Origin of the sequence: Buttiauxella agrestis, from assembly GCF_900446255.1 — a bacterium.
Taxonomy (GTDB): Bacteria; Pseudomonadota; Gammaproteobacteria; order Enterobacterales; family Enterobacteriaceae; genus Buttiauxella; species Buttiauxella agrestis.
Window position 1 is genome coordinate 3,041,645 of record NZ_UIGI01000001.1, and the last position, 115,343, is coordinate 3,156,987.

Here is a 115,343-nt window from a genome sequence, read left to right on the forward strand (position 1 = left end):
CCGTGAGCTATTCCAAAAGCAAGCGAACCATTCTTACAGTTAATTTCTGACACACTATCAAAGCCAGCCAAATTTATTTTGGCTGGCTTTTTTATTCACGCCAGCGTTTAGGTAAAGGCCGCACATCAATATGTGTATAGCTTTCACCACGTCCAATTCCATATTCTTTCGGATATGCGTTTTCAAGATAATCAGCCACTGCATCAGGTGCAATGGTATTCACGAGAATATCCGCCGCCGCTCCCAGTAAATGCTGGGTTGCATATTCGCCGCCATGAGCCTTGTTATAGTAGGTGCAACAGCACCCGAGTTGCACATACACAGGCCGTTCAAAATATTGATAAACACGCTCCAGAAGTGACACTAATTCTTTGCTGATATCAGCAAAGCCGCAACCGCAGGGACAGGCAAAATCATGCCGGTAAAAATGTTGAGAAATTGCTTTCACGTTTAGGTTTCGCTACCGTTCAAAAATAGGATGAATGTCTCAGAGAATTCTATATTTATGCTAAGAACATGGAGCCATCAACCACAATAGGTTAAAAATGATACGAGAGTATACTTCAGGGATTCAAATAGTTTTTATAGATCAAAACTATCGAATTGATCGTTAAAAACAATTTAATTCCTATGGTTTATTATGCAACTGCCTGAAAAATCAAGCTTCCATTTAAAAAAGCTGACGGTATTCCATTCCTGCGAGTAAAGTAGTTAATAACAATAAAAAAGCCACTACTTTATTTTTCGCAAGGAATGAAAATGATCTTCGACTCCACACTATTAATACTTCTGGCACTGGCTGGATTAGGTTTTGTCAGCCATAACACCACCGTTGCGGTATCCATTCTGGTACTCATCATTGTGCGTGTCACACCGCTGAGCCAGTTCTTTCCGTGGATTGAAAAACAAGGTTTAACGGTCGGGATAATCATTCTGACCATTGGCGTGATGGCTCCCATCGCCAGCGGAACCTTGCCCGCCAGCACCCTTCTTCACTCCTTTACCAACTGGAAATCACTGGTTGCCATCGTCGTAGGGGTGTTTGTTTCATGGCTCGGTGGGCGCGGTGTGACATTAATGAGCAGCCAGCCAAGTTTGGTGGCCGGTTTACTGGTGGGAACGGTTTTAGGTGTAGCCTTGTTTCGCGGCGTACCTGTCGGGCCGCTTATTGCCGCCGGGCTTGTCTCGTTAATTGTCGGAAGAACCTAAGGCTCAAGCGATGCCAGATAGCGCCCCGGCGTATTGCCGAGCGCTTTTTTGAACATCGTTATAAAAGCGTTGGTTGAGTCATATCCCAGTTCGCTCGCAATTTGTTGGACTGATACTCCGCCAATCAGCAGCTGCAAGGCGATGATTAACTGCAACTGCTGGCGCCAGCGCCGGAAACTCAGCCCTGTTTCTTTTACCACCAGGCGGGCGAGATTGCGCTCGCTCATCGCCAGTTGCGAAGCCCATTGTTCGAGAGTTAAACGTTGCTGCGGATGCTGCACCAGTTGGTCGGCAATAAAACGAATTTTCGGGTGTCGGGACATAGGCAAATGTAGCTGTTCCACCGCCTGGCGCGGCAGTTCGTCGAATAATACCTGAACTAACCTTTGCGTCTCGGGCTGGGATAAATCCCCTTCGTTTTTCTCGGTGAGATGCACAATAAGCTCGCGGACCAGCGGTGAAATTCTTAGGGTGCAGCATTGCGCAGGCATCTCTACCGCGCCCGGTTCGATAAACAGAAAGCATAACCGTGCATTAGCGGTGGCGCGGTTGCTGTGCGGCATTTCCCCTGGGATCCAGACGGCATGCTGAGTTGGCACCATCCACAGTGCGGGTTCGACTTCACAGGTGATCCCGCCGTGCAGCGCAAGAATCAATTGGCCTTTGCGATGCTGATGGAAAGGAATTTCGTTTTCGCTTTCCGATACCAGAATGCGAAACGCCTGAGCTGGCTGACAATTGCTGTCGGGATTGAACCCTTCCAGGGCTAAACCACGTTCCATTAAGTTGTCCGGTTTTAGGGATAATCTGTCATTTTACGTTGATTTCATCCGTACCCAAAGCGTGTATCTTGAGCGCATCGTTTTTTAGAGATCTTTTTATGAGTCCAATGACTGCTACCCGTTTGAAAAAACATGGCTTACTGCTGGCCGGTATTTTGATGATTGCCACTACGCTGCGCGTGACGTTTACCGGTGCGGCACCCTTGTTGGATATGATTCGCGAGACATTCGGCCTGACGACGGCACAAACGGGCATACTCACCACATTGCCATTATTAGCTTTTGCGGTCGTTTCCCCATTAGCGGCAGGTATTGCTCGCCGGTTCGGTATTGAACGCACCCTGTTTGCTGCCATGTTAATTATCTGCGCCGGAATTGCGCTGCGATCTGCGGGAAATACCGCATTATTGTATTTTGGTACGGCAATCATTGGCTGCGGGATTGCTATCGGGAATGTGTTATTGCCCGGCCTGATTAAGCGGGACTTTCCAGGGCACGTTGCACGTCTTACTGGTGCATATTCATTGACGATGGGCGTTGCAGCCGCCATCGGTTCCGTGTTTGTGGTACCTGTTGCTCAACACGGGTACGGCTGGCCTGGCGCGCTATTAGCACTGATGATTTTCCCGGTGGCGGCATTGGTGGTCTGGTTGCCGCAGCTATCAAACCATACCTCATCAACATTAAGCACCAGCAAAGCACTGCACAACCGCGGCATCTGGACCTCTGCACTGGCATGGCAGGTGACATTATTCCTCGGTATTAACTCGCTTATTTATTACGTCGTGATTGGCTGGTTGCCTTCGATACTGATAAGCCACGGTTATAGTGAAGCACAGGCCGGTTCGCTACATGGATTAATGCAACTGGCGACCGCCATTCCTGGCCTGTTGGTGGGTTTGATCTTAAGCCGCCTGAAAGATCAACGAGGGATCGCTATTCTGATGGCATTGCTGTGCGCCGTAAGCGCCATCGGCTTGTTGGTCATGCCGGATTTAGCCAGTGTTTGGGTGGTGAGCTTTGGTTTTGGTTCTGGTGCGACCATGATTTTGGGACTCACGTTCATTGGCCTGCGGGCGAACAGTGCGCACCAGGCGGCTGCGCTTTCGGGTATGGCGCAATGTGTAGGTTATTTATTAGCGGCTTTCGGCCCGCCGTTGATGGGTAAAGTTCATGATATTTCAGGCCAGTGGAGCCTTCCACTGATGGGATGCGCGCTGCTGGCCTGTATCATGGCTGTATTTGGGGGCTTTGCCGGGCGTGATGCAGAAATAAATCCAACGCGCCCGCATCACTCTTCGTGATTAACGCTGCGCCGCTTTGAGCAATGCTTCAACCAGCGGCGCAGGTCTGTTTTTCAATGCGTTACGCTCGTGCTGAAACAGGGTGCCGACAAAAAATGGGTGGCCATTTAATTCAACAGCGCGGATTTCACCTTGATTATCCCAACCTGTCACCTGTAGTTGCGACTGACGAATCTGGTCGGCAAAACTTTCAGCAATCCCATAGTTACAGTGGTAGCCTTCTTCGATTTGTGTCCGGCCATAATAAGCCTCAGCAATGATTGAACCGGGCTTTAATTTTATCGCGTCAGATTTCTCCACCAACGAGCAACTCAGCGGCGCGATAACTAACCTCCCCTCGTTTTCAGTTTCAGCGTGTCCGGCATCGTGCCACCCGATAACGTTTCGGGCGTATTCAATTACCGCATGCTGAAACCCACCACAGGTTCCCAGAAATGGGATCTGGTTTTCACGAGCAAAGCGGATGGCCAGAAAAGCACCTTCTTCATTTTGATAAGGGCTTGCCGGGACGCACCAAATCGCGTCGTATCCCACGAGATCTTCCTGGCTCGTCACGTCAGGTGTCGATAGCCAGTCATAGTCAGCGGTGACACCAACATATTCAGCTGCATTATCTAAAGCCAGGGGAATCGCCTGATGCGCGATAACCGCAGGATTAAAGTCACCCACCAGCGCAATACGAAGAGTTTGTTTCAGAGGTAATGGAGGCATTTATTTGAATATCCTTATGTTTAACAACTTCTGGCACATAAGGAATGATAGGATATGCCGATATTTTTTGCCTGGCAACGCCCATAATTAGCAGGGTAGTAAAACCTGGGTACACTGGTGTAGCGTGTCTTTTTCTCCTCAATGACTGTGACGCAATGAAAACAAAAATACTGGTCAGTGCTTGTTTGATGGGTTTTAAAGTTCGTTATAACGGGCAGGATAAGCCTCTGCTGGCCGATGTGCTGACGCGTTGGCAACAAGAGGATCGGTTAGTCATTCATTGCCCGGAACTGGCGGCGGGATTGAGCACGCCTCGTCTGCCCGCAGAACTTGTGGGTGGTGGTGGTCTGGCAGCACTTAATGGATCAGCAAACATTCTGGAAAGTGATGGTACGGATGTGAGCCAACATTATTTGTTAGCAGCGTGTCTTGCATTAAAAACCGCGCAAGAATCCGGATGTCGCCTGGCATTAATGACGGACGGCAGTCCTACCTGTGGCAGTTTGAAGATTTATGACGGGACATTTCAGGGAAGAACGCAGCCGGGAATGGGGGTTGCAACAGCGTTACTGCGACAGCACGGTATCGAAGTTTACGCAGATAGTGAGATTTCTGCGCTAATCGCTCGCATCGCCGAGTTAGACGGGTAATCAATCACATTTAATTACCCGCTCTGCCCCACAAGCCAATCAATGCACCGCGAGCGCTTCATCAACTTCTGGCAATAAAGACTTGTCTAACGGCAACAAATATTCGGCCCGGACAAAGGTATAACCTTCACGACCATCAAAGGCAACAACATTACCTGTCACCAGCCACAGCGGATGATCCGCATCGTGCGGCAGTTGAGTCACAACGCCTGTAACCGGGTTTACAAAGCTTTCGCCCGGTTCGCAAAGACCAAAAAGTTCGACTGATTTACCGACATTCACGCGCCCGGCGGCGGTACGGGAGCCGATAATCATTGCCAGCATGCCCGGTTTTAACTGAAACATAAAAAGACTCTGTAGCACCTTAAAAATTGGCTATATCAGAACATTCTTAGATGAAAATGTAAACAGGCCACGAATTTTACCTCGTAGCCTGTAGCGTCAAGAGCGCGTTCCAAAAAACACGCTGCGTATATTTACAGCTTACACCGCGTGACTTAAAACCTGCGTCACGCTTTTATTTGATTAATCGCGGGTTTGTACCCAGAAAGCATGAATTAACCCAGGGATGTAGCCTAGCAGCGTCAGTACAATGTTCAGAATAAATGCCCAGCCGAATCCCTTACCTAGCAACACACCCAATGGGGGTAAAATAATCGTAAAAACAATACGCCAAAAGCCCATAAAAAAACTCCAGTTATTAATGCTAACTACACTGAAAAAAGCATATTTCACTGTAAGCATAGTCTACTGAGCGTAAACCTACAGACGGTGTATCGTGATTTAATGTAAATAGCGGGCATAACCACAGCAAGGGTATGTGTTTGATTTAAAGGTATAAAAGATGGGTATTAGCGGATTTTAAATAACAAAAAACCCGCACAATGGCGGGTTTATTCACTTTGACTTAACGGCTCGGGTTATTCACCGTCTTCGCATGCGTAAGTCTCAGTATGCGTTAGCAGTCTTACAGAGCAACAACGTTAGTTGCTGATGGACCTTTAGCGCCGTTCTCAACAGAGAACTCAACTTTCTGGCCTTCGTCCAGAGTTTTGAAATCATTGCTCTGAATGGCAGAGAAGTGAACGAACACATCTTTGCTACCATTGTCAGGAGTGATGAAACCGAAACCTTTTTCTGGGTTAAACCATTTTACTAAACCAGTCATTTTAGACATAGATACTTCCTCATTATTTTACAGCCATTTAATATGGCGAACGTGGTCTGTATTGCAGAACGTTTCTTATTTAGGCACTTAGGAGGAGACTCACGAAGAAGGGTATCTGATGACTTGATAGCGCTTGAACTGAGGACTGCTTTACTAAAACTGCTTTCATAAGGTCTGTCTTCCAAACCGATGACGCATTTACTCATGCCTGCGCTTTGGAAGCAAGAATTATTTTCAAATAATAATTTTCTCATCAAGCTTTGCCGCCCTGCTCCCTTCCGCACAACCTCAACCTCGAATATGGGTGTGTGTTTTTTAATCAAAGCATCTGTGTGCGAGCTATAGTTAAACGGTAGCCGGATGAATGTGTAGATGGTGTCGCGATGGCCCGTTTGTTGTTGGTACTTCTCTTGATGTCTACGTTTTTGCCGATGACGCATGCAGCCACCGACGAACAGCCGTTGAAATTCGATACCCAGGTTAACACCGTCCTGGGTGATTATGATGTGATGAAAGAGCGGCGCGTGATACGCGTTTTAATCCCTTACAGCAAAACTTTCTACTTTATTGACAACCGGGGTACGCAGCGCGGCATCATGGTTGAGTTGATGCAACAGTTTGACAAACAAATCAATAAAGGCCTTAAACCCTCAAAAAAAACACATCTCCTTTTTATTCCAACCGCACGTGATCAGCTCATCCCACAGCTAATTGCTGGCCGTGGCGATGTCATTGCTGCCAATTTAACGATGACTCCAGAACGTGAAAAGTTAGTCGATTTCAGCGATCCCTTAGCTAAAAATGTCCGTGAAGTAGTGATTGCCAGCGGCAAGGCTCCCGAACTCACAACCGCAGAATCTCTGTCGGGTAAATCTCTGTTTGTTAACCCTTCTACCAGCTACATTTCGAGTATTGATACACTTAATAAAAGCCTGACCGAGAAACAACTTCCACCCGCGATAGTGATCAAAGCCCCCGGCAATTTTGAACCCGAAGATATTCTGGAAATGGTCAATGCGAACCTCGCCGACTACACCGTGGTGGACAGATATCTGGCAATCTTGTGGAAACAGATTTACCCCAACATTGTGGTTTACGAAAATATTACGCTGCGGGATGACGGTTCTATCGCCCTTGCTATGCGCAAAAACTCCCCTTTGCTTAAGGCCCAGCTCGATAAATTCACGGCTAGCCACAAAATCGGCACTTCATTCGGGAATCAACAGGTTTATAAATATTTGCGCAATACGAAGTGGGTAAAAGATGCGCGTTCGGAAGATGAGATAAATAAATTTAATCAGGTCACTGAAATATTTCGCAAATATGGTGCGCAATATAATGTCGACTGGCTACTAATGGCGGCTCAAGGCTACCAGGAGTCACGTCTCGATCAGTCTGTGCGAAGCAAAAGCGGTGCAATTGGCGTGATGCAGGTTCTCCCGACCACCGGTAAAGAGTTAAAGGTAGGCGATATCAGTTTAATCGACCCGAACATTAATGCAGGAGTGAAATACATCCGCTTCATGCGCGACCGTTATTTTGCGGATGAACCCATGAGTGACATGAACAAAATGCTATTCACTTTCGCGTCTTATAATGCAGGACCGGCTAAAATTTCCCGATTACGTAAAGAAGCAGCCAAAAGTGGCCTTGACCCTAATATCTGGTTTAACAATGTTGAAAGAATTGCGCAGCTGCGTATAGGTAATGAAACGGTGCAATACGTGAGCAACATCTTTAAGTATTACGTTGCTTATCAGCTCATCATGGAACAAATAAAAGCGCGGAAAGCAGAGTTGCCTGTTGCCGCCAGTACCGCAGAATAGCTCTGCCTGTGATAGCTTCAGCATTCTTTTTCAATAACATCACTTGCCTTGAATGTCGAGATTTATTACTGTATATAAACACAGCCTTAAAAGAGACGTATCAATGTTCGTGGAACTGGTTTACGACAAACGAAATGTAGCGGGTCTTCCCGGTGCAAATGAAAAAATCCTTGCCGAGCTTACCCGAAGAGTTCAGACCATTTTTCCAGATGCTGACGTCAGAGTGAAACCCATGCAGATGAATGCGGTTCACAGTGATTGCACGAAAAATGAGAAAGAGAAAATCAACCGCCTGGTTGAAGAGATGTTTGATGAAGCGGATTTCTGGCTGGTTTGCGAAGACTAACAACAGGTCGCACAACAATGAGAAAAACAACCGTAGTTTTAATTGTCGTCGCCATACTGGTCTGGCTTGCGAGCCAGCAGGGTTGGATTTAACACACGACTGAGGAAGTGCTACCGAAAGCTAGCCTTCCTTAAATTTGATTTCATACAGACGAAAAAAAAACCACCTGAAAGGTGGTTTTCTTCAATATGGTGCCGACTACCGGAATCGAACTGGTGACCTACTGATTACAAGTCAGTTGCTCTACCTACTGAGCTAAGTCGGCGTGGAATGCATAGTACATAAACTCGATCTACGATGCAATTCCTTGCGAACTGTTCGCTTAAAAATTCAACTTATTGTTATAAAATCAACCAGTCACGCGCGAAAAATCTGTATTTTGCGTAAAAATTGCACTTCTTATAAACCGGTTACTGCGATTTAAAACACTTTTGATGAGAAATCGTTTTTGACTTCGCTTTCTATATAAGTGTTCAAGCCCCATCCGGCACGCGCCAGTTCTTTCATTTTTTCCAGATGTTCTGGCCCTGGGTGGCGGATATCGTACAGATACACGTGATTATTCTTGAACCGGACTTTCATCGAGTTTGCATCAATCTGGAAACTGACAACCTGTGAATCACCACTTTTGTTGGAATAATTTTCCATACCACATCCTCTTTGATTGAACCTGAATTCGGTCGATTCATCTATTAATCACGTCCAGAGTTTTGGTAAAGGGTAATAGCTCACGATTTCAGAAAAACAATAAAAAAAGGGGAGCCATTGGCTCCCCTTTTATCATTAGCGAGTTCGCTAATTACATATGTTCGATCATTGCGTCGCCAAACTCTGAACATTTCAGCAACTTAGCGCCTTCCATCAGGCGTTCGAAATCGTAAGTTACGGTTTTCGCGTTAATCGCGCCTTCCATACCTTTAACAATTAAGTCAGCCGCTTCGAACCATTCCATATGACGCAACATCATTTCAGCAGACAGAATAATAGAACCTGGGTTCACTTTATCCTGGCCTGCATATTTTGGTGCGGTGCCGTGGGTGGCTTCGAACAGTGCACATTCGTCACCGATGTTAGCGCCTGGTGCGATACCGATACCGCCAACCTGAGCTGCCAGCGCGTCGGAGATGTAGTCACCGTTCAGGTTCATACAAGCAATAACATCGTATTCAGCAGGACGCAGCAGGATCTGTTGCAGGAATGCATCAGCAATCACGTCTTTAACGATAATCTCTTTGCCGGTGTTAGGGTTCTTCAGTTTCACCCATGGGCCGCCATCGATCAGCTCGCCGCCGAACTCTTCACGCGCTAATTGATAGCCCCAGTCTTTGAAAGCACCTTCGGTGAATTTCATGATGTTGCCTTTGTGTACCAGGGTCACGGAATCACGGTCGTTAGTGATTGCGTATTCGATGGCTGCACGAACCAGGCGTTTGGTGCCTTCTTCAGAGCACGGCTTGATGCCGATACCGCAATGTTCAGGGAAGCGAATTTTCGTCACGCCCATTTCATCACGCAGGAATTTGATGACTTTTTCAGCTTCAGCGCTGTCAGCCTTCCACTCGATGCCCGCATAAATATCTTCTGAGTTTTCACGGAAGATAACCATGTTGGTCAGTTCTGGGTGTTTAACCGGGCTTGGCGTGCCCTGGTAGTAACGCACCGGACGCAGGCACACGTACAGGTCAAGCTGCTGACGCAGCGCAACGTTCAGGGAACGAATACCGCCGCCAACTGGAGTGGTCAGTGGGCCTTTAATTGCCACGCGGTAATCACGAATCAGGTCCAGAGTTTCTTCTGGCAGCCAGACATCCTGGCCATAAAGTTGGGTAGATTTTTCGCCGGTATAGATTTCCATCCAGGAAATTTTCCGCTCGCCTTTGTAGGCCTTCTGCACGGCGGCATCAACCACTTTGATCATAGCTGGCGTCACGTCCACACCGATACCATCACCTTCAATGAAAGGAATGATTGGGTTGTGAGGAACATTCAGTTTGCCATCTTGCAGGGTGATCTTTTTACCTTCCGCCGGAACAACTACTTTGCTTTCCATTAACCTTCTCCTTCGAGCGATTCTTTTTGTTAATGATTTGTAATGTGCGTGTCAATACTACTTGAATATCAGGCCCGCGCCAATCACTGGTGATTTCCGTTATAATGCGTTAATACCTAACGTCTGAAAACACTATGAATAAAACTTCTTTTAGAAATCACCAAGTTGAACGATTCAGCACACGACGCCCTGCCAAAAAAAAGCGCCCGGACGGACCGAAGCGGCTGGTTATCTTCAATAAACCCTACGATGTGCTACCGCAGTTCACCGACGAATCTGGCCGCAGCACGCTGAAAGATTACATACCGTTACAAGGAATTTACGCGGCGGGCCGTCTGGATCGCGACAGCGAAGGCCTGCTGGTGTTAACCAATGACGGCGCTTTACAGGCGCTACTCACCCAACCGGGCAAACGTACCGGGAAAGTCTATTTTGTGCAGGTTGAAGGTGCAGTAACAGCAGAAGCGCTGGAATCTCTGCGTAGCGGCGTCACCCTAAACGATGGCCCTACTCTGCCCGCAGGAGCTGAACTGGTTGACGAGCCTGCATGGATTTGGGCGCGTAACCCGCCGATTCGTGAACGCAAGGCGATTCCTACCAGCTGGTTGAAAATCACCTTGTACGAAGGGCGTAACCGCCAGGTAAGGCGTATGACGGCGCATGTGGGTTATCCAACTCTACGCCTGATTCGTTATGCAATGGGGACACTGGAACTGAGCGATTTGGCACCGGGCGAATGGCGCGAAATCCCGATTGAGACCTTATAAAAGGTTCTGAGTATTGACGCCGTGTTGTGTGACGTGTGAAACGCGACTGCTGAGGAACGCGTCACTATCAGGCACGGTGATTTCCAGCGCTTGCTCAAATAGAGAAGAGTTAATCAAGAAATTGGCGCTACAAGCGTTGCTGGCAATAGGGATGTTCCATGCCGTTGCCAGCCGCATCAGGGCTTTTACATCGGAGTGATGTGGCACCGCACTAAGCGGATCCCAGAAGAAAACCAGCACATCAATCTGACCTGACGCAATCAAATACCCTAGCTGTTGATCGCCACCTATCGAGCCACTCATCAAAGCCAGTACAGATAAACGGGTATGAGCCTGCAAGAGATTTCCGGTAGTGCCGGTTGCGTAAATAATGTGGTTGCTGAGTGTTGTCTGGTTATCAATCGCCCAGTTCAGCAGGTCGGGTTTACAAGGATCGTGAGCCACTAAAGCGATACGTTTCTGTTGCGGCATAATACGCGTGGTAAGCTGCATGATGGTACCCTCGTGATGATTTAAAAAATCTCACTTAGTATAGGTCACAAGAAAAAAGTGTGATCCAGATCATTTATTGATAATGATAGGTATCATTCAGCTAACCGAGAGAAACTTATGTTTAAACCGCACGTTACTGTCGCCTGCGTGGTTCAGGCACAGGGGAAATTTTTGGTTGTTGAAGAAACAATCAATGGCAAAGCCTTATGGAATCAGCCTGCCGGGCATCTGGAAGCCGACGAAACGCTGGTTGAAGCCGCTCAACGTGAATTGTATGAAGAAACGGGTATTTGCGCGCAGCCGCAAACATTCATCCGTTTGCATCAATGGATTGCGCCAGATAATACGCCGTTCCTGCGTTTCTTATTCTGTATCGATCTTGAAGAACAACTTCCCACCACTCCGCATGATAGCGACATCGATCGCTGCTTATGGTTGGATGCACAACAAATTGTTAACGCAGGAAATTTACGCTCGCCATTAGTGGCGGAAAGTATTCGCTGCTATCAGCGTGCTGAACGTTATCCGCTCAGTATGATCGGCGCATTTAACTGGCCGTTGAGTTAGGGGTGCCAGGCCCGGTGATGCGTGATAGAATACGCCGCCTTTAAGTTCAATGTCGTGAGTTACTCCATGTCTGATAACAGCCAGAAAAAAGTGATCGTCGGGATGTCCGGCGGGGTCGATTCCTCCGTTTCCGCTTACCTGTTGCAACAACAAGGTTACAAGGTGGAAGGCCTGTTCATGAAGAACTGGGAAGAGGACGATGGCGAGGAGTATTGCACCGCAGCGGCTGATTTAGCCGATGCACAAGCCGTTTGTGATAAGCTCGGCATTGAACTGCACACCGTAAACTTTGCCGCAGAATACTGGGATAACGTGTTTGAACACTTCCTGGAAGAGTACAAAGCCGGGCGCACACCGAACCCGGACATTCTGTGCAACAAAGAAATCAAATTTAAAGCCTTCCTCGAATTTGCCGCCGAAGATTTAGGTGCCGATTACATCGCTACCGGTCACTACGTGCGTCGCGAAGACGTGGACGGTAAAAGCCGCCTGCTTCGTGGTTTAGACAGCAATAAAGATCAAAGCTACTTCCTCTACACACTCGGCCATGAGCAAATCGCGCAAAGTCTGTTCCCGGTTGGCGAATTAGAAAAACCGGAAGTGCGCCGCATCGCCGAAGAGTTAGATTTGATCACCGCGAAGAAAAAAGACTCCACCGGTATCTGCTTTATCGGCGAGCGCAAATTCCGCGAATTCCTGGGCCGCTACCTTCCTGCACAGCCGGGTATCATCGTTACTGTTGATGGCGAAACCATTGGTGAACACCAGGGGTTGATGTACCACACACTCGGCCAACGTAAAGGTCTGGGCATCGGTGGCACCAAAGAAGGTAGCGAAGATCCCTGGTATGTGGTCGATAAAGATGTTGAGAACAACATCCTGGTTGTGGCTCAAGGTAGTGAGCATCCACGTTTGATGTCCGTTGGCTTAATTGCGCAGCAACTGCATTGGGTTGACCGCGAAACGTTGACCGAACCGCTGAAATGCACAGTGAAAACGCGTTATCGCCAGACCGATCTTCCTTGCACTATCACGCCGTTGGATGCAGATCGCATTGAAGTGCGTTTTGATGAGCCCGTTGCCGCCGTCACTCCAGGCCAGTCTGCCGTGTTCTACCTCGGTGAAGTGTGCCTCGGTGGTGGTGTTATTGAGCAGCGTCTGCCGCTCGTAACTGAATAAAATAAAGTTTAATCGCAAACAAGGACGAATAACCTGGTGGCTAAAAATTACTATGACATCACTATCGCGCTGGCAGGGATATGCCAGTCTGCTCGTCTGGTTCAGCAATTGGCGCATCAGGGGCATTGCGATAACGAGGCGCTGCATGTCTCGTTAAATAGCGTTATTGATCAAAATCCAGGTTCCACGCTGGACGTTTTCGGTGGCAATGAAGCCAACCTGAAATTGGGTCTGGAAACCTTGCTGGGTGTATTGAACGCCAGTAATCGTCAGGGTCTGAACGCTGAATTAACGCGTTATACCTTAAGCCTGATGGTTCTTGAGCGTAAACTTTACGCCAACAAAGGTGCGATGGATAAACTCGGGTCGAGCATCGCCGGTTTGCAGCGTCAATTGGAACATTTTGACCTTGAGTCCGAAACGTTACTTAGCGCTATGGCCGGGATTTATGTTGATGTGATTAGCCCGCTAGGCCCACGTATTCAGGTCACAGGCTCCCCTGCCGTGCTGCAAAGCCCGCAGGTGCAAAGCAAAGTCCGTGCCTCGTTGTTAGCCGGTATCCGCGCCGCCGTATTGTGGCACCAGGTTGGCGGTGGCCGCCTGCAGTTAATGTTTTCTCGTAGTCGCCTGTGTGCTCAGGCCAAACAAATTCTTGCTCAATGTTAACCTCTCTGGAGTTGTAACTTATGGAATTATCCTCACTGACCGCCGTTTCCCCAATTGATGGACGTTACGGCGACAAAGTCAGCGCTCTGCGCGCTATTTTCAGCGAATTTGGTCTGCTGAAATTCCGCGTACAAGTCGAAGTACGTTGGCTACAAAAACTGGCCACGCACACAGCGATCAAGGAAGTTCCGGCTTTTGACGCAAACGCAAACGATTACTTGGATAAAATTGTCGCTGAGTTCAGTGAAGAAGATGCTGCACGCATCAAAACCATTGAGCGCACCACTAACCACGACGTAAAAGCGGTTGAATACTTCCTGAAAGAAAAAGTGGCGGCGGTTCCTGCCCTGCATGCGGTGAATGAATTTATTCACTTCGCCTGTACTTCAGAAGATATCAACAACTTGTCTCATGCGTTGATGCTGCAAACCGCACGTAAAGACGTGGTGCTGCCGTACTGGCGTAAAGTCATCGACGCGGTGAAAGACCTGTCGGTTCAGTACCGTGATATTCCTCTACTTTCCCGTACCCACGGTCAGCCTGCCACCCCGTCAACGATGGGTAAAGAAATGGCAAACGTGGCTTACCGTATGGAGCGCCAGTTCCGTCAGCTAGAGAAAGTAGACATTCTGGGCAAAATCAACGGTGCGGTGGGTAACTACAACGCCCACATGGTAGCTTACCCGGAAGTTGACTGGCACCAGTTCAGCGAAGAGTTCGTGACTTCATTGGGCATTCAGTGGAACCCGTACACCACGCAAATAGAACCACACGATTACATCGCTGAACTGTTCGACTGCATCGCTCGCTTCAACACTATTCTTATCGATTTCGATCGTGACGTGTGGGGTTACATCGCGCTGAACCACTTCAAGCAGAAAACTATCGCAGGCGAGATCGGCTCTTCTACCATGCCGCATAAAGTGAACCCAATCGACTTCGAAAACTCCGAAGGCAACCTGGGCTTGTCTAACGCAATGCTGCAACATCTGGCGAGCAAACTGCCTGTTTCCCGCTGGCAGCGCGACCTGACTGACTCCACCGTGCTGCGTAACTTGGGCGTGGGTATTGGCTATGCACTGATCGCCTACCAGTCCACACTGAAAGGCGTGAGCAAACTGGAAGTCAACCGTGACCGTCTGCTGGCGGAACTGGATCTCAACTGGGAAGTCCTGGCTGAACCTATCCAGACCGTGATGCGCCGCTACGGCATCGAAAAACCTTACGAAAAGCTGAAAGAGCTGACTCGCGGTAAGCGTGTAGATGCTGAAGGCATGAAACAGTTTATCGACAGCCTTGAGCTGCCAGAAGATGAGAAAACTCGTCTGAAAGAGATGACGCCAGCTAACTATATTGGCCGCGCCATCACTATGGTTGACGAGTTGAAGTAACACCTGAACGCCACCCGCTGCGGTGGCGTTTTTACATTCCCGCCTGGTTTACTCACGGTTTATGCCCCCTGGCTGATAATTAGCGTTAAACTATCAATGCCATCTATTTACTGGGAAAATCGAATGCGTGTACTCGTTGTGGAAGATAATGCCCTGTTACGCCACCATCTCCAGGTTCAGTTGCGTGAAGCCGGTCATCAGGTTGATGCTGCGGAAGATGCCAAAGAAGCCGACTATTTCCTGAATGAACACACTCCCGATATTGCCATTGTTGATTTGGGCCTGCCTGACGAAGACGGCCTGAGTCTTATCCGTCGCTGGCGCAGCCATGATATCACCTTGCCTATCCTGGTTTTGACTGCACGTGAAGGCTGGCAGGATAAAGTCGAAGTGCTGGGCGCGGGCGCTGATGATTACGTGACTAAACCGTTTCATCTTGAAGAAGTTGTCGCTCGTATGCAGGTATTGATGCGCCGCAACAGCGGCCTGGCGTCACAGGTTATTTCCCTACCCCCTTTCCAGGTCGATTTATCCCGCCGCGAGCTGCTTATCAACGACAATCAGATTAAGCTCACCGCCTTTGAATACACCATCATGGAAACGCTGATTCGTAACAATGGCAAAGTGGTCAGCAAAGATTCATTAATGCTCCAGCTTTATCCCGATGCCGAACTGCGTGAAAGCCACACCATTGATGTTTTAATGGGCCGTTTGCGTAAAAAAATTCTGGCTGAATATCCCCATGAAGCTATCACCACAGTGCGTGGTCAGGGCTACCGCCTCGATCTGCGTTAACCATGAAATTCTTCGGCCGTATTTTACCGTTATCACTTCGCGTTCGCTTTTTACTGGCGACTGCCGTGGTAGTCATGGTGCTGTCACTGGCCTACGGTGTCGTGGCATTAGTGGGCTACAGCATCAGTGTTGATAAAACCTCTTTCCGTTTACTGCGCGGTGAGAGCAATCTTTTTTATACATTTGCCAGCGTTGAAAATGGCCATGTGGAAGTGGTTCTGCCAGACAACCTGAATCTGAAAACGCCGACCATGGCACTTATCTATGACGATAAAGGTAACTTGCTCTGGACCCAGCACAATGTGCCGCTTATCGTGCAGCAAATTAAAAAAGAGTGGCTCACCAGTAACGGTTTTCACGAGCTTGAAGCAAACTTCGATACCACCCACGCTTTGCTGGCAAACGATGAAAAGCTACAGACTGAGCTAAAAAATTTTTATGACGATGACTATAGTGATGATGTCACTCACTCCGTCGCGGTCAATAAATACCCTGCCATGGGGAAAATGCCTGCTCTAACCATTGTGGTTGTGGACACAATTCCGCTCGAATTAAAACGCCAGTACACAGTACTGAGCATGTTTGCCTGTGTATTCATCGCCAACTTATTGTTAGTCATACCGTTGCTTTGGTTTGCCGCACGCTGGAGCCTGCGCCCCATTGAAGCCCTGGCCCGAGAAGTACGCGAACTGGAAAAACATGACCGCGACGCATTAAACCCGGAAACGACACGTGAGCTAACCAGCCTCGTGCAAAACCTCAACCGGCTGTTGCGAACCGAACGTGACCGTTACCAAAAATATCGCACCACCCTCACCGATCTCACACACAGCCTGAAAACACCACTCGCCGTATTGCAAAGCACGCTGCGATCGTTACGCACCAACAAGCTGGATATTGAGAACGCAGAGCCGGTGATGCTTGAGCAAATTAGCCGTATTTCTCAGCAAATTGGCTACTATCTGCATCGCGCCAGCATGCGTGGTGACAACGCACTGATTAGTCGCGAACTTCATCCCGTCGCCCCGTTGCTCGACAGTCTTTGTTCCGCGTTAAATAAGGTTTATCAACGCAAAGGCGTGAATATCACGCTCGATATTTCCCCGGAAATCACCTTTGTGGGCGAGAAAAATGACTTTATGGAAGTCATGGGCAACGTGCTGGATAACGCCTGCAAATACTGTCTTGAATTTGTTGAGATTTCCGGCCGCCAACTGGACGACACGCTGCATTTATTTGTCGATGACGACGGGCCGGGGATCCCGGAGAGTAAACGGGCGCTGGTATTTGACCGCGGGCAACGCGCCGATACCTTGCGGCCCGGTCAGGGCGTGGGTTTATCGATCGCTCGGGAAATCGTCGAACAGTATGATGGTCAAATCAAGGCCTCGGGCTGCGAGCTGGGTGGCACGCGCATGGAAGTGATTTTTGCGCGCCAGCGTCCAGACCGAGAAGAAGATTGAAAATACTCCCGTAACCGGCAGCACCATCCGTTATAATCCTCGGCAGGCTCCTTCACCTGCCGGATAATAATATGGACTATCAACTCGACCTAAATTGGCCCGATTTCATCGCGAACTACTGGCAAAAACGCCCGGTGGTTCTAAAACGTGGCTTCAAAAACTTCATCGACCCTATCTCCCCGGATGAACTCGCAGGCCTTGCCATGGAAAACGAGGTGGACAGCCGCCTGGTCAGCCATAACGAAGGCAGATGGCAAGTCAGCCACGGTCCATTCCAGAGCTATGATCACCTGGGCGAAAACAACTGGTCTTTACTGGTTCAGGCCGTTAACCACTGGCATGAACAAAGCGCACGCTTAATGCGCCCCTTCCGCGCACTACCGGACTGGCGAATTGACGATCTGATGATCTCTTTCTCGGTACCGGGCGGCGGCGTTGGCCCGCATTACGACCAGTACGACGTATTTATCATTCAGGGTGTTGGCCGCCGTCGCTGGCGTGTTGGGGAAAAAGTCGCCCTGAAACAGCACTGTCCGCATCCTGATTTGCTGCAAGTTGAACCGTTCGACGCCATCATCGACGAAGAGATGGAGCCGGGTGATATTCTCTATATCCCGCCTGGTTTCCCGCACGAAGGCTACTCGCTGGAAAACTCGATGAACTACTCTGTCGGTTTCCGCGCCCCAAGTGGCCGCGAGCTGATCAGTGGTTTTGCCGATTACGTGCTGCAACGTGAACTGGGCAGCCAGCGTTATACCGACCCTGATGTGCCTGTGCGCCAGCATCCTGCGGATGTTCTGCCGCAAGAGATGGATACATTACGCGAAATGATGCTGGATCTTATCAACCAGCCTGAACACTTCAAAACCTGGTTCGGTGAGTTTGTTTCCCAATCACGCCACGAACTTGACGTCGCTCCGCCAGAACCGCCGTATCAACCTGATGAGATTTACGACGCCCTGAAACAGGGTGATGCCATTACTCGCCTGGGTGGCTTACGCGTGCTGCGTATTGCCGATGAGATTTACGTTAACGGCGAAAAAATTGACAGCCCGCATCGCCCGGCTCTTGAAGCACTGGCGAGCAACATCACACTGAAAGCAGAAATGTTTGGTGATGCGCTGGAAGACCCGTCGTTCCTGGCCATGCTGGCCGCACTGGTTAACAGCGGTTACTGGTACTTCGAGGATTAATAAGTTGTTGCGGGTGGCACATTTGCCACCCGCATTTTTAACTCCGCTTCGCCGTCAGCTCCGCAATCCTGACAATCACCGCCACCGCTTTCTCCATCCCTTCCAGCGTCACAAACTCGTGTTTGCCGTGGTAGTTATAGCCGCCGGTGAACAGATTCGGGCAAGGCAAACCTTTGAATGACAGCTGCGCGCCATCGGTACCGCCGCGAATCGGTTTCATGATGGGCTCGATATCACAATCACGCATCGCCTGTTGCGCCACTTCGATAATGTATGGGTGTTCGGCGACTTTCTCGCGCATGTTGTAATAGCTATCGTCGATAATCAGCTCGATATAGCAATCCGGGTGCAGGCCCTTGCCCACTTTTTTGGCGATATCCATCATCTTGCGCTTACGAGCTTCAAACTGTTCGCGGTCAAAATCACGAATGATGTAGTGCATTTCAGCGCGATCAACTGAACCTTTTATGCCGTGAAGATGATAAAAACCTTCGTAGCCTTCAGTGCATTCAGGGCTTTCGTTGGCCGGTACTTCGGCATGAATACGTGCAGCGAGTGACAGCGCATTAACCATCACCCCTTTTGCAGACCCTGGGTGAACATTGTTGCCGACAATTTTAATGGTCACAGACGCCGCATTGAAGTTTTCGCACTCCAGTTCACCGACGCCGCCGCCATCAACGGTGTAGGCCCAGCGTGCATCAAAGGCTTCTACATCAAAGTGTTTCGCGCCTTTACCGACTTCTTCATCAGGAGTGAAAGCAACGCGGATATCGCCGTGGGGGATGTTTTTCTCTTTGAGCACCGTCATCGCCGTCATAATTTCGGCGATACCGGCTTTATCATCCGCGCCGAGCAGCGTTTTACCATCGGTGGTAATCAGGGTTTGCCCAAGCAATTGATGCAAAACAGGGAACATCACCGGAGAGAGCACTTCATCGCCGATACCCAACGCAATGTCGCCACCGCGATAATTTTCGACAATCTGCGGATTCACATTTTTACCTGTGAAATCAGGTGCGGTATCGACGTGGGAAATGAAACCAATGGCCGGGACTTTTTTATCGACGTTGGAAGGAAGTGTGCCCATCACGGTACCATGATCGCCCAGAGTCACATTCACCAAACCCATCTCTTCCATTTGCTCTTTCAGCAATCGCAACAACTTCCACTGCCCTTCTGTGCTCGGAACTTGTTTTACGCCCGGCTTGGACTGCGTATCCAAAGAGACATAATGTAAGAAACGCTCAAGTAATTTATCCATGTCGCTACCCTCAATTTTTGTGACTTCATTATCAGTAAGCCACAAATGCAAATATTGCGTTAGGTCACTTTTAGCCTGCCAGAGTTAAAAATAGTCGTGAATTGGGGAACTGTTGCCTGTCGGTATTCAAATCCAGGCCACACTAAGGTATCAAGGATTGGCGATTTCAATGCTTTGCCGTAGAATGCCTGCCCTTACTTAACGTGCAAAACCGCAAGGTGGTTACTCACAAACCCCGCATCAGCCCGCAATTTGATGCGTCTTATATGGGACAGCGTAAAAAATTGAATAAACAGCAACGTTCGCTTTCACCGCTGGTAGAACTGGCGGGAGTAGGTAAGAGCTTTGATGGCAAAACCGTAATTTCTGATTTATCTCTCACCATCAATCATGGTGAATTCCTGACACTCCTGGGTCCTTCTGGCTGTGGGAAAACCACCGTACTGCGCCTAATCGCCGGACTGGAAAGCGTGGATTCTGGCAATATTATTCTTGATAACCAGGATATTACGCAGCTTCCCGCTGAACATCGCCACGTCAATACCGTCTTCCAGAGCTATGCTCTGTTTCCTCATATGTCCGTTTTTGAAAACGTCGCGTTCGGTTTAAGAATGCAGAAAACGCCTGACGCGCAGATAACGCCGCGCGTGACTGAAGCGTTAAAAATGGTGCAGTTAGAGGAATTTGCCCAACGTAAACCGCATCAGCTTTCTGGCGGCCAGCAGCAGCGTGTGGCCATTGCGCGGGCGGTGGTCAATAAACCGCGATTACTACTGCTTGATGAGTCGCTTTCTGCGCTCGACTACAAATTGCGCAAGCAAATGCAGAACGAACTTAAAGCCCTCCAGCGTAAACTCGGCATTACCTTCGTATTCGTCACTCACGACCAGGAAGAAGCGTTGACCATGTCCGACAGGATTGTGGTGATGCGCGATGGTCGTATTGAGCAAGACGGCACGCCGCGCGAAATTTACGAAGAACCTAAAAACCTGTTCGTGGCGAGCTTTATCGGTGAAATCAATATCTTTGATGCGATCGTTATTGAACGTGTTGATGAACAGCGCGTGCTGGCGAGCGTCGAAGGCCGCGAGTGCCATATTTACGCAAGCATGCCGGTTACGACAGGTCAGCATCTGAAAGTGCTGCTGCGCCCGGAAGATTTACGCGTTGAAGAAATCAACGATACTCATGTGGCAGAGGGTTTAATCGGTTATGTGCGGGAGCGTAACTACAAAGGCATGACGCTGGAATCTAATGTCGAGCTGGAAAACGGCAAAATGGTGATGGTCAGCGAATTCTTCAACGAAGACGACCCTGATTTTGACCACACTCTCGACCAGAAAATGTCGATTAACTGGGTTGAAAGTTGGGAGGTCGTGCTGGCAGATGAAGAGCTCGCGTAAATTCCAGAACCTTGTGATCGCCACTATTGTCGGTTGGCTGGTACTGTTCGTGTTCCTGCCCAATCTGATGATCATCGGCACCAGTTTCCTGACGCGTGATGACGCTAATTTCGTCAGCATGGTTTTCACGCTGGATAACTACACCCGGCTTGCAGACCCTTTGTACGCGCAGGTTTTGCTACACTCGCTAAATATGGCGGTGATTGCCACCCTCGCCTGCCTGGTTCTGGGCTATCCGTTTGCGTGGTTCCTCGCGCGTTTACCCGAACGGGTGCGCCCGTTGCTGCTGTTTTTACTGATTGTCCCCTTCTGGACCAACTCGTTAATTCGCATTTATGGACTGAAAATCTTTCTCAGCACCAAAGGGTATATGAATGCGTTTTTGTTGTGGCTGGGGGTGATTGATACGCCTATTCGTATTATGTACACCGAAAGCGCCGTCATTCTTGGCCTTGTGTATATCCTGCTGCCATTTATGGTAATGCCGCTGTACTCGAGCATTGAAAAGCTTGATAAGCCGCTACTGGAAGCGGCGCGGGATTTAGGGGCCAGCAAACTTCAGACCTTTATCCGCATTATTATTCCGCTCACCATGCCGGGCATTATTGCCGGATGCTTATTAGTGATGCTGCCCGCGATGGGACTGTTTTACGTCTCCGACTTAATGGGCGGTGCGAAAAACCTGCTGATTGGCAACGTGATTAAGAGCCAGTTCCTGAACATCCGCGACTGGCCGTTTGGGGCGGCCACCAGCATTACTCTCACGCTGGTAATGGGCCTGATGCTGCTGATTTACTGGCGTACCGCCAGCTTGTTGAATAAAAAGGTGGAATTAGAATGATAGGTCGCCTGCTTCGTGGCGGCTTTATGACCGCTATCTACGCGTATCTGTATATTCCCATCATCATTTTGATCGTTAACTCGTTTAACAGTTCGCGTTTCGGCATTAACTGGCAGGGCTTTACCGGAAAGTGGTACTGCTTGCTGATGAATAACGACAGCCTGCTACAGGCCGCACAGCATTCACTGACTATGGCGGTGTTTTCTGCCACCGCAGCAACGCTGATTGGTTCGCTGACCGCTGTGGCACTGTATCGCTACCGTTTTCGTGGCAAGCCGTTCGTCAGCGGTATGCTATTTGTGGTGATGATGTCGCCCGATATCGTGATGGCGATTTCACTGCTGGTGCTGTTTATGCTGCTCGGGGTTTCGCTCGGCTTCTGGTCGTTGTTATTCTCACACATCACCTTCTGTCTGCCGTTTGTGGTCGTTACCGTCTATTCGCGGCTGAAAGGCTTTGATGTGCGCATGTTAGAAGCGGCGAAAGATCTGGGTGCCAGTGAATTAACTATTCTGCGCAAGATCCTGCTGCCACTCGCGATGCCTGCCGTCGCCGCAGGCTGGTTGCTCAGTTTTACGCTCTCGATGGACGACGTGGTGGTTTCATCTTTTGTGACCGGCCCAAGTTATGAAATTTTACCGTTGAAGATTTACTCAATGGTGAAGGTAGGTGTTTCGCCAGAGGTGAACGCACTTGCCACCATTTTGTTAGTACTCTCGCTGGTCCTGGTCATTGCCAGTCAGCTTATTCTTCGTGATAAAACCAGGGGACATTAAAATGACTAAATGGCCACGCCACCTGCTAGCTGCAGGCGTTCTGACGCTCGGTATGGGCACTGCACATGCCGACGACAGCAAAACTCTCTACTTCTATAACTGGACCGAGTACGTGCCGCCAGGCCTGCTTGAACAGTTCACCAAAGAAACCGGCATTAAAGTGATTTATTCGACTTACGAATCGAATGAAACCATGTATGCCAAGCTCAAAACGTATAAAGACGGTGCCTATGATTTAGTGGTGCCATCAACTTACTTTGTGGCGAAAATGCGCAAAGAAGGCATGATCCAGAAGATCGATAAAAGCAAACTGAGCAATTTCAAAAACCTCGATCCTGAAATGCTTAATAAGCCCTTTGACCCGAATAACGATTACTCCATTCCCTACATCTGGGGTGCGACAGCCATTGGTGTAAACAGTGATGCTATCGACCCGAAAACTGTCACCAGTTGGGCTGATTTATGGAAGCCGGAGTACAAACAAAGCCTGCTGCTGACCGATGATGCGCGCGAAGTGTTCCAGGTCGCGCTGCGTAAGCTCGGTTATTCCGGCAACACGACTGATCCGAAAGAGATTGAAGCGGCTTATCACGAACTTCAAAAGCTGATGCCAAACGTGGCGGCATTCAACTCAGATAACCCAGCCAACCCGTATATGGAAGGCGAAGTGAATCTCGGTATGGTGTGGAATGGCTCGGCGTATGTTGCCCGCCAGGCAGGCACGCCGCTGGAAATTGTCTGGCCGAAAGAAGGTGGGATTTTCTGGATGGATAACTTGTCTATTCCGGCAAATGCCAAAAACGTGGACGGTGCGTTGAAACTAATTAACTTCCTGTTGCGCCCGGAAATTGCAAAACAGGTCGCGGAAACTATCGGCTACCCGACGCCAAACCTTGAAGCACGCAAATTGCTGCCAAAAGAAGTTTCCGGTGATAAGACGCTTTATCCAGATGAAGCCGTGCTGAAAAATGGTGAGTGGCAAAACGATGTCGGCGACGCCAGTACGATTTATGAGAATTATTATCAGAAATTGAAAGCGGGACGCTGAGTTTAGCGTTGATGTATCCCCTCTCCTTCAAGGAGAGGGTTAGGGTGAGGATGGTTTTAAGACAGACCTTTCAACAACCGTTCCACATACTCCGGCACCACTTCGCTGGCTAAACCGTAGAATTTCTCCTCGAACTCACTCCCAACCTGGCTTGGTTCAAGATTTAGCTCAACGGTATGTGCACCTTGCAAACGGGCTTCGTGCACGAACCCGGCAGCCGGGTAAACATGGCCTGATGTGCCGATGGCAATAAAGTAATCGGCTGTCGCCAGCGCCTGGTAAATCTCATCCATACCGAGCGGCATTTCGCCAAACCACACCACATGCGGGCGCAAAGGTGAGGAAAGTTGGCAGCAGTGGCAGCGGTCTTGCGAAGTAATATCCGTTTTCCACTCCAGCACTTGTCCGCTATGCACACAGCGAACTTTTAGCAGCTCACCATGCATATGGATAATATTTTTATTCCCGGCGCGTTCATGCAGATTATCAATATTTTGCGTCACCAACAGAAAGTGATCGCCCAGTTCTTCTTCAAGGCGAGCCAGCGCCAGATGAGCGGCGTTAGGCTTAATTTCTGCCTGCTGGAGTTGCTGGCGACGCGCATTATAAAATGCCTGCACCAGTTCCGGGTCACGAGCAAAACCCTCTGGCGTCGCCACATCTTCTACCCGATGTTCTTCCCACAAGCCATCGGTGGCGCGGAAAGTTCTAATCCCTGACTCGGCGGAAATCCCCGCCCCGGTCAGTACCACAACTCGAGGTTTTTCCATCGCTTCGGGTCCAGGACTGTCTCTGAAAAAAGCACGCTGACGTAAGCGCTGGCGGAGCAATCGTTTGGTTTTGCGAAACCGGCTTAACCGATGTTGACGACGCGATAGCATAATTTACTCCGTGAGATGGAGGAAAGCCGCACCACGCATACCGCCAGCATCGCCATGGCGTGCAGGTTCAATGCGAGGGACTTTTGCCACAGGTAATAAATACTTAGGCAAACGCTCAGGCAGTTGCTGGTACATCTCAGTAAAGTTAGACAACCCACCGCCAATGACCACCAGATGCGCGTCAATGGCGGTCAGCAAGCTGCCGAGGCAACAGGCCAACAGCTCAACAAAACGGTCAACGTGGGCAATCGCTTTATCATCACCCGCACGATAGCGGGCAACGATTTCTTTGGGTTCCAGTGGTTCAGAGTAGAAGTGTTGGTAAACCCATGCAAATCCACGGCCTGAAAGATAGTTTTCGATACAGCCATGCTGGCCGCAACCGCAGCGTGTCAGGGGGATGTCACGGCCCAGCACATTCAGCGCATCAACTGGCAAACGGGTATGGCCAAATTCGCCAGTAATGTAATTACGCCCGGTGATCGATTTACCGTTAACGATAATTCCGCCACCGACGCCAGTGCCGAGAATCAGCCCCATCACCAGCGGGTACTCGCGGAACTCATCATCCCAGGCTTCAGAGAGCGCGAAACAGTTAGCGTCGTTATCCATACGCACTTCACGCCCAAGCATTGCGCTCAAGTCAGCCTGCACCGGTTTGCCACTGGCAGCGGGAACATTTGCTGCATACAACGTGCCATCGTCCGTGACTGGCATGCCAGGGATACCGATACCAACCGAACCTTTGGTACCGAAACGACTATCCGCTTCTTCAACCATGGAAACGATAGCCGCCAGGAAGTTCTCGTAACTGTCGTGTGGAGTGGGTACACGAGTTTCCCACTGTAACTGGCGTTCCGTGTCATAAACCCCAAGAGCCATTTTCGTGCCGCCAATGTCGAATCCGTAATACATCGCTTCGCTGCTCCCCAATACCGCATTATCAATTAATTAATTATTGCCCGCTTAATACTCGTGCTGGGTCGATATTACTGGCTCGGCGAGCTGGATACCAACTGGCGAGTAAACTCAGTAACAACGCTGTGATCAAGACATAAAATACGTCCAGCCAATGAAGTTCTGATGGCAGGAAATCAATAAAGTAGATATCGCCGGACAGGAACTGGTGGCCGATGAGCTTTTCAATCACACGAATGATGTTGGTCAATTGCCATGAAGCCAGTACGCCGACAATCACGCCGCTCACGCTACCAAATAGCCCCGCCAGCAAGCCATACCAGACGAAAATCGCGCGGATCAAACCGTCTTTTGCCCCAAGCGTACGCAACACCGCAATGTCGCTACTCTTGTCTTTCACCGCCATCACCAGCGTGGATACGATGTTAAAACAGGCCACGCCAATCACCAGCACCATCGCCAGATACATGATGGCGCGAATCATTTGAATGTCGCGGTACATATAGCCGTAAGTGCCAATCCAGCTTTTGATATAAACGTATGCGTTAGTGACTTCACCCGCATCGCGCACCAGTTGGTTAGCATTAAAGACATCGTGAACCTTAATGGCGATACCCGTGACGCTGTCGCCCATGTCTAAATAACTCTGGGCGTCCGCCATTGGCACCATAGCAAAGCTATGATCGAGCTGCCCGCTGAGGGCCAGAATGCCTTCAACCTGGAGGCGAACACGCTTCGGCTGCAACAGTTTAGTGCCGCCATCGCTATTCGGGATCATGATGGAGATCCAGTCGCCCTGCTTCACTTTCAGGGCATCGGCCACACCTTTACCGATAATGATTTGTTGCTGCCCGGCTTTAAAGTTCTGCCACGCATTGTTTTGCACATATTGCGGTAACGCGCTCAGATGAGCTTCCTGAGCAGGATCAACACCCTTCACCTGAATGGCACGCAGATTAGGTCCGCTTTCCACCAGCCCCGTAAAGTTGATGTACGGTGCTGCGGCGGCAATGCCCTTCACTTTCTCAATGCGTTGTAAAACACCGCTCCAGTCGTGGAATGGCTGATTCACCGGCTCAATTTCGCCGTGCGGAACCACCGCCAGAATGCGATTATTCAGCTCACGCTCAAAGCCGTTCATCGCACTCAGGCCGACAATCAACACCGCCACACCGAGCGCGATGCCTAACGTTGAAATCACAGATATCAGTGACACCATGCCGCTGCGGCGACGCCCGCGGCTGAAACGTAAACCAATCAGCAGTGACAGTGGCGATGCCATTAATCGGCTCCCATCAAAGTCAGCTCATGACTCAGGCGACCATCTTGCATTTCTAACTGACGAGACATGCGCTTAGCCAGTTTCAGGTCGTGAGTGACCACTAAAAACGCGGTTCCCTGACGCACATTCAGCTCGCCCAATAACTCGAAGATGCTGTCAGCGTTACGCGCATCAAGATTACCGGTTGGCTCATCTGCCAGCACCAGGCGCGGGTTATTCACCAGCGCACGGGCAATCGCCACACGCTGACGCTCGCCGCCCGAAAGCTCAGACGGACGGTGATTACTACGGTGATCAAGCCCTACCGCTTTAAGCATTTCCAGCGCGCGTTGCTTAGTATCATCGGTATTGTTTTTACCGATTAGCAGCGGCATGGCGACGTTTTCCATCGCCGTGAAATCTGGCAGCAAATGGTGGAACTGGTAGATAAAGCCCAGTTCGCGGTTACGCAGTTCGGCTTTAGCGGAAGACGACATAGAACTCATCGCCTTACCGTTGAAAATCACATCGCCAGAAGTGGGTGTATCCAACCCGCCCAGCAGATGCAGCAAAGTACTTTTGCCAGAGCCGGAGCTGCCGACAATCGCCATTAACTCGCCGGTATTAATACTGAAGCTGACATCATGCAATACGTCCGTTTGCACTTTGCCTTCCTGATAGCGTTTGCACAGCTTGTCACACTGCAACAGGACAGAATTACTCATAACGTAAAGCCTCAGCGGGAAGTGTCGCGGCAGCGCGCCACGACGGGTAAAGCGTGGATAACAGTGCGACAGCCATAGCAATAATCGCAATCACAATAACTTGTACAGGGTCGATAGCGACGGGCAGCGCGGCGCCATCCAGCAACGCGCCAATAATCGGCATCAAATTGTTCAGCTGGCTGGCAAGCAAAGCGCCTAATAATGCGCCCAACAAAGCGCCAATCACACCTGCGCTCGCCCCTTGCACCATAAACACCGCCATGATTTGGCGACGTGTTAATCCCTGGGTCTGAAGAATGGCGACTTCGCCCTGCTTTTCCATTACCAGCAGGCCAAGAGAGGTGATGATGTTAAATGCAGCGACGGCCACAATCAGGCTTAACAGCAGGCCCATCATGTTTTTCTCCATGCGCACGGCCTGGAACAACTCGCCTTTACGTTCGCGCCAGTCCTTCCATTCGGTGCCCGGCGGCAACGTTTGTTGGCTTAAAACGTCTACTTTCAGCGGTTCAGCCAGCCACAAACGCCAGCCGGTGATATTGCCTGCCGGGTAGCGCATCAGACGCGAGGCATCCTGCTGGTTCACCAGCATCTGATAGCCGTCGACTTCGCTGCTGGCCGCGAAAGTCCCGATGACCGTAAACAGACGCTGGCTTGGCAAACGGCCCATCGGCGTGAACTGGCTCGCTGACGGCACCATGACGCGGATACTGTCACCGCGTTTAATACCCAGTTGCCCGGCAAGTTGTTCACCGAGAATGATGTTGTATTTCCCGGCGACCAGGTCAGTTTGTTTCACGTTCACCAGGAACGGCGAAAGGGGATCTTTTTCTTCAGGTTTCACGCCCAACATCACGCCGACCGCGACACTGCGCGCGCTTTGTAGCACCACATCGCCAGTGGTCACGGGCGCAATACGCGTGACACCTTCAAGTTTGAGATCTTTAGCAGGGAGAGTTTCTGGGTTAATCGAGCCGCCAGGCGAAGTGATGATCGCTTGTGGCATTAGCCCAAGAATGTTGTTTTGCAGCTCACGCTCGAAGCCGTTCATCACGGAAAGCACCGTCACCAGCGCCATTACGCCAAGCGTAATGCCGATAGTCGACAGCCATGAGACGAAACGACCGAAACGGTCAGATGCTCGCCCACGCATGTAGCGCAGGCCTATAAATAACGCGACAGGTTGATACATGTATTCCGTCTTGTTGCAGTTGCGGATGCAAAGTTGGCGAGAAGTATATAAGCGATACCGTATCAAGTAAATGAAACGTAACGTTTTTTTGATATTTCAGAACATGCGAAATCCCTGTTAAATCAAACTCATAACATCTTGTTTTCGAAGTCAAAGCTGCGATAAAACGGAGATAAATTGTTCCTGCGGAATTTCCTAAATGCGCCAGATTCTTACAAAAACAGACAATTCAGGTAAAAAAATGTCGGGCAATCTTCCACCCTGAAGGCCAATACAGGGCAACAGAAGAAACTACGGGCGCATGAAAAACAAACAATTGTGGATAAATCATATCAAAGGGCTGTGCATTTGCCTGGTCGTCATTTACCACTCAGTAATCACCTTTTATCCCCACCTGGTTCAGTTCCAGAGCGGGCTCCCGGAATACATCGCTAAGAGCTGGATTTACCTTAACTTGTATCTGGCGCCCTTCCGGATGCCGGTGTTCTTCTTTATTTCAGGCTTTTTGATAACCCGTTATATCGACGCAGTGCAATGGCGTGATTGTGTTGATAAGCGCCTGTGGAATATCTTTTATGTTCTGCTGTTGTGGGGCGTCTTGCAGTGGCTGGGAATTTCGTTAATCAACCAGTGGCTGGCGCCGGATCTGGTACGCAACCCGACCTCTAACGCAGCCTATTCAGAAACCTTGATCCAGTTTGCCACCAGCATGGCGAAAGCCAGCACCAGCCTTTGGTATCTTTATGCGTTAGTGCTTTATTTCCTGGTGTTCAAAAGCCTGCGTCAATTCAGAGTCCCGGTCATTTTGATGTTGCTGGCCGTGAACGTCGTGATTAGCTTTGCGCCACTACCCTGGTGGGGCATGAACAGCGTGGTACGTAATATGTGTTATTACGGGCTGGGAGCGTGGTTCGGTACGCAATTAATGACGGCAATGAAAGAATTTAATCTTCGTCAGCATCCCCTGATTTGTGCCGCTGCCGCACTGGTTTCAGTGGCGTTGTATCTGGTCAATGTCCCACTCGTGATTTCGCTAGTCTCGATTTTTGTCATCATGAAGCTGTTTTATCTGCTCGATAACTGGCGTGAAAGCCGTACCGATGCATTCCTTAATATCGTCGGCACCAATACGATTGCTATCTACACCACTCACCGCATCGTTATCGAAGCACTCAGTTTGTTCACCCTTGGGCAGATTAGCGCCGGACGAATTTCCGATAACCTCTTGCTCGCCATTCTGATGGTTTACCCGTTTGTCAGCCTGGCGATTTGCACGGTATTAGGGTTAGGTTTCAGGAAATTATCGCGTGCTGCGTTTGGTGACATGTTCTTTTCACCGCCAGCTAAATTAGTGCCCGCAACGCAGGCGCGTTAAGTCACACTCTGTGGACGATGAATCCCAGGTTGCGGTGCGATTGTGTTGCTAATACAAAACGATCGCGGATAATAATAAGCAACTTCTTGACGCGTCTGGTGGTCATTTGCCCACAAAGCACGGCGCAACCTGAGAGATTCTGACATCCGATATGCCTGAAAATTATCGCTACTCCTTACCTGTAAAAGCTGGCGATCAGCGCCAGCTTGGTGAACTCACCGGCTCTGCGTGCGCGACTGAAGTTGCCGAAATCACTGAGCGCCATAATGGCCCGGTGGTGTTGATCGCCCCTGATATGCAGAATGCGCTGCGTCTGCATGACGAAATCAGCCAGTTTACGGAAAGCATGGTGATGAATCTTGCCGACTGGGAAACCCTGCCTTACGACAGTTTCTCGCCGCATCAGGAAATCATCTCTTCACGTTTATCAACACTATATCAGCTACCAACCATGCAGCGCGGCGTGTTAATCCTGCCGGTGAATACTCTGATGCAACGCGTGTGTCCACACAGCTATTTACACGGACACGCGTTAGTGATGAAGAAAGGCCAGCGTTTGTCGCGTGATAACCTGCGCAGCCAGCTGGAACAAGCCGGTTATCGCAGCGTTGATCAGGTCATGGAGCACGGTGAATTTGCGACCCGTGGCGCATTGTTGGATTTGTATCCGATGGGCAGCGACCAGCCCTATCGCATCGACTTTTTCGATGATGAAATCGACAGCCTGCGCGTTTTTGACGTAGATACGCAGCGCACGCTCGAAGAAGTCGACGCCATTAACCTGCTCCCTGCGCACGAATTCCCGACCGATAAATCCGCCATCGAGCTGTTCCGCAGCCAGTGGCGCGACAAGTTTGATGTGAAGCGCGAGCCTGAACATATTTACCAGCAGGTCAGTAAAGGCATGCTCCCGGCGGGGATTGAATACTGGCAGCCGCTGTTCTTCAGCGAACCATTACCGCCACTTTTTAGCTATTTCCCAAAAAACACGCTGCTGATTAATACCGGTGATATCGAAACCAACGCCGAGCGTTTCTGGCAGGATACGTTTGCCCGTTTCGAGAATCGTGGCGTTGACCCAATGCGCCCGCTGCTTCCGCCAGAAAGCCTGTGGTTACGCGTTGACGAACTGTTCAGCGAACTAAAAAACTGGCCGCGCATTCAGCTCAAAACGGAATCGTTAGCCGACAAAGCTGCGTTTACCAACCTGGGTTATCACGCCCTACCCGATCTATCCGTTCAGGCGCAGCAAAAAGCGCCGCTCGATAACCTGCGTAAATTCCTTGAATCTTTCGATGGCCCCGTCGTATTTTCCGTCGAAAGTGAAGGCCGCCGTGAGGCATTAGGCGAACTGTTAGCGCGAATTAAAGTTGCCCCGAAACGTATTTATCGGCTCGATGAAGCGGCCGATAAAGGCCGTTATTTAATGCTGGGTTCCAGCGAACATGGTTTTATCGACACGCTGCGCAACCGGGCGCTAGTTTGTGAAAGTGACCTGCTGGGAGAGCGCGTCAGCCGCCGCCGTCAGGACAGCCGTCGCACTATTAACCCGGATACGTTGATTCGCAACCTGGCCGAGTTGCATACCGGGCAGCCTGTTGTGCACCTCGAGCATGGCGTCGGGCGATATGCCGGCCTCACCACTCTTGAAGCGGGCGGTATTACAGCTGAATACCTGATGCTGACCTACGCAGGGGACGCCAAACTTTATGTCCCTGTTTCGTCGCTCCATTTAATTAGCCGTTATGCGGGTGGTGCCGAAGAAAATGCACCATTGCATAAGCTCGGCAGCGATGCCTGGTCGCGCGCGCGTCAAAAAGCGGCTGAGAAAGTGCGCGATGTGGCGGCAGAACTGCTGGATATTTACGCTCAACGTGCCGCCAAACAAGGCTTCGCCTTCAAGCATGACCGTGAACAGTACCAAATGTTCTGCGATGCTTTCCCGTTTGAAACCACACCGGACCAGGCGCAGGCCATCAACGCGGTATTAAGCGACATGTGCCAGCCCTTGGCCATGGACCGCCTGGTATGTGGCGACGTCGGCTTTGGTAAAACCGAAGTTGCGATGCGTGCCGCTTTCCTCGCGGTGGAAAACAACAAACAAGTTGCGGTACTCGTGCCAACGACGCTGCTGGCCCAACAGCACCTCGACAACTTCCGTGACCGTTTTGCTAACTGGCCGGTGCGTATCGAAATGCTGTCGCGTTTTCGTACCGCTAAAGAGCAAGCGCAAATTCTGGAAGAGGCGCGTGAAGGGAAAGTCGACATTCTTATCGGCACCCATAAGCTGCTGCAAAATGATGTGAAGATGAAAGATCTCGGCCTGCTGATCGTCGATGAAGAGCACCGTTTTGGTGTGCGCCATAAAGAGCGTATCAAGGCGATGCGTGCCGATGTGGATATTCTGACGCTGACCGCCACCCCGATTCCACGAACCTTGAATATGGCGATGAGTGGAATGCGCGATTTATCGATTATCGCTACTCCGCCAGCCCGCCGTCTGGCAGTGAAAACCTTCGTGCGTGAATACGACAGCCTGGTGGTTCGCGAAGCCATCCTGCGCGAAGTGCTGCGTGGCGGCCAGGTTTACTATCTTTACAATGATGTTGAAAACATCCAGAAAGCGGCAGACAAACTCGCGGAATTGGTTCCGGAAGCGCGAATCACCATCGGTCACGGCCAAATGCGCGAGCGTGAACTGGAACGGGTGATGAACGATTTCCACCACCAGCGTTTTAACGTGCTGGTGTGCACCACGATTATCGAAACCGGTATCGATATTCCGACAGCCAACACCATTATCATTGAACGTGCAGACCATTTCGGCCTCGCGCAGCTGCACCAGCTCCGTGGCCGCGTTGGGCGTTCGCATCACCAGGCTTATGCGTGGCTGCTGACGCCTCACCCGAAAGCCATGACCACCGATGCGCAAAAGCGCCTCGAAGCTATCGCTTCTCTCGAAGATTTAGGGGCGGGTTTTGCGCTGGCAACACACGACCTGGAAATCCGAGGTGCAGGTGAATTGCTTGGTGAAGGCCAAAGCGGCTCAATGGAAACAATCGGCTTTTCTCTGTATATGGAAATGCTGGAAAACGCGGTCGATGCGCTCAAAGAAGGTCGCGAGCCATCGCTTGAAGATTTGACCAGCAGCCAGACCGAAGTCGAATTGCGCATGCCTGCCCTGCTGCCAGATGATTTTATCCCGGATGTGAATACGCGCCTGTCGTTTTATAAGCGCATTGCCAGCGCCAAAACGGCACATGAGCTTGACGAGTTAAAAGTCGAACTGATTGACCGCTTTGGATTGCTACCGGATCCGGCGCGTAATCTGTTGGATATCGCGGCATTGCGTCAGCAAGCTCAGAAACTGGGTGTGCGCAAAATCGAAGGCAATGAAAAAGGCGGGGTGATTGAGTTTGCCGAGAAGAACAATGTTAATCCGGTTTGGCTGATTGGCTTATTGCAAAAGCAACCGCAGCATTACCGCCTGGATGGACCAACGCGTCTTAAATTTATTGAAGATCTCGCCGATCGCAAAGCGCGAATGGAATGGGTGCGTAACTTTATGCATCAATTAGCCCAGAACGCAGCAGCTTGATTCAAACCTTAATTTGCTTAACGTGCCTTAGTTTCCCCTAAGGCACTTTGTAACATTTACACATTCTTTTCAAATCACCAGGGTTTCCCTACATCTTCAACCGCCATAATTCGCGATTAACTTTTTAATAACATTAACCTTAATAATAATGAGGTTTCGCTTAATGCAGTCGTCGCGACTTTTCTCTTTACCTGTTCGTTGGTTGGCATCGCTGATGCTGGTCAGTGCAAGCCTTGCCGTTTTCCCGGCAAGCGCTAATTCCTACCCTCTGCCGCCTGAAGGCAGTCGCCTTATCGGCCAGAACTTTTTCCATGTGGTCGAAGATAACGGCGGCTCGCTTGAAGCCATCGCCAAAAAATACAATGTCGGCTTCCTTGCCCTGCTTCAGGCAAATCCAGGTGTTGATCCGTATGTGCCACGTGCGGGTAGCGTGCTGACGATTCCGCGCCAGATGCTATTGCCAGATGCGCCGCGTCAGGGGCTGGTAATGAATCTTGCCGAACTGCGTGTTTATTACTATCCCGCAGGGAAAAATAGCGTAACCGTTTACCCGATTGGCATTGGCCAACTCGGTGGCGACACCGTGACACCAACTATGGTCACAAGCGTTTCAGATAAACGCGCCAACCCGACCTGGACGCCAACGGCCAATATTCGCGCTCGCTACCTGGCGAACGGAATCAAACTTCCGGCGGTCGTTCCAGCCGGGCCGGAAAACCCAATGGGCCACCATGCCATCCGCCTCGCAGCCTATGGTGGCGTTTATCTGCTGCACGGAACGAATGCGGACTTTGGGATTGGAATGCGCGTGAGTTCTGGCTGTATTCGACTGCGTGATGACGATATTAAAGCGTTGTACAAAGAGATGCCTGTTGGTACGCCTGTGCGCATCATCAACACCGCGATTAAAACCTCAGTGGAGCCAGATGGCAGGCGTTTAGTTGAAGTCCATCAGCCTCTGTCTAAACACATTGATGACGATCCAAAAGTACTACCGATTGTGTTAACAGAGCAGATGAAACAGTTCCAGTCTGCACCAGAAACAGATGCTAACGTCATGGAACAAGCCATGCAGCACCGCTCCGGGATGCCGATTGAAGTGAACGCGTACGGTATTGCCAGCAACGAGATTTAATTGTTTTGAGATGCAAAAAGGCCCTGTTTTTTAACAGGGCCTTTTTTTATGAAACTCATTTTTCCGTGAGTCTTATTTATAAATTACCGCAGTACCGTGCAATGTATTCGGACCGGTTACTGAAGTAATACGGAATGAACTCGCACCCATTTCTTCAGCTTTCTGAGCCAGTTGGTCTTCAAGAGAACCCAGGTTAGTCCCGGCGGTTGCAGTGATAGTGCCTACTTTCTGCTGGCCTGCTGGCGTTGCCTGAACTTCAACAGCCGCGAAGCTTGCAAAAGAGATTGAGCTAAGAACAACAGCAGCGATAAGAGTTTTTACGTTTTTCATGATTTTTGACCTTAAGCAGATGATTTGTAAGCCCGTTAAATTTATTTACTTAACGTTCGATAAGTAAATCATAAACGTGATCTGCGTCACACGTCAAATTATTTTTATAACGACCGTTAATTATTTTATTAATGACTTATTTTTCATACAGATAGCCATGATTTATTTTTGGACAAACTAGCACTAGAACCCATGAGATATTATTTTTATAATGATCGCTCATAAAATAGAAAAGGTTAAAACGGCTAATTATGTCTACCGACACCTGCGATACCAAAAAAAGCCGTGGCCGACCAAAAGTGTTCGACAAAGAATCCGCACTCGATAAGGCCATGGTTTTGTTCTGGCAACACGGCTACGAAGCCACTTCAATGGCACATCTGGTTGAAGCAACAGGGGCAAAAGCCCCAACGTTATATGCCGAATTCACCAATAAAGAAGGTTTGTTCAAGGCTGTCTTAGACCGTTACCTTGCTCGTGTGACGAAACTGCGAGAGACCTGCCTGCGTTGTGACAATCGAACGCTTGAAGAGGCGCTTGAGGATTATCTTTATCTGGTGGCGAAACTGTTTACCGATAAAGAAACCCCAACGGGGTGCTTTATGATTTGTACTTCGTCCGTTCTGGCAGTCTCTTCGCACGATATCTCTGAAATGATCAAGGCTCGTCAGTCTCTGCTCGAAGCCACGCTGCTTAAATTCCTCGAGCAACACCAGCAGAAAGGTGAAATCCCGGCCACAACATACGTTGGAAATTTGGCTAGATACCTGTGTTGTATTGTTCAGGGCATGTCAGTCAGCGCACGGGAAGACGCGAGCCACGAGGAATTAATGCAGATCGTCAACACGACACTTCGCTTGTTACCGGAGCTGAAAAAAATCTAACCCTCGGCGGCGCCTGCCGCCCTTTTCAGCAATAGAAAAAGACCCTGTTTTTCAACAGGGCCTTTCTTATGGAGAGAATTTTTACTTAGAGGGCACAGGCTTATTTATAAATTACCGCAGTACCGTGCAATGTATTTGGGCCAGTGACTGAAGTAATGCGGAATGAACTTGCGCCCATTGCTTCAGCTTTCTGCGCCAGTTGGTCTTCCAGAGAACCCAGGTTAGTCCCGGCGGATGCGCTGATAGTCCCTACTTTCTGCTCGCCTGCTGGAGCAGCCTGAACTTCAACAGCTGCGAAGCTTGCAAAAGAAATTGAACTAAGAACAACAGCAGCAATAAGAGTTTTTACGTTTTTCATGATAGTTACCTTGAAATAATTATTTATAAGGCCGTTAAATTTATTTACTTAACGTTCGATAACTAAATCATAATCGTGATCTGCATCACACGTCAAATTATTTTTATAACGACCGTTAATTATTTTATAAAAGCTCTTATTTTCATAAGCATAGGAATTAATTATTTTTTCACTCTTCCCTATAGCTACTGCGTGATATTATTTTTATAATGATCGTTCAATAAACAGACAAAGGTTAAACGGCGCATATGTCATCTGATACGACTTGCATTAAAAAAAGCCGGGGCCGACCGAAGGTGTTTGACAGGGAAGCAGCACTCGACAAGGCTATGGCTTTGTTCTGGCAACACGGTTATGAGGCCACTTCATTGGCGCATCTGGTTGAAGCGACGGGCGCAAAAGCTCCGACGCTGTACGCAGAGTTCACCAACAAAGAAGGGTTATTCAAGGCCGTTCTGGATCGCTATATCGAACGTTTCTCGCAAATGCGTGAGAATTGCCTGTTCTGCGAAGAACGCACGCTCGAACAAGCACTGGAAGATTATTTTTCGCTGATTGCGAAGCTCTTTACTGAGAAAGACACCCCAACAGGTTGCTTTATCATCTGTACCTCCTCCGTGCTGGCAGCGTCTTCGGAAGATATCGCGGCAGTGATAAAAACGCGCCAGTCGATGCAGGAAGAAACACTGGTGCGTTTTCTGGCAAAGCGCCAGGAACAAGGCGAAATGCCTGCGACCAGTTGTATCCGTAAACTGGCTAAGTACCTGTGCTGTATTATTCAGGGGATGTCTGTGAGCGCGCGCGAAAACGCCAGCTATGAAGAGCTGATGCAAATCGTGAATACGACGATGCGGCTGATGCCAGAACTTAAAAAAATCTAATACAGGGCGGCGTTTGCCGCCCTACTCTTTTAACGCACTCGCCCTTGACTCCAGTACGCCATAAAGTTGATTGCATCATGGTTCACGCCACATTCACCAATCAAATGGCGGCGCAGGAGTTTCACCACTGTGGATTCTGCCGCGACCCAGCCATAAAAATCATTGCTGCCCGTGGTCGCTTTATCCCACAACAGTTCGCCTTCCGCTTCTTCATTAAGTGCTTCCGTCACGCCTGCTGCTTCAGGTACCTGCACATTTTCTCTCACAGATTTAAGCAGGCATTCTCCATGCGAGGCATTCGCTGGTTTACGCGCTAACCAGTGAATTTTCGCGAAGCTGAACTCGCTCAAATCGACACAGTCGCCTTCGTCTGGCACTTCAAAAAATGCCTGAATTTGTGGCGGGTTCTGCCCCGCAGCCAGCAATTCAAGAATACCTTTCGCCGCGGCCAATGCCGTTTCGTCGGCGATGATTAGCCCATGGCGTAAACCGCTCGGCGGAGTCCATTCGTATCCACCGCTGTCTTGAGCATATTCGGCATTAGGCGCAACGATTTGAATCTGGTCGCCAGGCTGGGAGTTAATTGCCCAGGCTGATGCCGGGCCTTCCGTACCGTGGCTGACAAATTCAACGGTGACTTCCTGGCGCTCGCGATCAACCTTGCGCAAGGTATAAGTGCGCACCACGGGTCGCTTTTCCCTGGGCAATTGTTGCAGCAACTGATACCACTCACCTTGATTAGGCAGAGCCGGAATGGAGCCATCTTCAGAGGGAAATAACATTTTGATTCGCTGATCGGGCGAGTCACATTTCATATGTGCAACGTCCGGGCCGCCGAAAACCAGACTTAATAGCGAAGGTGAAACTTGCGATTTATGCACTAGCTGGACATTAAACAAGCGATACCCTTGCACTCCTGCCATTTCGACTCCTTTGCCGCTTCAGGCCTACATCCAGAAAAAGTAAACCACATAAATCATGTGATTATTCATAAGATTAATTTAAGAAATACTATCAATTGAGATTGATAATGAGAACCGTTATCGGCAAAATTCAGTCCGTTCTTATTTCAAAATATTTTCAAATGTTAATCTTTTCCATCTAAGGAATGATGATGATGCATAAAAATGCACGCTGGGTGCTTAACCCGCTGCTACTGGCTATGATGGCTCCGGCTTTTGCGCAGCAAACTTCAGAAGAAGATATTCTGGTTTCTGCGAACCGTATGCACCGTACCGTGGCAGAAATGGCGCAGACGACCTGGGTTATCGAAGGAACTGAACTCGAACAACAAATCCAGGGTGGCAAGGAGCTGAAAGATGCACTTGCACAGTTAATTCCAGGGCTTGATGTCAGCAGTCAAAGCCGCACCAACTACGGCATGAACATGCGCGGCCGCTCTATCGTGGTGTTGGTAGATGGTGTTCGTCTGAATTCTTCCCGTACCGATAGCCGCCAGCTTGATTCCATTGACCCGTTCAACATCGAGCATATTGAAGTGATTTCCGGCGCGACCTCTTTGTACGGCGGCGGCAGTACCGGTGGTTTGATTAACATTGTCACCAAAAAAGGCCAGCCTGAAACCCAGATGGAATTTGAATCGGGTATTAAATCAGGCTTTAACAGCAGCAAAGATCACGATGAGCGTATCGCAGGGGCTATTTCTGGCGGCAACGAACATGCGTCCGGCCGAATGTCGGTGGCCTATCAGAAGTTCGGTGGCTGGTTCGATGGCAATGGCGACCAGACTCTGCTTGATAACACGCAAACCGGCTTGCAGTATTCTGACCGTCTGGATGTGATGGGAACAGGCACGCTCAATATTGATGAAACTCAGCAATTACAGTTAGTGACGCAATATTACAAGAGCCAGGGCGATGATGATTACGGATTAGACCTGGGCGAAAACTTCTCGGCTGTTACCGGAAATGGTAATGCTTACGTCAGCGACCAGCTCAATTCAGACCGTATTCCAGGCACCGAGCGCCATCTGATTAGCCTGCAATATTCCAACAGCGATTTCCTCGGCCAGGAGCTGGTTGGGCAGATTTATTATCGTGATGAATCCCTGACGTTCTATCCGTTCCCGACCCTGACGCGTGGCGCAGTCACCAGTTTCTCGGCCTCGCAGCAAGATACCGATCAGTACGGCGCAAAACTCGCACTGACCAGCCAGCCCGTTGATGGCTGGCAAATTACCTACGGTGTGGATGCCGATCACGAAAGCTTTACCTCAAACCAGAAATTCTTTGATTTAGCCAAAGCGAATGCCTCAGGTGGATTGAACAACCAAAGCATTTACACCACCGGGCGCTACCCTGGCTACAGCATTACTAATTTCGCGCCATTCGCGCAAACCAGCTATGACATCACCGACATGTTTACGCTAAGCGGCGGCGTCCGTTACCAGTGGACTGAAAATAAAGTTGATGATTTTGTTGGCTTTACTCAGCAGCAAGGCATTGCAAATGGTATAGCTCAATCAGCGGATTTTATCCCTGGCGGCACGACTGATTACGACAATGCGTTGTTCAATGCTGGCGTGTTAATGCACATCACTGAGCGCCAGCAAGCATGGTTTAACTTCTCGCAAGGCGTTGAATTACCTGACCCAGGCAAATATTACGGTAACGGGACTTACCGCCTGGTCAACGGCCATTATCAACTGGTGAACAGCGTGAACGTTGCACAGTCAAAACTTCAGGGGATCAAGGTCGATTCTTATGAATTGGGCTGGCGCTATTCGGGTGATAGCCTGCGCACTCAGATTGCGGCGTACTACTCACTATCTGACAAATCTATCTCCATCAACCGTGCAGATATGACCATCAATGTTGAAGATGATAAACGCCGCATTTACGGCGTTGAAGGTGCCGTGGATTACTTTATTCCAGACTCAGACTGGAGTACCGGTGTTAACTTCAACGTGCTGAAATCCGAAACCAAAGTGGATGGAAAATGGCAGAAATGGGACGTGATATATGCCAGCCCATCGAAAGCCACGGCATATGTGGGCTGGGCGCCAGAACCATGGAGCCTGCGTGTCCAGAGCCAGCAGACCTTTGATTTAACCGATGCCAGCGACAATAAAATCAACGGTTACAACACCGTCGACTTTATCGGTAGCTACGCTCTGCCGCTGGGTAAGCTGAGCTTCAGCATCGAAAACTTGCTGGATAAAGACTACACCACCGTTTGGGGTCAGCGCGCGCCTCTGCTCTACAGCCCAACTTACGGCAGCCCATCGCTGTACGAATACAAAGGTCGTGGACGCACTTACGGCGTGAATTACTCCCTGCAATTCTAAGTTTCCCGCAGCAGGCTGGCTAAAAACCAGCCTGCTTTTTACTCTCATACACAAAATCCTTCTCGACCAAAACCCAGTAGTCATTTAAAACATAGGGACTCTAATGATAGGTACAGCTTATATTTGGTAGGATTAGCTTATGTTGGCAGGTTTAATCGGTTTAGGTTCAGTCATCGAAACAGCATATCTCCCGGCGCTGCGCCGCATTTCTCCTCCCTTGCTCGAATGTTACGGTTATGACGCCGATCCCGCGCGTCAGATTGACGGGATTAACCGTTGTGATTCCCTGGACGCACTGCTGGCAATGCCGCTCGATGTGGTGCTAATCACGACGTCTTCTCTGCATCACCTACCCGTTCTTGAGCGCGTCTTGCAAAGTGACGTGCCTGCTATTGTGGTAGAAAAACCGATCGCTGCCACGCTTGCACAACTTGAGACACTTAAAACTCTGCTCGCAAAGCCGCAAAATGCCGCCCGTGTTCTGGCTTTGGATCACTGGATGGTTCGCACTCAGGCGTGCAATCACATTCACAACATCAATGAAATAAAGTGCATCGAAGGTTTTTTACTCGAGCCAAGTGGTTTTAACGCCGCGGGTGAGCCAATTGCCCTGAATTTTGCTACCGGTGAAGCAGACACTCGCCAGTTGCATCACCCAGACGGCGTAATTGTAGATATCGGCACTCATACTCTCGCCATGATGCGTGAAACCGTTCATGAATTAGGTGGCAATGACCAGCTCACCGTTGAACTCAACTACGCACGCGATCGCCTCGGGAATGCGATTGCAGCGGGGGATTTCACTACAGCGGAAGGTGAAGCGCTGTTAACCGGGACTCTCAGTGGTATTCCCTTTACGCTCCATCTCAACAAATATGCCGGGCCTGCTGGCGGTCAAAAAGGGATGCGTATTCATCTTCATGACGGGCAAATGATCAATATCGACCGTGAGGGAATGAATGAGGTGGTGGAAAGGATCTCTGAGCAGGGAACCGAGCGCAGTACCCTCGCCGGGCCGCTTTACGACCGTTGTTTACATGATGTGGTTTTTGGCGAACAAAGGCTGTTTTTGCGCACGCCTGACGAAATACCCGCCTACACTCAGCGCCGCATAGCAGAAGTTACTGCGCTGCTGGAGCTGCAACAGCAGTTACGCGGTAGTCATTGAGCAAAAGCCCATCTCACAAGATGGGCCATGATTTATAACCATTAGATTTTATTCAAAACTAGCTGGCCATTGTTATCCAGCGGGATTTGCGTGCCAGGGTCTTTATCCATACGGATTTTACCCTGCTGATCGCCAATGCGGTACGTCACGTCGTAGCCCAGCATTTTTTCTGACTTGTCGTAGATAGTTTTACATTTCTGCTGCGTGGTGGTGTAGGTGTCGCGATCTTGCATCGCACCTTGAACCTGATTACCCGCATAACCCCCGCCCAGAGCACCGGCTACCGTCGCCACATCTTTACCACGCCCGCCACCAAACTGATGGCCAATCACGCCACCGGCAACGGCACCTAACGCTGAACCGAGAATACGGTTTTCATCCTGAACCGGACGACGATGAGTCACCGCGACGTTACGGCATTCCTGACGTGGTGTTTTTACCGTTTCCTTGATAGGTGTCGCTGACACCACCTGTGCGTACTGAGGGCCACGGTCAAAAACATTCATGCTGGCAACCGCTGCCACACCCAGTGCTGCGGCCACACCGATACCTATACCCGCTAACATTGATTTATTCACAGGACATCCTCCTGACTGTGCAATTGCTTACAATTTTGCAACCAGAGGGCGTATAAGACAAATCAGACAACGGATGAAAAGTGCGGATCCATAGGCTGAAACTATGTGTTTGAGAGAAATCCTAAGCATGAAATGCTCATTTATGGATTTTTATGCTGAAACGTCAAATAAAAAACCCGGCACGCTGGCCGGGTTTGAGAGTCAATACTGAACTGAGATTAGTGCAGTTTTAAACGCGGACGAATCACGCGGTTGATACTGCCCACCAGCATCATCAGGCCGGTTTTGAAATAACCGTGAAGCGCGACCTGGTGCATACGGTACAGGGAGATGTAAACGAAACGCGCCATACGCCCTTCTACCATCATCGAACCGCGCATCAGGTTGCCCATCAGGCTACCGACGGTTGAGAACTTAGAGAGCGAAACCAGAGAACCGTGATCTTTGTAAACATAAGATTTCAGCGGTTTATCTTTCATTTGCGCAAGAATATTGGTCAGCACCAAAGATGCCATCTGGTGTGCAGCCTGTGCACGAGGTGGCACAAAGCCGCCTTCAGGACGTGCGCAAGAAGCACAGTCACCAATGGCATAAATATCAGGGTCACGCGTGGTTTGCAGCGTAGGCTCGGTCACTAACTGGTTAATACGGTTAGTTTCGAGGCCACCGATATCTTTCATAAAGTCTGGCGCTTTGATGCCTGCCGCCCAAACCATCAGATCCGCTGCGATATATTCGCCGTCTTTAGTATTCAGGCCGCCCGCATCAGCAGAAGTCACCATAGTTTGCGTCAGAACACGCACGCCCAGTTTGGTCAGCTCGCTGTGTGCCGCCGCAGAAATACGCGGAGGTAATGCAGGCAGAATACGTTCGCCCGCTTCAACCAGCGTCACGTTCAGCGCTTCGTTAGTCAGCCCTTTATAGCCGTAGCTGTGCAGCTGTTTGACTGCGTTATGCAGTTCAGCGGACAACTCCACACCTGTCGCCCCGCCACCCACGATAGCAATATTCACTTTGCCGCTGGCGCCCAGATTCGCAGAATACTTAAGGAACAGATTCAGCATCTCAGAGTGGAAACGACGCGCCTGATGCGGGTTATCGAGGAAGATGCAATTATCTTTCACACCCGGTGTGTTGAAGTCGTTGGAGGTACTGCCTAGCGCCATCACCAGGGTGTCGTAAGGGATCTTACGCTCGGGAACCAACAGCTCGCCTTTGTCGTCACGCAGTTCTGACAACGTCAGCGTTTTGCTTTCGCGGTTAATATCAACCACTGAACCAAGCTGGAACTGGAAATGATGGTTGCGGGCATGAGCCAGGTAGCTCAGTGCATCCACCCCTTCATCCAGTGAACCGGTAGCCACTTCGTGCAGCAGTGGTTTCCATAAATGGCTGTGGTTACGGTCGATAAGCGTAATCTTCGCTTTCTTACCACGACCCAGTTTTTTACCTAACTGAGTGGCCAGTTCAAGTCCGCCAGCACCACCACCGACAATGACAATCTTTCTTAATGGCGTAGTCAAAGTGACCCCCTTAAAATATTAACCAATTGTTAATTAAAGGTTATGAAAATAGCATTTAATTAACAACAAGTTACCTAAACAAACTCACTAATGTGACCAAAGAATAACATGGATGGTGTATTGGTCATACCAAAATTGATATGCATCAAATTTTTATGCCGAAAAGATAAACAAAAAGGGCCAGCACATGGCTGACCCTTTCAAAAACCGACGCTTCCGACCTATTTAGCCCAGCGTTTTGAATGCTTTTATTCTCTGCAAATGTGGCGAGATATTTTTGAATTTATGGGTCTGTTCCTGATCCCATACAATTTCATAGTAATGATGCAACAGTTCTGCGGCACGTACATTGTCCAGCGCCTCGTCATTGCGTGACAAAATCGCCAGGCAACGATCGCGGTTTTTCTCGCGGAAATTTTGCACGCACTTGGTCGAAATATCGGTGTATTCCTCAGGACGATCGATTTTCCCTTCCATGTTCTCTTGCGGGAACAAATTCGGGTTAAAGATCACCTGGCGAATATCACACAGGAAACCGATACGTTCTGCCCAAAAACCGCCCAGCCCGACGCCGCAAATCAGCGGGCGCTCATCGGCACTGAGTTGCAGCATCTTGTCGACTTCTTTGAGCAGATGCTGCATGTCGTGTTTCGGATGCCGCGTGCTGTAACTGATAAGCCGCACGTCCGGGTCGATAAACTGGAGTTGCAGCACCTTTTCATGGTTACCGGGACTGTTGGAGTCGAAACCGTGTAAATAGATAATCATTGCATCCTCACCACACGAATTCAGGCCAGTTGGCCCGAGGAGTTAAAGACCCGCCTTGTGGGCTTGCCACTGCTCATGCAGCGCCTCAAGTTGCTGGTTTGCTTCCTTCCAGCGCGCTGACGACATCAGCTCCTGGCGGGTAAATGAACCTTTATGATACAAACCTGTAACACGCTCTGCTTTGACCGGCGACAGGTTATCTAACACGCTAACCGCACCATTACGATTATTGCAGACCAGGATCATATCGCAACCTGCATCCAGTGACGCCTGCCCACGTTCAGCGTAGCTGCCCATAATCGCCGCGCCTTCCATCGACAAATCGTCAGAGAAGATAACGCCATTAAAGCCAAGTTCGCCACGCAAAACGGTTTTCAGCCAGTGCGGGGAACCGCTGGCCGGACGAGGGTCAACATCGGTGTAGATAACATGCGCGGGCATGATGGCATCGAGTTTGTTATCGGTAATCAGCGTACGGAAAATCTGCATATCGTGTTCACGAATCAGCGCTTCATCACGCGGGTCGCGCGGGGTTTCTTTGTGCGAATCGGCGGTGACTGCACCGTGACCAGGGAAATGCTTACCGGTCGTTTTCATGCCAGCCGCGTGCATACCGTCGATAAAGCGGGTTGCCATCGCCAACGCTTTTCGCGGATCTTCATGGTACGAACGCTCGCCAATGGCAGCGCTAATATGGCCAATGTCCAAAACGGGCGCGAAACTGATGTCGATATCCATGGCAATCATTTCACTCGCCATCAACCAGCCTGCTTCCTCCGCCAGTTTACCGCCCTGCTCCAGACCGTGAATGGCAGCAAAAGATTGCGCGGCAGGTAGAAGCGTAAAGCCTTCGCGGAAACGCTGAACGCGCCCGCCTTCCTGGTCAACGGCCACCACCAGACGATTGCGCGAGGCTTCGCGGATTTGGCGCACCAGTTCACGCAGTTGCTCGGGGTCGTGATAGTTGCGGGTAAACAGAATCAGCCCACCGACCAGCGGGTGTTTCAGAATTTCGCGCTCTTCGGCATCCAGCTCAAAGCCTGCCACATCTAACATTACCGGACCCACATCTACCTCTCTTAATTAGTTCTTTTCCCGCAGTTGGCTCCAGGCCTCATCTGCAAGAGTTATAAATGTTTTGTCTTGTGTTTGCCGCCAGCGGCATTCGTACCACGATGCCATCAGCATCATTACCCATGGCCGCCATCGCGCTGCCTGCCGGGTTAATGTTTCCAGCGGAATATGGCTCCATTGCGCATAGGCGCGTATCAGTGAATCATCACAGATATTATTGGCCGCCATAGTGGCCGCGAGCTCCAGCGCAACATCGCCATCACCCGCATATTCCCAGTCAATGAGTTTAAGCCCTTGCGGTTGGTGCACAAGATTCCCGGCATGAACGTCCATATGCAGTGGTGCCAGGCGCAGCGGCTTAGGTTCGCCTTGCCGCTTCATCTTTTTAAGCAACCGCAGCCAACTCACACGTTTTCGCTCAGGGGCAGCCATTAACCAGTAGTATTCAAGCAACGGCAACAGGCTGATTCGCCAGCCAAAGCAGCTTTGTTGATGTAAATCATACAGCAAGGCACTGAGCGATTGCAGTGAGGGAAGTTGGGATTTTACCTCGCCGGTTTGCCATTCGACGATTAACCAACCGTCAGCCAGACAAACGGGTCGCGGCGCAATACGTCGAGGCATTCGGTTCAGCGCGCGAAAGTGCCGAGAGAGCGAAACGCCCGGCTGCGGAGATGCAAGCTGGTGACGAGCGACGTACTCGCGCCCTCCGACGTTGAAATGTACGCTGCCACCACTCAATCCTTCGAGCGCAGAAAAGCAACCGGCGGCCTGAGCCGCCGGAAGATACTGAGCAATCACACTTTGCAGCGTGGCATTATTGAGTCTGTTGTACCGCACCGTTTCCTGACCAAATAATTTCACCTGTCTGTACCAGCATCAACTGCATTTTCAGCGTTGGAGCATTCACATTACCGCTGGCATTGCTGTAAAGCACATATTGAGCGCCCACTTTACGGGCAATACCAATCGCTTTACTGCGCGAACCCAGGCTGTCCTGCGGCGATAACCCCAGTTCCTGTTTCGCTATTGAAAGTTGTTGAGCAGAAACAAGGGTAAATTTAGTGTTGTTCGCCAACGCGCCGCGTAAAGCTTCAGTTGCTTTACTGGTTTGCAGCGAGCCATTGGTGTGATTGTTTACGCTGTCCACCAGCAGAACGCCGCCTGCGGTAACGCCATCGGCTTGCAGCATTTTACCCACCATCGGCTGCATGGCGCTGCCCCAGTCGTAAGTACGGACTTTTGGCGTTGCAGGAATGGTCGGCTGTGGTTGCTCAATTGGTCCTGGTTGAGTCGGTACAGTGGGCACCGTTGGGACGGTTGGCACCGGCTCGATCGGCTGCTGTGGACCTGGTTTAACTTCTTCCACAGGCGCTGGAGCTTCACCACGGTTAATACACCCGGATAAAATCATCGCCGCAGCGAGAATAACCAGATATCGATAGATTCCCTTAATCAAAATTCACCCCTTATAAAGAGAGATAAAGACGGACTTTACGTGCGTCTGGATAACTGGCTATAGATGACACCGAAACGCTGGATTTCGCCGGTAGCGTTATCGTGCGCGGTTGTTCCAGAGGATGAATCTCCAACCCCTTCGCGTCATACCAATAAAAACGATAGTTGATGATGACCGGCTTCGACTGCTCATTATACAACTGACTGCGTGAAACAGTGGCGCCGTTGTCACTTGAAATTTCAGGACTTTCAGCACTGATACCCGCCGCCAACACCGACGCTTCCATCACCAGTGTTTGCCTGTCGTTGACAGGAATGGCAGGTTTGGAGCTGCATCCCACCATCAGCACAAGGGAAAGAAGCATTAACAGCGGGTTAGTTTTCATTAACTTATCCTTTATGCGCCAGCATTGGCCCAAGCACGCGGCCACCGAGCAGATGCATATGTATGTGGTAAACCTCTTGCCCGCCGTGACGATTACAATTCATGATCAATCGATAACCGTCTTCGGCAATCCCTTCCTGCTCTGCAATTTTAGCTGCAACCGTTAACATGCGCCCTAAAGCCAGCTCATGTTCTGCGGTGACATCATTTACCGTTGGGATCAGGATATTAGGAATAATAAGGATGTGGGTAGGTGCCTGCGGCGATATATCCCGGAATGCAGTCACTAGATCATCTTGATAAACGATATCTGCCGGAATTTCGCGGCGGATAATTTTGCTGAAAATGGTTTCTTCGGCCATGACGTTACCTTTATTTATTCATTGTGTGACGGGCATAACGTAAGAGTATGAGCGAGTTACTCACTCTCTTTCAACCATAAGCCAGTAATTCTTTATCACACTTCAGGTCACGAACTTGCCTTACGCACCGTAAATCCCTCCTCAATACAGGTTTAAAACAACATTTCATTTGTAGAGTAACAAATGTTTACACCATTCATATGAATGCGTATATTTCTCATTTGCATTTTCATTCATATATTGTATGCAAAAAACGCTGTACTCCGTGACCGGATTCCACTGGCACAGGGACGCAACTTCCAACATCCATTAAGGGTTTATGATGTCTTTCACCACTTCTACCAGGGATGGTCGGCTCGCACCCGCCAGTACACTCTCTATTCTGGCGACCTCTATCGCTTTCGCGCTGATGCCCTCTACTGCTTTCGCGGCGGAGAAAAAGAGCGAAGATACACTGATTGTAGAAAGCACGCAGGCGAACGCCAGCGATGCTGAAGATGCACAAGATTACAGTGTCAAAACCACCACCAGCGGCACCAAAATGCTGTTGGTTCCACGAGATATTCCTCAATCCGTCAGCATTATCAGTGAACAACGGATGAAGGATCAGAAGCTGGAATCCCTGGGCGATGTGCTCAATAACACCGTGGGGATAAGCGAGACCTACGCTGATTCTGACCGCGCAACCTATTACGCACGCGGTTTTGCCATTGATAACTTTATGGTGGATGGTATTCCGACGCTGTTCGAGTCCAACTGGAATCTCGGCGATGCGCTTTCTGATACTGCAATCTATGAGCGCATTGAAGTGGTGCGCGGCGCAAATGGCCTTACCACAGGCTCGGGCAACCCTTCTGCTGCCATCAACATGGTGCGTAAACACGCCGACAGCCGTGAATTCACCACCAGCGTCTCTGCTGAATACGGCAGTTGGGACAAACAGCGCTACGTCGCAGATTTGTCTACCTCTTTGACCGACAACGGCAATATTCGCGGCCGAATGGTAGCAGGTTATCAGGACAACGACAGTTGGGTTGACCGCTATAACCAGAAGAAGAAATTCTTCTATGGTGTTGTGGATGCGGACCTGACCGACGCGACCAGCTTATCTGTTGGCTATGACTACCAGGAAACCAACGTCAATAACCCAACCTGGGGCGGGATTCCGCGTTGGTACACCGATGGTAGCAAAACCCATCCAGACCGTAGCTACAGCACCGCACCTGACTGGGCCTACAACGACAAAGAAACGAAGCGTACTTTTGCCACCCTCAAACAAATGCTGGGCTATGACTGGCAACTGACGGTCAATGCGACACATACGGAAACGACGCTGGATAGCCAACAACTTTATCTTGATGGCCTGGTCGATAAATCCACCGGCATGTTGGTTAGCCCGTATGGCCCGTCATATCCTTACGTTGGAGGCACGGGTTACAACACCGGGAAGCGCAAAGTCGATGCGTTAGATACCTTTGCCAACGGTTCATATGAGTTGTTCGGTCGCCAGCATGAACTGATGATCGGCACCAGCTATTCGCGCCAGAACAATACCTATTACAGCGCGTGGGCCAATATCAGCGACACCGAGCTTGGCAATTACAACAACTACAATGGTGACTTCCCTGAAACTGACTGGAGCCCATTAAGCCTCGCGCAGAAAGATACGATTCATCAAAAATCGGCCTACATGGCGACGCGCGTGACCCTTGCCGACCCGCTGCACCTGATCGTTGGCGCGCGTTATACCAAATACAATCTGGACACGCTGAACCAACAACTGGAGAAAAATAATACTTCTCCATACGCCGGCGTGGTGTTTGATATCAACGATACCTGGTCGACTTACGCCAGTTACACCTCGGTGTTTAAGCCGCAAACTCAGCGCGATGTGGAGCAGAAATATCTTTCGCCAATTACCGGCAATAACTACGAAGCGGGTTTAAAAGCTGACTGGATGAGTGGCCGTTTAACGACATCTTTGGCCGCCTTCCGCATCGAACAAGATCATCTGGCGCAATCCACCGGTCTGGTTATTCCTGGCACCAATGGCGAAACAGCTTATCGTGAAGCTGACGGCACGGTGAGCCGTGGAGTTGAATTCGAAGTGAATGGCGCACTGACGGATAACTGGCAGATGTCGTTTGGCGCGACGCGTTATGTTGCTGAGGATAGCGATGGCAATGCGGTTAACCCAAATCTGCCTCGTACCAGCGTTAAGCTGTTTACCAGTTATCGTTTGCCAATGCTCCAGGCTCTTGCGGTGGGTGGTGGCGTAAACTGGCAAGACCATGTCTGGTCTGACGTTCCTGTCCCTGGTGGCACATATCGTTCAGAGCAAGGCAGTTTCGCATTGGTTGATTTATTCGCCCGCTATAACGTGACGAAAGCGTTCTCGGTACAGGCGAATATCGATAACCTGTTTGATAAATCTTACGACACCAACGTTGATAGTCGTGGGATTGTCTACGGCGCACCGCGTAACTTCTCCGTTAGCGCGAATTACACCTTCTGATTTACACGCTGGCGGATGACGCAAGCTTATCCGCCCTACAAAACCTAAAGACGGCAATAAAAAAGGGAGGCCATTTGACTGGCCTCCCTCAGTTCTCCCCAACTACTTTTTAGCTGTTACGGATCCACTCATCCATTTCAGTTTTCAGGTTATCGGATTTAGTACCGAAGATTGCCTGAACACCTGAACCAGCTACCACTACACCTGCCGCACCCAATTTCTTCAGGCCAGCCTGGTCGACTTTAGAGATGTCGGCCACGCTAACACGCAGACGGGTAATACACGCATCCAGGTTAGTGATGTTTTCTTTGCCGCCGAACGCGCTAACCAGAGCTGGTGCCATTTCGCTTGTGGAAGTGGTAGAAGTCTCGGTAGTTGCGTCTTCACGACCTGGAGTTTTCAGGTCAAGTGCTTTGATCAGCACGCGGAACACGGTGTAGTAAATCGCTGCGTAGCACAGGCCAACGATTGGGAACAACCACAGTTTGCTGCTGTTTCCGCTCAGCACGATGAAGTCAATCAGACCGTGAGAGAAGGAAGTTCCGTCACGCATACCCAGAAGGATACAGATTGGGAACGCCAGGCCTGCCAACACCGCGTGGATGATGTACAGGATTGGAGCAACGAACATGAAGGAGAACTCGATTGGCTCGGTGATACCGGTCAGGAACGAGGTCAACGCAGCGGAGATCATGATGCCGCCGACTTTTGCACGGTTCTCAGGTTTAGCTGAGTGCCAGATTGCGATAGCCGCAGCAGGCAGACCGTACATTTTGAACAGGAAGCCACCTGACAGTTTGCCCGCAGTTGGGTCACCTGCCATGTAACGTGGGATATCGCCGTGGAATACCTGGCCCGCAGCGTTGGTGTATTCACCAATCTGCATCTGGAATGGAACGTTCCAGATATGGTGCAGACCAAATGGTACCAGGCAGCGCTCTACGAAACCGTAGATGCCGAATGCCACAACCGGGTTCTGGTAAGCAGCCCACTGAGAGAAGGTCTGAATAGCCGTACCGATTGGAGGCCAGATGAAGGACAGCACAACGCCCATGAAGATCGCAGCCAGACCAGAGATGATCGGCACGAAACGTTTGCCCGCGAAGAAGCCCAGATATTCTGGAAGCTTGATGCGATAGAAACGGTTAAACATGTAGGCTGCAATGGCACCCGAGATGATCCCGCCCAGAACACCGGTATCAGCCAAGTGTTTTGCCGCGATCTCTTCCGCAGGAATATGCAGAACCAATGGCGCAACAACTGCCATGGTTTTAACCATGATGCCGTATGCAACCACAGAGGCTAATGCAGAAACGCCATCGTTATTTGTGAAGCCTAATGCAACACCGATAGCAAAAATCAGCGGCATGTTGGCGAAGACTGAACCGCCCGCTTCCGCCATAACATGAGAAACCACTGCTGGCAGCCAGCTGAAGTTTGCAGAACCGACGCCAAGCAGAATACCTGCGATTGGCAGTACGGATACTGGCAACATCAGCGATTTACCCACCTTTTGCAGGTTAGCAAATGCATTCTTAAACATAATTGAGAGTGCTCCTGAGTATTTGTGCTTTTTTTTACGCGTTATGCGCATCGGACTGGGGGGAGATCCGGTCCATAAACAGGCATCTAAGTGCCTTTTGATTTATTACGCAGAGTAAAATAAATCCATGAAAGTTTGTTTGACGGCTATCACGTTTCTCTAAAGGCCATATGAAAAACTTTCATAAATTTACAAAACGCGTTTCTGAATGTTACAAAAACGGCCTGCACCGCCCTTTTTGTGGCGGTGCACTTTACTCGCTTCGATCATTAATTACGAGCTTTAAAATAAGTCTGATTTATCAGGCAGATTGCAAGCGGGAGTCAGGAATATGGAACAACGTAGCGAAGTTTTTTGTCGTCGCAACGGCCAATTCCTCAAGTGAAACCCCTTTCAGCACCGCCATATATTCCGCCACGTCACGCGTCATTGCAGGCTGGTTTTCCTTGCCACGATGCGGCACTGGGGCGAGATAAGGTGAATCAGTTTCCACAAGTATGCGATCCAGTGGCACATAACGCGCCGCTTCCCTGAGTTGTTCAGCATTGCGGAAGGTCACAATACCGGAAAAAGAGATATAAAAGCCCATATCGAGCAATTTTCCAGCAGTTTCTGTGTCTTCTGTAAAACAGTGTAGTACCCCACCGCAGTCTGTCACTTTCTCTTCACGGAGAATCGAGAGCGTATCGGCGCGGGCGTCACGCGTGTGCACAATCACCGGTTTATTGAGTTCACGTCCAATTTGAATGTGATGACGGAATGACTCCTGCTGGCGTGGCTTGGTTTCCGGGGTATAGAAATAATCCAGCCCGGTTTCACCCATTGCGACCACGCCCGGATCGGCGGCAAGACGGCGAAGTTCTTCAACGTCATAATCTTCGGCCTGATTGAGCGGATGGACGCCACAGGAATATGCCACGTTATTACGCTCGCCCACCAGTTGGCGCATATTGCGATAACCCTCAAGCGTGGTGGCAACGGCAAGGCAGAATTTCACATCGCGCGCGGCCGCTTTTTCCAGAACGTCATCAACGCTTTTATGCAGGGATTGATAATCGAGGCCATCGAGATGGCAATGTGAGTCAACCAGGAACATACAGATACTCTTTAAAGATGGAATCCAGGAAGGAGTGCACCGGGTTGCATTAAACGCTCCCAGGTGAGTAATTTTTCAGTCAGCAATAATTCTCTGTTCACGCCCACCACACTGAGCAGTGATTCACGACAGGCAAACCAGCTATGAAGTATGGCTTGCAACATCGCAGGTGTCGCACTATTGGCAAGATTGGCGACTAAAGCTTGCTGATCGTCATTGGTCAGCCAGGCTGTTGCACCTTGCTGCCATTTTAGTGCATCAACCAGCAGCGAAGATAACCAGTGAAGTCGAACCGCGGCATCGTCGCTGTTTAAAGCAGGCAACAAAGCCAGCATGTTTTTCGTCGCACAGGATTCGCTAAGTTTGTCACACAACGCCTGACGGTGTTTCCATGAATCAGGTTGCAGCAAAGCCAGAGCGCCTGCCGGAGCGCCGGAGCTTAAACGCAATGCCGCTCGCAATTGTGCGCTCTCCAGAGTGATTTCTCGCGCAAGCCAGGCCAACGCGAAGGTTTCGTCAGGAGGAGTTAAATACCAGTAAAGGCAACGGCTACGTAATGTTGCTGGCAAACGGGCCGGTTCGCGGCAACCGAGGAAAAACCAGGTTTTAGCTGGCGGCTCTTCGAGAGTTTTCAATAATGCGTTTGCCGCAGCTTCGGTGAGAAGCCCGGCATCTTCCAGCCAGACGACTTTTGCCCCGCCCTGCTGTGCATGGCTGTAAAGCTTCTCAGTCATTTCGCGGATAGCATCAATGCCGAGGCTCGATTTACCTTTCTCCGGGGCAATGACATAGCTGTCCGGATGCGTACCCGCCTGCATCAACTGACAGCTGCGGCATTGACCGCAGCTTTTATTACCTTGCGGCGTTTGGCACATTATCCAGCGCGTGAGAGCGTAAATTAACGCGTCGTCACCCATGCCGGATAATGAATGAAGCAGTAATGCATGGTGCCCGCGACCTGACTGGTACTGACTGAGAATTTGCTCAAACGGTGCGCGTAACCATGGATACCATTTCATTACGCCAGCTCCTTAGCCCACTCAAGTACGGCGCTACGAACGGCCTGCGAAACGTCTTCGAGCGATTGTGTCGCATCAATCGTACGAATGCGGCTGTCGGTAGCGGCAAGTTCGAGGTAACGCGCACGGGTACGGTTAAAGAAGTCGAAAGATTCCTGTTCGATGCGATCCAGTTCGCCACGCGCACGCGCACGCTTCAGGCCAACTTCAGGTGTCACATCGAGATAAATCGTCAGGTCCGGATAGAAATCACCAAGTACGGTATTACGCAGCGCCATGAGTAATTGCTGATCGATACAACGACCGCCGCCCTGATAGGCTTGCGTCGAGAGGTCATGACGATCGCCAATCACCCATGCTCCCCGCTCCAGTGCCGGTTTGATGACGGTTTCCACTAACTGCACACGCGCTGCGTAGAACATCAGCACTTCGGCTTTATCCGTCACTATTTCATCGCCGATGCCTTTGTTATTCAGCGTCAGCTCGCGCAATCTTTCTGCCAGAGGAGTTCCGCCGGGTTCACGCGTGAACACCAGATCGGTGATGCCCAGCTCTTTTAAGGTCGCAACTACCACGTTATGCGCGTTAGTTTTCCCTGCTCCTTCGAGCCCTTCGATGACGATAAATTTACTGACCATTCTTGTCCTTCAACGCTTTGATATAGACCTGCACAGCCTGATTGTGGCTGGCAAGGTTAGTATTAAATGTGTGGCCGCCCTTTCCATCCGCGACGAAATAAAGATAAGGCGTTTTCGCCGGGTGAGCCGCAGCCTGTAACGACGCATCACCCGGGATGGCAATCGGGCCAGGCGGCATTCCGCTTATGACATAGGTGTTGTACGGCGTCGGGGTTTCCAGATCTTTGCGTGACAGCTTACCATTATAGCTTTCACCCATGCCGTAAATTACCGTCGGATCGGTTTGTAAACGCATACCGATACGCAGGCGGTTAATAAACACGGAAGCGACCTGATCACGTTCTGCTGCAACCGCAGTTTCTTTCTCGATAATCGAAGCCATGGTAACTAAATCATTTTGCGTGTTGTACGGCAGACCGTCTTTTTTGCCATCCCACGCAGCTTGTACCGCTTTAACCATGCGCTCATGTGCACGTTTGAGTAGCGCAACATCCGTCGTATTCGCGGTATATAACCAGGTATCCGGGAAGAACCAGCCTTCCACCCATTCTGGATGTTCAAATTTTAAGACTTCAGCAACCGTAGAATAGCTATCATCTTTGAGCGTGTGCTGGATGTATGGCGCTTCGCGCAGTTGTTTCAGCCAGTCGCTCAGGCGCGTCCCTTCCACAAAACGGATGGGGAATTGCGCTTCTTTACCGCTGGCTAAAAGTTTAAGCATTTCGCGCACGGTCATTTGCGGCGTAAAGCGGTAAGTCCCGGCTTTGAAATTGGCGAGGTCCGGCTCAATTTTCAGCAGCCACTGGAACACGCGCGGGCGATTGAGCAGTTTTTCTTCGTACAGCTGTTTACCCAACGCCAGACGACCCGTACCCGCCTTAAGGGTGAATATGGTTTCTTGTTCAATAGTCAGATGGCTATTAGCAAGCTGGCGGACTTTGTACAAGCCAACGCCTGCCGCCACACCTAACACCACTAACAGCAGCAGAAAGAAACGTAGCATCTTTTTCATTGTTAATCGGTTACTCACAAAGTGGTGCTAAAAATTGATAAAGCTCACGAGATTCAAATTGCCAGGATTCAGCCTGTTTAACAGGAACAACCGGCATTAATGCGTTGCAAATTAGTACTTCGTCGGCCAGGGCCAGCGTGCCTACTCTTTCCCGAACTTGCGTGAACTGCCAGGCAGAACCGGCAAGACAGGAGATAATATGCTGGCGCATAGTGCCGTTTACACCAGATTTATCTACATACGGTGTAAATACCTGCGTGCCTTTACGCCAGAATAAATTCGCGGCACAGCATTCCGTAAGCCACCCATCACTGTCAAGAACCAGGGCTTCCTGGGCTTGCGTCTGTTCAAGATGCGTACGAATCAGCACTTGTTCGAGGCGATTGAGGTGCTTAATCCCTGCAAGGTACGGATTAATTCCTAACTGAATCGGGCTTAGCGCAAGGCTCATACCCTCCTCGCGCCACTGCGGATAAAACGAAGGATAGGCGGAAACGGATAATATACGTGTCGGTTGCTGGCAGTTTGCCGCACTGTATCCTCGCCCACCACTGCCGCGAGTAATGACGACTTTCAAAACGGCCTGCTTTTGTGTTGAAGCGAGCTGCTGCATTTCGCTTTTTAGCAGTGACCAGTCGGCAAACGGAATAAGGAGTTTTTCGCAGGCTTGCTGCAAACGGATGAGATGTTGTTCTAAAAATCTGACCTGACCGTCACTTACGCGAGATGTCGTAAAACAACCGTCGCCAAACTGCACTGCGCGATCGTTCGCCGCTAAAGTTTCGGTTCGCTCACCATTGATTAAATACATAACAACTCCTCAATGTTTCGTGAGTTAAGAGTGCCAGTGCGAAGGATTTACAGCAAGAGGGAGAAATTTCAGATGCATAAAGGGCCCGCAAGCGAGCCCTTTATGGAGACGGTTTAGATCTTCTTGAAGATCAGTGAGCCGTTTGTACCACCAAACCCGAAGGAGTTACACAGAGTGTATTCCATTCCTTTTACCTGGCGTGCTTCGTGTGGAACAAAGTCCAGATCGCAACCTTCGTCAGGGTTATCAAGGTTTATGGTTGGTGGAATCGCCTGATCGCGCAGCGCAAGGATGGAGTAGATTGACTCTACGGCCCCAGCAGCGCCTAACAGGTGACCGGTCATAGACTTGGTTGAGCTTACCAGAACGCGGTAGGCATCTTCCCCAAAAATAGTCTTAACCGCTTGCGTTTCAGCTTTATCGCCAGCTGGTGTGGAAGTGCCATGCGCATTCACATAACCTACCATCGCTGGGGTAATACCTGCATCACGCAGTGCGTTTTCCATTGCCAGTGCAGCACCTGCACCGTTTTCTGGCGGTGAAGTCATGTGGTAAGCATCGCTGCTCATACCAAAACCAACAACTTCTGCGTAGATTTTCGCGCCACGCTTTTTAGCATGTTCGTACTCTTCGAGTACCATCATGCCCGCACCATCACCCAACACAAAACCATCACGGTCTTTATCCCACGGGCGGCTTGCCGCTTGCGGGTTGTCATTACGGGTAGAAAGCGCACGCGCAGCACCAAAGCCACCCACGCCCAACGGAGTACTGGCTTTTTCTGCACCACCTGCCAGCATTGCGTCTGCATCGCCATAAGCGATCATACGCGCTGCCTGACCGATGTTATGCACACCAGAAGTACACGCTGTAGCAATGGAAATGCTTGGACCACGCAGGCCGAACATAATGGTCAGATGACCTGCCACCATATTCACGATAGTCGACGGCACAAAGAATGGGCTGATCTTACGTGGACCACCGTTCACCAGCGAGGAGTGGTTCTCTTCGATAAGACCCAGACCACCGATACCAGAACCGATTGCGGCGCCGATACGGATTGCATTCTCTTCCGTTACTTCCAGACCAGAATCCAGCATGGCCTGGTGGCCAGCAACAATTCCATATTGAATGAAGGCATCCATTTTGCGCTGTTCTTTGCGCGAAATGATGTCATCACAGTTAAAATCCTTTACTAAGCCAGCAAATTTCGTTGCATAGGCGGTAGTATCGAAATGGTCGATTAGGCTGATGCCACTCTGACCGGCAAGGAGAGCTTTCCAGGTAGACTCTACGGTATTGCCGACAGGAGACAACATGCCCAGTCCGGTCACAACTACACGACGCTTAGACACGTTTGTCCTCCAGGGAGGGAAAAAATAATACTAGTGGGACACTTAGATAAAACTCAGGCGGTCGAATGACCGCCTGGAGATGTTCACTTACGCCTGGTGACCGTTGATGTAATCAATGGCAGCCTGAACAGTGGTGATTTTCTCAGCTTCTTCGTCCGGAATCTCAGTATCAAACTCTTCTTCCAGAGCCATTACCAGCTCAACGGTGTCAAGAGAATCAGCGCCCAGGTCCTCTACGAAGGAAGCGGAGTTGATAACTTCTTCCTGCTTAACGCCCAGTTGTTCACCGATAATTTTCTTAACGCGTTCTTCGATAGTGCTCATACTCTTAAATTTCCTATCAAAACTCGCTTTCGCGATGGTTTTCGTAGTGTATAAAATGTTGAAAAAGATGCAACTAAATCCCGGCAGGTCATACCACGATTTTACGCTATTTTGCGGGCATTCGCCCAAATAACGCAAATATTTTGTATCGTGGTTAAACCATATACATTCCGCCATTGACGTGCAGGGTTTCACCAGAGATGTAACCTGCCTCGTCAGAGGCTAAAAATGCAACAGCACTGGCGATTTCTTTTGCGTCGCCTAAACGACCCGCTGGAACTTCCGCCAGTATACCCGCACGCTGTTCATCAGAAAGCGCACGCGTCATGTCCGTTTCAATAAAGCCCGGAGCAACAACGTTTACAGTAATACCACGAGACGCAACTTCACGTGCTAGTGATTTACTGAAACCAATCAGACCCGCTTTCGCCGCAGCGTAGTTAGCCTGACCAGCATTTCCCATGGTACCAACCACAGAACCAATAGTGATAATACGACCATGACGCTTTTTCATCATAGCGCGCATTACCGCTTTTGACAGACGGAATACTGATGACAGGTTGGTTTCGATGATATCGTTCCACTCGTCATCTTTCATGCGCATTAACAGGTTATCACGAGTGATACCGGCATTATTAACCAGAATATCGACTTCGCCAAATTCTGCGCGAATATTTCCCAAAACAGCTTCAATTGAAGCCGGATCGGTTACATTCAGCATATAACCTTTGCCGTTATCGCCCAGATAATCACTGATCGCCTGCGCACCGCTTTCGCTGGTCGCAGTGCCGATAACTTTCGCACCGCGGGCCACAAGGGTTTCCGCGATTGCGCGGCCGATACCGCGGCTTGCGCCGGTTACCAGCGCAATTTTTCCTTCAAAACTCATGGGTTTCCCTCGTCTTATTGCTCGAGCGCCGCTGACAATGCAACTGGCTCGTTAATGGCCGATGCAGTCAGTGTGTCAACAATACGTTTTGTCAGACCAGTCAACACTTTACCTGGCCCTACTTCCAGCAGCTGGGTCACACCCTGCGCTGCCATAAACTCTACAGATTTAGTCCACTGTACAGGGCTGTACAACTGACGTACCAGCGCGCTACGAATAGCTTCTGGTGATGTTTCGCACTTCACGTCCACGTTGTTCACAACCGGAACTGCTGGCGCGTTGAAAGTAATATTTTCCAGCGCGACGGCAAGTTTATCCGCCGCGGGTTTCATCAGTGCGCAGTGAGAGGGCACACTGACAGGCAGTGGCAGAGCGCGTTTTGCGCCGGCGGCTTTACAAGCTGCGCCTGCACGCTCAACAGCGTCTTTGTTGCCCGCAATCACTACCTGACCTGGTGAGTTGAAGTTCACCGGAGAAACCACTTCACCTTGAGCGGCTTCTTCGCAGGCTTTGGCAATAGATGCATCATCAAGACCGATGATGGCATACATTGCGCCAGTGCCCGCAGGAACCGCTTCCTGCATCAATTTGCCGCGCAATTCAACCAGACGCACTGCGTCGGCGAAATCAATCACGCCTGCACAAACCAGAGCTGAATATTCGCCCAGGCTATGACCAGCCATCAACACAGGGCTTTTGCCGCCCTGCTGCTGCCAGACACGCCACAATGCAACAGATGCTGTCAGCAATGCAGGTTGTGTCTGCCAGGTCTTGTTCAGCTCTTCTGCTGGCCCTTGTTGGGTCAATGCCCACAAATCGTAGCCCAGCACGTCAGAAGCTTCACGGAAAGTGGCTTCTACAACAGGATTTGCTGCTGCAATTTCTGCCAGCATACCTACCGCTTGCGAACCCTGGCCTGGGAAAACAAAAGCAAATTGAGTCATGGTTAAATCCCTAATAATCAAAAACGAACCAGTGCTGAACCCCAGGTAAAGCCGCCACCGAAGGCTTCGAGCAATACCAGTTGGCCACGTTGAATCCGTCCATCACGAACCGCTTCGTCCAGCGCTGCCGGTACGGAAGCCGCCGAAGTATTTCCGTGTCTGTCGAGCGTGACAACCACGTTATCCATCGACATGCCCAGCTTTTTCGCCGTCGCGCTAATAATGCGCAGGTTCGCCTGATGTGGCACTAACCAGTCGAGCGCCGAGCGGTCGAGGTTATTGGCAGCCAGGGTTTCATCAACGATGTGAGCAAGCTCAGTCACCGCGACTTTAAAGACTTCGTTACCCGCCATGGTCAGGTGAATTGAATTTTCAGGATTCACGCGATCGACGTTTGGCAGCATTAACAGCTCACCGTAACGACCATCTGCATGCAGATGGGTGGAGATGATGCCCGGTTCTTCGGAAGCGCCAAGCACAACAGCACCTGCACCATCACCAAAAATAATAATCGTTCCACGATCGGTTGGATCGCAAGTACGTGCCAGCACGTCAGAGCCAATCACCAGTGCGTGTTTTACTGCGCCAGACTTCACGTAAAGATCAGCAACGCTTAATGCATAGGTGAAACCTGCGCAAGCCGCTGCGACATCAAACGCCGGGCAACCTTTGATCTCCAACATTGCCTGCACCTGGCAAGCCGCGCTTGGGAAAGCGTGTGTTGAGGACGTGGTGGCAACAATGATTAAGCCGATTTCGGATTTATCAATACCGGCCATTTCCAGGGCGCGAGTTGCTGCTGCAAACCCCATCGTTGCCACGGTTTCGTTTGGCGCGGCGATATGGCGTTCACGAATACCTGTACGGGTGACAATCCACTCGTCAGAAGTATCCACCATTTTTTCCAGGTCGGCGTTGGTACGCACTTGTTCAGGCAGATAGCTGCCCGTACCAATAATCTTCGTATACATGTACGTCAGTCACTCTTGGGTAATACTGATTCCAGGCGGGCAGCAATCCGGGTAGGGACTTGCCGCGCCACCGCCTGCACTGCCTGTTCAATCGCGACAACAAACGCTCGCTGATTGGCCGCTCCGTGACTCTTAATCACTGTGCCGCGCAATCCTAACAGACAGGCGCCATTATACTGGTCGGGGTTGAGGTGACTGAATCGCCTGCTCAGGCTTTTTTGTAACCAATGTTTCAATATAATTAGCCACCACGACCTTTTTTTCCCTTCGCCCTGAGATTTCAAAAGCGAGAGGAACATTCTTGCAACCCCTTCCATCGTTTTAAGGGTGACGTTACCGACAAAGCCATCACACACCAATACGTCGGTTTTTCCCGTCAACAACTCATTCGCTTCAAGATAACCAATATAGTTGATAGAAGGCATTGTTTTTAATAATGCTGATGCATCGCGAATGCTGTCGAGACCTTTTGTCTCTTCTTCGCCAATGTTCAATAACGCGACTCTGGGAGAACTGATGCCGAGAAGTTCCTCTGCCATCACAGAACCCATAATCGCAAATTGCACCAACATATTACTGTCACATTCAACGTTCGCACCGAGATCCAGCACGACAGTTTTACCTTTTTGCTGATGCGGTAACACCGTCATCAGCGCCGGGCGCTCAATTCCTTCAATCGGTTTGAGCAATAATTTAGCCAGGCCCATCAGAGCGCCGGTATTTCCTGCGCTTACGCAAGCTTGCGCTCGCCCTTCTTTCACTAACTCAAGCGCCACTCGCATTGAGGATCCGCGACTATTGCGGATCGCTTGCGAAGGCCTTGCATCACTGGCAATAACCGACTCCGCAGGCACAATCTGCGCACGTGAGCGTTTTTCAAAATCAGCTTTGGCAAGTAATGGCGTGATGGCGTCGGGGTCACCGACTAATAGAAGATTTAGCTCGGAATTAGAGTCCAGTGCCTGCAATGCTGCAGGCACTGTCACGGAAGGACCGAAGTCCCCACCCATGGCATCTAACGCAAGGGTTAGACGTCTCAAGGTATCGCCAATTACTTGGAGATAACCTTGCGACCGCGGTAGAAACCGTCGGCGGTGATGTGGTGACGCAGATGAGTTTCGCCAGAAACTTTGTCCACGGATACTGCTGCTGTGGTCAGCGCGTCATGGGAACGACGCATGCCACGTTTGGAACGGGTTGGTTTATTCTGTTGTACGGCCATGGACCTTACTCCTCAATTACTTACGCTTTAAACTGGCTAATACGGCAAATGGGTTTGGTTTCTCCGCCTCGGAAGGCAGTTTGCCAAAGACCATGTCCGCCTCGGACACTTCACAGTGTTCAGATTCATGCACCGGAACGACTGGCAAGGAGAGGATAATTTCATCTTCTACCAACGCCAGAAGATCAATTTCACCAAATTCGTTGACCTGAACTGGTTCATATCCTTCCGGGAGTGCTTCAACCTGCTCGTCTTTGACGATCGGGCTAAAACAATACTGTGTGTAGACCTGATGGGCAAAGGGCTTTCCGCAACGCTGACATTCAAGCGTCAGCGACACCTTCGCATCACCGGTAAGAACCGCGAGGCGCTGGTTGTCGATGGCGAATGACATATCGCATTCCACATCACTGTCTACACTGACTACAAACTCGGCGACACGCTCTACCTGAATAGGGGTGTAAACACCCGTGTAATCAAGGCGTTTTTGAGCCGTACGAACCGGGTCGAGAGTCAGGGGTAATTTTACTTTTTGCATAGGGCGCGCATATTAACTTTGTAACGTCATAGAGTCAAAGAAAATGGCCTGGAAACAGCGCCTTTTCTACTTATTCGCACACATTGCGGTGGCATAGTTTAAAATGCCTTTCCCCGAATCGCTATCATTAATGAAAAAAATATGACGCAAATTGTTCTCGCCTCAACTTCCCCATGGCGCCGGGAGCTACTTGAAAAGCTGGGTATCCCCTTTATTACCGCGGCTCCGCAGGTGGATGAAACCCCTGTTCCCGGTGAAGATGCTCGCCACTTAGTCACACGTCTGGCACAGGCCAAAGCTCAGGCATTGAGCCGTGAATATCCGAATCATATGATTATCGGCTCGGATCAGGTTTGTGTTTTAGATGGAAAAATAACCGGCAAACCGCATAGCGAAGAAAAAGCCGTGGAGCAGCTCATGCTTGCTCGCAACAGTATCGTGACTTTTTATACTGGTCTGGCGCTTTATCATTCAGCTTCCGGGAATTTACAGGTGGTTTGCGAACCTTTTGATGTGCATTTCCGTCATTTAAGCGAACAAGAAATTCGCCATTACGTGCGTAAAGAGCAGCCGCTACAGTGTGCCGGAAGTTTTAAAAGTGAAGGACTGGGAATTACGCTGTTCGAACGGCTTTCAGGAAAGGATCCGAATGCCCTGGTAGGACTACCGTTAATTAGCTTGTGCGAAATGCTGCGCAACGAAGGCGTTAACCCGCTGCTGATGTAAATGGTGGAGGGTGGATAGCTCCACCCTCCCATATATAACTAGCGCGCGTTGTTGCGTAACACAGTAAGGCAACGCTTCAACTGCTCATCCAGTGGCGCTTCTACCCGCATAATCTCGCCGGTATTAGGGTGAGTGAAGCGTAATGCCGCTGCGTGCAAGAACAGGCGGTTCAGACCGGTTCCGGCCAGTTGCTTATCAAACTCACGATCGCCATAGCGGTCGTCAAAAGCAATCGGATGACCGGCATGCAATGTATGCACACGAATCTGGTGAGTTCGTCCGGTAATCGGGCTACAACGCACAAGCGTGGCGAACGCATAGCGCTCTTCAACTTTGAAACGCGTTTCAGAAGGTTTGCCTTCGCTGTTAACCCGTACAATACGCTCACCGCTTTGCAGAATATTCTTCAGTAGCGGTGCCTGCACAGCTTTGACGTGTGATTGCCATTGGCCACGTACCAACGCCAGGTAATCCTTCTGCATCCCTTTTTCACGCAGTTGCTCATGCAACGAACGCAGTGCGGAACGCTTCTTCGCCACCAGCAAAATTCCGGAAGTGTCACGGTCAAGGCGATGCACAAGCTCGAGGAAACGAGCTTCCGGACGCAATGCACGCAAGCCTTCAATCACACCAAAGCTTAAACCACTGCCGCCGTGAACCGCCGTGCCAGACGGCTTGTTGAGCACCAGAATATGGTCATCTTCATAAATAATCGCGTCAGTCAGCGCGGCGACTTTTTGTAGATGTGGTGAAACGGCTTCTTCTTCACGTTCGGCTACGCGAACCGGCGGAATACGAATTTCGTCGCCATCCTGGATTTTATATTCAGGTTTAATGCGTTTTTTATTCACGCGCACTTCGCCTTTACGCAAAATGCGATAAATCATACTTTTCGGCACGCCTTTCAAGCGGGCGAGCAAAAAGTTATCGATACGCTGCCCAGCTTCGTCAGAAGAAATGGCAACGATTTGTACTGAAGGTGTCGGAGTTTTCATGGTCGGCGATTCTAAATAGCGTGCGCGCATAGCGCCACTCATTTTTATGTGCTTAACTGAGAATCTGCCTGGTTTTAAGTCGCCTGACTCCCCTTTTTCAGTTTTCTGCGACATGCAGCGAAAAAGTGAGTTAAAAAACTGTAAGAAACGAGGCATCAAAGGCAAAAGTCATCTTGCTATAATAAGGTTAGCAATGGAATAATGTTGCGGTTTTCCGTGTTGATACTTGTTAGAACAAGGAATTTTGCGGAATTACCAGTTTTGCCTGAACGTCCATCCACGCAGCAATGGCGTAAGACGTATTGTACTTTCAGGCAGTTAGCGGGCTGCGGGTTGCAGCCTGACCGGTAAAATGGAATCAACTCTTAAGAAATATTCTAAGGTTATTCCCACGATAATTGCGCTGTATTTCCGTATGAAATACAGGCTACCGACACTTTGCGCCTCTCAGCAAGCGACAACCGTGAGGTTGGCGACTTAGCGTTTAGTCACGAGGCCATCGGTTCACTCCCGGTCAGCGTCACCATGCCCGTAGCTTTGTCACCAATGTAAGAATAATGAGTAAGTTACGATGAAAAGAATGCTAATAAACGCGACTCAGCAAGAAGAGTTGCGTGTCGCCCTTGTAGATGGGCAACGCCTGTACGATCTGGATATTGAAAGTCCTGGACACGAACAGAAAAAAGCTAACATCTATAAAGGCAAAATCACCCGTATTGAACCAAGTCTGGAAGCGGCATTTGTAGATTACGGCGCGGAACGTCATGGTTTCCTTCCTCTTAAAGAAATTGCCCGCGAATATTTCCCGTCTAATTATTCATCACATGGTCGTCCGAACATTAAAGATGTTTTGCGCGAAGGCCAGGAAGTGATTGTTCAGATTGATAAAGAAGAACGTGGTAATAAAGGCGCAGCCTTAACCACCTTTATTAGTCTGGCCGGTAGTTATTTGGTATTGATGCCGAACAACCCACGTGCAGGTGGTATTTCCCGCCGTATCGAAGGTGACGACCGTACCGAACTGAAAGAAGCCCTTTCCTCTCTGGAACTGCCAGATGGCATGGGTCTGATTGTACGTACTGCTGGCGTGGGTAAATCCGCTGAAGCACTGCAATGGGATTTAAGCTTCCGCCTGAAGCATTGGGAAGCGATTCAAAAAGCGGCAGAAAACCGCCCTGCTCCATTCCTTATTCACCAGGAAAGCAACGTTATTGTGCGTGCTTTCCGTGATTACCTGCGTCAGGACATCGGTGAAATTCTTATCGATAACCCGAAAGTACTTGAGCTGGCTCGCCAGCATATCGGTGCTCTGGGTCGCCCTGATTTCAGCAGCAAAATTAAGCTCTACACCGGTGAAATCCCGCTGTTTAGCCACTACCAGATTGAATCGCAGATTGAATCCGCTTTCCAGCGTGAAGTCCGTCTGCCGTCCGGTGGCTCGATTGTTATCGACTCCACCGAAGCATTAACCGCTATCGACATCAACTCCGCGCGCGCAACTCGCGGTGGCGACATCGAAGAAACGGCATTTAATACCAACCTTGAAGCGGCTGATGAAATCGCGCGCCAACTGCGTTTGCGTGATCTCGGCGGTTTGATTGTTATCGACTTCATCGATATGACGCCTGTGCGCCACCAGCGTGCAGTTGAAAACCGTCTGCGTGAAGCTGTCCGTCAGGACAGGGCTCGTATCCAGATTAGCCATATCTCTCGCTTTGGCCTGCTGGAAATGTCTCGTCAGCGTCTCTCCCCTTCTCTGGGCGAGTCCAGCCACCACGTCTGCCCGCGTTGTAGCGGCACAGGTACGGTGCGTGACAACGAATCCATGGCACTCTCCATTCTGCGTCTGATTGAAGAAGAAGCGCTGAAAGAGAATACCCAAGAAGTTCATGCGATTGTACCGGTGCCGATTGCTTCTTACCTGCTGAACGAAAAACGTGATGCGGTGAGTGCGATTGAAACCCGTCAGGGCGGCGTGAAAGCCATCATCGTTCCTAACGATCAGATGGAAACTCCACACTATTCCGTTCTGCGTGTCCGCAAAGGCGAAGAAACCAAAACGCTGAGCTACATGCTGCCTAAGCTGCATGAAGAAGAGATGGCGATGCCTTCTGATGAAGAGTACGCCGAGCGTAAACGCCCAGAGCAACCTGCGCTTGCAACCTTCGTCATGCCTGACGTGCCGCCTGCACCGCCAGAATCTTCACCTGTGGCTGCCACACCGGCTCCAGCAGTTAAAGCTGCCGTTGCCAAAACAGCAACCCCTGAGCAGCCAGGCCTTCTGAGCCGCTTCTTCGGCGCGTTGAAAAACCTGTTTGCAGGCGAATCAACGACTGAAAGCAAAGAAGTTCAGGAAGCAAAACCTGCTGAGACTGAAAGCCAGCGTCAGGGCCAGGAACGTCGCAATAACCGTCGTCCGAATAACCGCCGTGACCGTAACGATCGTGGCGATCGCAACAATCGCGACCGTGATAATCGTGGCGAAGGCCGTGATAACCGTAGCGAAAATCGTGACAACCGTGAGCCACGTGAAAATCGTGATCGCGATGATAACCGCCGCAATCGCCGCCAGGGTCAGCAGCAAAATACGGAAGTGCGTGAAAATCGCCCGAACGTGGCTGTTGAAGAAGCTGAAAAGCCAAAAGCCCGTGACGAGCAGCAACCACGCCGCGAACGTAACCGTCGCCGCAGCGATGATAAGCGCCAGGCACAGCAGGAAGTTAAAGTTCTGCAACGTGATGACGCGGTAGCAGAAGTTGAAGTCGAAGCGGAACAGGAAGAACGCGTCCAGGTTATGCCGCGTCGTAAGCAACGCCAGTTGAGCCAGAAAGTTCGCTTTGAATCTGAACAAGATTCTGCGGCTGAAGTTGTGGCAACACCGGTAGTGGCCCAGGCCCAGGCACCGGCTGCACGTACCGAACTGGCGACTATCCCGTTACCAGCCGTTATCGATAAGCCTGTTGAGAAGGCTGAAAAGTCGAATGTTGAGCAAGATGACAACAACGACTCTCGTAACGACTCTAACGGTATGCCACGTCGTTCTCGCCGTTCTCCACGCCATCTGCGCGTGAGTGGTCAGCGTCGTCGCCGTTATCGCGATGAGCGTTACCCAACGCAATCACCAATGCCATTGATCGTTGCTTGTGCCTCTCCAGAACTGGCATCGGGTAAAGCCTGGATTAATTATCCGGTTGCTCGTACTCAAGAAGAGTCGCAGTACGAAAACAACGTTGATCATGCACCTGCCTTTGTTTCTCACGAGCAAGAGACTGCATACGTTCACAACGCACAGCCCGTCGCTCAGGAGTTTGTTGCAGCGCAGACTGTTGTTGAAAACGTAAAAGTTGAAGACGTAAAAGTTGAAAGCGTGCAGGCTGAAAATGTTCAAGCTGAACAAATTCAGGTTGAAGCACCACACGTTGAAACCACGCATCCGGAAGTGATTGCCGCTCCAGTTAACGAGCAGCCGCATCTGATTGCAGCGCAAGATGAAGTTGTTGCTGAACAAGTGATTGATGAAGTTGAGCCTGCACAAGAAGCTGTTGCTGTCGAAACTCATCAGCAACAGGCAGCAGAACTTGCTCAGGTTGCTCCGGTAGTCGTTGAAGAAACTGCACCTGAAGCGCCGGTTGAAGAAGTGAAACCAGTAGAAGCGGTTGAAGCTCAACAGCCTGTTGCTCAGGAGTCCGTTGTTGATGTGCAGCCTGAGCCTAAACTGGCTCCTGTGCAGCCAGCTCCTCAAGTGGAAACTGCGCCAGCACAGCCAGTTGTTGCACATGTGATTAAACATGCAACGGCACCAATGACGAAAGCTCCAGCGCCGGATTACAACCCGGAAGCACCACGCCAGAGCGATTGGGTTCGCCCAACGTATGAGTTCAGTGGCCGTGGTTCTGCTGGCGCTAACAGCGCAACGCATCAGGCAACTGCTCCTGCTACACGCCCGCAAAGCGCTGAATAATCGCTAAGCGTTGCGAAAAAGCCGACCGGGAAACCGGTCGGCTTTTTTATTTGTTACGCCCCAACACCTGAATTTAAGACAAAAAAAAGCCCACTCCGGGGTGCTGAAGTGGGCATATAAAGCGTACTCAGTTTCAAAGCACGCCCAAAAAGGTAAAATTATTTATTTAGTTGGAACAGAGACATACCCTGCATATCGCTAAAGGCTTTGTAAGACGCCTGAAGCGCTGCCTGCTGCATAACGTAAGAAGATATCGCTGAGTTCCAGTCCACATCCACCAGGTCGCTCATTTGCTGCGCCTGGCCCAGGGCACGGTCATTGCCTAACTCGTCAAGCTTATCCAACTCACTGAGTTGCGTACCCAATTCTGCACGGACCGTCAGCACGTTGTTCAGAGAGTTTTTCAATCCACGGCTGGTTTTATCAATGGCCGCAGTTAAATCTGCTTTGCCTGCATCATCTAAACCTTCGGTTGGTGTTCTCAGGGTTTTGACGGCGGAGTCCAGCATATTGAACAAGTTGGTTTCCGAAGTACCATTCCCAGGCTCTGGCACCGCATTGCTGGTGATTGAGTTGAAAATTTGGGTTCCGGTATGGCCAATGGTCATGGTACGCGCCGCATCGACACTTTGAGATACCGGCGTATCGCCACCTTTATAAGTGACGCTTCCGGCTGTACCGCTAAACGGTGCAGCTTCGGTTTTGTACCCGGCAAAAATATAGCGCCCGTTGCCATCAGTGCTGTTGGCAAGGTTCATTATTTGGTTGCGGATACCTTCCAGATCGGTCGCCAGAGACGCACGGTCATCATCGCTTAATGTGCCGTTATTGGCATAAACGATTTTTTCCTGCGCTGACTGAATCGCTGTTGTCACCTGCCCAAGCACGTTTTCTTCCAGTGAAACTTTTTGCGTCGCAAAAGTACGCGCCAAAGCATACTGGCTATTTTGTGCCTGAGCCTGAGAAAGCACCACGGCTTGTGAAGCAGCAATCGGATCGTCAGACGGCTTAGTCACGCGCTTACCGGTCGACATCTGCTCGCCATAACGCAACCATTCACTTTGTGAGTTGGTCACGCCACGCATATTCTGCTGGTACATCATTGCGGTACTGATACGCATACGCCAGATTCCTTAATTAACGGATGGACAGTAACGCATCAAACAGAGTTGATGCCGTCTGAAGCACCTGGGCATTCGCCAGGTAATATTGTTGGAAACGCTGTAAGTTGCCGTACTCTTCGTCAAGGTTGACGCCAGAGATGGACTGCTGCTGATTACTTAACTGCGTGACCACGTTATTTTGTGTCGTGCTGGTGACTTTCAGCGTGCTGGTTTTGTTACCCACATCGCTGACCAGACTTGCGTAGGCATCGTTAAACGATTTATTGCCACCCACGACTTTACTTTTTTGCAAATCCAGCAGGGCCTGGGCGTTACGGTTATCGCTTTCACCTGAATCATTTGCACCGGCTAACGCCAGTTTGCTTTCATCAGTAATCGCGACTTCCATGTTAACAACCACATCAGACACAGGTTTAACAATGAAGCTGTCATTTTTGCTCGCAGGTGTACCACCAATTTCAAGCTTCAGTCCATCAAAGCTCATGCTTTTACCATCAGTGGAGAGGCTAGCCTGAAATTGCTTATTGTCTGACAAGCGTGTCACTTGCCAGTCCTGGCCGTCGTAGACCACTTTGTAGTCGCTGGCCTGCACTTCCGAGCTGTTCGTCCTGGTTACAGTAAGCGAGGTATCTTTAGCAACATTGTTAGTGTTGCCCAGGGCTGATGGCCCACCGGCTTTAAAGAAAGCGTCACCAGGATTGCCATCTGCGTCAAAACCAGCTTTATGCTGCTGGTTAATAGCATCAGAAAACGCCAGAGCCAGTTGCCCCAGGCGGTTACGAGCGCCGTCCAAATCTTGTGAACGGAAGGTCAACATGCCGCCCAGCGTGCCGTTTTTCAGCTGATTCTCTGGGATTTCTGTCGTGCCTGAAACAGAGTCAACATAAGCAACCGTAATGCGCGAGGGATCAGCGCTGGATGAAACCGCCGCCAGCTTATTGGTTTTATCACCCTGAACCAGAGACAGGCCATTGGCGATAGAAACGTTGTAAGTGCCGCCATCCTGAACGCTGACTTCCACGCCAACAATCTGGTTTAACTCACTCACCAGCTGATCACGTTGATCAAGCAAGTCGTTTGGTGTGGCACCCGCACCCACGCCGGTTAAGCGCGAAATCTGGTTATTCAGATTCGCAATCTGGCTGGCGTAGTTGTTGATTTGTTCCACGCTACTCTGGATTGCGGTATTTACCTGCTTATCCTGATCGCGCAGATACTGGTCCGTCACCTTAAATTGGTTTACCAGACCATTAGCGTTGCCAATCAATGCCTGTCGTGCCGCCGGATCTTCCGAGTTACTGACCAGCGTTTGCAAACCGGTGAAGAAACTCTGCATGGTGGTCGCCAGCGTATTGGTGGTGCCAGACAAAATATTGTCGATTTTCGACATTTGCTGGTACTGAGTATTCAGACCACTGCTTTGGGTTTGCGCCGCACGCAGTTGGTTAGTGATGAACGCATCATATTCACGTTGCACACCGCTGACTTGCACGCCATTACCAATCCAGCCACCTGCGCCCAGCGTACTTTGCGACTGCGACAACACGGTCGTCTGGCGGGTATAGCCTGTGACGTTATAGTTAGAAATGTTATTACTGACGGTATTCAGTGCCGCCTGGGCTGCACCCAGCCCACTCATGGCACTGTTAATCAGGCTACTGGACATGAAATTTCCTTAACGCGTTTATCACGATTCCTGTCAGTTAGTATCGGCAGCTGCTGGCGACACTTGAGGGTTTAATGAAGGCTATTTAGAACAAATTGGATAAGTCATTGCTGTACGCTTTTGCGACCTTCTCACCCATCGCTTTCATCTGCTGAATCATGCCCGTCAATTTGCGGGCATAGTTTGGATCCGTAGCGTAACCCGCATTCTGTAAGGCTTGAGCGCCCTGCTCTGCGCTGTTGGCATTGGTCACGGCGGCGTAGCGTGGGTTACGTGTCAGCAAGCCGACGTAATCGGAAAGCGCTTCCAGATAAGAGCTGTAAACGCGGAATTTGGCCTTCACCTTTTTCGCCTCACCGTTTTCATACTCGGTGGTGGTGATCTCAGTCACCGGCCCTTTCCAGTTGCTGCTGGCTTTCACGCCAAACAGGTTAAAGCTCGGCTCGCCTTTCTCGGTGAGAATTTGACGCTGCCCCCAGCCTGATTCCAGCGCAGCCTGCGCCAGAATCAGGTGGTGCGGAATGCCGCTTTGCTCACTGGCCAGACGTGCAGGTAACGAAAGCTGCGCCAGGAAGTCTTTGCTATCCCCTGTTAGCGGCTCTTCGTTAGAAGGCGCTTTCGGGATTGCCTGGCGCACCATCTGCGTTAACGCCTGGTTCTGGAAGCTGGTGACCGTTTGCATATCAAACTTCATCGGCACTTTGCCTGCATCTTCCGTCGGATCCGCATTGCCGCCCATTTGCTCAACCATCATATCGGCCAGCCCAAGGCCTTTGGCACTGAGCTGTTGCGCGATTTGCTGGTCATAGATGCTGGTGTACATACGCGTTTGCTCACTGCTAAATAAGCCATCTTTGGGCAGCGCTTCACGCATGCTTTTCAGCATCATCTGCACGAACATCCCTTCCACCTGGCGAGCAACCGACTTCATATTGCCTTTAGGATCTTGCCCGGTTTTCGCTTTCAACTCGTTAAGAGAGTTAGCATCCCATGCCGCATTCGCCAGTGACTGGGTATCGTTAAGCATCAGATGATTTCCACTTTGGCACGCAGGCAACCCGCGGTTTGCATAGATTGAAGAATCGACATCAATTCCATTGGCGATGCGCCCAGCGTGTTCAATGCCCGAACAACGTTATTCAGATTTGCGCTGGCGTTAACCCGTTGCAGCGCCCCGCCATTCTGGCGCAGGTCGATTTGCGTTTGCGGCGTGACCACCGTTTGACCACCACCAAATGGCGTATCCGGTTGGCTCACTTGAGCCTGGCGATTCACCGTAACAGACAAGTTCCCCTGCGCCACGGCGCACGTATCGAGCGTCACTTCCTGGTTCATCACCACCGAACCGGTGCGTGAGTTGATAATCACTTTCGCATCCTGCGCAGGCATGTTGACTTCGAGATTCTGAATATCTGCCAGCAGACGCACCTGTGAACTGTTACCGGTTGGCACGCGAATTTGAATGGTGCGAGCGTCAAGCGCCGACGCACTGCCATAGCCACGCGAGCGGTTGATGGTGTCCGTGATTTGCTGCGCAAGAGTGAAATCGTCGTTGTTCAGTTGCAGGCTGATCATATTACCGGAGCCAAAGGTGCCCGGTAATTCACGCTCTATAACCGCACCGTTGGTGATGCGCCCACCGTTAAGCTGGTTCACCTGAACGCTGCTGCCTCCCGCAGAAGCCCCGGCACCGCCGACTAAAATATTACCCTGTGCCAGGGCATAAACCTGGTTATCAACACCTTTTAACGGCGTCATTAACAATGTGCCGCCGCGCAGACTTTTGGCGTTACCCATCGAAGAAACCACCACGTCGATGTTCTGCCCTGAGCGCGCAAATGCCGGGTATTTCGCCGTGACCATGACCGCCGCAACGTTCTTAAGCTGCATGTTGGTGCCCGCGGGAACGGTAATCCCCAACTGCGAAAGCATGTTGTTTAACGTCTGAGTGGTGAATGGCGTCTGGGTCGTCTGATCGCCCGTTCCATCAAGGCCAACCACAAGACCATAGCCAATCAGGGAGTTTTCACGCACGCCCTGAACCGTCGTCAGGTCGCGGATACGATCGGCCTGCGCCAGTGTCGCCACCAGCATCAGCAATCCGAATAAATATTTGGTCATGTGTTCCTCGCTTACATCGGCGATAAATTAAGGAAGAAGCGTTGCAACCAGCCCATGTTCTGCGCTTCGTTGATGTAGCCGTTACCGACATACTCGATACGCGCATCCGCCACCTGGGTTGATGACACGGTGTTGGTGCCACTGATGGTGCGAGGATTCACCACGCCGGAGAAACGAATAAATTCGGTGCCCTGGTTAATGGCTATCTGTTTTTCACCCACGACGTGCAGGTTGCCGTTTGCCAGCACCTGATCCACCGTCACGGTCAACGTTCCGCTAAAGGTGTTACTGGCGTTTGCCCCACCTTTACCGTTAAAGCTGTTGCCGCCACCGGCATCGACGTCCGCACGGTTGTTACCGAACAGGCCTTCGAGATAGCGCGGCGTGACATCAAATCCAAAGTTTGTTTTGCCATCGCGGCTGGCATTTGCCGAAGAACTCTTACTGGCGCTGACATTTTCCTGGAGCACAATGGTCAACGTGTCACCAACGTTACGTGGGCGGCGGTCTTCAAACAGCGGTTGATACCCATAGTTCACCGGTTGCGCCGTCTGGAAAATAGAACCATTGATTACCGGTGCAGGGCCAGGCACTGGCTGGGCGGTCGTCGCACCTTCCACCAGCGGTTTAGTTGGTATCAGCGCACAGCCACTTGTGGCGAGCACCAGACACATCAAGACAGGACGAAGAACCATTGGGTTTTGCATTGCTTTCATCTTCAGGTCATTCAGATAAAGACAGCCGGTGCATAAAACGCACCGGCAAACGCCTTACAGTTGCGTCAATTTTTGCAGCATCTGATCGGTTGTAGAAACGGCTTTAGAGTTGATTTCGTAGGCGCGCTGAACCTGGATCATATTCACCAGTTCTTCTGCAACGTTCACGTTAGAGGTTTCAACATACCCCTGATACAACAAGCCCGCGCCGTTAAGGCCAGGCGTGCTTTCGTTCGGCGTACCGGAAGACTGGGTTTCGGCGTACAGGTTTTCGCCCAGGCTTTCCAGACCGGTATCGTTCATAAAGGTAGTCAGATTAAGCTGCCCCACCTGCACCGGCTGCGCTTGCCCCTGCTGAGTCACACTCACAATGCCATCACGTCCAATAGTGATCGTCAGGGCATTCGCCGGAATGGTTATCGCAGGCTGAACCTGGAAACCGCCCGCCGTGACTAACTGACCGTTTTGGTCCACCTGGAAAGAGCCATCGCGGGTATAGGCACTGGTGCCATCCGGAAGCTGAACCTGGAAGAACCCCTGGCCTTTAATCGCCACATCTTTGCTGTTATTGGTTTGCGACAGGTTGCCCTGGCTGTGCAAACGCTCGGTGGCGACCGGGCGCACACCGGTACCAATCTGCAAACCGGATGGCAGCGTCGTCTGTTCAGACGATTGCGCACCAGGCTGGCGAATGGTTTGATAAAGAAGATCTTCAAACACCGCGCGTTGACGCTTAAAACCATTGGTGGAGACGTTTGCCAGGTTGTTGGCAATCACATCCATGTTGGTTTGCTGGGCATCAAGGCCAGTTTTTGCGATCCATAAAGAACTGATCATTTTGAATTCCTGTTAGTTTCGCGGCTGATTATCATGTCATCGACAACAGCTGATTCGCCCGCTGCTCGTTTTCATCCACGCTTGAAATAATTTTCATCTGCATCTCAAAACGACGAGCATTGGAAATCATGTCAGCCATGGCTTCTACCGGCTTAACGTTGCTGCCTTCCAGCACGCCAGGCATCAACGTGATGGATGCGTCAGCTTGCAACGTCGCACCACGCGTGGCCTGAGCGGCAGCACTCGGTCGGAAAAACCCGTCATCACCGCGCACCACTTCAAGGCCAGTGGCTTTCACCAGCTTCAGACGGCCAATCGGTGCCACGGTATTGGGCTGGTCACCTGCGTTAAGCGCAGAAATGGTGCCATCCGCCGCGATAGTCAGCTCTGAACCCTGAGGCACGGCAATCGGGCCACCTTCGCCCATCACCGGTTGCCCGCCGATGGTCAGTTGCCCGGCAGGACTCACCTGCATATTGCCGTTGCGGGTATAAGCTTCAGTACCATCAGCACTTTGTACCGCCAGCCAACCGTCTTGTTGCAGCGCAACATCCAGCGGGCGTTGGGTGTAATCAAGCTGACCTTGCGACATATCCACGCCTGGCGTTGAAGCTGTCACCAGGGTGCGCGTCGGCAAAGATAGCCCTTCCACCGGAACCGCACGCAAAGCGGTAAGCTGTGCGCGAAAGCCCGGCGTTGAAGCGTTTGCCAGGTTGCTGGCCGTCACCGCTTGTTGGTTCAGCGTCTGACTGGCCGCACCCATGGCGGTATAAATTGCGTGATCCATTAAGCTATCCCGTCAGTGATTAGCGCAGGTTAACCAGGGTGTTGAGGATCTGGTCCTGGGTTTTGATGGTCTGTGCGTTGGACTGATAGTTACGCTGCGCGACAATCATATTGACCAGTTCTTTACTCAGATCGACGTTCGAGGACTCCAGCGCACCGTTGGTCAGCGTGCCGAAGTTACCGGAACCCGCCGTCCCCAGCAGGGCAACACCTGAAGCATTGGACGCAGACCACACGTTGTTACCTTCAGAAGACAGACCTTCCGGGTTTGCAAAGTTGGACAGAACAATCTGGCCTAACAGCTGGGTTTGCTCGTTGGAGTAATTACCCACAATGCTGCCGTCTTCGTTAATCTGATAGCTCACCAGGTCACCTGGCTTATAGCCATCCTGGTTTGCCGCCACGATGTTGTTGGAGCCGGTGTTCTGCTGCATGGAGTTCAACAGGCTGAAGGTGAAATTCACCGCCGGTGCACCATTCAGTGCGCCTGTCTGGATGTTGAACTGCGGCGTGGTACTGGTGAGAACCTGACCCGGGTTGGCTGGATCTGGCGTGGTGACGTTATCAATGGTGCCATTGGCATTAAAGTTAATCGCCCCCGCACGTACCGCTGGAGACTTGGCAACGCTGCTGTCCTGGGTGTACATATCCCATTTGTTGTCAGCGGTTTTCACGTAGAACACGTTCATGTCATGGGTGTTACCCAGTGAATCAAAAACGGTGATCGAGCCTTTTTTGTTATACGTTGCTGAGTTTGTGGCATCAAAAGGACTCACTTCAGGCACTTTGTCTGAGGAGTTCAGGTTGATTTGCATCGAAGCCTGAGTCGTCAGTTTCGCCGCCATCAGGGTATTAGGAACAGACAGCCCCACCGGGTTCGCCCCTTCCTGAATGGTTGGCGGAGTACCGGTCGCCGGATAACCCGTCAGTTGCATTCCCTGCATGTTCACCAGATTACGGTTTTCATCCAGTTTGAACTGGCCGTTACGGCTGTAATAAACAGAACCGTTGGTATCGACCAGGCGGAAGAAACCATTCTGGCTGATAGCCACATCCAGGCCGCGCCCGGTATTGGTTGTAGTACCGTCGTTAAAGTCCTGGGTGATACCCGCAACTTTTACGCCCAGGCCCACTTTCGAGCCTGCAAACATATCGGCAAACGAAACGCTGCCGGACTTAAAACCGTAGGTGGCGGAGTTGGCAATGTTGTTACCAATCACATCCAGGTTGGTGGCCGCAGCATTCAGGCCGCTGACCGCTTGAGAAAAGCCCATGTTTTACTCCTGCAAAGGGTTGGAGGCTTAGATAATCTGCCTGATATCGTCGAGGGTTGAGGTGCCGTAAGTACCGAGGTCGAGCAAGGTCTTGCCGTTACTGAGCGTGACACCGTTGACCAACGCAAAATTCAGCGGTTGAGCAACCAGTTGTGTCCCGCCATTACTGGCATTGATGGCAACGTTATAAGCGCCGTCCGGCACTGTCGTCCCATCGGTCGCGGTGCCATCCCACGTGAAGGTATGAACCCCTGCACTAAGCGCACCAATATCGAGCGTACGAACCACTTTGCCGGTGTTATCGGTGATGGTTGCGGTGACTTTATCCGCCCCCTGTTGCAACTCAACACCAAACGGCGTGGTCGCTTCACTGCCCGCCAAAATTTTCGAACCAGGGATCATCACGCCATGGCCAATCAGAGCGCTGGCCTGCACAGACTGGTTATTGGTCAACTGACCAGACACAGAACCGAGCGTGGTGTTGAGTTTTTCAATGCCGCTCACGGTGCTGATTTGCGCCAGCTGGGTAGTCAGTTCGTTGTTTTGCAGAGGGTTGGTCGGGTCCTGGTTTTTCAACTGCGCAACGAGCAGCGTCAAAAAGCTACTCTGTAGATCGGCTGCATTGTTCCCGGTAATGCTGCTATTACCCGATAAAGTATTAACACCACTGGTCGTGGTGTCGTTCATATTAACGGCGATGCCCATCAGTCACTCCTTTACTGACCCAAAGTCAGGGTTTTCAACATCATGCTTTTCACGGTGTTGAGCACTTCAACGTTGGCCTGATAGCTGCGTGACGCCGACATGCTGTTGACCATCTCACCCACTACGTCCACGTTTGGCATCCGCACATAACCTTTGGCATCGGCCAGCGGGTTCCCCGGTTGGAACACCAGTTTGTCCTGCTCCTGGCTTTCCTGAATACCCGTCACCTTTACGCCACCCGTTTCAGCACCCGGAGCGGCATCGACCTGGAAAATAACCTGCTTAGCGCGATAAGGTTGGCCGTCCGGGCCAGTGGCGCTATCTGCGTTAGCCAGGTTACTCGCCGCCACGTTCATCCGCTTGGACTGCGCCGTCATTGCCGAACCGGCAATATCAAAAATATTCAGTAATGCCATCTATTAGCCACCCTGTTGCAGCACAGACATCATGCCCTTGATTTGGCCGCCGAGGACCGTGAGATCGGATTGATATTTCAGGCTGTTATCGGCAAATTGCGTACGTTCGCGGTCCATATCGACGGTGTTGCCATCCATAGATGGCTGGTCAGGAACGCGGTAGAGGAGATCAAGAGAAGGTGTTGTTTGTGTCGCCGCCGGAATATGGCGTGCGGAGGTGAGCGCGAGCGCAACACCGCTGCCTTCGGCACGGCCTCTTTCCATCACTTTTTTCATTTCACTGGCAAAATCAATATCGCGAGCCTGATAGCCCGGGGTATCCGCATTGGCGATATTTGCGGCCAGAATTTCCTGACGCTGGGCACGCAAATTAATCGCTTCTTGCTGAAATCGCAGTGAAGCATCCAGTTTGTCTAGCATGTTCCCTCCGCATAATTAGGATTTGTCCGACAGCTTAAATCCCCTTACGCGTGCGTTATCGTTGGAATAGACACAAAATGGGTCGCTATTTGTCGCCTTGATCAATTCGGTGTGCGGTTAAAATCACTGCAACCTGAACAAGGAGAAGCGAGATGGCTGGACTAAAAACCTGGAGCACAATTGCCCTTTTACTGGCCTGCCCGCAGGCTTTCGCCAGTATTCTGGACGCACCATTGACCCAGTTTTTTCAGCAACGTCTGGTGGGTATAAGCAATGAAGTGTCGGTGATTGTAAAAACGCCGGATGCACAATTGCCTCCCTGCCCACTTCCCGATTTTTCGATGCCGGGCAATGGTCGTTTATGGGGCAATGTGAGCGTTCTGGCACGATGCGGAAACGAGAAGCGCTATATTCAGGCAGAAGTGCAAGCTACCGGGAACTACGTGGTGGCAGCGCTTGCACTGCCGCGTGGCACGGTGATCAATGAAAGTCAGGTGCAGCTCAAGCGTGGGCGTTTAGACCAATTGCCTCCGCGTGCAATGCTGGATATCAACCAGGCCAGCAGTGCTGTAACGCTGCGTGATATCGCCCCCAATCAGCCCATTATGTTGTCCATGGTACGCCAGTCCTGGCGTGTGAAAGCCGGACAGCGAGTGCAAGTCGTCGCCGCAGGGGAAGGTTTTAGCGTGAACAGCGAAGGCAAAGCGCTGAATAATGCGGCGGTGGCGCAGAATGCGCGAGTACGAATGGATTCTGGTCAGATTGTGAGCGGCGTCGTCGGCACTGATGGGAATATTCTGATTAATCTATAATATTCCACTGGCGATTAAGAAGGCTATAAAGGTTCTGCGGCGACTGCCGATAGTGTGTTAACAGATGATAGATATTGGCAGGCTCTCGTGCAGTGGGCCACCTCGATGAGGATAGAATAATGAGTATTGATCGCACATCTCCTTTGAAACCGGTAAGCACCGTACAACCGCGTGAAACGTCAGAAGCTCCGCTCCAAAAGAGCCGTCTGGAAAAGAGCACGACACCAAACAGCACCAATGTGACACTCAGCGATGCGCAGGCGAAGTTAGTCCAGCCGGGCAGCGGTGATATCAATATGGAACGCGTTGAAGCACTCAAAACTGCTATCCGCAATGGTGAGCTAAAAATGGATACCGGCAAAATCGCCGATGCACTCATCCAGGAAGCTCAGAGCTATATATTGAGTAAATAATTGCATGAATCGTCTGTTAGAAGTGATGGATCAAATGACTGTGGTGCTCAACTCTCTCAAAGAGGTGATGGACGCCGAGCAGCAACAATTATCCGCAGGCCATGTAAATGGCAGTACATTACAGCGTATTACCGAAGATAAAAGCTCGTTGCTGGCAACGCTTGATTATCTCGAGCAGCTTCGCCGTGCCGAACAGAATGCACATAACACAAGCAGCACGGATATCAGCCAGCGTTGGCAGACGATTACGCAAAAAACGCAGCATTTACGTGATATCAATCAGCACAACGGTTGGCTATTAGAAGATCAGCTGGCGCGCAATGAAGAAGCGCTGGCAGTGCTCAAGCCACATCAGGAACCGAATCTATACGGTGCTGACGGGCAAGCGACGACGGTGAGTCGTGGCGGCAATAAAAAAATAACGATTTAGCGCCATCAAAATTCGAGTGAGGGACCGCCTTAAAGGCGAGTCCTCACTAAACATCTCGTCGATTTATCATAATGATCATCGTCTATCATTGTGAGAAAACATCCCCTGCTCCTGACACCATTCCCTTCCTGAACAACAGCTTGTTTTCCAATGACCATCACAGTTTTTTCATAAGAAATGGCCGTTAGCAATGACTGGCGTACATCTTGCTTCACTCAGGAGCTAAACGAAGCGTGACCTTATTCCTGAGGATGGAGACAAAACCATGTCAGAAAGAATGGGTAAAACACCATTAGGATTGCCCTGCTTGCGAGTTGATGCGCTTGCCAAAGTCACCGGGCAAGCCAGATACACCGACGATATACCAATGACTGGCATGTGCTATGCCAAATACGTTCGCAGCCCCATCGCACACGGATATGCCCGTGCCATTGACTACCGCGCCACGCTTGAAATTCCTGGTGTCGTAGCCGTCTTTACCTGGGAAGATGTGCCGGATATCGCTTTCGCCACAGCGGGCCATGCCTGGACACTCGACCCGGCCAAACAGGACGTTGCCGATCGCTGCTTGCTAACGCAACACGTGCGGCATTTCGGCGATGCCGTAGCAATTGTCGTGGCGCGTGATGAACTTACGGCGGAAAAAGCCGCTGAAACGGTGGAGGTCAGTTGGGAAGAATTGTCCGTTATCACCTCGCCCGAAGCGGCGCTGGCCGACGATGCCCCCGCGATTCATGCAGGCGGCAATCTGCTCAAACGCAGCGAAGCGGCAACTAACAACCCTGCTGCCGCCATGCAGGCTGCGGATCACCAGTTCTCAGGCCGCTTTAAAACGCCTATTGTGCAACACTGCCATATGGAAGGCGTCACCTGCTTTGCCTGGATGGAACAGCCCGACCGCATCACTATTATCTCCAGCACGCAAATCCCGCATATCGTGCGCCGCATTGTCGCGCAGGCACTCAACATGTCGTGGTCAAAAATACGCGTCATCAAACCCTATATTGGCGGCGGGTTTGGCAATAAACAGGATGTGCTGGAAGAGCCAATGGCCGCCTTTTTGACGCTAAAACTGGGTGGCATTCCGGTCAAAGTGTTGATCAGCCGTGAAGAGTGTTTCTTTGCCTCGCGTACCCGCCATGCATTTCGGATTGATGCAAAAATGGGGGTCACATTTGATGGCGTTCTAAAAGGTTTCAGTTTAGATGTGTTGTCCAATACCGGTGCGTATGCCTCGCACGGGCACTCCATTGCTGCCGCCGCAGGAAGCAAAATTTCCTGGCTCTACCCCCGCAGCGCCTATGGTTTCCAGGCAACAACCGTCTACACCAATCTCCCCTCTGCCGGAGCCATGCGTGGCTATGGCGCGCCGCAGGTGGTTTTCGCGGTGGAGTCCTTACTGGATGATGCCGCCGTCGCGTTAAACATCGACCCGGTAGACATCCGTTTACTCAATGCCGCCCGCGAAGGCGATATCAATACGTTGTACAACAGGCCGATACACAGCGCCGGTTTGATTGAGTGCCTTAAACAAGGGCGTGAACGCTTCGGCTGGGACGAGCGCAAAGCGGCGTGTCTGCAAACTCACGGCGACGTTCGCCGTGGCGTTGGCGTGGCCTGTTTTAGCTATACCTCCAACACCTGGCCGGTTGGCGTCGAAATTGCCAGCGTGCGCTTAGTGCTCAACCAGGACGGAATCATCAATCTACAAAGCGGAGCCACGGAAGTTGGGCAAGGTGCCGATACCGTCTTTGCGCAAATGGTCGCCCAAACCATCGGCATGCCCTTCGACATGGTCCACACGATTTCCACGCAGGACACGGACATCACGCCTTTTGACCCTGGCGCATTTGCTTCGCGCCAAAGCTATGTCACCGCACCCGCTTTGCGCGAAGCCGCACAAATTTTAAGGCAAAAAATCCTCCAGCACGCGGCGTTAATGCTGCATCTGCCCGAAATGAAGCTGACAATTATCAATGGCAATATTGTGCTGGAGATGCGCCCGGAACAGGCACTGATCAGCGTGGCTGAACTGGCGATGCACACCTTTTATCATCCCGAACTGGGCGGCCAACTTTCGGCAGAATCCTCCTTTAAAACCCAGACGAATCCGCCGACCTACGGCTGCACATTTGTTGATGTCACCGTCGATATTCCCCTGTGCAAAGTCACCATCAACCGCATCTTAAACCTGCATGATTCCGGGCAAATACTTAACCCGACGCTGGCTGAAGGACAGGTTCATGGCGGTATGGGGATGGGTATTGGCTGGGCGCTGTTTGAAGAGATCATCGTCGATGAGCAAAGCGGCGTGGTGCGTAACCCCAATCTGCTGGATTACAAAATGCCGACCATGCCCGATTTACCGACGCTGGAGTGCGCCTTTGTGGAAACTGACGAACCGCAGTCAGCTTACGGCCATAAAGCACTGGGCGAACCGCCGATTATCTCCCCTGCCGCCGCGATTCGTAACGCAGTGCGCATGGCGACGGGTGTTGCCATCAACACGCTTCCCCTGACGCCAAAACGCCTGTTTCAGGAGTTTGTCGAGGCCGGGCTGATAAAAGGATAATGCTATGTATGACATTGAACGTTACCACCACGCCGAGAGCGTCGCACACGCGGTGGCTCTGCTGGCAGAAGACGAGCAGGCCCGCTTACTGGCGGGCGGAACAGATGTATTGATTCAACTCCACCATCTCAACCCGCGTTATCGCCATATCGTCGATATTCATGATTTACCCGAATTACGCGGCGTGACAGGTAACGACCACGGCGTTATTCGCATTGGTTCCGGCACCACTTTTAGCGAACTCATCGAACATCCTTTGGTGCAACAACACCTTCCGGCGCTGGCTGCATCGGCCTCGGTTATCGCAGGGCCGCAAATCCGTAATGTCGCCACCTATGGCGGTAACATTTGCAACGGCGCAACCAGTGCCGATTCTGCCTGCCCATCGCTGATTTACGAAGCCGAACTGGAGATTGCCACCCCACAAGGAACCCGTTTTGCCTCAATTAACGGTTTCCATACCGGGCCTGGGAAAGTGGCATTAGCCGCCGGAGAAGTGCTGGTGGCCTTCCATTTCAAGCCAGAAAACTACCGCAACAAAGGGGCGGCAAGTTTCAAATATGCGATGCGCGACGCGATGGACATTTCCACTATTGGCTGTAGTGCTTTGTGTGAAATAGCGGCGGGCCGTTTCCGGGAAATCAAACTCGCCTTCGGGGTTGCCGCGCCCACGCCGGTACGTTGTGCGCATGCCGAACACGCCGCGGTCGGGCAACCGTTAACCCACCAAACCCTGGCGGCTATCGCAGAAGCAGTCACGCAAGATGTGTCACCCAGAACCTCCTGGCGTGCTGAAAAATCATTCCGTTTACACCTGATTAGCACGCTGGCAAAACGCGTTATCGAACAGGCGGTGAAACAGGCTGGAGGAGCCATTCAATGAACAGCAAAACCATCAACTGCCGGATTAATGGCGGCAACTATCAGTTGAGCGTATCCCCGGCGATGCCGTTATCCGATGTGCTGCGCGCCCAGGGTTTTCTCAGTATTAAACAGGGTTGCTGCGTGGGTGAATGTGGAGCCTGTACGGTGCTGATTGATGGCACCGCCATTGATAGCTGCCTTTATCTGGCGGTTTGGGCACACGATAAATCGATCCGTACCAGTGAAGGGGAAGTGGTGAGCGGTAAACCATCGCCCGTGCAGCAAGCCTTTGCGGAAAGCGGCGCGGTGCAATGTGGATTTTGCACGCCAGGGTTTATCATGGCCGCCACCGCATTACTGGCAAAACCGCGCAGCCAGCCGATGACAGTGTTACAAATTCGTCAGGGGCTGGCGGGTAATTTATGCCGCTGCACGGGGTATCAGATGATTGTCGATGCCGTGCAGGAATGTGAGAACGGACAACACTTCGATTGACGGCTGTTGTGCCGGATGTCGCCGCTCTAAACCGCCTACGAAAGAGGTTTGTCGTCAGTACCATACTTCTTTATTTTGCGATACAGGGTGGCGATCCCTATCCCCAACTCATCCGCCGCCAGTTTTTTATTGCCGTGGCGCATCAGCGCTTCGGCAATAAGCTGCTTTTCCATCTCCTCCAGCGCATGGGCACCATGCTCCGAATGATCGCTACTGTCGTGAGTTTTCGCGGCATGCACCCGGGTGAAATCCACCACGATCTGCCGCTGATTGACAATGTTCGGTGGCAACAGCGACGTGGTAATCACTTCGCCTGAAGGCACCACGTTCACCAGGTACTCCATCATGTTGCTTAACTCGCGCAAATTTCCCGGCCATTGATAGGCCGCCAGCAATGCCATGACATCGGGCGCGATGCCCGGATAAACCAGTCCGATGCGCTTCGTATGCAAATTAAGAAAATAGTGAATCAGCAAAGATAAATCTTCTTTGCGCTCACGCAGCGGCGGCAAGACCACCGGGATCACATTCAAACGGTAATAGAGATCTTCGCGAAACTTCCCTTCGGAAACATACTTCTCCAGATTCTGATTGGTGGCAGAAATGATACGAATATCAATCGGGATTGGGCGACTTGAACCAATAGGCTGAACTTCGCGTGCTTCAATGGCACGCAGCAATTTGGCCTGAATCACTAACGGCATATCGCCAATTTCATCAAGGAACAGCGACCCCTGATCGGCGGCCTGCATTAACCCTTGCTTACCGTTAGTCGACGCACCGGTGAAAGCGCCTTTAACATAACCAAACAGTTCACTTTCCAGCAGTTGCTCAGGGATGGCGGCACAGTTAATCGCGATAAACGGTTTATCATTACGCTGACTGAGTTTATGAATTGCCCAGGCGACCACCTCTTTACCGGTACCACTTTCACCCGTAATCATCACACTCGACGGACCCGGTGCAATCCGGCCAATCAAGCGCTTTAACGCCACCATCGGCTGGCATTCACCAATAATATGTTCGATCTGTGGGGCTTCGTTCACGGCATCCGTATTGATAGCCGTGTGCGATTGATGGAACGCCATTAAAAAAATCTGGTTTTCCTGTACCGTAAGTAACTGACCAATAATTATTTCGCTGCGTTCGTCGAGGGAAATAATATATTGCATATTGCCGCTGGTAAAAGAGTTCTGAAAAGTCAGCGCACGCGCTGAAATCGTTTTCCCCATCAACTGCTCATGGTTGGATTTTAATATTTTTAATGCGACAGGGTTCGCAAATTTTAACTGATTATTTTTATCCAGGATCAACACGCCCTGATCCATATTATCGATGAGGCTTAACAGTATCCCACTGGCGTTACTCTCACCGCTTTGGTCTTCGAGGAGTTTGGAAATAAAAATATTGGAAATATGCTGCACATAATCTGAAAATTCGCGCAAATTGTCTCTTATGCGCTCCTGCTGCTCGCAGTTCAGTGCTACCAGGCTAATCACCCCGACGCAACAGTTCTGAAAAATCACCGGGGTACCGAGGAAAGCTTTTTCCCGGCAATTTTGCTTATCGGTACACCCTTCACAAATGGGGTCAATACCAGACTGCGTGACGACTTTTTCTTTCTTTGATTCAATAACATGCTTTAACAAGCGTGAATTGGTATTTAGCTTTCGCCCCAAAGATTTAGCATAAGGGCCAGTGCCTGCTACTCGAACCAGATTGACATCAACAATCTCAATTTCCAGTTGCAACACACTTGCCAGCATCTTCGCAAAACGGATGATTGTCGGTTGGATCTGCATCAGCGCCGACTGAGTATTTACAGCCATCATGATCGATAGTTTCCTTAGCAATTATTGACTTTCTAATAATCCCTTACTGAACGCCTGGCGACCTAATAAACAGATCTTATAATACTAATTATGCAAGAGAAAACATTGATAATAACCTGACTAATTACATTTGCTCATCATTTAATAGATCTTAATGCTCACGGTTAATTTATCAAATTGATAATTGGAATTGTGCCGTTATCAATTTGGAGAACGAACCCGTGATAATTCCACCCTATACCGCCAGCCTGCTAAATAGCATTTTTCTTTGATTTATCCTGACTGAAAACAACCCGCACCATTTTCATTAAAATAAGCGTGCTTTATCGATTGCGTTCACAAATTTAATTCACCTTTCCCATTCAATCGACCATTTCCCCGCACCTGGCATAGTTATTGTTAATCACTAAATAGCTCACACAGATTTGTTGGGTTAATTCTGCACAGTACAGCAGTCCTGTGACCAGTCATAACAAAGGGTGTTTTGATGAAAACGATTAATGATTTAATTAAAGATCTCAGCAAACTTAACTCTCATCTTCATGAAAAGGATTTCCTGTTAACCTGGGAACAGAGTCCGGATGAGCTCAAGCAAGTCCTCGACGTCGCGGCCGTACTGAAATCCATGCGTGCCGATAACATTGCCACCAACGTCTTTACCAATGGTTTGGGCATCTCCGTTTTCCGTGATAACTCAACCCGTACCCGTTTCTCTTACGCCTCCGCCCTGAATATGCTGGGCCTGGCGCAGCAAGATCTCGATGAAGGCAAATCGCAAATTGCCCACGGCGAAACGGTCCGTGAAACCGCCAACATGATCTCCTTCTGTGCGGACGCCATCGGTATTCGCGATGACATGTTCCTTGGTGCAGGCAACGCTTACATGCGTGAAGTGGGTGCCGCACTCGATGAAGGCTACGAAGAAGGCGTGCTGCCGCAACGCCCTGCCCTGGTCAATCTGCAATGTGATATCGACCATCCCACGCAAGCGATGGCCGATTTGGCCTGGCTGCGCGAGCATTTCGGCTCGCTGGAAAATCTGAAAGGCAAAAAAATCGCCATGACCTGGGCTTACTCGCCAAGTTACGGCAAGCCGCTGTCGGTGCCACAAGGCATCATCGGCCTGATGACCCGCTTTGGTATGGACGTCACGCTTGCGCATCCAGACGGCTATGAGCTGATCCCGGATGTGGTGGAAGTAGCCAAAAACAATGCCAAATCATCCGGTGGCAGCTTCCGCCAGGTCAACTCAATGGAAGAAGCCTTCAAAGATGCCGACATTGTTTATCCAAAATCCTGGGCACCTTACAAAGTCATGGAAGAGCGCACCACCCTGCTGCGCGCCAACGATCACGACGGCCTTAAAGCGCTGGAAAAACAGTGCCTGGCGCAAAACGCCAACCACAAAAATTGGCACTGCACCGAAGAGATGATGAAGCTGACCCGTGACGGCGAAGCCCTGTATATGCACTGCCTGCCGGCGGACATTTCCGGCGTGTCGTGTAAAGAAGGCGAAGTCACCGAAGGCGTATTCGAAAAATACCGTATCGAAACCTACAAAGAAGCCAGCTGGAAGCCTTACATCATCGCCGCAATGATCCTGTCGCGCAAATACGCGAACCCGGGTCAAATCCTTGAAAAACTGCTTAAAGATGCCGTGAAACGTGTCAAATAAAAGGGTCTCTGGCCTGCGGGCCAGAGCATCCTCCAGCAAAACGTCTTTTGCTAATTGAGGTTGGGTTATGTCTGTTTTCTCATTGAAGTTAGCTATCGAACAAAACCGTTTATTCAATGGTGAAATATCCCCGTTGTTCACCAGCGAACAAACCCGCAAAGCCCGAGCATTTCACCAGAAGATTGCCGGTTACCAACCGACGCCGTTGTGTGAACTTAACGAGCTTGCCAGCCTGTTCGGTGTCGGCAAGATTCTGGTTAAAGATGAGTCCCAGCGCTTTGGTCTGAACGCCTTCAAAATGCTGGGTGGCACCTACGCCATCGCACAGTTGCTGTGCGAAAAATACCAGATGGATATCAATGATTTCTCGTTTGAGAAAATCAAAAACACCATCAAAGAAAAAATGACCTTCGCCACCACCACTGACGGAAACCACGGGCGCGGCGTGGCCTGGGCTGCCCGGCAACTGGGGCAGCATGCGGTGGTCTATATGCCGAAAGGGTCGGCGCAAGAACGCGTGGACCACATTCTCAATCTCGGTGCGGAATGCATCGTCACCGACATGAATTACGACGACACCGTGCGTATGACCATGCAGACCGCCAAAGAACGGGGCTGGGAAGTGGTGCAGGACACCGCCTGGGAAGGTTACACCAAAATCCCGACCTGGATTATGCAAGGCTATTCGACGCTTGCCGACGAAGCCGTCGAACAGATGAAACAGCTTGGCATCGAACGCCCGACTCACGTCTTTTTACAAGCGGGTGTCGGGGCGATGGCTGGCGGCGTGCTCGGATATATGGCCGATGTGTACGGGGCGCAACGCCTGCACTCCGTAATCGTTGAGCCAGAACTGGCCGACTGTATTTACCGCTCCGGCGTGAAAGGCGACATCGTCAACGTTAGCGGTGATATGCCCACCATCATGGCAGGTCTTGCCTGTGGTGAACCTAATCCGCTCGGCTGGACGGTGCTGCGAAACTGCGCCACGCAATTCATCTCCTGCCAGGACTCGGTTGCCGCTCTCGGAATGCGCGTGCTGGGCAACCCAACCGGCAAAGACCCGCGCATTATTTCTGGTGAATCGGGAGCCGTCGGTCTCGGTGTGCTGGCCGCCGTTCATTACCACCCGCAACGCGAAACGCTGATGGCGAAACTGGGGCTTAACCGCGACTCCGTCGTACTGGTTATCAGCACCGAAGGCGATACCGACGTTAAGCACTACCGCGAAGTGGTCTGGGAAGGCGCTTACCCTACAACTGCGTGAGCCTGGCGGTTCACTGATGAGTTTCATTAAGGGAGTTAAAGAAATGACTAAACAGGTTCCATTTAAACTGGTTTTAGAAAAAGCAGAACACTACAAAGCCGACATGACGCGCTTCCTGCGCGACATGATTGCCATTCCAAGCGAGAGCTGCGACGAAAAACGCGTCGTGCATCGCATTAAAGAAGAAATGGAAAAAGTCGGCTTCGATAAAATCGTCATCGACCCGATGGGCAATATTCTCGGCTATATCGGCCACGGCCCACACCTGATTGCGATGGATGCCCACATTGATACCGTTGGCGTCGGTAACATGAAAAACTGGTCATTCGACCCGTATCAGGGCATGGAAACCGAAGAGCTGATTGGTGGCCGTGGCGCGTCGGACCAGGAAGGCGGAATGGCTTCAATGGTTTACGCCGGTAAAATTATCAAAGATTTAGGGCTGGAAGATCAGTACACCCTGTTGGTAACTGGCACCGTTCAGGAAGAGGACTGCGACGGGCTGTGCTGGCAGTACATCATTGAACAATCAGGGATTCGTCCGGAGTTTGTGGTCAGCACTGAACCGACAGACTGCCAGATTTATCGCGGCCAACGTGGACGCATGGAAATCCGCATCGACGTTCAGGGAGTGAGTTGCCACGGTTCCGCGCCAGAGCGCGGCGACAATGCCATCTTCAAAATGGGCCCCATCCTCAACGAGTTACAGCAACTGGCAACCCGCCTGGGCAATGACGAATTCCTCGGCAAAGGCACACTTACCGTTTCTGAAATTTTCTTCACTTCACCCAGCCGCTGCGCAGTAGCAGACAGTTGCGCCGTCTCCATTGACCGACGCTTAACCTGGGGCGAATCCTGGGAAGGTGCGCTCGAAGAGATACGCGCGCTGGAATCGGTCAAAGCCGTCAACGCCACCGTATCGATGTACGAATATGACCGTCCATCGTGGACGGGCCTGGTGTATCCAACGGAGTGTTACTTCCCGACCTGGAAAGTGGAAGAAGACCACATCACGGTGAAAACCCTCAGCAAAGCTTACCAGGGCTTGTTCCACAAAGATCCGGTGGTGGATAAGTGGACGTTCTCAACCAACGGCGTTTCCATCATGGGCCGCCACGGTATTCCAGTGATTGGCTTTGGCCCAGGTAAAGAACCTGAAGCCCACGCGCCGAACGAAAAAACCTGGAAAGACCATCTGGTCACCTGTGCCGCCCTGTATGCCTCGATTCCGTTGGCCTACTTGTCTGAACTGAAGAAATAATCTTTCTGGCGATGCTCCGTTGGGTGACCAGCGGAGCCTGTTGTCGACGGATGTTGACGGAGTTTCCATCATGAACCTTACCCAAATCCATCCCAGGAAAGTGCTGATTAAAAACGGCTGCGTGGTGAATGCCACCGGTCAGGCACAACATGACGTGCTGATCGCCGACGGTCTGTTCGAACGTATTGCTGCGGATATTTCTGTTTCTGACGACGTCGAAGTCATTGATGCTACGGGCTGCTACGTGATGCCGGGCGGAATCGATGTTCACACGCATTTTAATATTGATGTCGGAATGGCCCGTAGCTGTGATGATTTTTTTACCGGCACCCGCGCCGCTGCGTGTGGTGGTACAACAACCATTATTGACCATATGGGATTTGGCCCCGCAGGTTGCAATCTGCACCACCAGCTTGAGGCTTATCACGGTTATGCGCGTGGCAAAGCGGTAATCGACTACAGCTTTCATGGCGTAATCCAGCATATTAATGACGCCATTATCGATGAGCTTCCCTCGATGGTCGATGCGGGTATCAGCAGCTTTAAACTCTATCTGACCTATCTCTACAAACTGAACGACAGCGATGTGTTACGCGCTTTGCAGCGGCTTAACGAAGTCGGGGCGCTGACCACCGTGCACCCGGAAAATGATGCGGTGATTGCCCAACGGCGCGCTGATTTTCTCGCCGCAGGCCTTACCGCCCCGCTGTATCACGCCCGCAGTCGTCCGCCTGAATGTGAGGCCGAAGCTATCGCCCGAATGATTAACCTGGCGCGGCTTTCGGGGAATGCGCCGCTGTATATCGTCCATCTGTCCAATGGACTCGGGCTTGACTACCTACGGCTGGCAAAAGTCCGCAATCAGCCAGTGTGGGTGGAAACCTGCCCGCAATATTTAATGCTGGATGAACGTTTGTATTCGCGTGAAGACGCACTGAAATTTATTCTCAGCCCGCCGCTGCGCGATATTCGCGAACAAGACGCGCTGTGGTGCGGGATAAGCGACGGATCGATAGATGTCGTCGCAACCGACCACTGCACCTTCCCTTACCAGCAACGGCTCGCGCTCTCCGGTGGCGATTTCAGCCAGTGTCCTAACGGATTGCCGGGCGTAGAAAACCGTCTGTTGCTGCTGTTTTCTGCCGGCGTCATGAGCGGGCGCATTTCACCAGAGCGCTTTGTTTCACTGACCAGCGCCAGGCCCGCGCAGTTGTTCGGGCTGTGGCCACAAAAAGGCTGTATTGCCCAGGGTTTCGACGCCGATGTGGTGATTATCGACCCCAAAACCAGCACCACAATCCGCCACTGTGAACTGCACGACAATGCCGATTACAGCCCGTATGAAGGCATGGTTTGTCAGGGGCAAATACGCCACACCTTGTCGCGCGGTAAAAAGGTTTTCAGTCACGGAGAATTTACCGGAGTAGCAGGAGATGGACGTTTCCTGAAACGCCAACCGTTTAATTATTCCGATATTTAAATCAACCATGAGTCACAGATCTGCAAATAAGGTAAGGATGATGAAAAAGACAATTGTACTGGCCCTGGGCGGGAACGCTTTAGGCGATGGCCTGGCCGAGCAAATGGTTGCCGTGAGAATCACTGCTCGCGCCATTGTTGATTTGATTGAACAGGGACACAAAGTGGTTCTGACTCACGGTAACGGCCCGCAGGTTGGCATGATCAATCGCGCATTTGAGGCCGCCGCCAAAACCGAAGCCCATACCCCCATGCTGCCGATGTCCGTCTGCGTGGCATTAAGCCAGGGTTATATCGGGTATGACCTGCAAAACGCCCTGCGCGAAGAGCTTCATCTGCGCGGGCTGGCAACCCCTGTAGCGACGATTATCACCCAGGTGGAAGTCGACAAAAACGATCCGGCGTTCCTCTCCCCGACCAAACCAATAGGTTCGTTCTTCACCCACGAAGAGGCCAAAGTGCTGATGGCCAACGGACATCAGATGATGGAAGACGCCGGGCGCGGCTGGCGGCGCGTCGTCGCTTCGCCGAAACCGGTTGATATTATCGAGAAAGAGACCGTGAAAGCGATGCTCTGCGCCGGGCAACTGGTGATCACCGTGGGTGGCGGCGGCATTCCGGTAACGCGCGAAGGAAACCACCTGCGTGGCGCGAATGCGGTTATCGATAAAGACTGGGCGAGCGCCAAACTGGCTGAGATGATCAACGCAGATATGCTGATTATTCTCACCGCCGTGGAAAAAGTCGCCATTCACTATGGCAAGCCTGGCGAGCAGTGGCTGGATAACCTTAGTCTGAGCGATGCGGAGCGCTTTATTGCCGAGGGACATTTTGCTAAAGGATCAATGTTACCGAAAGTGGAAGCCGCGGTGGCATTTGCCGCCAGCCGCCCCGGTCGTAAAACGCTGATTACCGTGCTGGAAAAAGCCAAAGAAGGTATCGAAGGAAAAACAGGTACGGTGATTTGCCAGTAATCAATGGCGGATGACGCCTTCGGCTTATCCCCCCTACAAAACCAAACCGCCAAATGGGTTTTGTAGGTCGAATAAGCGAAGCGTCATCCGACAAAAAACCTAATCCACCAGCTCCACTTCCCGGATTGACACTTGCGGCACCTGCTGCGGTTTTTTCGGTAACGCCATCATCGCTTCCAGCACCGCTCCGCCAATCGCGCGGGCTTTATCCGACACCGTGGTAAAATCGGCTGCCAGACCACGCGGGTCAATATCACCAATTTTAAAACCGACGGTGACACTCAAACCCTCGTTGAGCAACCCGCGCACCATGCCACTTAGCGGCGCAATCACTGGCGTCTCATCAATCCAGGCCACCGTGTCCCCCTCTTTCACCACATCACCGAGCTTCACACAACAGTGTATTTTCCCGGCCACCGTGGCACGCATCACCCGACGGGTAGTTTCGCCCTTGATATTGCCCGGTATGCCGGTGTTGGCCTGCGCTTTCCCCTGGTAAATTACCCGCCCCAGGTAATGCCCGCGATTGGTTTCAATCACCGCGTCACAATCTTTTCCGGCCTCAAATCCAGGGCCGAGGGCAATAGTGACGGGAGCCATTGCACGATGGGTGCCTTTATTAACTTTTGCCAGAATGGCATCCACCACCCCATCCGGTTGCAGCACCGACAGCAAACTTGCATGTTCATCGGCTAATACCGGAATAACCCCTGCTTGTAGCACCGCCGGGACATCATCCACATCCGCAACAAAGCGCGCTTTAACCCCTTCAACCGTCACTTCCCCGTCAAACATGGCCTGAGCGAAAGCCACCGAACAGCGGATCACCGTCGGCTTTGCCATTTCCAGCATTACCACGCGGAAACCCGAATGCCACAGACGCAATGCCACGCCGGTTGCGATATCCCCCGCACCGCGGATCACCACCAGACGCCCCGCCATTTCCTGCGCTTTCATTGGGCCACCGGGTGCCTGATGACGGTGCTGGACAATTTCCGCCAGAATACTGATGGCAATTTCTTGCGGTGTTTCCGCACCGATATTAAAACCAATTGGCGCATGTAAACGGGCAAGTTTCGCTTCGGGAACGCGGACACCACGCAATTGCTGAAGGAAGGTTTGAGTCTTGCGGCGGCTGGCCAGCAGCCCCAGATATTTCACCGGGCGATGAATCAGGCAATCGAGCGCCTCTTTGTCCTGGCTATTGGTGGCAATTACGACGTAATCCTCGGCGTCGATTTGCAAGGCTTCAATGGCTTCGGTAAAACTTGCCGCCTGTAGCAGGCGGGTCGCAGGAGGAAAATAGTCAGGATTCAGGTTATCGGCGTACACATCGGCCACCTGAATATTAAAATCCAGTGCCGCTGCCGCTTTGGCAATCGCCTGGTTTACATGCCCTGCCCCTACCAGAACCAGACGCGGGTTATGACCATGCACATCAATATAAACAGTCATCGCCCCACCACAGTCGGAGCCGACCGCATCTTCGCCTTTTCGCGCCATACGGCCATGAAATAAACGCGGTTTGCGCTCGGCCAGTGCCAATAACGCCTCTTCAATCACCCGACGTTCCATCATGCCACCGCCAATCGTCCCTAGCACACTGCCATCGTTGCGCACCAGCATTTGCGCACAATGGCGTGGTGTCGAGCCCCGACTATCAACAATCTGAGCTAGCGCAAAGGGGCTGTTTTGTTGCTCCAGTTTTGCTGCTTCTGCGAAAATTTTCATGATTGCCTCTACAGATTTTTATCCGTCACTACGCCTTCATCGCGCAGCAACACGTGTGTAATCGGTGGAAACTCTCTGACCGCACCCAGCCAGATGGCATCAAGCCCGCAACGGGCGAGAAGCTCTGGCAGACCGCCGTTGAAATTCTCAATATGAGAACATCGATTAATCAACCAGATACGTTTGGCTTGCGGTGGAGCCTGTTTAAACATGCCGTGCGGATGGTTAATAAACCGCCTCAGGGCCGCAATATCCAGGCAGTCATCCTGACGCAGCCCCGTAATAGCGCTAAACAAGGGCCAGCGATGAACATTGTGCGGCCCTTGCGGCTGGTTCATTGCCTGCCCGCCCATCACGGCAATAACGAAATCACTGCCCTGAGCTATGCAAGGTTCGTGCAAGGCTGGGGCTTTAAAGGGAAAACCGTGAGCGCCGTCAGCTTCAACCAACAACACATCGGCAAGATGGCGTTTTGCCAGCGCATCAATTTCTGGTGGCGAAAACCCACGGACTTTTCCGTTTTCTGGATCCCAGCCCGCAAAGCAGGCAACGGCGGGCGCGGGAAAAGCTGCGGCAGGCAGTTTGTGCGGGGAGCGACACAACAGAACGGGAATATTTTCTTCCGGCAAAAACATCTGCGTGGTGGTGGTGGCAATTACGCGTTTACCCATGCGAATAAATTCGTGGGCCAGCCAGAATAAGGTGCTGGTTTTTCCCCCGGCGCCCACCAGGCTGATCACGGCTGTTTTCTGATTAAATAAATTATTATCTTTGCAAAGTGAATTCAGGGGCGCAGGGATATTGGCATGAGACATGATTTTCCCACCATCAACAAATAATGTTATTTCTGACCGTAACGCTCTCACTTTTAATAATTCTGCTGCTTAGTCCGGATTATTTATCTGTTCACATTCTCATGTGGTTTCAGAAAAGCACCGACACCACAGCATAATCTACACGCCAGCAGTGGCAAAATAACGTCATTTCACAGACTTCTTTTGTTTAATCGATTGCGTTCAAGAAACCCTGTCGAATATCGGTAACTTATTATCAAAATGATATTTCCTCTCTATTTATGAGAATTCAGAATGTTGAGATAAATTCCATTTGAAACAGTTATTTATTAACAATAAGCATTCTCAACAAGGCAAGTGTGAAGTGTTTCACAAAGCAGTATGAATATTAGAAGCGGCTCGCATTTATTATTCACCATAACGTCAATTGATTTCTCTGGCTCGATATTTGCACAAACCAATTAATTATTTCTGTGGTCAGGCCACACACGCTACCCCCTTTAATTTGTCGCAAGGAGAGTGTCATGGGAGATATTATGCGTCCGGTTCCGTTTGAAGAACTTTTGACGCGGATTTTCGATGAGTATCAACAGAGCAATTCTATTTTTGGAATTCCGGCTCAACAGTTTTATCGGGCTAACACCTCTGCCACATTTAATGTTTTTGGTGAAACCTGTGAAACGCCGATTGGCCCTGCTGCTGGCCCTCATACCCAATTAGCCCAGAATATTGTCGTATCCTGGTTAACGGGTGGTCGTTTTATCGAACTGAAAACCGTGCAGATCCTTGACCGTCTGGAACTTGAAAAACCGTGTATTGATGCGCAAGACGAAGCCTTTAATACCGAGTGGTCCACCGAATTTACGCTACCGAAAGCCTACGACGAATATCTCAAAGCCTGGTTTATTCTCCATTTGCTGGAAAAGGTTTTTACCCCGCAATCTGGCCTGGCGCAAAAGTCATTTATCTTCAATATGAGTGTCGGATACAACCTCGACGGTATTCGCCAGCCGCCGATGCAGCAATTTATCCATTCCATGATGGACTCTTCGGCGCATCCAGATTTCGCCCGCTACCGCAAAACGTTGCAACAATGGCTGCAAAACGATGCCTTTATTAACCGCTTTGCCTTGCTGGCAGAACGCAAATCCGAGCTGGCGCGACTGGCTGAATCCATCCCCGCCACGCTGGTAACTGGCGTGACGTTATCAACCATGCACGGCTGCCCACCGGATGAAATCGAAGCCATTTGCCGTTACATGCTTGAAGAAAAGCATCTGAATACCTTCGTCAAACTCAACCCGACACTGCTTGGTTATCCGCGCGTCAGAGAAATTCTGGATACCTGCGGCTTCGACTACATTGGCCTCAAAGAAGAGTCGTTCGGCCATGACCTGAAACTCCAGCAAGCCCTGGAAATGTTGCAGCGGTTAATGGCGCTGGCGAAAGAAAAACAGCTCGGATTTGGCGTTAAGTTAACCAACACCCTCGGCACCATCAATAACAAGGGCGCGTTGCCAGGCGAAGAGATGTATATGTCGGGGCGCGCGCTGTTCCCACTGTCGATCAACGTTGCGGCGGTACTGTCCCGCGCCTTTGATGGCCTGCTGCCTATCTCCTACTCCGGTGGTGCCAGCAAATTCACGATTCGCGATATTTTTGAAACCGGGATTCGCCCCATCACCATGGCCACGGATTTGCTCAAACCTGGCGGCTATCTGCGTATGCTCGACTGCATGCGCGAGCTGGAAAAATCCAGTGCCGCCGCGCTGGATCGTGTTGACGTTGACCGCCTGGAAGCGCTGGCAAAACGCGCCATCAGCATGGAATACACCCAGAAACACTGGAAGTCGGAAGATCAAATTGATGCTGGCGGCCCGCTGCCGCTCACCGATTGCTACGTCGCCCCCTGCGTCACGGCCTGCGCGGTGAAGCAAGATATTCCTGAGTACATCCGCCTGATGGGCGAAGGGCGTTATACCGATGCGCTCGAGGTGATTTACCAACGCAACGCGCTCCCTGCCATCACCGGTCATATTTGCGATCACCAGTGCCAGAGCAACTGTACGCGCCTGGATTACGACAGCGCCCTGAACATTCGCGAACTCAAAAAAGTGGCGCTGGAAAAAGGCTGGGAAGGCTATACACAGCGCTGGCATAAGCCCGCGGGGTCGGGCAACCGTCATCCGGTAGCAGTGATTGGTGCAGGCCCTGCCGGGCTTTCCGCCGGTTACTTCCTGGCTCGTGCCGGACACCAGGTCACTTTGTTTGAACGCGAAGCCAATGCGGGCGGCGTGGTGAAAAACGTCATCCCTCAGTTCCGTATTCCGGCTGAACTTATCCAGCATGACATCGATTTTATCGCCGCTCATGGCGTGAAGTTTGAATATAACTGCTCGCCGGATCTGACCTTTGAACAGCTGCAAAAGGACGGTTTCCACTATGTGCTGGTCGGTATCGGCACGGATAAAAACAGCGGTGTGAAACTGGCGGGTGATAACCGCAACGTCTACAAATCGCTGCCCTTCCTGCGTGACTACAATCGCGGCGAGAAGCTGAATCTTGGTAAACACGTTGCCGTTGTGGGCGCGGGCAACACGGCGATGGACTGCGCGCGCGCCGCATTGCGTGTGCCGGGCGTGACCGACGTGACCGTGCTGTATCGCCGCACCGCCAGCGAAATGCCTGCCTGGCGCGAGGAGTATGAAGAAGCGCTGGAGGATGGCGTGAAATTTATGTTCCTGACCAACCCAGAGCACTTTGCCGCAGACGGCACCTTAACGGTACGCAAGATGGAATTAGGTGAGCCGGACAGTTCAGGCCGCCGCCGCCCTGTGGCTTCTGAGCACACCGAAACGCTGACCTTCACCGCCTTAATTACCGCCATTGGCGAACAGCAAGATTGCGAAGCGTTAGCAGCGATTGGCGTTCCCATGGATGAGCAAGGCTGGCCTGCGGTCGCCTGCGCCAGCGGCGAAACCACCAAACCAGGCCTGTTCCTGATTGGCGATGTGCAAAGCGGTCCGTCTTCGATTGTGGCGGCTATCGGCACCGCGCGACGGGCGACAGATGCCATTTTGTGGCGCGAGAACATTCAAACAAGCCACGGTGACAAACACTGGAACAACGTCGACCCGCAGCATGTTTATCAACGCAAAGGCAATATTGCCGTCAACCTGGTCAATAAAAACGATCGCAATAACTTTGTGAAACAGGAAGCAGAACGCTGCCTGGAGTGTAATTACATCTGTAGCAAATGCGTCGATGTCTGCCCGAACCGCGCCAACGTTTCTATTGCCGTTCCCGGCTTCCAGAACCGCTTCCAGACGCTGCACCTTGATGCTTTCTGTAATGAATGCGGCAACTGCGCCCAGTTCTGTCCATGGCAGGGCAAACCGTATACCGACAAATTAACGGTCTTCAGCCTGCCAGAAGACTTCGCCAACAGCAGCAATCCAGGCTTTTACGCTGACGGCAACGACGTCCGCATCCGTCTGCACCAACAGGTGTGGAATTTAACCCTCAACGATGACAGCCAATTCCAGCAACCGCCGCACGAGCTTGGTGATATCTGCAAAATCATCAGCCACGTGCATAAACATCATCGTTACCTGTTAGGAAAAGTGGAGGCCTGATTATGTTGATTCTGAAGAATGTCACCGCCGTACAATTTTCTCCGGCACAAGTGCAACACAACGTTGATATTGCGATTGAAGGAAGCGAAATCGTCAACGTCGGGCACGGGCTTGCGGGAGATTATCCGCAGGCCACGTTGAAAGAGATGCACGGGCGCATTGTGATGCCAGGGATTGTCTGCGCGCATAACCATTTTTACTCCGGGTTATCGCGCGGCATCATGGCGCAAATCCCGCCCAGCCCCGATTTTATCTCAACGCTCAAAAATCTGTGGTGGCGGCTCGACCGCGCACTCGACGAAGAATCGCTCTATTACAGCGGGCTGATTTGCGCGCTTGAAGCGATCAAAAGCGGCTGTACGTCGGTGATTGACCACCACGCCTCACCTCACTACATCGCCGGTTCACTCAGTACCTTACGCAACGCTTTCCTTAAAGCCGGACTGCGCGGCATGACCTGTTTCGAAACCACCGATCGCAACGGCGGCATGGAAGAAATAGAAGCGGGTATTGAGGAAAACGTTAATTTTGCGCGGCTGATTGATAATGCCCGCAACGCCGGAAAAGAGCGCTATCTGGTCGAAGCGCATATTGGTGCTCACGCTCCGTTTACCGTGCCGGATGCCGGGCTGGCGATGCTTTCAGGTGCGATTAAATTAACGGGTCGTGGCCTGCATATTCACGCCGCTGAAGACCGCTACGATGTTTCTCATAGCCATGACAAATATGGCAAAGATCTGCTGGTGCGCCTTGCAGAGTTCGACTTGCTGAACAGCAAAACCCTGGTTGCCCACGGTCTGTATCTGTCTAAAGAAGATATTCGTCTGCTCAATGAGAAAGACGGCTTCCTCGTTCACAACGCCCGCTCCAACATGAATAACCACGTTGGCTACAACCATCAGCTTGCCGAATACCACAATCTGGCACTGGGTACTGACGGTATCGGTTCCGATATGTTCGAAGAGCTGAAGTTCGCCTTCTTCAAGCACCGTGACGCAGGCGGCCCTCTGTGGCCAGACAGTTTCACTCGCTATTTGTGGAACGGTAACCCGCTGTTAGCTCGCAACTTTAATGCGAAATTTGGCAGCCTGGCGGCAGGCTATAAAGCCGACCTCACCATCTGTGACTACTTATCGCCAACCCCTTTGCAGGCCGAAAATATCGGCGGCCATCTGGCATTCGGCCTTGGCTCCTCCAGCGTTCATAGCGTGATGATTGATGGCGTGATGGTTTATGAAGACCGTGAATTTGCCTTCGATTGCGAGCCAATTTATGCCGAAGCCAGAAAGGTGGCGGCAAAAATGTGGCGACGTATGGACTCTAAAAAATAATCACTCGCGCCGGATATCACATCCGGCCGAAGAGAGGAAAAGATGATTAAGCAATTTTTCCGTGTCACGACCATTGAGCAAGCGATGGAACTGAAGCAGCACTACAAAAGCAACGCGGTGTGGATGGCGGGCGGCAGCAAACTCAATGCTACGCCGACGCGCACCGAATGCAGCGTGGCGATTTCTTTGCAGGGTTTGCCACTCGACGAAGTGGACTGGGACAACGGCACGCTACGCATAGGTTCGCTGATCACTTTGCAACGCCTGCGCGATACCATTTTTATCCCGCAAGCGCTGTTCGATGCACTCGGCTTTGTCTATTCACGCCATGTGCGTAACCAGGCCACGCTGGGCGGCGAAATTGCCGCCCGTCAGGCTGAATCAGTGCTCATCCCTATCTTACTGGTGCTGGAAACCGTATTGCTGTTTGCCGATGGCGAAACCTTATCACTGGAGGAGTATTTGCAATCGCCAGGCGACCGCCTGCTGGTCGAAGTGATTATTCACGATCCTTTCCGCCGTTGTGCCACGCGTAAATTCAGCCGTTCTGCCGCCGGATTGTCGGTTGTCACCGCTGCCGTCGCCATCACCGAACACGAAGAGATTCGTATCGCGCTGGATGGCGTGGCTGAAAAACCGCTGCGCCTGCGCGACGTTGAGTCGTTGGCTTTAGAAGGAGAAGCACTGGAAAAAGCGATTGGCGCAGCCATTTATCCCCGCGCGGACTTATCCGGTAGCCAGGCGTTTAAACGCCATATTGCCGGGGTGCTGGTCGCAGACCTGCTGACCGACTGCCAGCAGCAAGATGAGGTAATGAAATGATGATTCACTTTACGCTGAACGGAGCACCACGCGAAATCGACTGTGTTGCCGGGGAAAATGTGCAGAAACTGCTGTTCGGGCTGGGAATGCACTCGGTGCGCAACAGTGACGACGGCTTTGGCTTTGCCGGTTCTGATGCCATTTTGTGCAACGGTGTCATCGTCAACGCCTCATTATTGATTGCCGGGCAACTAGAAGGCTGCGAGATAAAAACCGCCGAATCTCTTGGCCAATGGAACCAGTTAAGCCTGGTGCAACAGGCGATGGTCGATACGGGCATCGTACAATCGGGTTACAACGACCCTGCCGCCGCATTAATTCTGACCGATTTACTGGCGCGGATTGCGTCCCCCACACGCGAAGATATTGACGATGCACTCACCGGGTTATTCAGCCGTGATGCGGGCTACCAGCAATTTTATCAGGTGGTCGAACTGGCAATAGCCCGCCTGAGCGATCCCACATTCCAGCCAACCGTCACGCCTTCCTTCCGCCATGACCTCGCGGTGATCGGTAAACGCCATCCTAAAACCGATGCGGCAATGATGGTGCAGGCGAAACCGTGTTATGTCGAAGACCGGGTTCCTGCGGATGCTTGTGTCGTGAAGATGCTCCGCAGCCCACACCCACACGCGCTGATTACCCATCTGGATGTCAGCAAAGCGGAAGCGTTGCCGGGCGTAGTTCATGTGATCACGCATAAAAACTGCCCGGATATTTACTACACCCCTGGTGGACAAAGTGCGCCTGAACCTTCGCCACTCGACCGCCGAATGTTTGGCCTGAAAATGCGCCACGTTGGGGATCGCGTTGCGGCGGTGGTCGCAGAAAGCGCCGAGATTGCCCTGGCTGCACTGAAGCTGATTGACGTCGAGTACCAGGTCTTAAAACCGGTGATGTCGATTGACGAAGCGATGGCAGAAGATGCGCCGCGCGTCCACGACGAAAAAGTCGTCTACGTTAACGGCGCTCCCGCCGACCTTGAAGCGCAGAACCGCCACGCCTCCGGGCGTGACGAACAGTTGATTATTAACTTCCCGATTGGCGCGCGTCCGGAAAAGAACATCGCCGCCGGTATTCACGGCCGCATTGGCGACGTTGATAAAGGTTTCGCCGCCGCCGACGTGGTCATCGAACGGACGTATGAATCAAAACAGGTGCAGCAATGCCCTACCGAAACCCATGTCTGCTACACCCGCTGGGTCGGCGACCGTCTGGTGATCCACGCTTCCACTCAGGTTCCGTGGCACTTGCGCCGCCAGGTCGCGCGTTTAGTCGGCCTCAAACAGCATAAAGTTCATGTCATCAAAGAGCGCGTCGGCGGCGGCTTTGGCTCCAAGCAGGATATTTTGCTGGAAGAAGTTTGCGCCTGGGCGACCTGCGTAACCGGACGTCCGGTCTATTTCCACTACACCCGCGAAGAAGAGTTTATCGCTAACACCTCGCGCCACGTCGCCAAAGTGACGGTAAAAATCGGTGCGACCAAAGCGGGTCGTCTGACGGCGATCAAAATGGATTTCCGCGCCAATACTGGCCCGTATGGCAACCATGCGCTCACGGTGCCCTGTAATGGCCCGGCGTTATCGCTGCCGCTTTATCCTTGCGATAACGTGGATTTCCAGGTCACCACTTACTACAGCAATATCTGTCCAACAGGCGCATATCAAGGCTACGGCGCACCAAAAGGCAACTTTGCGTTGACGATGGCAATCGCTGAACTGGCGGAAAAACTGGGTATCGACCAGTTAGATATGGTGGAAATAAACCGCGTTCGCGAAGGCCAGGAGCTGAAAATCCTCGGCGCAATTGGTGAAGGGAAAATGCCGACCTCGATTCCTACTGCGGCCAGTTGCGCGCTGGAACCGATATTGCGCAAAGGCCGTCAGCTAATCGACTGGGATGCACCTAAACCCGTGGAAGGCGACTGGCACACCGGGCGCGGCATCGCCATCATCATGCAGAAATCGGGTATCCCGGATATTGACCAGGCTAACTGCATGATCAAACTGGAATCGGACGGGACGTTTATCGTGCATTCCGGTGGGGCCGATATTGGCACTGGCCTTGATACCGTGGTCGGTAAGCTGTCCGCCGAAGTGCTGTGCTGCCCGCTGTCTGATGTCCACGTTATTTCCGGCGACACCGATCATGCGCTGTTCGACAAAGGCGCTTACGCGTCCTCGGGTACCTGTTTCTCCGGTAACGCGGCGAAGAACGCTGCGGAAAATTTGCGCGACAAAATTCTGTTCCACGGCGCGCAAATGATCGGTGAACCACTGGAAGATGTGCAACTGGCCGCCCCTGGCATTGTGCGCGGCAAACAAGGGGAAGTGAGCTTTGCCCAAATAGCCCACAAGGCTGAAACCGGAACCGGATTCGGAACGCTGGTGGCCACCGCCAGTTACATCACCCCGAATTTCGCCTTCCCGTTTGGGGCGAACTTTGCGGAAGTGGCCGTGAATACGCGCACCGGCGAAATCAAACTCAATAAGTTCTATGCCTTGCTCGATTGTGGCACGCCGATCAACCCGGACCTGGCATTAGGGCAAATCTATGGCGCATCAATGCGTGCCATCGGGCATAGCCTGACGGAAGAGATTCAGTACGACGCGCACGGCATCCCACTGACGCGCGACCTCCGTACCTACGGTGCGCCGATGATTGGCGATATTCCTCGTGATTTCCGCGCGTTTCTCGTTCCCAGCGAGGACCATGTTGGGCCTTACGGCGCCAAGTCTATTTCAGAAATTGGCGTTAACGGTGCGGCTCCCGCGATTGCGACAGCGATTCATGATGCCTGCAAAGTGTGGCTGCGGGAGTGGCATTTCACCCCTGAGAAAATCCTCCATGCCTTAGGGAAGCTGTAAGCCGGTAATTGTGTCGGATGGCGTAAGCGCTATCCGACCGACGAAAATCGTGGATGACGGGCTTTGGTGGAGTGGATATGCGCAAGCGTGTATCCGCTATTACCGGTAGATACAGGAGTGTCCAGATGTCTGATCTCAGCAATTCCGATTCTGAACTGATATATGCGCTGGAAGACAAACCACCGTTTTACCAGTCTTTAGTGGGTGCCATCACCCACCTGTTAGCTATCTTTGTGCCGATGGTCACGCCTGCGCTGATCGTGGGTACTTCGCTGCAACTCTCAACCACTACCACCACTTATCTGGTTTCGATGGCGATGATCGCCTCAGGTATTGGCACCTGGTTGCAGGTCAATCGCTACGGCCCGATTGGCTCTGGTTTGTTATCGATTCAATCCGTGAATTTTTCCTTTGTGACCGTGATGATTGCCCTTGGCGGGGCCATGAAGAAAGACGGTTTTCATGAAGATCAGATCCTTTCTTCAATGATGGCGGTCTCTTTTGTCGGTGCTTTCCTGGTTGTCGGGTCGTCATTTATTCTGCCGGCGTTGCGCCGCGTTATCACCCCGACGGTGAGCGGCGTGGTGGTGTTGATGATTGGCCTGAGTCTGATCAAAGTCGGCATAATTGATTTTGGCGGCGGGTTCTCCGCCAAAAACAGCGGCACCTTTGGTAACTATCAAAACATTGGCGTCGGGTTGCTGGTGCTCATGGTGGTGATTGGCTTCAACTGTTGCCGCAGCCCGCTGTTACGAATGGTCGGGATCGCGGTGGGCTTGATTGTCGGGTATCTCACCGCGCTGTGCCTCGGGATGGTGGATTTCAGCAGTATGCGTAATCTGCCGCTGGTAACTCTGCCAATCCCCTTCAAGTTCGGCTTTACCTTTGATATCACTCAATTTCTGGTGGTGGGCACCATTTATCTGCTCAGTGTGCTGGAGGCGGTTGGCTCGATTACCGCCACCGCCATGGTCTCAAATCAGCCGATTGAAGGAGAGGAATATCAGTCGCGCCTGAAAGGGGGCGTGCTGGCAGACGGTCTGGTGTCGGTTATTGCCTCGGCGCTCGGTTCCCTGCCGCTGACCACCTTTTCGCAAAACAACGGTGTGATTCAAATGACCGGTGTGGCGTCGCGTTATATCGGGCGTGTCATTGCCGTGATCCTGATCGTACTGGGTTTTTTCCCGGTAATCGGGCGCTTTTTTACCACCATTCCCTCACCGGTGCTGGGTGGCGCGATGACGCTGATGTTTTCCATGATCGCCATTGCCGGGATACAGATAATCATCTCTAACGGTCTGCGTCGGCGCGAAACTCTGATTGTCGCCACTTCGCTGGGACTGGGACTTGGCGTGTCATACGACCCCGAAGTGTTCCGCATTTTGCCCGCTTCGTTATATGTGCTGGTGGAAAACCCCATCTGCGCCGGCGGCCTGACCGCCATCATCCTGAATTTGCTTATCCCGTTAAGACAAAAAGAGACCAGCGCAACCCCGGTGGCGAGTGAAGAACCGGAATGATTGCTGTATCTCACTGAGGAATAAAACATGACTGGTGTACAAAACCTGAAGGCCGTGCGCGGGAACTTCCTGGATGTGACACGCACCATTTCTCATCCTGAAGAAATCGAGTCGGCGCTGCGCTTTGTTGAAGATGGTTTGCTGTTAATCAGTGAAGGTAAAGTGGTGTGGTTTGGCTCATGGGAAGAAGGGAAATCACGGGTGCCGGATGCGATTCGGGTGCGTGATTATCGCGGGAAGCTCATCGTGCCGGGCTTTGTCGACACGCATATTCACTATCCACAGAGTGAAATGGTGGGCGCCTACGGCGAGCAGCTTCTCGAGTGGCTAAACAAGCACACCTTCCCTACCGAGCGGCGCTATAAAGACCCGGAATATGCCCGCGAAATGGCTTCATTTTTCCTTAAACAGTTGCTGCGCAACGGCACCACAACTGCACTGGTGTTTGGCACCGTGCACCCGGAGTCGGCCAATGCGTTGTTTGAAGCGGCGAGCAGTATCAATATGCGCATGATTGCCGGCAAGGTGATGATGGACCGCAATGCGCCAGAGTGGCTGCTCGATGATGCAGAAAGTAGCTACCTGGAAAGTAAGGCGCTGATTGAGCGCTGGCATAAAAACCGCCGCTTGCTGTATGCCATCACGCCACGTTTCGCCCCGACCTCAACGCCTGAACAACTTGAGATGGCGCAGCGTTTGCGTCAGGAATATCCCGATACCTGGGTCCATACCCATTTGTGCGAAAACAAAGACGAAATTGCCTGGGTAAAAGAGCTGTTCCCGGAGCGGAAGAACTATCTCGATGTTTACCATCACTACGGTTTGACCGGCAAAAATAGTGTCTTTGCCCACTGCATTCATCTTGAAGAAGACGAGTGGGATTGCCTCCATCACACCGATTCCACCATCGCCTTCTGCCCGACATCCAATCTGTATCTCGGTAGCGGCTTATTCAATCTGCAAAAAGCCTGGAGCAAAAAAATCAAGGTCGGGATTGGCACCGACATTGGCGCGGGCACCACCTTCAATATGCTGCAAACCCTGAATGAAGCCTACAAAGTGATGCAGCTTCAGGGCTACCGGCTTTCGGCTTATGAAGCCTTTTATCTTGCCACGCTGGGCGGTGCGCACTCTTTAGGACTTGATAGCTATATCGGCAATTTCGACATCGGCAAAGAGGCTGACTTTGTGGTTCTTGAGCCAACCGCCACGCCGCTACAACAACTGCGCTATGACAATTCGGTGTCACTGATGGACAAGCTGTTCGTGATGATAACGCTGGGCGATGACCGCTCGATTTATCGCACTTACGTCGATGGCCAACTGGTGTACGAAAGAACATAGCCAACACCGACACCCGTCACTTCATCGTTGATAAGGACAGAATTATGTCGACCGATTCATCGCATGTGCCTGCGTCAGAGCAGGCAAAAGGGGCGCTTGACCGCTATTTCAGTATTTCGAATCGCGGCAGCAGCGTTCGCCAGGAAGTGCTCGCTGGCATCACCACATTTTTAGCCATGGTGTATTCAGTGATCGTCGTTCCGGGCATGTTAGGGAAAGCCGGGTTTCCACCGGGTGCCGTCTTTGTCGCCACCTGCTTGATAGCGGGTTTCGGCTCGTTATTGATGGGGTTGTGGGCCAATTTACCGATGGCGATTGGCTGTGCCATTTCACTTACCGCCTTTACTGCCTTCAGCCTGGTGCTGGGGCAACATATCAGCATTCCCGTGGCTTTAGGCGCGGTGTTCCTGATGGGGGTGCTGTTTACCGCCATTTCCGTGACCGGGGTGCGAACCTGGATATTGCGTAATTTACCGATGGGGATTGCTCACGGTACGGGGATTGGGATCGGCCTGTTTTTATTGTTAATTGCCGCCAATGGTGTGGGACTGGTTATCAAAAATCCGATTGAAGGGTTGCCGGTGGCGCTCGGCGGTTTCACCACGTTCCCGGTCATCATGACGCTATTAGGTTTAGCCGTCATTTTGGGGCTGGAGAAACTGCGCATTCCGGGAGGGATTTTGCTGGTGATTATCGCCATTTCGATTATCGGCCTGATTTTCGACCCCAATGTGCAATATCACGGCCTGGTGGCGTTACCCAGTCTGAGCGGAGAAGACGGAAAATCACTGATTTTCAGCCTCGATATTATGGGCGCATTACAGCCCATGGTATTGCCAAGCGTACTGGCGCTGGTGATGACCGCGGTATTTGACGCCACCGGAACGATACGTGCTGTTGCAGGCCAGGCGAATCTGCTGGATGAAGACAACCAAATTATCAACGGCGGCAAAGCGTTAACCGCTGACTCGGTGAGTTCGATTTTATCGGGTTTGGTTGGCGCTTCTCCCGCAGCGGTTTATATCGAATCCGCGGCGGGAACGGCAGCGGGTGGGAAGACGGGATTAACCGCAGTCGTGGTTGGCGCCCTGTTTTTAGTGGTGCTGTTCCTCTCGCCGCTGGCTTTCCTGATCCCCGGTTATGCCACCGCCCCGGCACTGATGTATGTCGGGTTATTGATGCTCAGTAACGTGGCGAAACTCGATTTCGATGACTTTGTGGATGCGATGGCGGGACTGGTGTGCGCGGTGTTTATCGTGCTGACCTGTAATATCGTCACCGGCATTATGCTGGGTTTTGTGACGCTGGTGGTGGGACGTATTTTTTCGAATGAGTGGCGTCGGTTGAATATCGGGACCGTTTCGATAGCACTGGTACTGGTTATTTTCTACGCGGGAGGCTGGGCGATTTAACGTAAGCAAAACGGCCCGATAATTGGGCCGTTTTGCTATTTCAACGATATATATCCGTTCTGCAAGGCTGTACTTCGGCGGCGTAGCGTCGCTTGCTGCTTCACTGAGTCACTATCGTTTTTTGCCAGCGCCGCGGTCGGGCAAACCCTCACGCATTCAGGGCCGCTTTCGTGATGCTGGCAAAGATCGCATTTCACGATATGTATCGTTGTTTCCGGCGTCAGGGCAATATCGATAACGCCAAAGGGACAGGCCATCACGCAGTTTTTACAGCCGATACATAGCGATGCGTCAAGCTGTACACACCTTTCGCTTTGCACCAGCGCCCGCACCGGGCACGCCGCCACGCATGGGGCATTTTCACACTGATGGCACATCACGGGCTGGGTAGAAGCACTCGCTTTAATGACCTGTAATCTGGGGCGAAACTGGCCGTCGCTATCGCTGTGCGCCAGGCCGCAGGCGATTTCACATGTGCGACACCCGATGCAGCGCTCTGGGTTAACCTGAATAAACTCTGTCATCACCCTGGCTCCTTACGGTGTGAGCACTCAATGGCGGAGGTGTCGTCCAACATGGTCAGAATATCCCGCGCCGCCTGCCGTCCGGCGACCATGGCTGTAACCACTAAATCCGCGCCGTGTACCGCATCACCGCCCGCGAATACTTTTGGGTGCTGCGTTTGAGTGGATAAGCGCCCTGCCTTGCCGGTTTCAATCAGGCCGTATTTGTCGAATGTGACCTGGTGGGCCTGTAGCCACGGCATCGCGTGCGGCTGGAAACCAAACGCCATCACCAGTACATCGGCAGGCAGCACAAACCCGGAACCGGCGACGGGCTGCGGACGCCGCCTGCCATCGCTGCCCGGCTCGCCCATTTGCGTACGAATCAGCCCAATTCCTGTCACCTGCGTGCTGTCGTTTCGCTCAATGAACTGCGGCTGCACGTTGAACAGGAACTCCACACCCTCTTCTCTGGCATTCACCACTTCTTTTTTCGAACCTGGCATGCTGACTTCATCGCGACGATATGCGCAGGTCACGCTTGACGCTCCGAGGCGTATCGCGGTGCGCAAGCAGTCCATTGCTGTGTCACCGCCGCCGAGCACCACGACCTGTTTTCCCGCAAGATCAATCCAGGGCGTGGCGGCGTCATCAGCCAGCCCCATGACTCTTCGCGCACTGGCTGTCAGTAATGGCAGCGCCTGCACCACACCGGGCGAATCTTCATGCTCCAGCCCGGCACGCATTAAATCGTAGGTACCCACCCCTAAAAATACGGCCTGATAACTGGACAACAGTTCGCTAAAGGCAATATCGCGCCCAATTTCGCAGTTGAGATGAAACTCAATCCCCATCGAATTGAAGATTTCGCGCCGGATAGCGAGCAACTGTTTGTCGAGCTTGAAGGGCGGAATACCGAAGGTCAGCAGCCCACCGATTTCAGGATAGCGGTCATAAACATCGACCTGTATTCCACTACGGGCCAGAATGTCCGCACAACCCAATCCTGCCGGGCCAGCGCCAATTACCGCCACCCGCTCTTTGCGGGTTTCAATATCGGGCGACACTTTTGGCCACCAGCCTTGTGCCAGCGCGGTGTCGGTGACGTAACGTTCGATATTGCCGATTGCCACCGCACCACTGTGCGGTTTTAAGGTACAAGCCCCTTCGCACAAGCGCTCTTGCGGGCAGACACGCCCGCAAATCTCGGGTAGCGAGCTGCTTTGGTGGCTCAGTTCCGCCGCTTCGATAATTTTGCCTTCCGCCACTAAACTCAGCAGTTCCGGGATGGCGTTATGCAGCGGGCAAGTCCAGTTGCAGCGCGCTTTTTGCGCGCAGTGGATGCATCGCTGGCTTTCATATATTGCATGCAGAGAAGACAAGCCCTGATAAATCTCGTCGAAGTGTTTTTTGCGTTGAACCGCCGGGAGTTTTTGCGCGCCGTGGCGGGCGGGTTTGTCCAGTAAACCTGGGCGACGAATCGGGGCCGATGCGCCACTGGCCGTCAGCTTTTGTCGCCGCAGACGTAGGCCGTTGAGTTCACGGTCATCCATCAGTTTGAGTGCATCCGCAGGGCAATGCGCCACGCAGGCGGGTTGCCCACTGTCAGTGCTTTCGCACAGGTCACACTTTTGCGCCAGCCAAATGGCATTCTGACCGGTATCCACCATTTCTATCGTCCCGAACGGGCAAGCCAGCACGCAGTTTTTACAACCAATGCAGCGCGCTTCATTCAGGTGTACCTGCTCATTTTGATAAGTCAGAGCACCCACCGGGCAACTGGTGACACAGGGCGCATGGTTACAGTGACGACAAGTCACCGTGACGTGGTTTTGCTGATGGGAAATAACCTCAATGCGCGGATGGAACGTGGCAATAGATTCTGGCCAGCGCTGCTGGTTGTGCGCGACGGCGCAAGCAATTTCACAGACGTGACAGCCGATGCATTCCTGCGCATCAACAGCGATAAATTTGTTCATTAACATCCCTTTTTTGAAAGCCACAACTCACTTGCAGCAATGCAAAAACAGGGACAACTTGCGCACAGTCAGCAGACTAAATCTAAATTTGTGAACGACTGCACAGAATGTTGCTCCATGTTGAAATCAGCAAAGTTCCGCGCTGCGCACCACCACTCAAAAGTGCAAGTGAACTTATCAAACTGAGAAGATAAACCTCATACTGATAAAACTCGTCAGGAGAAAAATTTCGCACTTCACCTTCAATACAATCCATTACGTGATGTTTTTCACACTTCTTCAATCGATTTAGCACTTTACCCGGAACTGGCATCAGTTACGCATACATTCCCTGTGCTCATTTTTTGGAAAACAGGATTGCCAATACCGTCGCCATCAAAGGAGATAGATATGGAAAACAGTGCTACTGGAATATCAGCCACTCAGACACCAAATGAAGTCGACCGAATACTGCCGCCCGGGCAATTACTGATCCTTGGCCTTCAGCATGTTCTGGTGATGTATGCCGGGGCTGTAGCCGTCCCTCTGATGATTGGCGACCGTTTAGGGTTAAGCAAAGAAGTTATCTCTCTATTGATTAGCTCGGATCTGTTTTGTTGCGGCATCGTCACGCTGATTCAGTGTCTGGGAGTCGGTAAATTTATGGGGATCCGCTTGCCTGTGATTATGTCGGTGACATTTGCCGCAGTAACACCCATGGTGGCCATTGGTATTAATCCGGGTGTCGGCCTGACTGGGATTTTTGGCGCGACTATCGCCGCCGGGTTGATCACGACTCTGCTGGCACCTGTTGTTGGCCGGTTAATGCCCTTGTTCCCTCCGCTGGTCACCGGAATTGTTATTACCTCAATTGGGCTGAGTATCATCCAGGTCGGTATCGACTGGGCGGCAGGCGGAGCAGGCAACCCGAATTACGGCGACCCGGTTTATATTTGCGTCGCCTCAGCCGTATTGTTGTTTATCTTGCTGATTACCCGTTATGCCAAAGGCTTTTTATCCAATGTGGCGGTGCTTCTGGGGATTGCGTTTGGTTTTGCGTTGGCTTACATGATGGGCGAAGTTAATTTGTCCGGGCTGGCTGATGCAAAGTGGTTCGCGATTGTGACGCCAATGGCGCTGGGCGTCCCAACGTTTGATCCTATTGCCATCCTGACCCTGACCGCGGTACTGATTATTGTCTTTATTGAGTCGATGGGGATGTTTCTGGCGCTTGGTGATATCGTCGGCCAGAAGTTAACCGAAAAAGATATTATCCGTGGTTTACGTGTTGATGGTGTCGGGACGGTAATTGGCGGCCTGTTTAACAGCTTTCCGCATACTTCGTTTTCCCAAAACGTCGGACTGGTGAGCGTCACGCGAATTCATAGCCGTTGGGTGTGCGTGGCAGCGGGCGGTATTTTGATCCTGTTTGGCATGGTGCCGAAAATGGCGGTGTTTGTGGCGTCAATTCCGCAATTTGTCTTAGGAGGTGCGGGGCTGGTGATGTTTGGGATGGTGCTCGCAACCGGTATTCGTATTCTGGCTCGCGCCAACTACTCAACGAATCGTTATAACCTGTATATCGTCGCCATCAGCTTAGGGATGGGTATGACTCCGACACTTTCTCACGACTTTTTCTCACAATTCCCGGCAGCGTTACAACCGTTGCTGCACAGCGGGATCATGCTGGCAACTACCTGTGCTGTGATTCTGAATCTGTTTTTTAATGGCTATCCAAAAGCTGAAAAATCACAGAGTTAGCAGGCAGCATGGTTGTAGCGCTCAACGCTGAGCGCTACAACATGACTTACTTCAGACCTTTAAGGATCTTCATGGTGGCTTCAACATCAATTTCATCTTCGGAGAAGATTAATGTTGACCCCTGGAACGTAGTGACCGCCAGTTTCTTCAGCGTGCGCATTTCGCCAGCCTTAGGTTCTGCTTTCGGGCGAATACTGTTCATCAGTGCGCCAACAGACAACACCGCATTCTCTTTATCAATCTTGGTTTCAGCGGGGACTTCTTCGCTGTAGACCAGGAAAGATTTGATCGCAGTGATTTTAATGCGCTCGCCCGCGATATAGATGTATTTGCTATCAGGTTCGACCTTCACCGCATACGCCGACAAACCTTTATTGTTGGTCGTTGGCTCGAAAGTCACCGAAGCATCTTTCTTAATCAGATCTGGATTGGCGACCTTAATCACATGAAAATAACGGTTGTCGCCATTTTCATCTTTGATAAAACCGAAACCTTTGTCTTCAAACCAGGTTGTGATTGTTCCGTGCATCGCTATTACCGCCTAATTAATCGTTCAATATGTCAAATTTTGCAGCGCGCAGTTTAATGCACAATGCGTTGGCTACAAAGTCCGTTTACTACAGGGTCCGTCGCGCAAAATCTTTCACGCGGAATCCCAACACCATGAGCGTGGCAAAATACGCCGCAATACCCGCGACAACCACAGCCATCAGACGCAATAAACGGTACGGCATCGTGCCAATATCCCAAGCAGGCATAATGTGCATCACGCCAAATAACACCGCAGCCATGACAATCACACCGGCAAACAGACGCCACAAGAAGCCACTCCAACCCGGTTGTGGGTGGAAAATATCGCGCTTACGCAGTTGCCAGTATAGCAGGCTGGCATTCAGGCAAGCCCCGAGACCAATCGACAGCGACAGCCCGGCGTGCTTGAGCGGGCCGATAAACGCCAGGTTCATTACCTGGGTCATGATAAGCGTCACGATGGCAATTTTGACCGGCGTTTTGATGTCCTGGCGCGAGTAAAAACCGGGTGCCAGCACTTTCACCACAATCAGCCCCATCAACCCGACGGAATACGCCACCAGCGCACGTTGCGTCATGGCCGCATCGAAAGCAGTGAATTTACCGTACTGGAACAGAGAAACGGTCAGCGGTTTTGCCAGAATACCCAGCGCCACGGCACTTGGCAGCGCCAGCAGGAAACATAAACGCAGCCCCCAGTCCATCAGGCGCGAGTATTCGTCGTGATTGCCGCTGGCAAAACTTCTCGCCAGTGACGGCAACAAGATAGTCCCTAGCGCCACACCCAGTACGCCAGAGGGGAACTCCATCAAGCGGTCTGCGTAGTACATCCAGGAAACGGAACCAGACGCAAGGAACGAAGCAAAAATGGTGTTGATGATCAATGAAATCTGGCTGACGGAAACCCCAAGAATGGCCGGTCCCATCTGCTTAATGACGCGCATCGCACCGGCGTCTTTCAGATTCACACGCGGTAAAACCAGCATGCCAATCTTTTTCAGATGCGGGAGCTGATAGGCCAGTTGCAAGACGCCGCCGACGGTAACTGCCCAGGCCAGCGCCAGAATCGGCGGGTTAAAATGCGGCGCGGCAAACAGTGCAAAACCAATCATGCTGAGATTTAAGAAAGTTGGCGCAAACGCAGGCACCGAGAAACGGTTCCAGGTGTTAAGAATCGCACCACATAAAGACGCCAGTGAAATCAGGAAGATATACGGGAACGTGATGCGCAACAGGCTGGAGGTCAACGCAAATTTATCGGCGGTGTCGGCAAAACCGGGCGCCGTCACCAGGATCACCCAGGGCGCAGCAATCATCCCGATAACCGTCACGACGGCCAACGCCAGGGTCAGTAACCCGGAAACATACGAGACAAACACGCGAGTGGCATCTTCGCCCTGTTTGCTTTTGTACTCAGCCAGAATAGGGACAAAGGCTTGCGAGAATGCGCCTTCAGCGAAAATACGGCGCAGTAAGTTTGGTAATTTAAACGCGACAAAAAAGGCATCCGTCGCCATTCCTGCCCCAAAAACCCTTGCCACAATGGCGTCACGTGCAAATCCGAGCACGCGAGAAAACATCGTCATCGAGCTGACGGCTGCCAGCGATTTTAAAAGATTCATTTATTATATGGTTCCACAAACATCAACGCCTGCTGGGCAGGCGTTGTTAAGGGACATTTCGTAGGCGCGTAGTCTACCGATACTCTATTTAAATAGCACTCGTGTTATTCGCTCATCGCATCACGCCACAGTTTCTCAACCACGCGCTGCGCCATCAACGCTTGCTCGCCTGCGGTTTCAGGAACCGTCTGATTTGCCACACTTTCAAGGAAATGGTGCGCGCAACCGACAAATCCTCGCTGCTCGAGGGTGGTTTGCCAGCCAGGGATTGGGCGATGTACCACGCCACTGCCGCACTCTTCACGCCATTCGCGCATATCGGTCACATCGAATAAACCGCCGTCTGTCACCGCCTGCACCCATTCGCGCTGGCTTCCCGCACGGCGATGCATACTGGTGGTGATTTGCAGATTACCGCTGGCAAAGTGATGTTCAGCAAACAGCATTTGCCCCTGATCGTTGGTCTGCAAGGTGCCGCTTTGCAATTGTGCTTCACGCCCACCAAGCCACAAGGCCGTATCAACGACGTGCAGGTAATCATCCAGCAACGTAAAACGCAGATCGTTTGGCCCGACGCTATCCGCACGGTGTTTGTCCATTCGCAACGACGCGCCAGTCGCCAGTTTCGCTTTCAGATCCTGATACAGCGGAGAGAAGCGGCGGTTAAAACCGACCATTAACGTGCGTTTCTGGCGATGTGCCATTTCTACCAAACGTTCGGCATCAGCAAGATTTTCAGCCAGAGGCTTATCGACACAAACG

106 protein-coding genes, 1 tRNA gene and 1 pseudogene (2 of these 108 running past the window's edge) are annotated in these 115,343 nt (G+C 51.3%); 47 read left to right on the plus strand and 61 right to left on the minus strand.

What is annotated here, in order from left to right; genetic code table 11:
• On the plus strand, positions 1 to 43 hold the end of the coding sequence (locus DY231_RS14470; protein WP_115629374.1) for a YeaH/YhbH family protein. Its footprint begins 1,241 nt before the window's first position; the window shows 43 of its 1,284 coding nt (coding positions 1,242-1,284); its start codon lies off the left edge, out of view; it ends in the stop codon at positions 41 to 43.
• 48 nt (positions 44 to 91) lie between these two features.
• Here DY231_RS14470 and DY231_RS14475 read toward each other — a convergent pair whose 3' ends face one another.
• Positions 92 to 448 carry a D-Ala-D-Ala carboxypeptidase family metallohydrolase gene (locus DY231_RS14475; protein WP_115629377.1) on the minus strand — a complete coding sequence of 119 codons (357 nt, stop codon included), beginning with the start codon at positions 446 to 448 and terminating at the stop codon, positions 92 to 94.
• 314 nt (positions 449 to 762) lie between these two features.
• Here DY231_RS14475 and DY231_RS14480 point away from each other — a divergent pair, with 314 nt between their 5' ends.
• Positions 763 to 1,209 carry a DUF441 domain-containing protein gene (locus DY231_RS14480; RefSeq protein ID WP_115631854.1) on the plus strand — a complete coding sequence of 149 codons (447 nt, stop codon included), beginning with the start codon at positions 763 to 765 and terminating at the stop codon, positions 1,207 to 1,209.
• On the opposite strand, the gene DY231_RS14485 is transcribed toward DY231_RS14480, so the two are convergent.
• The gene (locus DY231_RS14485) at positions 1,206 to 1,991 is read right to left on the minus strand and encodes an AraC family transcriptional regulator (RefSeq protein ID WP_115629379.1); all 786 of its coding nucleotides are present in this window, start codon (positions 1,989 to 1,991) and stop codon (positions 1,206 to 1,208) included. The two genes, DY231_RS14480 and DY231_RS14485, sit on opposite strands and share 4 nt — an antisense overlap.
• Before the next feature lie 98 nt (positions 1,992 to 2,089).
• Between DY231_RS14485 and DY231_RS14490 the strand changes: the two genes are divergently transcribed.
• Positions 2,090 to 3,295 (plus strand): CynX/NimT family MFS transporter, encoded by a 1,206-nt coding sequence (locus DY231_RS14490; RefSeq protein ID WP_115629382.1) that lies wholly within the window; start codon positions 2,090 to 2,092, stop codon positions 3,293 to 3,295.
• Here DY231_RS14490 and DY231_RS14495 read toward each other — a convergent pair whose 3' ends face one another.
• On the minus strand, positions 3,296 to 4,006 hold the full coding sequence (locus tag DY231_RS14495) for a CTP synthase C-terminal region-related (seleno)protein (protein ID WP_115629385.1): 711 nt from the start codon (positions 4,004 to 4,006) through the stop codon (positions 3,296 to 3,298).
• A 155-nt stretch (positions 4,007 to 4,161) separates the two neighbouring features.
• On the opposite strand from DY231_RS14495, the gene DY231_RS14500 reads away from it, so the two are divergent.
• The gene (locus DY231_RS14500; protein ID WP_115629387.1) at positions 4,162 to 4,656 is read left to right on the plus strand and encodes a 2-thiouracil desulfurase family protein; all 495 of its coding nucleotides are present in this window, start codon (positions 4,162 to 4,164) and stop codon (positions 4,654 to 4,656) included.
• A gap of 39 nt (positions 4,657 to 4,695) precedes the next feature.
• Here DY231_RS14500 and DY231_RS14505 read toward each other — a convergent pair whose 3' ends face one another.
• The 3 genes from DY231_RS14505 to cspE all read right to left on the minus strand — a co-directional run bounded on the left by DY231_RS14505 (position 4,696) and on the right by cspE (position 5,833).
• Positions 4,696 to 5,001 (minus strand): hypothetical protein, encoded by a 306-nt coding sequence (locus tag DY231_RS14505; protein ID WP_115629390.1) that lies wholly within the window; start codon positions 4,999 to 5,001, stop codon positions 4,696 to 4,698.
• 180 nt (positions 5,002 to 5,181) lie between these two features.
• The gene (locus DY231_RS14510; protein WP_006687217.1) at positions 5,182 to 5,340 is read right to left on the minus strand and encodes a YqaE/Pmp3 family membrane protein; all 159 of its coding nucleotides are present in this window, start codon (positions 5,338 to 5,340) and stop codon (positions 5,182 to 5,184) included.
• Positions 5,341 to 5,623: 283 nt separating this feature from the next.
• Positions 5,624 to 5,833 carry a transcription antiterminator/RNA stability regulator CspE gene (gene cspE / locus DY231_RS14515; RefSeq protein ID WP_034456078.1) on the minus strand — a complete coding sequence of 70 codons (210 nt, stop codon included), beginning with the start codon at positions 5,831 to 5,833 and terminating at the stop codon, positions 5,624 to 5,626.
• A gap of 404 nt (positions 5,834 to 6,237) precedes the next feature.
• On the opposite strand from cspE, the gene DY231_RS14525 reads away from it, so the two are divergent.
• Positions 6,238 to 7,650, plus strand: coding sequence for an MltF family protein (locus DY231_RS14525; protein WP_256682671.1), 1,413 nt, complete (start codon positions 6,238 to 6,240; stop codon positions 7,648 to 7,650).
• Between the two features lie 103 nt (positions 7,651 to 7,753).
• A complete protein-coding gene (locus DY231_RS14530) occupies positions 7,754 to 7,996 on the plus strand; it encodes a DinI-like family protein (protein ID WP_034494697.1) in 243 nt (80 codons plus the stop codon).
• A gap of 189 nt (positions 7,997 to 8,185) precedes the next feature.
• Here the strand turns inward: DY231_RS14530 and DY231_RS14535 are convergent.
• The 3 genes from DY231_RS14535 to icd all read right to left on the minus strand — a co-directional run bounded on the left by DY231_RS14535 (position 8,186) and on the right by icd (position 10,046).
• A tRNA-Thr gene (locus DY231_RS14535) sits at positions 8,186 to 8,261 on the minus strand.
• A 155-nt stretch (positions 8,262 to 8,416) separates the two neighbouring features.
• A complete protein-coding gene (locus DY231_RS14540; protein WP_034494696.1) occupies positions 8,417 to 8,644 on the minus strand; it encodes a hypothetical protein in 228 nt (75 codons plus the stop codon).
• Between the two features lie 151 nt (positions 8,645 to 8,795).
• Complete coding sequence (gene icd, locus DY231_RS14545; protein ID WP_064518026.1) at positions 8,796 to 10,046, minus strand: NADP-dependent isocitrate dehydrogenase; 1,251 nt, start codon at positions 10,044 to 10,046, stop codon at positions 8,796 to 8,798.
• Between the two features lie 134 nt (positions 10,047 to 10,180).
• Between icd and rluE the strand changes: the two genes are divergently transcribed.
• Entirely contained in the window at positions 10,181 to 10,813 is a 633-nt protein-coding gene (rluE, locus tag DY231_RS14550) for a 23S rRNA pseudouridine(2457) synthase RluE (RefSeq protein ID WP_115629399.1), read from the plus strand.
• On the opposite strand, the gene DY231_RS14555 is transcribed toward rluE, so the two are convergent.
• The gene (locus DY231_RS14555) at positions 10,808 to 11,305 is read right to left on the minus strand and encodes a methylglyoxal synthase (RefSeq protein WP_115629401.1); all 498 of its coding nucleotides are present in this window, start codon (positions 11,303 to 11,305) and stop codon (positions 10,808 to 10,810) included. The genes rluE and DY231_RS14555 overlap by 6 nt on opposite strands.
• 117 nt (positions 11,306 to 11,422) lie before the next feature.
• On the opposite strand from DY231_RS14555, the gene DY231_RS14560 reads away from it, so the two are divergent.
• From DY231_RS14560 to DY231_RS14590, 7 genes are all read left to right on the plus strand, one after another.
• A complete protein-coding gene (locus tag DY231_RS14560; RefSeq protein WP_115629404.1) occupies positions 11,423 to 11,872 on the plus strand; it encodes an NUDIX hydrolase in 450 nt (149 codons plus the stop codon).
• Positions 11,873 to 11,938: 66 nt separating this feature from the next.
• Entirely contained in the window at positions 11,939 to 13,051 is a 1,113-nt protein-coding gene (gene mnmA / locus DY231_RS14565; protein ID WP_115629406.1) for a tRNA 2-thiouridine(34) synthase MnmA, read from the plus strand.
• A 36-nt stretch (positions 13,052 to 13,087) separates the two neighbouring features.
• Positions 13,088 to 13,717 (plus strand): high frequency lysogenization protein HflD, encoded by a 630-nt coding sequence (gene hflD, locus DY231_RS14570; RefSeq protein ID WP_034494689.1) that lies wholly within the window; start codon positions 13,088 to 13,090, stop codon positions 13,715 to 13,717.
• Positions 13,718 to 13,737: 20 nt separating this feature from the next.
• A complete protein-coding gene (gene purB, locus DY231_RS14575) occupies positions 13,738 to 15,108 on the plus strand; it encodes an adenylosuccinate lyase (RefSeq protein ID WP_034494687.1) in 1,371 nt (456 codons plus the stop codon).
• Between the two features lie 123 nt (positions 15,109 to 15,231).
• Positions 15,232 to 15,903, plus strand: coding sequence for a two-component system response regulator PhoP (gene phoP / locus DY231_RS14580; RefSeq protein ID WP_115629409.1), 672 nt, complete (start codon positions 15,232 to 15,234; stop codon positions 15,901 to 15,903).
• 2 nt (positions 15,904 to 15,905) lie between these two features.
• Positions 15,906 to 17,366 (plus strand): two-component system sensor histidine kinase PhoQ, encoded by a 1,461-nt coding sequence (gene phoQ / locus DY231_RS14585; RefSeq protein ID WP_115629412.1) that lies wholly within the window; start codon positions 15,906 to 15,908, stop codon positions 17,364 to 17,366.
• 71 nt (positions 17,367 to 17,437) lie between these two features.
• Positions 17,438 to 18,559 (plus strand): ribosomal protein uL16 3-hydroxylase, encoded by a 1,122-nt coding sequence (locus DY231_RS14590; RefSeq protein ID WP_115629414.1) that lies wholly within the window; start codon positions 17,438 to 17,440, stop codon positions 18,557 to 18,559.
• Positions 18,560 to 18,596: 37 nt separating this feature from the next.
• On the opposite strand, the gene pepT is transcribed toward DY231_RS14590, so the two are convergent.
• A complete protein-coding gene (pepT, locus tag DY231_RS14595; protein ID WP_115629417.1) occupies positions 18,597 to 19,823 on the minus strand; it encodes a peptidase T in 1,227 nt (408 codons plus the stop codon).
• A gap of 266 nt (positions 19,824 to 20,089) precedes the next feature.
• On the opposite strand from pepT, the gene potA reads away from it, so the two are divergent.
• The 4 genes from potA to potD are packed head-to-tail and all read left to right on the plus strand — an operon-like array spanning position 20,090 to position 23,891.
• Complete coding sequence (potA, locus tag DY231_RS14600) at positions 20,090 to 21,226, plus strand: spermidine/putrescine ABC transporter ATP-binding protein PotA (RefSeq protein ID WP_115629419.1); 1,137 nt, start codon at positions 20,090 to 20,092, stop codon at positions 21,224 to 21,226.
• A complete protein-coding gene (potB, locus tag DY231_RS14605; protein ID WP_115629422.1) occupies positions 21,210 to 22,067 on the plus strand; it encodes a spermidine/putrescine ABC transporter permease PotB in 858 nt (285 codons plus the stop codon). Before potA ends, potB begins: the two co-directional genes overlap by 17 nt.
• Complete coding sequence (potC, locus tag DY231_RS14610; protein WP_115629425.1) at positions 22,064 to 22,843, plus strand: spermidine/putrescine ABC transporter permease PotC; 780 nt, start codon at positions 22,064 to 22,066, stop codon at positions 22,841 to 22,843. Before potB ends, potC begins: the two co-directional genes overlap by 4 nt.
• Position 22,844: 1 nt before the next feature.
• Positions 22,845 to 23,891: a spermidine/putrescine ABC transporter substrate-binding protein PotD gene (gene potD, locus DY231_RS14615; RefSeq protein WP_115629428.1), complete on the plus strand. Its 1,047-nt coding sequence runs from the start codon at positions 22,845 to 22,847 to the stop codon at positions 23,889 to 23,891.
• Positions 23,892 to 23,947: 56 nt separating this feature from the next.
• On the opposite strand, the gene cobB is transcribed toward potD, so the two are convergent.
• From cobB to lolC, 5 genes are read right to left on the minus strand one after another with little or no spacing between them, the layout of a single operon-like run.
• Entirely contained in the window at positions 23,948 to 24,772 is an 825-nt protein-coding gene (gene cobB / locus DY231_RS14620) for a Sir2 family NAD+-dependent deacetylase (RefSeq protein WP_115629430.1), read from the minus strand.
• A 3-nt stretch (positions 24,773 to 24,775) separates the two neighbouring features.
• Positions 24,776 to 25,687: an N-acetylglucosamine kinase gene (gene nagK / locus DY231_RS14625; RefSeq protein WP_115629433.1), complete on the minus strand. Its 912-nt coding sequence runs from the start codon at positions 25,685 to 25,687 to the stop codon at positions 24,776 to 24,778.
• Between the two features lie 40 nt (positions 25,688 to 25,727).
• Entirely contained in the window at positions 25,728 to 26,972 is a 1,245-nt protein-coding gene (gene lolE / locus DY231_RS14630) for a lipoprotein-releasing ABC transporter permease subunit LolE (RefSeq protein WP_115629436.1), read from the minus strand.
• Entirely contained in the window at positions 26,972 to 27,676 is a 705-nt protein-coding gene (lolD, locus tag DY231_RS14635) for a lipoprotein-releasing ABC transporter ATP-binding protein LolD (RefSeq protein WP_115629439.1), read from the minus strand. Before lolD ends, lolE begins: the two co-directional genes overlap by 1 nt.
• Entirely contained in the window at positions 27,669 to 28,868 is a 1,200-nt protein-coding gene (gene lolC / locus DY231_RS14640; protein WP_115629441.1) for a lipoprotein-releasing ABC transporter permease subunit LolC, read from the minus strand. Before lolC ends, lolD begins: the two co-directional genes overlap by 8 nt.
• Before the next feature lie 301 nt (positions 28,869 to 29,169).
• Here lolC and DY231_RS14645 point away from each other — a divergent pair, with 301 nt between their 5' ends.
• The 3 genes from DY231_RS14645 (at position 29,170) to ldtC (ending at position 34,976) form a co-directional block, all read left to right on the plus strand.
• Positions 29,170 to 30,243 (plus strand): acyltransferase family protein, encoded by a 1,074-nt coding sequence (locus DY231_RS14645; protein WP_115629444.1) that lies wholly within the window; start codon positions 29,170 to 29,172, stop codon positions 30,241 to 30,243.
• 151 nt (positions 30,244 to 30,394) lie between these two features.
• Positions 30,395 to 33,841, plus strand: a complete 3,447-nt coding sequence (gene mfd / locus DY231_RS14650; protein WP_115629447.1) for a transcription-repair coupling factor — start codon at positions 30,395 to 30,397, stop codon at positions 33,839 to 33,841.
• 214 nt (positions 33,842 to 34,055) lie between these two features.
• Positions 34,056 to 34,976, plus strand: coding sequence for a L,D-transpeptidase LdtC (ldtC, locus tag DY231_RS14655; protein WP_256682711.1), 921 nt, complete (start codon positions 34,056 to 34,058; stop codon positions 34,974 to 34,976).
• A 72-nt stretch (positions 34,977 to 35,048) separates the two neighbouring features.
• Here ldtC and bhsA (DY231_RS14660) read toward each other — a convergent pair whose 3' ends face one another.
• The gene (bhsA, locus tag DY231_RS14660; protein ID WP_034494661.1) at positions 35,049 to 35,306 is read right to left on the minus strand and encodes a multiple stress resistance protein BhsA; all 258 of its coding nucleotides are present in this window, start codon (positions 35,304 to 35,306) and stop codon (positions 35,049 to 35,051) included.
• Positions 35,307 to 35,557: 251 nt separating this feature from the next.
• On the opposite strand from bhsA (DY231_RS14660), the gene DY231_RS14665 reads away from it, so the two are divergent.
• Positions 35,558 to 36,190 (plus strand): TetR/AcrR family transcriptional regulator, encoded by a 633-nt coding sequence (locus DY231_RS14665; protein ID WP_115629452.1) that lies wholly within the window; start codon positions 35,558 to 35,560, stop codon positions 36,188 to 36,190.
• Positions 36,191 to 36,290: 100 nt separating this feature from the next.
• On the opposite strand, the gene bhsA (DY231_RS14670) is transcribed toward DY231_RS14665, so the two are convergent.
• Positions 36,291 to 36,548, minus strand: coding sequence for a multiple stress resistance protein BhsA (bhsA, locus tag DY231_RS14670; RefSeq protein ID WP_115629455.1), 258 nt, complete (start codon positions 36,546 to 36,548; stop codon positions 36,291 to 36,293).
• A 248-nt stretch (positions 36,549 to 36,796) separates the two neighbouring features.
• Between bhsA (DY231_RS14670) and DY231_RS14675 the strand changes: the two genes are divergently transcribed.
• A complete protein-coding gene (locus DY231_RS14675) occupies positions 36,797 to 37,429 on the plus strand; it encodes a TetR/AcrR family transcriptional regulator (RefSeq protein ID WP_034494655.1) in 633 nt (210 codons plus the stop codon).
• Positions 37,430 to 37,458: 29 nt separating this feature from the next.
• Here DY231_RS14675 and DY231_RS14680 read toward each other — a convergent pair whose 3' ends face one another.
• Positions 37,459 to 38,352 (minus strand): siderophore-interacting protein, encoded by an 894-nt coding sequence (locus DY231_RS14680; protein WP_115629457.1) that lies wholly within the window; start codon positions 38,350 to 38,352, stop codon positions 37,459 to 37,461.
• Positions 38,353 to 38,546: 194 nt separating this feature from the next.
• Between DY231_RS14680 and iutA the strand changes: the two genes are divergently transcribed.
• Together iutA and DY231_RS14690 are read left to right on the plus strand one after the other, a co-directional pair.
• Positions 38,547 to 40,736 (plus strand): ferric aerobactin receptor IutA, encoded by a 2,190-nt coding sequence (gene iutA, locus DY231_RS14685; RefSeq protein WP_115631855.1) that lies wholly within the window; start codon positions 38,547 to 38,549, stop codon positions 40,734 to 40,736.
• 139 nt (positions 40,737 to 40,875) lie between these two features.
• Complete coding sequence (locus DY231_RS14690; RefSeq protein ID WP_115629460.1) at positions 40,876 to 41,904, plus strand: Gfo/Idh/MocA family oxidoreductase; 1,029 nt, start codon at positions 40,876 to 40,878, stop codon at positions 41,902 to 41,904.
• 41 nt (positions 41,905 to 41,945) lie between these two features.
• Here the strand turns inward: DY231_RS14690 and DY231_RS14695 are convergent, their stop codons facing one another.
• The 8 genes from DY231_RS14695 to hinT form a co-directional block, all read right to left on the minus strand.
• The gene (locus tag DY231_RS14695) at positions 41,946 to 42,482 is read right to left on the minus strand and encodes a glycine zipper 2TM domain-containing protein (protein ID WP_115629463.1); all 537 of its coding nucleotides are present in this window, start codon (positions 42,480 to 42,482) and stop codon (positions 41,946 to 41,948) included.
• A 218-nt stretch (positions 42,483 to 42,700) separates the two neighbouring features.
• Positions 42,701 to 44,005, minus strand: coding sequence for an NAD(P)/FAD-dependent oxidoreductase (locus DY231_RS14700; protein WP_034494638.1), 1,305 nt, complete (start codon positions 44,003 to 44,005; stop codon positions 42,701 to 42,703).
• 225 nt (positions 44,006 to 44,230) lie between these two features.
• Positions 44,231 to 44,773 carry an alpha/beta hydrolase YcfP gene (ycfP, locus tag DY231_RS14705; protein ID WP_115629466.1) on the minus strand — a complete coding sequence of 181 codons (543 nt, stop codon included), beginning with the start codon at positions 44,771 to 44,773 and terminating at the stop codon, positions 44,231 to 44,233.
• Positions 44,774 to 44,815: 42 nt separating this feature from the next.
• Positions 44,816 to 45,841: a beta-N-acetylhexosaminidase gene (gene nagZ, locus DY231_RS14710; protein ID WP_115629468.1), complete on the minus strand. Its 1,026-nt coding sequence runs from the start codon at positions 45,839 to 45,841 to the stop codon at positions 44,816 to 44,818.
• Between the two features lie 15 nt (positions 45,842 to 45,856).
• Positions 45,857 to 46,687 carry a thiamine kinase gene (thiK, locus tag DY231_RS14715; RefSeq protein WP_115629471.1) on the minus strand — a complete coding sequence of 277 codons (831 nt, stop codon included), beginning with the start codon at positions 46,685 to 46,687 and terminating at the stop codon, positions 45,857 to 45,859.
• Positions 46,665 to 47,306 carry a penicillin-binding protein activator LpoB gene (lpoB, locus tag DY231_RS14720; RefSeq protein ID WP_115629473.1) on the minus strand — a complete coding sequence of 214 codons (642 nt, stop codon included), beginning with the start codon at positions 47,304 to 47,306 and terminating at the stop codon, positions 46,665 to 46,667. The genes thiK and lpoB overlap by 23 nt, the downstream gene beginning before the upstream one ends.
• 10 nt (positions 47,307 to 47,316) lie before the next feature.
• On the minus strand, positions 47,317 to 47,691 hold the full coding sequence (locus tag DY231_RS14725) for a YcfL family putative periplasmic lipoprotein (RefSeq protein ID WP_115629476.1): 375 nt from the start codon (positions 47,689 to 47,691) through the stop codon (positions 47,317 to 47,319).
• A 4-nt stretch (positions 47,692 to 47,695) separates the two neighbouring features.
• Positions 47,696 to 48,052, minus strand: coding sequence for a purine nucleoside phosphoramidase (hinT, locus tag DY231_RS14730; protein ID WP_115629479.1), 357 nt, complete (start codon positions 48,050 to 48,052; stop codon positions 47,696 to 47,698).
• Between the two features lie 322 nt (positions 48,053 to 48,374).
• Here hinT and fhuE point away from each other — a divergent pair, with 322 nt between their 5' ends.
• Positions 48,375 to 50,567, plus strand: coding sequence for a ferric-rhodotorulic acid/ferric-coprogen receptor FhuE (gene fhuE / locus DY231_RS14735; protein WP_115629481.1), 2,193 nt, complete (start codon positions 48,375 to 48,377; stop codon positions 50,565 to 50,567).
• 109 nt (positions 50,568 to 50,676) lie between these two features.
• On the opposite strand, the gene ptsG is transcribed toward fhuE, so the two are convergent.
• The 14 genes from ptsG to yceD all read right to left on the minus strand — a co-directional run bounded on the left by ptsG (position 50,677) and on the right by yceD (position 62,929).
• Positions 50,677 to 52,110, minus strand: a complete 1,434-nt coding sequence (ptsG, locus tag DY231_RS14740) for a PTS glucose transporter subunit IIBC (protein WP_115629484.1) — start codon at positions 52,108 to 52,110, stop codon at positions 50,677 to 50,679.
• Positions 52,111 to 52,411: 301 nt separating this feature from the next.
• On the minus strand, positions 52,412 to 53,206 hold the full coding sequence (locus DY231_RS14745; RefSeq protein WP_115629486.1) for a metal-dependent hydrolase: 795 nt from the start codon (positions 53,204 to 53,206) through the stop codon (positions 52,412 to 52,414).
• Positions 53,207 to 53,217: 11 nt separating this feature from the next.
• Positions 53,218 to 54,225 (minus strand): DNA polymerase III subunit delta', encoded by a 1,008-nt coding sequence (gene holB, locus DY231_RS14750; protein WP_115629489.1) that lies wholly within the window; start codon positions 54,223 to 54,225, stop codon positions 53,218 to 53,220.
• The gene (gene tmk / locus DY231_RS14755; protein ID WP_115629492.1) at positions 54,225 to 54,863 is read right to left on the minus strand and encodes a dTMP kinase; all 639 of its coding nucleotides are present in this window, start codon (positions 54,861 to 54,863) and stop codon (positions 54,225 to 54,227) included. Before tmk ends, holB begins: the two co-directional genes overlap by 1 nt.
• A complete protein-coding gene (yceG, locus tag DY231_RS14760) occupies positions 54,853 to 55,875 on the minus strand; it encodes a cell division protein YceG (RefSeq protein WP_115629494.1) in 1,023 nt (340 codons plus the stop codon). The genes tmk and yceG overlap by 11 nt, the downstream gene beginning before the upstream one ends.
• Before the next feature lie 10 nt (positions 55,876 to 55,885).
• Positions 55,886 to 56,686, minus strand: a complete 801-nt coding sequence (gene pabC / locus DY231_RS14765; RefSeq protein WP_115629497.1) for an aminodeoxychorismate lyase — start codon at positions 56,684 to 56,686, stop codon at positions 55,886 to 55,888.
• A 113-nt stretch (positions 56,687 to 56,799) separates the two neighbouring features.
• The gene (fabF, locus tag DY231_RS14770) at positions 56,800 to 58,041 is read right to left on the minus strand and encodes a beta-ketoacyl-ACP synthase II (RefSeq protein ID WP_115629499.1); all 1,242 of its coding nucleotides are present in this window, start codon (positions 58,039 to 58,041) and stop codon (positions 56,800 to 56,802) included.
• A gap of 87 nt (positions 58,042 to 58,128) precedes the next feature.
• A complete protein-coding gene (gene acpP, locus DY231_RS14775; RefSeq protein ID WP_034456161.1) occupies positions 58,129 to 58,365 on the minus strand; it encodes an acyl carrier protein in 237 nt (78 codons plus the stop codon).
• Positions 58,366 to 58,519: 154 nt separating this feature from the next.
• Positions 58,520 to 59,254 carry a 3-oxoacyl-ACP reductase FabG gene (fabG, locus tag DY231_RS14780; protein ID WP_034456162.1) on the minus strand — a complete coding sequence of 245 codons (735 nt, stop codon included), beginning with the start codon at positions 59,252 to 59,254 and terminating at the stop codon, positions 58,520 to 58,522.
• A 14-nt stretch (positions 59,255 to 59,268) separates the two neighbouring features.
• On the minus strand, positions 59,269 to 60,198 hold the full coding sequence (gene fabD, locus DY231_RS14785) for an ACP S-malonyltransferase (protein ID WP_115629502.1): 930 nt from the start codon (positions 60,196 to 60,198) through the stop codon (positions 59,269 to 59,271).
• A gap of 17 nt (positions 60,199 to 60,215) precedes the next feature.
• The gene (locus tag DY231_RS14790; protein WP_115629505.1) at positions 60,216 to 61,169 is read right to left on the minus strand and encodes a beta-ketoacyl-ACP synthase III; all 954 of its coding nucleotides are present in this window, start codon (positions 61,167 to 61,169) and stop codon (positions 60,216 to 60,218) included.
• Positions 61,170 to 61,174: 5 nt separating this feature from the next.
• Positions 61,175 to 62,209, minus strand: a complete 1,035-nt coding sequence (gene plsX, locus DY231_RS14795; RefSeq protein ID WP_072011149.1) for a phosphate acyltransferase PlsX — start codon at positions 62,207 to 62,209, stop codon at positions 61,175 to 61,177.
• Positions 62,210 to 62,220: 11 nt separating this feature from the next.
• Positions 62,221 to 62,391: a 50S ribosomal protein L32 gene (gene rpmF, locus DY231_RS14800; RefSeq protein ID WP_034494538.1), complete on the minus strand. Its 171-nt coding sequence runs from the start codon at positions 62,389 to 62,391 to the stop codon at positions 62,221 to 62,223.
• Positions 62,392 to 62,407: 16 nt separating this feature from the next.
• Positions 62,408 to 62,929 (minus strand): 23S rRNA accumulation protein YceD, encoded by a 522-nt coding sequence (yceD, locus tag DY231_RS14805; RefSeq protein WP_115629511.1) that lies wholly within the window; start codon positions 62,927 to 62,929, stop codon positions 62,408 to 62,410.
• Between the two features lie 141 nt (positions 62,930 to 63,070).
• Here yceD and DY231_RS14810 point away from each other — a divergent pair, with 141 nt between their 5' ends.
• The gene (locus DY231_RS14810) at positions 63,071 to 63,655 is read left to right on the plus strand and encodes a Maf family protein (RefSeq protein ID WP_115629513.1); all 585 of its coding nucleotides are present in this window, start codon (positions 63,071 to 63,073) and stop codon (positions 63,653 to 63,655) included.
• 38 nt (positions 63,656 to 63,693) lie between these two features.
• Here the strand turns inward: DY231_RS14810 and rluC are convergent, their stop codons facing one another.
• Positions 63,694 to 64,650, minus strand: a complete 957-nt coding sequence (rluC, locus tag DY231_RS14815; protein WP_172588735.1) for a 23S rRNA pseudouridine(955/2504/2580) synthase RluC — start codon at positions 64,648 to 64,650, stop codon at positions 63,694 to 63,696.
• A 571-nt stretch (positions 64,651 to 65,221) separates the two neighbouring features.
• Here rluC and rne point away from each other — a divergent pair.
• Positions 65,222 to 68,611 carry a ribonuclease E gene (rne, locus tag DY231_RS14825; protein WP_115629518.1) on the plus strand — a complete coding sequence of 1,130 codons (3,390 nt, stop codon included), beginning with the start codon at positions 65,222 to 65,224 and terminating at the stop codon, positions 68,609 to 68,611.
• 158 nt (positions 68,612 to 68,769) lie between these two features.
• Here the strand turns inward: rne and flgL are convergent, their stop codons facing one another.
• The 11 genes from flgL to flgB form a co-directional block, all read right to left on the minus strand.
• A complete protein-coding gene (flgL, locus tag DY231_RS14830; protein ID WP_115629520.1) occupies positions 68,770 to 69,732 on the minus strand; it encodes a flagellar hook-associated protein FlgL in 963 nt (320 codons plus the stop codon).
• Positions 69,733 to 69,748: 16 nt separating this feature from the next.
• Entirely contained in the window at positions 69,749 to 71,401 is a 1,653-nt protein-coding gene (gene flgK / locus DY231_RS14835; RefSeq protein WP_115629522.1) for a flagellar hook-associated protein FlgK, read from the minus strand.
• 85 nt (positions 71,402 to 71,486) lie between these two features.
• Entirely contained in the window at positions 71,487 to 72,428 is a 942-nt protein-coding gene (gene flgJ, locus DY231_RS14840; protein ID WP_115629524.1) for a flagellar assembly peptidoglycan hydrolase FlgJ, read from the minus strand.
• Positions 72,428 to 73,522 (minus strand): flagellar basal body P-ring protein FlgI, encoded by a 1,095-nt coding sequence (locus tag DY231_RS14845; RefSeq protein WP_034494521.1) that lies wholly within the window; start codon positions 73,520 to 73,522, stop codon positions 72,428 to 72,430. The genes flgJ and DY231_RS14845 overlap by 1 nt, the downstream gene beginning before the upstream one ends.
• Positions 73,523 to 73,533: 11 nt before the next feature.
• The gene (gene flgH / locus DY231_RS14850) at positions 73,534 to 74,229 is read right to left on the minus strand and encodes a flagellar basal body L-ring protein FlgH (protein WP_115631856.1); all 696 of its coding nucleotides are present in this window, start codon (positions 74,227 to 74,229) and stop codon (positions 73,534 to 73,536) included.
• 63 nt (positions 74,230 to 74,292) lie between these two features.
• The gene (gene flgG, locus DY231_RS14855) at positions 74,293 to 75,075 is read right to left on the minus strand and encodes a flagellar basal-body rod protein FlgG (protein WP_034494519.1); all 783 of its coding nucleotides are present in this window, start codon (positions 75,073 to 75,075) and stop codon (positions 74,293 to 74,295) included.
• A gap of 31 nt (positions 75,076 to 75,106) precedes the next feature.
• Positions 75,107 to 75,862 (minus strand): flagellar basal body rod protein FlgF, encoded by a 756-nt coding sequence (locus DY231_RS14860; protein ID WP_034494517.1) that lies wholly within the window; start codon positions 75,860 to 75,862, stop codon positions 75,107 to 75,109.
• A 19-nt stretch (positions 75,863 to 75,881) separates the two neighbouring features.
• Positions 75,882 to 77,135, minus strand: coding sequence for a flagellar hook protein FlgE (gene flgE, locus DY231_RS14865; RefSeq protein WP_115629525.1), 1,254 nt, complete (start codon positions 77,133 to 77,135; stop codon positions 75,882 to 75,884).
• A 27-nt stretch (positions 77,136 to 77,162) separates the two neighbouring features.
• Positions 77,163 to 77,840, minus strand: a complete 678-nt coding sequence (gene flgD, locus DY231_RS14870) for a flagellar hook assembly protein FlgD (RefSeq protein WP_034494513.1) — start codon at positions 77,838 to 77,840, stop codon at positions 77,163 to 77,165.
• Positions 77,841 to 77,851: 11 nt separating this feature from the next.
• Entirely contained in the window at positions 77,852 to 78,256 is a 405-nt protein-coding gene (gene flgC / locus DY231_RS14875; RefSeq protein WP_115629526.1) for a flagellar basal body rod protein FlgC, read from the minus strand.
• Between the two features lie 3 nt (positions 78,257 to 78,259).
• Positions 78,260 to 78,676: a flagellar basal body rod protein FlgB gene (flgB, locus tag DY231_RS14880; protein WP_034494510.1), complete on the minus strand. Its 417-nt coding sequence runs from the start codon at positions 78,674 to 78,676 to the stop codon at positions 78,260 to 78,262.
• Between the two features lie 152 nt (positions 78,677 to 78,828).
• On the opposite strand from flgB, the gene flgA reads away from it, so the two are divergent.
• From flgA to xdhC, 6 genes are all read left to right on the plus strand, one after another.
• Complete coding sequence (gene flgA, locus DY231_RS14890) at positions 78,829 to 79,488, plus strand: flagellar basal body P-ring formation chaperone FlgA (protein WP_115629529.1); 660 nt, start codon at positions 78,829 to 78,831, stop codon at positions 79,486 to 79,488.
• 119 nt (positions 79,489 to 79,607) lie between these two features.
• Positions 79,608 to 79,901 (plus strand): flagellar biosynthesis anti-sigma factor FlgM, encoded by a 294-nt coding sequence (gene flgM / locus DY231_RS14895; protein WP_115629531.1) that lies wholly within the window; start codon positions 79,608 to 79,610, stop codon positions 79,899 to 79,901.
• 4 nt (positions 79,902 to 79,905) lie between these two features.
• Positions 79,906 to 80,331 carry a flagella biosynthesis chaperone FlgN gene (gene flgN / locus DY231_RS14900; RefSeq protein ID WP_115629534.1) on the plus strand — a complete coding sequence of 142 codons (426 nt, stop codon included), beginning with the start codon at positions 79,906 to 79,908 and terminating at the stop codon, positions 80,329 to 80,331.
• A gap of 277 nt (positions 80,332 to 80,608) precedes the next feature.
• Positions 80,609 to 82,903, plus strand: a complete 2,295-nt coding sequence (xdhA, locus tag DY231_RS14905) for a xanthine dehydrogenase molybdenum-binding subunit XdhA (RefSeq protein WP_256682712.1) — start codon at positions 80,609 to 80,611, stop codon at positions 82,901 to 82,903.
• Positions 82,904 to 82,907: 4 nt separating this feature from the next.
• On the plus strand, positions 82,908 to 83,786 hold the full coding sequence (gene xdhB, locus DY231_RS14910) for a xanthine dehydrogenase FAD-binding subunit XdhB (RefSeq protein WP_115629540.1): 879 nt from the start codon (positions 82,908 to 82,910) through the stop codon (positions 83,784 to 83,786).
• Complete coding sequence (gene xdhC, locus DY231_RS14915) at positions 83,783 to 84,262, plus strand: xanthine dehydrogenase iron sulfur-binding subunit XdhC (RefSeq protein WP_115629542.1); 480 nt, start codon at positions 83,783 to 83,785, stop codon at positions 84,260 to 84,262. Before xdhB ends, xdhC begins: the two co-directional genes overlap by 4 nt.
• Before the next feature lie 35 nt (positions 84,263 to 84,297).
• Here the strand turns inward: xdhC and DY231_RS14920 are convergent, their stop codons facing one another.
• Positions 84,298 to 86,094 carry a sigma 54-interacting transcriptional regulator gene (locus DY231_RS14920; RefSeq protein ID WP_115629545.1) on the minus strand — a complete coding sequence of 599 codons (1,797 nt, stop codon included), beginning with the start codon at positions 86,092 to 86,094 and terminating at the stop codon, positions 84,298 to 84,300.
• A gap of 487 nt (positions 86,095 to 86,581) precedes the next feature.
• Here DY231_RS14920 and ygeW point away from each other — a divergent pair, with 487 nt between their 5' ends.
• The 5 genes from ygeW to arcC all read left to right on the plus strand — a co-directional run bounded on the left by ygeW (position 86,582) and on the right by arcC (position 92,750).
• The gene (ygeW, locus tag DY231_RS14925; protein WP_147295649.1) at positions 86,582 to 87,769 is read left to right on the plus strand and encodes a knotted carbamoyltransferase YgeW; all 1,188 of its coding nucleotides are present in this window, start codon (positions 86,582 to 86,584) and stop codon (positions 87,767 to 87,769) included.
• 67 nt (positions 87,770 to 87,836) lie between these two features.
• Positions 87,837 to 89,036 carry a diaminopropionate ammonia-lyase gene (gene dpaL, locus DY231_RS14930; RefSeq protein WP_115629550.1) on the plus strand — a complete coding sequence of 400 codons (1,200 nt, stop codon included), beginning with the start codon at positions 87,837 to 87,839 and terminating at the stop codon, positions 89,034 to 89,036.
• 43 nt (positions 89,037 to 89,079) lie between these two features.
• Positions 89,080 to 90,297 (plus strand): YgeY family selenium metabolism-linked hydrolase, encoded by a 1,218-nt coding sequence (locus DY231_RS14935; protein ID WP_115631857.1) that lies wholly within the window; start codon positions 89,080 to 89,082, stop codon positions 90,295 to 90,297.
• 70 nt (positions 90,298 to 90,367) lie between these two features.
• Positions 90,368 to 91,777, plus strand: a complete 1,410-nt coding sequence (hydA, locus tag DY231_RS14940; RefSeq protein WP_115629553.1) for a dihydropyrimidinase — start codon at positions 90,368 to 90,370, stop codon at positions 91,775 to 91,777.
• Positions 91,778 to 91,817: 40 nt separating this feature from the next.
• Positions 91,818 to 92,750 carry a carbamate kinase gene (arcC, locus tag DY231_RS14945; RefSeq protein ID WP_115629555.1) on the plus strand — a complete coding sequence of 311 codons (933 nt, stop codon included), beginning with the start codon at positions 91,818 to 91,820 and terminating at the stop codon, positions 92,748 to 92,750.
• A 99-nt stretch (positions 92,751 to 92,849) separates the two neighbouring features.
• On the opposite strand, the gene yqeB is transcribed toward arcC, so the two are convergent.
• Both yqeB and yqeC read right to left on the minus strand, forming a co-directional pair.
• Positions 92,850 to 94,481 (minus strand): selenium-dependent molybdenum cofactor biosynthesis protein YqeB, encoded by a 1,632-nt coding sequence (gene yqeB / locus DY231_RS14950; RefSeq protein ID WP_115629558.1) that lies wholly within the window; start codon positions 94,479 to 94,481, stop codon positions 92,850 to 92,852.
• Positions 94,482 to 94,489: 8 nt separating this feature from the next.
• The gene (gene yqeC / locus DY231_RS14955) at positions 94,490 to 95,296 is read right to left on the minus strand and encodes a selenium cofactor biosynthesis protein YqeC (RefSeq protein ID WP_115629561.1); all 807 of its coding nucleotides are present in this window, start codon (positions 95,294 to 95,296) and stop codon (positions 94,490 to 94,492) included.
• A 503-nt stretch (positions 95,297 to 95,799) separates the two neighbouring features.
• Here yqeC and ygfK point away from each other — a divergent pair.
• From ygfK to DY231_RS14990, 7 genes are all read left to right on the plus strand, one after another.
• Positions 95,800 to 98,910, plus strand: coding sequence for a putative selenate reductase subunit YgfK (gene ygfK / locus DY231_RS14960; RefSeq protein ID WP_115629564.1), 3,111 nt, complete (start codon positions 95,800 to 95,802; stop codon positions 98,908 to 98,910).
• A gap of 2 nt (positions 98,911 to 98,912) precedes the next feature.
• Positions 98,913 to 100,241, plus strand: a complete 1,329-nt coding sequence (ssnA, locus tag DY231_RS14965) for a putative aminohydrolase SsnA (protein WP_115629567.1) — start codon at positions 98,913 to 98,915, stop codon at positions 100,239 to 100,241.
• Between the two features lie 42 nt (positions 100,242 to 100,283).
• A complete protein-coding gene (gene ygfM, locus DY231_RS14970; RefSeq protein WP_115629570.1) occupies positions 100,284 to 101,063 on the plus strand; it encodes a molybdopterin-dependent oxidoreductase FAD-binding subunit in 780 nt (259 codons plus the stop codon).
• Complete coding sequence (locus DY231_RS14975; RefSeq protein ID WP_115629573.1) at positions 101,060 to 103,930, plus strand: molybdopterin-dependent oxidoreductase Mo/Fe-S-binding subunit; 2,871 nt, start codon at positions 101,060 to 101,062, stop codon at positions 103,928 to 103,930. Before ygfM ends, DY231_RS14975 begins: the two co-directional genes overlap by 4 nt.
• A 125-nt stretch (positions 103,931 to 104,055) precedes the next feature.
• On the plus strand, positions 104,056 to 105,450 hold the full coding sequence (locus DY231_RS14980; protein ID WP_115629576.1) for a nucleobase:cation symporter-2 family protein: 1,395 nt from the start codon (positions 104,056 to 104,058) through the stop codon (positions 105,448 to 105,450).
• A 27-nt stretch (positions 105,451 to 105,477) separates the two neighbouring features.
• Positions 105,478 to 106,794, plus strand: coding sequence for a guanine deaminase (gene guaD, locus DY231_RS14985; RefSeq protein WP_115629578.1), 1,317 nt, complete (start codon positions 105,478 to 105,480; stop codon positions 106,792 to 106,794).
• 44 nt (positions 106,795 to 106,838) lie between these two features.
• Positions 106,839 to 108,206 (plus strand): NCS2 family permease, encoded by a 1,368-nt coding sequence (locus DY231_RS14990; protein WP_115629581.1) that lies wholly within the window; start codon positions 106,839 to 106,841, stop codon positions 108,204 to 108,206.
• A 35-nt stretch (positions 108,207 to 108,241) separates the two neighbouring features.
• Here DY231_RS14990 and DY231_RS14995 read toward each other — a convergent pair whose 3' ends face one another.
• Both DY231_RS14995 and DY231_RS15000 read right to left on the minus strand, forming a co-directional pair.
• Positions 108,242 to 108,730, minus strand: a complete 489-nt coding sequence (locus DY231_RS14995; RefSeq protein WP_115629584.1) for a 4Fe-4S dicluster domain-containing protein — start codon at positions 108,728 to 108,730, stop codon at positions 108,242 to 108,244.
• Positions 108,730 to 110,688: a glutamate synthase small subunit GltD family protein gene (locus DY231_RS15000; RefSeq protein WP_115629587.1), complete on the minus strand. Its 1,959-nt coding sequence runs from the start codon at positions 110,686 to 110,688 to the stop codon at positions 108,730 to 108,732. The genes DY231_RS14995 and DY231_RS15000 overlap by 1 nt, the downstream gene beginning before the upstream one ends.
• A 390-nt stretch (positions 110,689 to 111,078) precedes the next feature.
• On the opposite strand from DY231_RS15000, the pseudogene DY231_RS15005 reads away from it, so the two are divergent.
• Positions 111,079 to 112,401, plus strand: a pseudogene (locus tag DY231_RS15005) (nucleobase:cation symporter-2 family protein); the annotation flags it as partial.
• Positions 112,402 to 112,474: 73 nt separating this feature from the next.
• Here DY231_RS15005 and DY231_RS15010 read toward each other — a convergent pair.
• The 3 genes from DY231_RS15010 to DY231_RS15020 form a co-directional block, all read right to left on the minus strand.
• Positions 112,475 to 112,963, minus strand: a complete 489-nt coding sequence (locus DY231_RS15010; protein ID WP_115629593.1) for a cold shock domain-containing protein — start codon at positions 112,961 to 112,963, stop codon at positions 112,475 to 112,477.
• Between the two features lie 82 nt (positions 112,964 to 113,045).
• Positions 113,046 to 114,581 carry a murein biosynthesis integral membrane protein MurJ gene (gene murJ, locus DY231_RS15015; protein WP_115629595.1) on the minus strand — a complete coding sequence of 512 codons (1,536 nt, stop codon included), beginning with the start codon at positions 114,579 to 114,581 and terminating at the stop codon, positions 113,046 to 113,048.
• A gap of 104 nt (positions 114,582 to 114,685) precedes the next feature.
• Positions 114,686 to 115,343, minus strand: the 3' portion of a protein-coding gene (locus DY231_RS15020) for a Gfo/Idh/MocA family protein (protein ID WP_115629598.1). The gene runs 266 nt beyond the window's last position; the window shows 658 of its 924 coding nt (coding positions 267-924); the start codon falls outside the window, past its right edge; the stop codon is at positions 114,686 to 114,688.

What these genes read in the sequence shown, in the direction of transcription:
- DY231_RS14485 (WP_115629379.1), bottom strand. Translation starts at nt 1,991, where the DNA reads ATGGAACGTGGTTTAGCCCTGGAAGGGTTCAATCCCGACAGCAATTGT.
- DY231_RS14490 (WP_115629382.1), top strand. Translation starts at nt 2,090, where the DNA reads ATGAGTCCAATGACTGCTACCCGTTTGAAAAAACATGGCTTACTGCTG.
- DY231_RS14495 (WP_115629385.1), bottom strand. Translation starts at nt 4,006, where the DNA reads ATGCCTCCATTACCTCTGAAACAAACTCTTCGTATTGCGCTGGTGGGT.
- DY231_RS14500 (WP_115629387.1), top strand. Translation starts at nt 4,162, where the DNA reads ATGAAAACAAAAATACTGGTCAGTGCTTGTTTGATGGGTTTTAAAGTT.
- DY231_RS14505 (WP_115629390.1), bottom strand. Translation starts at nt 5,001, where the DNA reads ATGTTTCAGTTAAAACCGGGCATGCTGGCAATGATTATCGGCTCCCGT.
- DY231_RS14510 (WP_006687217.1), bottom strand. Translation starts at nt 5,340, where the DNA reads ATGGGCTTTTGGCGTATTGTTTTTACGATTATTTTACCCCCATTGGGT.
- cspE (WP_034456078.1), bottom strand. Translation starts at nt 5,833, where the DNA reads ATGTCTAAAATGACTGGTTTAGTAAAATGGTTTAACCCAGAAAAAGGT.
- DY231_RS14525 (WP_256682671.1), top strand. Translation starts at nt 6,238, where the DNA reads ATGTCTACGTTTTTGCCGATGACGCATGCAGCCACCGACGAACAGCCG.
- DY231_RS14530 (WP_034494697.1), top strand. Translation starts at nt 7,754, where the DNA reads ATGTTCGTGGAACTGGTTTACGACAAACGAAATGTAGCGGGTCTTCCC.
- DY231_RS14540 (WP_034494696.1), bottom strand. Translation starts at nt 8,644, where the DNA reads ATGGAAAATTATTCCAACAAAAGTGGTGATTCACAGGTTGTCAGTTTC.
- icd (WP_064518026.1), bottom strand. Translation starts at nt 10,046, where the DNA reads ATGGAAAGCAAAGTAGTTGTTCCGGCGGAAGGTAAAAAGATCACCCTG.
- rluE (WP_115629399.1), top strand. Translation starts at nt 10,181, where the DNA reads ATGAATAAAACTTCTTTTAGAAATCACCAAGTTGAACGATTCAGCACA.
- DY231_RS14555 (WP_115629401.1), bottom strand. Translation starts at nt 11,305, where the DNA reads ATGCAGCTTACCACGCGTATTATGCCGCAACAGAAACGTATCGCTTTA.
- DY231_RS14560 (WP_115629404.1), top strand. Translation starts at nt 11,423, where the DNA reads ATGTTTAAACCGCACGTTACTGTCGCCTGCGTGGTTCAGGCACAGGGG.
- mnmA (WP_115629406.1), top strand. Translation starts at nt 11,939, where the DNA reads ATGTCTGATAACAGCCAGAAAAAAGTGATCGTCGGGATGTCCGGCGGG.
- purB (WP_034494687.1), top strand. Translation starts at nt 13,738, where the DNA reads ATGGAATTATCCTCACTGACCGCCGTTTCCCCAATTGATGGACGTTAC.
- phoP (WP_115629409.1), top strand. Translation starts at nt 15,232, where the DNA reads ATGCGTGTACTCGTTGTGGAAGATAATGCCCTGTTACGCCACCATCTC.
- phoQ (WP_115629412.1), top strand. Translation starts at nt 15,906, where the DNA reads ATGAAATTCTTCGGCCGTATTTTACCGTTATCACTTCGCGTTCGCTTT.
- DY231_RS14590 (WP_115629414.1), top strand. Translation starts at nt 17,438, where the DNA reads ATGGACTATCAACTCGACCTAAATTGGCCCGATTTCATCGCGAACTAC.
- pepT (WP_115629417.1), bottom strand. Translation starts at nt 19,823, where the DNA reads ATGGATAAATTACTTGAGCGTTTCTTACATTATGTCTCTTTGGATACG.
- potA (WP_115629419.1), top strand. Translation starts at nt 20,090, where the DNA reads ATGGGACAGCGTAAAAAATTGAATAAACAGCAACGTTCGCTTTCACCG.
- potB (WP_115629422.1), top strand. Translation starts at nt 21,210, where the DNA reads ATGAAGAGCTCGCGTAAATTCCAGAACCTTGTGATCGCCACTATTGTC.
- potC (WP_115629425.1), top strand. Translation starts at nt 22,064, where the DNA reads ATGATAGGTCGCCTGCTTCGTGGCGGCTTTATGACCGCTATCTACGCG.
- potD (WP_115629428.1), top strand. Translation starts at nt 22,845, where the DNA reads ATGACTAAATGGCCACGCCACCTGCTAGCTGCAGGCGTTCTGACGCTC.
- cobB (WP_115629430.1), bottom strand. Translation starts at nt 24,772, where the DNA reads ATGCTATCGCGTCGTCAACATCGGTTAAGCCGGTTTCGCAAAACCAAA.
- nagK (WP_115629433.1), bottom strand. Translation starts at nt 25,687, where the DNA reads ATGTATTACGGATTCGACATTGGCGGCACGAAAATGGCTCTTGGGGTT.
- lolE (WP_115629436.1), bottom strand. Translation starts at nt 26,972, where the DNA reads ATGGCATCGCCACTGTCACTGCTGATTGGTTTACGTTTCAGCCGCGGG.
- lolD (WP_115629439.1), bottom strand. Translation starts at nt 27,676, where the DNA reads ATGAGTAATTCTGTCCTGTTGCAGTGTGACAAGCTGTGCAAACGCTAT.
- lolC (WP_115629441.1), bottom strand. Translation starts at nt 28,868, where the DNA reads ATGTATCAACCTGTCGCGTTATTTATAGGCCTGCGCTACATGCGTGGG.
- DY231_RS14645 (WP_115629444.1), top strand. Translation starts at nt 29,170, where the DNA reads ATGAAAAACAAACAATTGTGGATAAATCATATCAAAGGGCTGTGCATT.
- mfd (WP_115629447.1), top strand. Translation starts at nt 30,395, where the DNA reads ATGCCTGAAAATTATCGCTACTCCTTACCTGTAAAAGCTGGCGATCAG.
- ldtC (WP_256682711.1), top strand. Translation starts at nt 34,056, where the DNA reads ATGCTGGTCAGTGCAAGCCTTGCCGTTTTCCCGGCAAGCGCTAATTCC.
- bhsA (WP_034494661.1), bottom strand. Translation starts at nt 35,306, where the DNA reads ATGAAAAACGTAAAAACTCTTATCGCTGCTGTTGTTCTTAGCTCAATC.
- DY231_RS14665 (WP_115629452.1), top strand. Translation starts at nt 35,558, where the DNA reads ATGTCTACCGACACCTGCGATACCAAAAAAAGCCGTGGCCGACCAAAA.
- bhsA (WP_115629455.1), bottom strand. Translation starts at nt 36,548, where the DNA reads ATGAAAAACGTAAAAACTCTTATTGCTGCTGTTGTTCTTAGTTCAATT.
- DY231_RS14675 (WP_034494655.1), top strand. Translation starts at nt 36,797, where the DNA reads ATGTCATCTGATACGACTTGCATTAAAAAAAGCCGGGGCCGACCGAAG.
- DY231_RS14680 (WP_115629457.1), bottom strand. Translation starts at nt 38,352, where the DNA reads ATGGCAGGAGTGCAAGGGTATCGCTTGTTTAATGTCCAGCTAGTGCAT.
- iutA (WP_115631855.1), top strand. Translation starts at nt 38,547, where the DNA reads ATGCATAAAAATGCACGCTGGGTGCTTAACCCGCTGCTACTGGCTATG.
- DY231_RS14690 (WP_115629460.1), top strand. Translation starts at nt 40,876, where the DNA reads ATGTTGGCAGGTTTAATCGGTTTAGGTTCAGTCATCGAAACAGCATAT.
- ycfP (WP_115629466.1), bottom strand. Translation starts at nt 44,773, where the DNA reads ATGATTATCTATTTACACGGTTTCGACTCCAACAGTCCCGGTAACCAT.
- DY231_RS14725 (WP_115629476.1), bottom strand. Translation starts at nt 47,691, where the DNA reads ATGAAAACTAACCCGCTGTTAATGCTTCTTTCCCTTGTGCTGATGGTG.
- hinT (WP_115629479.1), bottom strand. Translation starts at nt 48,052, where the DNA reads ATGGCCGAAGAAACCATTTTCAGCAAAATTATCCGCCGCGAAATTCCG.
- fhuE (WP_115629481.1), top strand. Translation starts at nt 48,375, where the DNA reads ATGTCTTTCACCACTTCTACCAGGGATGGTCGGCTCGCACCCGCCAGT.
- ptsG (WP_115629484.1), bottom strand. Translation starts at nt 52,110, where the DNA reads ATGTTTAAGAATGCATTTGCTAACCTGCAAAAGGTGGGTAAATCGCTG.
- DY231_RS14745 (WP_115629486.1), bottom strand. Translation starts at nt 53,206, where the DNA reads ATGTTCCTGGTTGACTCACATTGCCATCTCGATGGCCTCGATTATCAA.
- holB (WP_115629489.1), bottom strand. Translation starts at nt 54,225, where the DNA reads ATGAAATGGTATCCATGGTTACGCGCACCGTTTGAGCAAATTCTCAGT.
- tmk (WP_115629492.1), bottom strand. Translation starts at nt 54,863, where the DNA reads ATGGTCAGTAAATTTATCGTCATCGAAGGGCTCGAAGGAGCAGGGAAA.
- yceG (WP_115629494.1), bottom strand. Translation starts at nt 55,875, where the DNA reads ATGAAAAAGATGCTACGTTTCTTTCTGCTGCTGTTAGTGGTGTTAGGT.
- pabC (WP_115629497.1), bottom strand. Translation starts at nt 56,686, where the DNA reads ATGTATTTAATCAATGGTGAGCGAACCGAAACTTTAGCGGCGAACGAT.
- acpP (WP_034456161.1), bottom strand. Translation starts at nt 58,365, where the DNA reads ATGAGCACTATCGAAGAACGCGTTAAGAAAATTATCGGTGAACAACTG.
- fabG (WP_034456162.1), bottom strand. Translation starts at nt 59,254, where the DNA reads ATGAGTTTTGAAGGAAAAATTGCGCTGGTAACCGGCGCAAGCCGCGGT.
- fabD (WP_115629502.1), bottom strand. Translation starts at nt 60,198, where the DNA reads ATGACTCAATTTGCTTTTGTTTTCCCAGGCCAGGGTTCGCAAGCGGTA.
- DY231_RS14790 (WP_115629505.1), bottom strand. Translation starts at nt 61,169, where the DNA reads ATGTATACGAAGATTATTGGTACGGGCAGCTATCTGCCTGAACAAGTG.
- rpmF (WP_034494538.1), bottom strand. Translation starts at nt 62,391, where the DNA reads ATGGCCGTACAACAGAATAAACCAACCCGTTCCAAACGTGGCATGCGT.
- yceD (WP_115629511.1), bottom strand. Translation starts at nt 62,929, where the DNA reads ATGCAAAAAGTAAAATTACCCCTGACTCTCGACCCGGTTCGTACGGCT.
- DY231_RS14810 (WP_115629513.1), top strand. Translation starts at nt 63,071, where the DNA reads ATGACGCAAATTGTTCTCGCCTCAACTTCCCCATGGCGCCGGGAGCTA.
- rluC (WP_172588735.1), bottom strand. Translation starts at nt 64,650, where the DNA reads ATGAAAACTCCGACACCTTCAGTACAAATCGTTGCCATTTCTTCTGAC.
- rne (WP_115629518.1), top strand. Translation starts at nt 65,222, where the DNA reads ATGAAAAGAATGCTAATAAACGCGACTCAGCAAGAAGAGTTGCGTGTC.
- flgL (WP_115629520.1), bottom strand. Translation starts at nt 69,732, where the DNA reads ATGCGTATCAGTACCGCAATGATGTACCAGCAGAATATGCGTGGCGTG.
- flgK (WP_115629522.1), bottom strand. Translation starts at nt 71,401, where the DNA reads ATGTCCAGTAGCCTGATTAACAGTGCCATGAGTGGGCTGGGTGCAGCC.
- flgJ (WP_115629524.1), bottom strand. Translation starts at nt 72,428, where the DNA reads ATGCTTAACGATACCCAGTCACTGGCGAATGCGGCATGGGATGCTAAC.
- DY231_RS14845 (WP_034494521.1), bottom strand. Translation starts at nt 73,522, where the DNA reads ATGACCAAATATTTATTCGGATTGCTGATGCTGGTGGCGACACTGGCG.
- flgH (WP_115631856.1), bottom strand. Translation starts at nt 74,229, where the DNA reads ATGCAAAACCCAATGGTTCTTCGTCCTGTCTTGATGTGTCTGGTGCTC.
- flgG (WP_034494519.1), bottom strand. Translation starts at nt 75,075, where the DNA reads ATGATCAGTTCTTTATGGATCGCAAAAACTGGCCTTGATGCCCAGCAA.
- DY231_RS14860 (WP_034494517.1), bottom strand. Translation starts at nt 75,862, where the DNA reads ATGGATCACGCAATTTATACCGCCATGGGTGCGGCCAGTCAGACGCTG.
- flgE (WP_115629525.1), bottom strand. Translation starts at nt 77,135, where the DNA reads ATGGGCTTTTCTCAAGCGGTCAGCGGCCTGAATGCTGCGGCCACCAAC.
- flgD (WP_034494513.1), bottom strand. Translation starts at nt 77,840, where the DNA reads ATGGGCATCGCCGTTAATATGAACGACACCACGACCAGTGGTGTTAAT.
- flgC (WP_115629526.1), bottom strand. Translation starts at nt 78,256, where the DNA reads ATGGCATTACTGAATATTTTTGATATTGCCGGTTCGGCAATGACGGCG.
- flgB (WP_034494510.1), bottom strand. Translation starts at nt 78,676, where the DNA reads ATGCTAGACAAACTGGATGCTTCACTGCGATTTCAGCAAGAAGCGATT.
- flgA (WP_115629529.1), top strand. Translation starts at nt 78,829, where the DNA reads ATGGCTGGACTAAAAACCTGGAGCACAATTGCCCTTTTACTGGCCTGC.
- flgM (WP_115629531.1), top strand. Translation starts at nt 79,608, where the DNA reads ATGAGTATTGATCGCACATCTCCTTTGAAACCGGTAAGCACCGTACAA.
- flgN (WP_115629534.1), top strand. Translation starts at nt 79,906, where the DNA reads ATGAATCGTCTGTTAGAAGTGATGGATCAAATGACTGTGGTGCTCAAC.
- xdhA (WP_256682712.1), top strand. Translation starts at nt 80,609, where the DNA reads ATGGGTAAAACACCATTAGGATTGCCCTGCTTGCGAGTTGATGCGCTT.
- xdhB (WP_115629540.1), top strand. Translation starts at nt 82,908, where the DNA reads ATGTATGACATTGAACGTTACCACCACGCCGAGAGCGTCGCACACGCG.
- xdhC (WP_115629542.1), top strand. Translation starts at nt 83,783, where the DNA reads ATGAACAGCAAAACCATCAACTGCCGGATTAATGGCGGCAACTATCAG.
- DY231_RS14920 (WP_115629545.1), bottom strand. Translation starts at nt 86,094, where the DNA reads ATGATGGCTGTAAATACTCAGTCGGCGCTGATGCAGATCCAACCGACA.
- ygeW (WP_147295649.1), top strand. Translation starts at nt 86,582, where the DNA reads ATGAAAACGATTAATGATTTAATTAAAGATCTCAGCAAACTTAACTCT.
- dpaL (WP_115629550.1), top strand. Translation starts at nt 87,837, where the DNA reads ATGTCTGTTTTCTCATTGAAGTTAGCTATCGAACAAAACCGTTTATTC.
- DY231_RS14935 (WP_115631857.1), top strand. Translation starts at nt 89,080, where the DNA reads ATGACTAAACAGGTTCCATTTAAACTGGTTTTAGAAAAAGCAGAACAC.
- hydA (WP_115629553.1), top strand. Translation starts at nt 90,368, where the DNA reads ATGAACCTTACCCAAATCCATCCCAGGAAAGTGCTGATTAAAAACGGC.
- arcC (WP_115629555.1), top strand. Translation starts at nt 91,818, where the DNA reads ATGAAAAAGACAATTGTACTGGCCCTGGGCGGGAACGCTTTAGGCGAT.
- yqeB (WP_115629558.1), bottom strand. Translation starts at nt 94,481, where the DNA reads ATGAAAATTTTCGCAGAAGCAGCAAAACTGGAGCAACAAAACAGCCCC.
- yqeC (WP_115629561.1), bottom strand. Translation starts at nt 95,296, where the DNA reads ATGTCTCATGCCAATATCCCTGCGCCCCTGAATTCACTTTGCAAAGAT.
- ygfK (WP_115629564.1), top strand. Translation starts at nt 95,800, where the DNA reads ATGGGAGATATTATGCGTCCGGTTCCGTTTGAAGAACTTTTGACGCGG.
- ssnA (WP_115629567.1), top strand. Translation starts at nt 98,913, where the DNA reads ATGTTGATTCTGAAGAATGTCACCGCCGTACAATTTTCTCCGGCACAA.
- ygfM (WP_115629570.1), top strand. Translation starts at nt 100,284, where the DNA reads ATGATTAAGCAATTTTTCCGTGTCACGACCATTGAGCAAGCGATGGAA.
- DY231_RS14975 (WP_115629573.1), top strand. Translation starts at nt 101,060, where the DNA reads ATGATGATTCACTTTACGCTGAACGGAGCACCACGCGAAATCGACTGT.
- DY231_RS14980 (WP_115629576.1), top strand. Translation starts at nt 104,056, where the DNA reads ATGTCTGATCTCAGCAATTCCGATTCTGAACTGATATATGCGCTGGAA.
- guaD (WP_115629578.1), top strand. Translation starts at nt 105,478, where the DNA reads ATGACTGGTGTACAAAACCTGAAGGCCGTGCGCGGGAACTTCCTGGAT.
- DY231_RS14990 (WP_115629581.1), top strand. Translation starts at nt 106,839, where the DNA reads ATGTCGACCGATTCATCGCATGTGCCTGCGTCAGAGCAGGCAAAAGGG.
- DY231_RS14995 (WP_115629584.1), bottom strand. Translation starts at nt 108,730, where the DNA reads ATGACAGAGTTTATTCAGGTTAACCCAGAGCGCTGCATCGGGTGTCGC.
- DY231_RS15000 (WP_115629587.1), bottom strand. Translation starts at nt 110,688, where the DNA reads ATGAACAAATTTATCGCTGTTGATGCGCAGGAATGCATCGGCTGTCAC.
- murJ (WP_115629595.1), bottom strand. Translation starts at nt 114,581, where the DNA reads ATGAATCTTTTAAAATCGCTGGCAGCCGTCAGCTCGATGACGATGTTT.